108 protein-coding genes, 1 tRNA gene and 4 pseudogenes (2 of these 113 running past the window's edge) are annotated in these 115,343 nt (G+C 46.5%); 80 read left to right on the top strand and 33 right to left on the bottom strand.

Features of this window, described 5'->3' with window-relative positions; all coding sequences use genetic code 11:
• The 3 genes from QUD86_RS06125 to QUD86_RS06115 form a co-directional block, all read left to right on the top strand.
• Positions 1–185 carry the final stretch of an MFS transporter gene (locus QUD86_RS06125; RefSeq protein WP_286295912.1) on the top strand. 1,063 nt of this gene lie to the left of the window's left edge, so only the last 185 of its 1,248 coding nucleotides appear in the window; the start codon falls outside the window, past its left edge; it ends in the stop codon at positions 183–185.
• A 247-nt stretch (positions 186–432) separates the two neighbouring features.
• On the top strand, positions 433–1,731 hold the full coding sequence (aceA, locus tag QUD86_RS06120; protein ID WP_286295911.1) for an isocitrate lyase: 1,299 nt from the start codon (positions 433–435) through the stop codon (positions 1,729–1,731).
• 89 nt (positions 1,732–1,820) lie between these two features.
• On the top strand, positions 1,821–2,261 hold the full coding sequence (locus tag QUD86_RS06115) for an HIT family protein (RefSeq protein ID WP_286295909.1): 441 nt from the start codon (positions 1,821–1,823) through the stop codon (positions 2,259–2,261).
• Here the strand turns inward: QUD86_RS06115 and QUD86_RS06110 are convergent.
• From QUD86_RS06110 to QUD86_RS06090, 5 genes are read right to left on the bottom strand one after another with little or no spacing between them, the layout of a single operon-like run.
• Positions 2,258–2,695, bottom strand: coding sequence for a DUF1841 family protein (locus tag QUD86_RS06110; RefSeq protein ID WP_286295908.1), 438 nt, complete (start codon positions 2,693–2,695; stop codon positions 2,258–2,260). The two genes, QUD86_RS06115 and QUD86_RS06110, sit on opposite strands and share 4 nt — an antisense overlap.
• Positions 2,676–3,332 (bottom strand): endonuclease III, encoded by a 657-nt coding sequence (gene nth, locus QUD86_RS06105; RefSeq protein ID WP_286295906.1) that lies wholly within the window; start codon positions 3,330–3,332, stop codon positions 2,676–2,678. Before nth ends, QUD86_RS06110 begins: the two co-directional genes overlap by 20 nt.
• Before the next feature lie 2 nt (positions 3,333–3,334).
• On the bottom strand, positions 3,335–4,024 hold the full coding sequence (gene rsxB, locus QUD86_RS06100; protein WP_286295905.1) for an electron transport complex subunit RsxB: 690 nt from the start codon (positions 4,022–4,024) through the stop codon (positions 3,335–3,337).
• A 54-nt stretch (positions 4,025–4,078) separates the two neighbouring features.
• Complete coding sequence (locus QUD86_RS06095; RefSeq protein WP_286295904.1) at positions 4,079–5,377, bottom strand: polyhydroxyalkanoate depolymerase; 1,299 nt, start codon at positions 5,375–5,377, stop codon at positions 4,079–4,081.
• A 32-nt stretch (positions 5,378–5,409) separates the two neighbouring features.
• The gene (locus tag QUD86_RS06090; protein ID WP_286295902.1) at positions 5,410–6,609 is read right to left on the bottom strand and encodes an amino acid aminotransferase; all 1,200 of its coding nucleotides are present in this window, start codon (positions 6,607–6,609) and stop codon (positions 5,410–5,412) included.
• A gap of 182 nt (positions 6,610–6,791) precedes the next feature.
• On the opposite strand from QUD86_RS06090, the gene uvrB reads away from it, so the two are divergent.
• From uvrB to QUD86_RS06040, 10 genes are all read left to right on the top strand, one after another.
• Entirely contained in the window at positions 6,792–8,957 is a 2,166-nt protein-coding gene (uvrB, locus tag QUD86_RS06085; RefSeq protein WP_286295901.1) for an excinuclease ABC subunit UvrB, read from the top strand.
• A gap of 154 nt (positions 8,958–9,111) precedes the next feature.
• Positions 9,112–9,684 carry a Fe-S cluster assembly transcription factor gene (locus QUD86_RS06080; RefSeq protein ID WP_286295900.1) on the top strand — a complete coding sequence of 191 codons (573 nt, stop codon included), beginning with the start codon at positions 9,112–9,114 and terminating at the stop codon, positions 9,682–9,684.
• Between the two features lie 39 nt (positions 9,685–9,723).
• The gene (locus tag QUD86_RS06075) at positions 9,724–10,983 is read left to right on the top strand and encodes an IscS subfamily cysteine desulfurase (RefSeq protein ID WP_502928857.1); all 1,260 of its coding nucleotides are present in this window, start codon (positions 9,724–9,726) and stop codon (positions 10,981–10,983) included.
• 43 nt (positions 10,984–11,026) lie between these two features.
• Complete coding sequence (gene iscU, locus QUD86_RS06070; protein WP_286295898.1) at positions 11,027–11,413, top strand: Fe-S cluster assembly scaffold IscU; 387 nt, start codon at positions 11,027–11,029, stop codon at positions 11,411–11,413.
• 37 nt (positions 11,414–11,450) lie between these two features.
• Positions 11,451–11,774, top strand: coding sequence for an iron-sulfur cluster assembly protein IscA (gene iscA, locus QUD86_RS06065; RefSeq protein WP_286295897.1), 324 nt, complete (start codon positions 11,451–11,453; stop codon positions 11,772–11,774).
• The gene (hscB, locus tag QUD86_RS06060; protein ID WP_286295894.1) at positions 11,752–12,279 is read left to right on the top strand and encodes a Fe-S protein assembly co-chaperone HscB; all 528 of its coding nucleotides are present in this window, start codon (positions 11,752–11,754) and stop codon (positions 12,277–12,279) included. Before iscA ends, hscB begins: the two co-directional genes overlap by 23 nt.
• 19 nt (positions 12,280–12,298) lie before the next feature.
• The gene (gene hscA, locus QUD86_RS06055) at positions 12,299–14,164 is read left to right on the top strand and encodes a Fe-S protein assembly chaperone HscA (protein ID WP_286295892.1); all 1,866 of its coding nucleotides are present in this window, start codon (positions 12,299–12,301) and stop codon (positions 14,162–14,164) included.
• Between the two features lie 18 nt (positions 14,165–14,182).
• Positions 14,183–14,521: an ISC system 2Fe-2S type ferredoxin gene (gene fdx, locus QUD86_RS06050; RefSeq protein WP_286295891.1), complete on the top strand. Its 339-nt coding sequence runs from the start codon at positions 14,183–14,185 to the stop codon at positions 14,519–14,521.
• 37 nt (positions 14,522–14,558) lie between these two features.
• On the top strand, positions 14,559–15,677 hold the full coding sequence (locus QUD86_RS06045; RefSeq protein WP_286295890.1) for a DUF3300 domain-containing protein: 1,119 nt from the start codon (positions 14,559–14,561) through the stop codon (positions 15,675–15,677).
• A gap of 18 nt (positions 15,678–15,695) precedes the next feature.
• The gene (locus QUD86_RS06040; RefSeq protein ID WP_286295889.1) at positions 15,696–16,064 is read left to right on the top strand and encodes a Rap1a/Tai family immunity protein; all 369 of its coding nucleotides are present in this window, start codon (positions 15,696–15,698) and stop codon (positions 16,062–16,064) included.
• A 21-nt stretch (positions 16,065–16,085) separates the two neighbouring features.
• On the opposite strand, the gene QUD86_RS06035 is transcribed toward QUD86_RS06040, so the two are convergent.
• The gene (locus QUD86_RS06035) at positions 16,086–16,997 is read right to left on the bottom strand and encodes a LysR family transcriptional regulator (RefSeq protein WP_286295887.1); all 912 of its coding nucleotides are present in this window, start codon (positions 16,995–16,997) and stop codon (positions 16,086–16,088) included.
• A gap of 82 nt (positions 16,998–17,079) precedes the next feature.
• On the opposite strand from QUD86_RS06035, the gene QUD86_RS06030 reads away from it, so the two are divergent.
• From QUD86_RS06030 to QUD86_RS06000, 7 genes are read left to right on the top strand one after another with little or no spacing between them, the layout of a single operon-like run.
• Entirely contained in the window at positions 17,080–17,811 is a 732-nt protein-coding gene (locus QUD86_RS06030) for a succinate dehydrogenase/fumarate reductase iron-sulfur subunit (RefSeq protein ID WP_286295885.1), read from the top strand.
• Positions 17,808–18,176 carry a succinate dehydrogenase gene (locus tag QUD86_RS06025; RefSeq protein ID WP_286295884.1) on the top strand — a complete coding sequence of 123 codons (369 nt, stop codon included), beginning with the start codon at positions 17,808–17,810 and terminating at the stop codon, positions 18,174–18,176. Before QUD86_RS06030 ends, QUD86_RS06025 begins: the two co-directional genes overlap by 4 nt.
• Positions 18,173–18,532, top strand: coding sequence for a succinate dehydrogenase, cytochrome b556 subunit (sdhC, locus tag QUD86_RS06020; protein WP_286295882.1), 360 nt, complete (start codon positions 18,173–18,175; stop codon positions 18,530–18,532). The genes QUD86_RS06025 and sdhC overlap by 4 nt, the downstream gene beginning before the upstream one ends.
• Positions 18,533–18,543: 11 nt before the next feature.
• Positions 18,544–19,419, top strand: a complete 876-nt coding sequence (locus tag QUD86_RS06015) for a fumarate hydratase (protein WP_286295879.1) — start codon at positions 18,544–18,546, stop codon at positions 19,417–19,419.
• Between the two features lie 8 nt (positions 19,420–19,427).
• Positions 19,428–20,039: a fumarate hydratase C-terminal domain-containing protein gene (locus tag QUD86_RS06010; protein ID WP_286295878.1), complete on the top strand. Its 612-nt coding sequence runs from the start codon at positions 19,428–19,430 to the stop codon at positions 20,037–20,039.
• On the top strand, positions 20,036–21,754 hold the full coding sequence (locus QUD86_RS06005) for an L-aspartate oxidase (protein ID WP_286295877.1): 1,719 nt from the start codon (positions 20,036–20,038) through the stop codon (positions 21,752–21,754). The genes QUD86_RS06010 and QUD86_RS06005 overlap by 4 nt, the downstream gene beginning before the upstream one ends.
• Before the next feature lie 35 nt (positions 21,755–21,789).
• Entirely contained in the window at positions 21,790–22,509 is a 720-nt protein-coding gene (locus QUD86_RS06000) for a sulfite exporter TauE/SafE family protein (RefSeq protein WP_286295876.1), read from the top strand.
• A 67-nt stretch (positions 22,510–22,576) separates the two neighbouring features.
• On the opposite strand, the gene QUD86_RS05995 is transcribed toward QUD86_RS06000, so the two are convergent.
• Complete coding sequence (locus QUD86_RS05995; protein WP_286295873.1) at positions 22,577–23,563, bottom strand: Bug family tripartite tricarboxylate transporter substrate binding protein; 987 nt, start codon at positions 23,561–23,563, stop codon at positions 22,577–22,579.
• Between the two features lie 278 nt (positions 23,564–23,841).
• Between QUD86_RS05995 and QUD86_RS05990 the strand changes: the two genes are divergently transcribed.
• The 9 genes and pseudogenes from QUD86_RS05990 to QUD86_RS05950 form a co-directional block, all read left to right on the top strand.
• Positions 23,842–24,849 carry an Ldh family oxidoreductase gene (locus QUD86_RS05990; protein ID WP_286295871.1) on the top strand — a complete coding sequence of 336 codons (1,008 nt, stop codon included), beginning with the start codon at positions 23,842–23,844 and terminating at the stop codon, positions 24,847–24,849.
• A gap of 33 nt (positions 24,850–24,882) precedes the next feature.
• Positions 24,883–25,164, top strand: a complete 282-nt coding sequence (locus QUD86_RS05985) for a flagellar biosynthesis protein FlgA (protein ID WP_286295869.1) — start codon at positions 24,883–24,885, stop codon at positions 25,162–25,164.
• Positions 25,165–25,203: 39 nt separating this feature from the next.
• The gene (locus QUD86_RS05980) at positions 25,204–26,376 is read left to right on the top strand and encodes a UxaA family hydrolase (protein ID WP_286295866.1); all 1,173 of its coding nucleotides are present in this window, start codon (positions 25,204–25,206) and stop codon (positions 26,374–26,376) included.
• A gap of 8 nt (positions 26,377–26,384) precedes the next feature.
• A complete protein-coding gene (locus QUD86_RS05975) occupies positions 26,385–27,104 on the top strand; it encodes a GntR family transcriptional regulator (protein ID WP_286295864.1) in 720 nt (239 codons plus the stop codon).
• The gene (locus QUD86_RS05970) at positions 27,105–28,103 is read left to right on the top strand and encodes a YeiH family protein (protein WP_286295862.1); all 999 of its coding nucleotides are present in this window, start codon (positions 27,105–27,107) and stop codon (positions 28,101–28,103) included.
• 194 nt (positions 28,104–28,297) lie between these two features.
• Positions 28,298–29,252: pseudogene (locus QUD86_RS05965) on the top strand (IS30 family transposase).
• Positions 29,253–29,270: 18 nt separating this feature from the next.
• Positions 29,271–32,066, top strand: a complete 2,796-nt coding sequence (gene ppc / locus QUD86_RS05960; protein WP_286295860.1) for a phosphoenolpyruvate carboxylase — start codon at positions 29,271–29,273, stop codon at positions 32,064–32,066.
• Positions 32,067–32,408: 342 nt separating this feature from the next.
• Complete coding sequence (locus QUD86_RS05955) at positions 32,409–32,555, top strand: hypothetical protein (protein ID WP_286295859.1); 147 nt, start codon at positions 32,409–32,411, stop codon at positions 32,553–32,555.
• A gap of 15 nt (positions 32,556–32,570) precedes the next feature.
• Positions 32,571–32,780, top strand: a pseudogene (locus QUD86_RS05950) (aldehyde dehydrogenase family protein); the annotation flags it as partial.
• 44 nt (positions 32,781–32,824) lie between these two features.
• Here QUD86_RS05950 and QUD86_RS05945 read toward each other — a convergent pair.
• Positions 32,825–33,601 (bottom strand): ferredoxin--NADP reductase, encoded by a 777-nt coding sequence (locus tag QUD86_RS05945; protein ID WP_286295858.1) that lies wholly within the window; start codon positions 33,599–33,601, stop codon positions 32,825–32,827.
• A gap of 151 nt (positions 33,602–33,752) precedes the next feature.
• Between QUD86_RS05945 and QUD86_RS05940 the strand changes: the two genes are divergently transcribed.
• From QUD86_RS05940 to QUD86_RS05930, 3 genes are read left to right on the top strand one after another with little or no spacing between them, the layout of a single operon-like run.
• Positions 33,753–34,025, top strand: a complete 273-nt coding sequence (locus QUD86_RS05940) for a hypothetical protein (RefSeq protein ID WP_286295857.1) — start codon at positions 33,753–33,755, stop codon at positions 34,023–34,025.
• A gap of 40 nt (positions 34,026–34,065) precedes the next feature.
• A complete protein-coding gene (locus QUD86_RS05935; protein ID WP_286295856.1) occupies positions 34,066–34,551 on the top strand; it encodes a methyltransferase family protein in 486 nt (161 codons plus the stop codon).
• A 26-nt stretch (positions 34,552–34,577) separates the two neighbouring features.
• On the top strand, positions 34,578–35,030 hold the full coding sequence (locus QUD86_RS05930; protein ID WP_286295854.1) for an OsmC family protein: 453 nt from the start codon (positions 34,578–34,580) through the stop codon (positions 35,028–35,030).
• Positions 35,031–35,112: 82 nt separating this feature from the next.
• Here QUD86_RS05930 and lysS read toward each other — a convergent pair whose 3' ends face one another.
• The 4 genes from lysS to QUD86_RS05910 all read right to left on the bottom strand — a co-directional run bounded on the left by lysS (position 35,113) and on the right by QUD86_RS05910 (position 40,568).
• Complete coding sequence (gene lysS, locus QUD86_RS05925; RefSeq protein ID WP_286295853.1) at positions 35,113–36,657, bottom strand: lysine--tRNA ligase; 1,545 nt, start codon at positions 36,655–36,657, stop codon at positions 35,113–35,115.
• A 26-nt stretch (positions 36,658–36,683) separates the two neighbouring features.
• A protein-coding gene (prfB, locus tag QUD86_RS05920; protein ID WP_286295851.1) for a peptide chain release factor 2 occupies positions 36,684–37,788 on the bottom strand; the annotation gives its coding sequence in 2 pieces (ribosomal slippage) (positions 36,684–37,706 and positions 37,708–37,788; 1,104 coding nt in all).
• A 27-nt stretch (positions 37,789–37,815) separates the two neighbouring features.
• A complete protein-coding gene (recJ, locus tag QUD86_RS05915; RefSeq protein ID WP_286295850.1) occupies positions 37,816–39,561 on the bottom strand; it encodes a single-stranded-DNA-specific exonuclease RecJ in 1,746 nt (581 codons plus the stop codon).
• On the bottom strand, positions 39,558–40,568 hold the full coding sequence (locus QUD86_RS05910) for a hypothetical protein (protein ID WP_286295849.1): 1,011 nt from the start codon (positions 40,566–40,568) through the stop codon (positions 39,558–39,560). Before QUD86_RS05910 ends, recJ begins: the two co-directional genes overlap by 4 nt.
• 67 nt (positions 40,569–40,635) lie before the next feature.
• Between QUD86_RS05910 and QUD86_RS05905 the strand changes: the two genes are divergently transcribed.
• From QUD86_RS05905 to QUD86_RS05885, 5 genes and pseudogenes are all read left to right on the top strand, one after another.
• The gene (locus tag QUD86_RS05905) at positions 40,636–41,898 is read left to right on the top strand and encodes a lipoprotein-releasing ABC transporter permease subunit (protein ID WP_286295848.1); all 1,263 of its coding nucleotides are present in this window, start codon (positions 40,636–40,638) and stop codon (positions 41,896–41,898) included.
• 13 nt (positions 41,899–41,911) lie between these two features.
• Positions 41,912–42,643, top strand: coding sequence for an ABC transporter ATP-binding protein (locus tag QUD86_RS05900; protein WP_286295847.1), 732 nt, complete (start codon positions 41,912–41,914; stop codon positions 42,641–42,643).
• Positions 42,640–43,451: pseudogene (locus QUD86_RS05895) on the top strand (TatD family hydrolase); the annotation flags it as partial. The gene QUD86_RS05900 and the pseudogene QUD86_RS05895, both read left to right, overlap by 4 nt.
• 112 nt (positions 43,452–43,563) lie before the next feature.
• A complete protein-coding gene (locus QUD86_RS05890; protein WP_286295846.1) occupies positions 43,564–46,044 on the top strand; it encodes a DNA internalization-related competence protein ComEC/Rec2 in 2,481 nt (826 codons plus the stop codon).
• A 299-nt stretch (positions 46,045–46,343) separates the two neighbouring features.
• Positions 46,344–46,844 (top strand): hypothetical protein, encoded by a 501-nt coding sequence (locus QUD86_RS05885; protein ID WP_286295842.1) that lies wholly within the window; start codon positions 46,344–46,346, stop codon positions 46,842–46,844.
• Between the two features lie 115 nt (positions 46,845–46,959).
• Here QUD86_RS05885 and QUD86_RS05880 read toward each other — a convergent pair whose 3' ends face one another.
• Complete coding sequence (locus QUD86_RS05880) at positions 46,960–47,388, bottom strand: hypothetical protein (protein WP_286295840.1); 429 nt, start codon at positions 47,386–47,388, stop codon at positions 46,960–46,962.
• A 204-nt stretch (positions 47,389–47,592) separates the two neighbouring features.
• A tRNA-Met gene (locus tag QUD86_RS05875) sits at positions 47,593–47,669 on the bottom strand.
• 251 nt (positions 47,670–47,920) lie between these two features.
• Here QUD86_RS05875 and QUD86_RS05870 point away from each other — a divergent pair.
• The 3 genes from QUD86_RS05870 to radA are packed head-to-tail and all read left to right on the top strand — an operon-like array spanning position 47,921 to position 51,640.
• A complete protein-coding gene (locus QUD86_RS05870; RefSeq protein ID WP_502928896.1) occupies positions 47,921–49,765 on the top strand; it encodes a potassium transporter Kup in 1,845 nt (614 codons plus the stop codon).
• The gene (locus QUD86_RS05865) at positions 49,762–50,271 is read left to right on the top strand and encodes a hypothetical protein (protein ID WP_286295838.1); all 510 of its coding nucleotides are present in this window, start codon (positions 49,762–49,764) and stop codon (positions 50,269–50,271) included. The genes QUD86_RS05870 and QUD86_RS05865 overlap by 4 nt, the downstream gene beginning before the upstream one ends.
• 4 nt (positions 50,272–50,275) lie before the next feature.
• The gene (gene radA / locus QUD86_RS05860; protein WP_286295836.1) at positions 50,276–51,640 is read left to right on the top strand and encodes a DNA repair protein RadA; all 1,365 of its coding nucleotides are present in this window, start codon (positions 50,276–50,278) and stop codon (positions 51,638–51,640) included.
• 15 nt (positions 51,641–51,655) lie between these two features.
• On the opposite strand, the gene prmB is transcribed toward radA, so the two are convergent.
• The 3 genes from prmB to dapD are packed head-to-tail and all read right to left on the bottom strand — an operon-like array spanning position 51,656 to position 54,567.
• The gene (gene prmB, locus QUD86_RS05855) at positions 51,656–52,552 is read right to left on the bottom strand and encodes a 50S ribosomal protein L3 N(5)-glutamine methyltransferase (RefSeq protein ID WP_286295835.1); all 897 of its coding nucleotides are present in this window, start codon (positions 52,550–52,552) and stop codon (positions 51,656–51,658) included.
• A 20-nt stretch (positions 52,553–52,572) separates the two neighbouring features.
• Positions 52,573–53,724 carry a succinyl-diaminopimelate desuccinylase gene (dapE, locus tag QUD86_RS05850; protein WP_286295832.1) on the bottom strand — a complete coding sequence of 384 codons (1,152 nt, stop codon included), beginning with the start codon at positions 53,722–53,724 and terminating at the stop codon, positions 52,573–52,575.
• Between the two features lie 15 nt (positions 53,725–53,739).
• Complete coding sequence (gene dapD / locus QUD86_RS05845; RefSeq protein ID WP_100378805.1) at positions 53,740–54,567, bottom strand: 2,3,4,5-tetrahydropyridine-2,6-dicarboxylate N-succinyltransferase; 828 nt, start codon at positions 54,565–54,567, stop codon at positions 53,740–53,742.
• A 176-nt stretch (positions 54,568–54,743) separates the two neighbouring features.
• On the opposite strand from dapD, the gene smc reads away from it, so the two are divergent.
• Genes smc through ligA form a run of 3 tightly spaced genes read left to right on the top strand, consistent with a single transcriptional unit; the run spans position 54,744 to position 61,367 of the window.
• Positions 54,744–58,265 carry a chromosome segregation protein SMC gene (gene smc, locus QUD86_RS05840; RefSeq protein ID WP_286295829.1) on the top strand — a complete coding sequence of 1,174 codons (3,522 nt, stop codon included), beginning with the start codon at positions 54,744–54,746 and terminating at the stop codon, positions 58,263–58,265.
• Between the two features lie 18 nt (positions 58,266–58,283).
• The gene (locus tag QUD86_RS05835) at positions 58,284–59,342 is read left to right on the top strand and encodes a cell division protein ZipA C-terminal FtsZ-binding domain-containing protein (protein WP_286295828.1); all 1,059 of its coding nucleotides are present in this window, start codon (positions 58,284–58,286) and stop codon (positions 59,340–59,342) included.
• Positions 59,343–59,351: 9 nt separating this feature from the next.
• Positions 59,352–61,367, top strand: a complete 2,016-nt coding sequence (gene ligA, locus QUD86_RS05830) for an NAD-dependent DNA ligase LigA (protein WP_286295827.1) — start codon at positions 59,352–59,354, stop codon at positions 61,365–61,367.
• A gap of 4 nt (positions 61,368–61,371) precedes the next feature.
• Here the strand turns inward: ligA and QUD86_RS05825 are convergent, their stop codons facing one another.
• Positions 61,372–63,948, bottom strand: a complete 2,577-nt coding sequence (locus QUD86_RS05825) for a [protein-PII] uridylyltransferase (protein WP_286295826.1) — start codon at positions 63,946–63,948, stop codon at positions 61,372–61,374.
• Positions 63,949–63,971: 23 nt separating this feature from the next.
• Positions 63,972–64,808 carry a type I methionyl aminopeptidase gene (map, locus tag QUD86_RS05820; RefSeq protein ID WP_286295825.1) on the bottom strand — a complete coding sequence of 279 codons (837 nt, stop codon included), beginning with the start codon at positions 64,806–64,808 and terminating at the stop codon, positions 63,972–63,974.
• A 256-nt stretch (positions 64,809–65,064) separates the two neighbouring features.
• Between map and rpsB the strand changes: the two genes are divergently transcribed.
• The 16 genes from rpsB (at position 65,065) to QUD86_RS05740 (ending at position 80,110) form a co-directional block, all read left to right on the top strand.
• Positions 65,065–65,814: a 30S ribosomal protein S2 gene (rpsB, locus tag QUD86_RS05815; RefSeq protein ID WP_100378798.1), complete on the top strand. Its 750-nt coding sequence runs from the start codon at positions 65,065–65,067 to the stop codon at positions 65,812–65,814.
• Positions 65,814–66,692, top strand: coding sequence for a translation elongation factor Ts (gene tsf, locus QUD86_RS05810; RefSeq protein WP_286295823.1), 879 nt, complete (start codon positions 65,814–65,816; stop codon positions 66,690–66,692). Before rpsB ends, tsf begins: the two co-directional genes overlap by 1 nt.
• Positions 66,693–66,884: 192 nt before the next feature.
• Positions 66,885–67,595 carry a UMP kinase gene (gene pyrH, locus QUD86_RS05805; RefSeq protein ID WP_286295822.1) on the top strand — a complete coding sequence of 237 codons (711 nt, stop codon included), beginning with the start codon at positions 66,885–66,887 and terminating at the stop codon, positions 67,593–67,595.
• 11 nt (positions 67,596–67,606) lie between these two features.
• Positions 67,607–68,167, top strand: a complete 561-nt coding sequence (gene frr, locus QUD86_RS05800; protein ID WP_286295820.1) for a ribosome recycling factor — start codon at positions 67,607–67,609, stop codon at positions 68,165–68,167.
• Positions 68,168–68,197: 30 nt separating this feature from the next.
• Positions 68,198–68,971: an undecaprenyl pyrophosphate synthase gene (gene uppS, locus QUD86_RS05795; RefSeq protein ID WP_286295818.1), complete on the top strand. Its 774-nt coding sequence runs from the start codon at positions 68,198–68,200 to the stop codon at positions 68,969–68,971.
• Positions 68,972–68,993: 22 nt separating this feature from the next.
• The gene (locus QUD86_RS05790; protein ID WP_286295816.1) at positions 68,994–69,821 is read left to right on the top strand and encodes a phosphatidate cytidylyltransferase; all 828 of its coding nucleotides are present in this window, start codon (positions 68,994–68,996) and stop codon (positions 69,819–69,821) included.
• Positions 69,821–71,008, top strand: coding sequence for a 1-deoxy-D-xylulose-5-phosphate reductoisomerase (gene ispC, locus QUD86_RS05785; RefSeq protein WP_286295814.1), 1,188 nt, complete (start codon positions 69,821–69,823; stop codon positions 71,006–71,008). The genes QUD86_RS05790 and ispC overlap by 1 nt, the downstream gene beginning before the upstream one ends.
• A gap of 7 nt (positions 71,009–71,015) precedes the next feature.
• Positions 71,016–72,149, top strand: a complete 1,134-nt coding sequence (locus tag QUD86_RS05780; RefSeq protein WP_286295812.1) for a M50 family metallopeptidase — start codon at positions 71,016–71,018, stop codon at positions 72,147–72,149.
• Entirely contained in the window at positions 72,146–74,485 is a 2,340-nt protein-coding gene (gene bamA / locus QUD86_RS05775) for an outer membrane protein assembly factor BamA (protein ID WP_502928856.1), read from the top strand. Before QUD86_RS05780 ends, bamA begins: the two co-directional genes overlap by 4 nt.
• A gap of 18 nt (positions 74,486–74,503) precedes the next feature.
• Positions 74,504–75,031 carry an OmpH/Skp family outer membrane protein gene (locus QUD86_RS05770; RefSeq protein WP_286295811.1) on the top strand — a complete coding sequence of 176 codons (528 nt, stop codon included), beginning with the start codon at positions 74,504–74,506 and terminating at the stop codon, positions 75,029–75,031.
• A 5-nt stretch (positions 75,032–75,036) separates the two neighbouring features.
• Positions 75,037–76,101: a UDP-3-O-(3-hydroxymyristoyl)glucosamine N-acyltransferase gene (lpxD, locus tag QUD86_RS05765; RefSeq protein ID WP_286295809.1), complete on the top strand. Its 1,065-nt coding sequence runs from the start codon at positions 75,037–75,039 to the stop codon at positions 76,099–76,101.
• Positions 76,102–76,189: 88 nt separating this feature from the next.
• Positions 76,190–76,639: a 3-hydroxyacyl-ACP dehydratase FabZ gene (gene fabZ, locus QUD86_RS05760; protein ID WP_286295808.1), complete on the top strand. Its 450-nt coding sequence runs from the start codon at positions 76,190–76,192 to the stop codon at positions 76,637–76,639.
• A complete protein-coding gene (gene lpxA / locus QUD86_RS05755; protein WP_286295807.1) occupies positions 76,639–77,436 on the top strand; it encodes an acyl-ACP--UDP-N-acetylglucosamine O-acyltransferase in 798 nt (265 codons plus the stop codon). Before fabZ ends, lpxA begins: the two co-directional genes overlap by 1 nt.
• A 20-nt stretch (positions 77,437–77,456) precedes the next feature.
• A complete protein-coding gene (lpxB, locus tag QUD86_RS05750) occupies positions 77,457–78,674 on the top strand; it encodes a lipid-A-disaccharide synthase (protein ID WP_286295806.1) in 1,218 nt (405 codons plus the stop codon).
• A gap of 10 nt (positions 78,675–78,684) precedes the next feature.
• Positions 78,685–79,278: a ribonuclease HII gene (gene rnhB / locus QUD86_RS05745; RefSeq protein WP_286298683.1), complete on the top strand. Its 594-nt coding sequence runs from the start codon at positions 78,685–78,687 to the stop codon at positions 79,276–79,278.
• A gap of 7 nt (positions 79,279–79,285) precedes the next feature.
• Positions 79,286–80,110: a TrmH family RNA methyltransferase gene (locus QUD86_RS05740; RefSeq protein ID WP_286295804.1), complete on the top strand. Its 825-nt coding sequence runs from the start codon at positions 79,286–79,288 to the stop codon at positions 80,108–80,110.
• Here the strand turns inward: QUD86_RS05740 and ppsR are convergent.
• The gene (gene ppsR / locus QUD86_RS05735) at positions 80,107–80,934 is read right to left on the bottom strand and encodes a posphoenolpyruvate synthetase regulatory kinase/phosphorylase PpsR (protein WP_286295802.1); all 828 of its coding nucleotides are present in this window, start codon (positions 80,932–80,934) and stop codon (positions 80,107–80,109) included. The genes QUD86_RS05740 and ppsR overlap by 4 nt on opposite strands.
• A gap of 106 nt (positions 80,935–81,040) precedes the next feature.
• Here ppsR and ppsA point away from each other — a divergent pair, with 106 nt between their 5' ends.
• On the top strand, positions 81,041–83,443 hold the full coding sequence (ppsA, locus tag QUD86_RS05730; protein WP_286295801.1) for a phosphoenolpyruvate synthase: 2,403 nt from the start codon (positions 81,041–81,043) through the stop codon (positions 83,441–83,443).
• Positions 83,444–83,597: 154 nt separating this feature from the next.
• On the opposite strand, the gene QUD86_RS05725 is transcribed toward ppsA, so the two are convergent.
• The 7 genes and pseudogenes from QUD86_RS05725 to smpB form a co-directional block, all read right to left on the bottom strand.
• Positions 83,598–84,533: a proteasome-type protease gene (locus tag QUD86_RS05725; RefSeq protein WP_286295798.1), complete on the bottom strand. Its 936-nt coding sequence runs from the start codon at positions 84,531–84,533 to the stop codon at positions 83,598–83,600.
• A gap of 107 nt (positions 84,534–84,640) precedes the next feature.
• Complete coding sequence (locus QUD86_RS05720) at positions 84,641–85,438, bottom strand: transglutaminase family protein (protein WP_286295796.1); 798 nt, start codon at positions 85,436–85,438, stop codon at positions 84,641–84,643.
• 17 nt (positions 85,439–85,455) lie between these two features.
• Positions 85,456–86,097: an alpha-E domain-containing protein gene (locus tag QUD86_RS05715; protein ID WP_286298680.1), complete on the bottom strand. Its 642-nt coding sequence runs from the start codon at positions 86,095–86,097 to the stop codon at positions 85,456–85,458.
• A 221-nt stretch (positions 86,098–86,318) separates the two neighbouring features.
• Positions 86,319–87,602, bottom strand: a complete 1,284-nt coding sequence (locus QUD86_RS05710; protein WP_286295794.1) for a DDE-type integrase/transposase/recombinase — start codon at positions 87,600–87,602, stop codon at positions 86,319–86,321.
• Between the two features lie 109 nt (positions 87,603–87,711).
• Positions 87,712–88,083, bottom strand: a pseudogene (locus QUD86_RS05705) (alpha-E domain-containing protein); the annotation flags it as partial.
• A 13-nt stretch (positions 88,084–88,096) separates the two neighbouring features.
• A complete protein-coding gene (locus QUD86_RS05700) occupies positions 88,097–89,509 on the bottom strand; it encodes a circularly permuted type 2 ATP-grasp protein (protein ID WP_286295793.1) in 1,413 nt (470 codons plus the stop codon).
• Between the two features lie 91 nt (positions 89,510–89,600).
• A complete protein-coding gene (gene smpB, locus QUD86_RS05695) occupies positions 89,601–90,053 on the bottom strand; it encodes an SsrA-binding protein SmpB (RefSeq protein ID WP_100378781.1) in 453 nt (150 codons plus the stop codon).
• A gap of 26 nt (positions 90,054–90,079) precedes the next feature.
• On the opposite strand from smpB, the gene QUD86_RS05690 reads away from it, so the two are divergent.
• From QUD86_RS05690 to QUD86_RS05630, 13 genes are all read left to right on the top strand, one after another.
• Positions 90,080–90,514, top strand: a complete 435-nt coding sequence (locus tag QUD86_RS05690) for a type II toxin-antitoxin system RatA family toxin (protein WP_286295792.1) — start codon at positions 90,080–90,082, stop codon at positions 90,512–90,514.
• Entirely contained in the window at positions 90,504–90,854 is a 351-nt protein-coding gene (locus tag QUD86_RS05685) for an RnfH family protein (RefSeq protein ID WP_286295791.1), read from the top strand. The genes QUD86_RS05690 and QUD86_RS05685 overlap by 11 nt, the downstream gene beginning before the upstream one ends.
• Positions 90,855–90,880: 26 nt before the next feature.
• The gene (guaB, locus tag QUD86_RS05680; protein ID WP_286295789.1) at positions 90,881–92,347 is read left to right on the top strand and encodes an IMP dehydrogenase; all 1,467 of its coding nucleotides are present in this window, start codon (positions 90,881–90,883) and stop codon (positions 92,345–92,347) included.
• 13 nt (positions 92,348–92,360) lie between these two features.
• Positions 92,361–93,968 carry a glutamine-hydrolyzing GMP synthase gene (gene guaA / locus QUD86_RS05675; protein WP_286298678.1) on the top strand — a complete coding sequence of 536 codons (1,608 nt, stop codon included), beginning with the start codon at positions 92,361–92,363 and terminating at the stop codon, positions 93,966–93,968.
• A 24-nt stretch (positions 93,969–93,992) separates the two neighbouring features.
• On the top strand, positions 93,993–94,802 hold the full coding sequence (locus QUD86_RS05670; protein WP_286295785.1) for a ferritin-like domain-containing protein: 810 nt from the start codon (positions 93,993–93,995) through the stop codon (positions 94,800–94,802).
• The gene (locus QUD86_RS05665) at positions 94,799–96,715 is read left to right on the top strand and encodes a B12-binding domain-containing radical SAM protein (RefSeq protein ID WP_286295783.1); all 1,917 of its coding nucleotides are present in this window, start codon (positions 94,799–94,801) and stop codon (positions 96,713–96,715) included. Before QUD86_RS05670 ends, QUD86_RS05665 begins: the two co-directional genes overlap by 4 nt.
• A 62-nt stretch (positions 96,716–96,777) precedes the next feature.
• Positions 96,778–97,476 (top strand): hypothetical protein, encoded by a 699-nt coding sequence (locus QUD86_RS05660; protein WP_286295782.1) that lies wholly within the window; start codon positions 96,778–96,780, stop codon positions 97,474–97,476.
• Positions 97,477–98,184 (top strand): hypothetical protein, encoded by a 708-nt coding sequence (locus QUD86_RS05655; protein ID WP_286295781.1) that lies wholly within the window; start codon positions 97,477–97,479, stop codon positions 98,182–98,184.
• A gap of 92 nt (positions 98,185–98,276) precedes the next feature.
• Positions 98,277–98,933 carry a 7-carboxy-7-deazaguanine synthase gene (queE, locus tag QUD86_RS05650; protein ID WP_286298673.1) on the top strand — a complete coding sequence of 219 codons (657 nt, stop codon included), beginning with the start codon at positions 98,277–98,279 and terminating at the stop codon, positions 98,931–98,933.
• A 31-nt stretch (positions 98,934–98,964) separates the two neighbouring features.
• Positions 98,965–99,429: a 6-carboxytetrahydropterin synthase QueD gene (gene queD, locus QUD86_RS05645; RefSeq protein ID WP_286295780.1), complete on the top strand. Its 465-nt coding sequence runs from the start codon at positions 98,965–98,967 to the stop codon at positions 99,427–99,429.
• 8 nt (positions 99,430–99,437) lie between these two features.
• On the top strand, positions 99,438–99,893 hold the full coding sequence (gene tadA, locus QUD86_RS05640; protein ID WP_286295779.1) for a tRNA adenosine(34) deaminase TadA: 456 nt from the start codon (positions 99,438–99,440) through the stop codon (positions 99,891–99,893).
• A complete protein-coding gene (locus QUD86_RS05635; protein WP_286295777.1) occupies positions 99,890–100,834 on the top strand; it encodes an LD-carboxypeptidase in 945 nt (314 codons plus the stop codon). The genes tadA and QUD86_RS05635 overlap by 4 nt, the downstream gene beginning before the upstream one ends.
• A gap of 71 nt (positions 100,835–100,905) precedes the next feature.
• The gene (locus tag QUD86_RS05630) at positions 100,906–101,493 is read left to right on the top strand and encodes an SOUL family heme-binding protein (protein ID WP_286295775.1); all 588 of its coding nucleotides are present in this window, start codon (positions 100,906–100,908) and stop codon (positions 101,491–101,493) included.
• A gap of 14 nt (positions 101,494–101,507) precedes the next feature.
• On the opposite strand, the gene QUD86_RS05625 is transcribed toward QUD86_RS05630, so the two are convergent.
• Genes QUD86_RS05625 through QUD86_RS05605 form a run of 5 tightly spaced genes read right to left on the bottom strand, consistent with a single transcriptional unit; the run spans position 101,508 to position 107,078 of the window.
• Positions 101,508–102,389 carry a 23S rRNA (adenine(2030)-N(6))-methyltransferase RlmJ gene (locus QUD86_RS05625; protein ID WP_286295772.1) on the bottom strand — a complete coding sequence of 294 codons (882 nt, stop codon included), beginning with the start codon at positions 102,387–102,389 and terminating at the stop codon, positions 101,508–101,510.
• 21 nt (positions 102,390–102,410) lie between these two features.
• Positions 102,411–103,208, bottom strand: a complete 798-nt coding sequence (locus QUD86_RS05620; RefSeq protein ID WP_286295770.1) for a phosphatase PAP2 family protein — start codon at positions 103,206–103,208, stop codon at positions 102,411–102,413.
• The gene (locus QUD86_RS05615) at positions 103,205–104,473 is read right to left on the bottom strand and encodes a glycosyltransferase family 9 protein (protein ID WP_286295768.1); all 1,269 of its coding nucleotides are present in this window, start codon (positions 104,471–104,473) and stop codon (positions 103,205–103,207) included. The genes QUD86_RS05620 and QUD86_RS05615 overlap by 4 nt, the downstream gene beginning before the upstream one ends.
• A 17-nt stretch (positions 104,474–104,490) precedes the next feature.
• Positions 104,491–105,534 carry a lysylphosphatidylglycerol synthase transmembrane domain-containing protein gene (locus QUD86_RS05610; RefSeq protein WP_286295767.1) on the bottom strand — a complete coding sequence of 348 codons (1,044 nt, stop codon included), beginning with the start codon at positions 105,532–105,534 and terminating at the stop codon, positions 104,491–104,493.
• Positions 105,535–105,581: 47 nt separating this feature from the next.
• Complete coding sequence (locus tag QUD86_RS05605; RefSeq protein WP_286295766.1) at positions 105,582–107,078, bottom strand: glycosyltransferase family 39 protein; 1,497 nt, start codon at positions 107,076–107,078, stop codon at positions 105,582–105,584.
• Positions 107,079–107,118: 40 nt separating this feature from the next.
• Between QUD86_RS05605 and QUD86_RS05600 the strand changes: the two genes are divergently transcribed.
• Positions 107,119–107,925, top strand: a complete 807-nt coding sequence (locus tag QUD86_RS05600; RefSeq protein ID WP_286295765.1) for a DUF3047 domain-containing protein — start codon at positions 107,119–107,121, stop codon at positions 107,923–107,925.
• On the opposite strand, the gene QUD86_RS05595 is transcribed toward QUD86_RS05600, so the two are convergent.
• Positions 107,916–110,273, bottom strand: a complete 2,358-nt coding sequence (locus QUD86_RS05595) for a heavy metal translocating P-type ATPase (protein ID WP_286295764.1) — start codon at positions 110,271–110,273, stop codon at positions 107,916–107,918. The two genes, QUD86_RS05600 and QUD86_RS05595, sit on opposite strands and share 10 nt — an antisense overlap.
• Positions 110,274–110,344: 71 nt before the next feature.
• Here QUD86_RS05595 and QUD86_RS05590 point away from each other — a divergent pair, with 71 nt between their 5' ends.
• The 6 genes from QUD86_RS05590 to QUD86_RS05565 all read left to right on the top strand — a co-directional run.
• On the top strand, positions 110,345–110,539 hold the full coding sequence (locus tag QUD86_RS05590; RefSeq protein WP_286295763.1) for a heavy-metal-associated domain-containing protein: 195 nt from the start codon (positions 110,345–110,347) through the stop codon (positions 110,537–110,539).
• A 141-nt stretch (positions 110,540–110,680) separates the two neighbouring features.
• The gene (gene apbC, locus QUD86_RS05585; RefSeq protein ID WP_286295761.1) at positions 110,681–111,769 is read left to right on the top strand and encodes an iron-sulfur cluster carrier protein ApbC; all 1,089 of its coding nucleotides are present in this window, start codon (positions 110,681–110,683) and stop codon (positions 111,767–111,769) included.
• Between the two features lie 24 nt (positions 111,770–111,793).
• Complete coding sequence (locus QUD86_RS05580) at positions 111,794–112,315, top strand: DUF3305 domain-containing protein (RefSeq protein ID WP_353506520.1); 522 nt, start codon at positions 111,794–111,796, stop codon at positions 112,313–112,315.
• The gene (locus QUD86_RS05575; protein ID WP_286295759.1) at positions 112,315–112,899 is read left to right on the top strand and encodes a DUF3306 domain-containing protein; all 585 of its coding nucleotides are present in this window, start codon (positions 112,315–112,317) and stop codon (positions 112,897–112,899) included. Before QUD86_RS05580 ends, QUD86_RS05575 begins: the two co-directional genes overlap by 1 nt.
• 11 nt (positions 112,900–112,910) lie before the next feature.
• Positions 112,911–114,998 (top strand): 4Fe-4S binding protein, encoded by a 2,088-nt coding sequence (locus tag QUD86_RS05570; RefSeq protein WP_286295758.1) that lies wholly within the window; start codon positions 112,911–112,913, stop codon positions 114,996–114,998.
• Between the two features lie 20 nt (positions 114,999–115,018).
• Positions 115,019–115,343, top strand: the start of a protein-coding gene (locus QUD86_RS05565; RefSeq protein WP_286295757.1) for a TorD/DmsD family molecular chaperone. Its footprint extends 335 nt past the window's final position; 325 of the gene's 660 nt are visible here — the first part of the coding sequence; it begins with the start codon at positions 115,019–115,021; the stop codon falls past the right edge of the window.

Here is a 115,343-nt window from a genome sequence, read left to right as displayed (position 1 = left end):
ATGGCATTATCTATTCAGGAATTGATTTGGGCGCCGCTCTCAGCCCGCTGGTATTTGGCATCTTCTTAGACGCCGGTTTACCTAAATTATTATTTGTGGGCGTGGCACTGTTGCAGTTGATGATTATCTTGACTGGATTTAAGGTGGCTTCTTTGACGACCCTTAAAACCAAGTCAGTCATTTAATTTCACAATATGAAACACCGTTTCTGCTGATAAAACTTGCTTATTAGCTGTAACGGTGAAATGTTTCACCTGTTGATCCTTTTTTTCCACATTATAAAATATTGATTTTAAGTTATTGATTTAATTGAATTATTAAATCTTAATAACACTGAATATAAATCTTGCATGCATTCGTTTTCTATATAAACTCTTATATAAGACATAAGACTTACCGTCTCAATATTTTGTTTAATTTAGGGAGAAAACCATGGCAGATCGCAAAGCAGAAATTGCAGCAATACAAAAGGATTGGGATACTAATCCCCGCTGGAAGGGCATCACTCGTGGGTATACCGCTGAGGATGTTGTTCGTCTGCGGGGCTCATTAAAGATTGAGTACACTTTGGCCAAACATGGGGCTGAACGATTGTGGGACTTAGTAAACAGTGAGGCTTATGTCAACTGCTTAGGCGCTCTAACTGGTGGTCAAGCAATGCAACAGGTAAAAGCAGGTGTTCAGGCGATTTACTTGTCAGGTTGGCAGGTAGCTGCCGATGGGAATTCTTCTGCTGCAATGTATCCAGATCAATCACTCTATCCAGTAGATTCTGTTCCTAAGATGGTTGAGCGGATTAACAATTCCTTTCAGCGTGCTGATGAAATTCAAACGGCTAAAGGAATTCAGAAAGGGGATGCTGGCTACATAGAGTATTTCGCTCCTATCGTAGCGGATGCTGAGGCTGGATTTGGTGGTGTATTGAACGCCTTTGAGCTCAGTAAGGCGCTTATTAAGCAGGGTGCAGCGGGGGTTCACTTTGAAGACCAGTTGTCATCAGTAAAGAAGTGCGGTCACCTCGGCGGCAAAGTCTTATTACCAACAGCAGAGTCAGTCCAAAAATTGATTTCAGCTCGCCTAGCAGCCGATGTTATGGGTGTACCAACAATTATCTTGGCTAGAACAGATGCTGAAGCTGCCGACTTAATAACCTCTGACTACGATGCAAACGATAAGCCATTCTTAACAGGAGAGCGCACTCCAGAAGGCTTCTATAAAACACGCAAGGGTTTGGATCAGGCCATTTCTCGTGGTTTAGCTTACGCCGCCTATGCCGATATGGTGTGGTGCGAGACAGGTACTCCTGACTTAGAGTTTGCTCGACAGTTTGCAGAGGCCATTCGCGCTAAATTTCCTGGCAAGATGCTGGCGTATAACTGCTCACCCTCTTTCAACTGGAAGAAGAATTTAGACGATGCAACGATTGCTAAATTCCAACGTGAATTGGGTGCGATGGGTTACAAATATCAGTTTATTACCCTCGCTGGTATTCATTCCATGTGGTACAACATGTTCGATTTGGCTCAAGACTATATGCAACGTGGCATGACAGCGTATGTCGAAAAAGTACAAGAACCAGAATTTGCAGCGCGTGATCGGGGTTATACATTCGTATCGCATCAACAAGAGGTAGGCACCGGTTACTTTGATGATGTCACGACTGTAATACAGGGTGGTAAATCTTCAGTAACCGCTTTGACAGGCTCAACAGAAGAAGAGCAGTTCCACTAACTTAGTACATCCCCTAGTTTTAGTGTTTATCGGCACCTAAATAGCTCCATAAGAGTGACTTAGGTGCCTTTTTCATATACATTCTGCCTATGAATACTTGTTCCCTTTGTACAGTAGCCCCCTCATCCGAGGAGGGTGAGTTAATTTGGCTTGGGGATGACTGCCGAGTAATCTTGGTAAACGACGCAGACTTACCTGGATTTTGTAGGGTCATATGGAATCACCACGTCGCTGAGATGACGGATCTCAGTTATGGTGAGCGTGAGCACTTAATGACGCTTGTCTTTGCGGTGGAGCAGGCGATTCGTCAAGTGATGAAGCCCGATAAGATCAATTTAGCTGCCTTAGGAAATATGGTGCCCCATATTCATTGGCATGTTATCCCTCGGTATAGGGACGATGCTTTCTTTCCAGGATCAGCGTGGTCGCAAAGGACTCAGGAAACATCAGCATCTGCAATTGAAGCGCGTCAGCTCTTAGCAAAAAATCTATCAGCAGCTGTTAAATCTGCGATTACGGCATTACGCTAAACCAATTTTTTTAGTGCTTCGAGATATCTTTCGGGGCTAAGGGGCTGACCCTCGCGTTGTGTCTCCCACATTACCTGCCCTAAACATTCCATGATGGCGTGTTGAGACTCGTGCTCTGTTCCTAGTTTCTTCCAGAGCTGCGCCGAGATTGCTTTAATCCCGGGTGGCTGATCGATGGAGACTTGCTCACTGATCGATAAGTGCATGGAGAGATGTAAAAAGGGATTGGTTTCCCCGCGCTCTGGTGTGTAGTCTTGCTCTACAGCGTTCTCTGGGTTTAGTAACAATGTGTGATATTCGGGATGTTGGATCATCCAGTCGCTGGCAATCATTTCCATCGGAGCCAGAATCTGATTATCTATTTTCTTTTTCCAGGTATCACAGAAAAAACGCCGCACCTCTTCACGTGTCGGATTAAATAGGGCCACGTACATTTCCTTTACCAGTTTTTTGCTTAAAGCTGCAGAGGGGTTCGACTATGCATTGCTCGCATTCAGGGTTGCGTGCTTTGCAGGTATATCGCCCATGCAAAATAAGCCAATGATGTGCGTCTTGTAAAAACTCCTTGGGTATGCGCTTGAGTAGTTGCTCTTCAACCTTCACAACATCTTTTCCAGGCGCTAAGCCCGTGCGATTAGACACTCTAAAGATATGCGTGTCTACTGCCATAGTCGGATGTCCAAAAGCCGTATTGAGAATAACGTTCGCCGTTTTTCTACCGACACCTGGAAGGGACTCTAAGTCCTCGCGAACTTGCGGCACTTCACCGCCATATTGCCCTACTAATAAATGGCAAGTCTCTTGAATGTGTCTACCCTTGGCATTAAATAACCCAATATGCTGGATGAAAGGCTTGACCCCTGCTTCACCTAAATCCAATAGTGCTTGCGGAGTGTTGGCGATCTTAAATAGCTCTCTTGTACCTTTGTTTACCGAAATATCGGTCGCTTGTGCGGATAGCAATACCGCAATCAAGAGTTCAAAGGGCGAGCTGTATTCCAGTTCAGTTTCTGGGTTGGGATTATTTGCCCTAAGTTGCTCAAAAAAGGCCTGTCGCTTTTCGGGATTCATGATTACTTTTGCTGAGCGCGCGCAATAGCCGCAGCGATGATGGCTCGCTTACGCTCTTGCTCTTGTTTTGCCTCTTCAGACTGAGGAGATTGTGCATTAACTTCATCTAATTTAGCCGCAGCTTTTTTAGCAAGACGTGCATCATTGTCTTGCTCCTCGCGCTCCAATCTCTTTTCACGAGCATGGTAACGGGTGCGCGCTATGTCGGCCAATGGCGCAGACCAGGCATCCCATCCAGTCTGAGCGCCGGTGACATCGATCATAGTGATGCAGTCAACGGGGCAGGGTGGAATACAAAGGTCGCAGCCAGTACACCAATCACTCAAGACTACATGCATTTGTTTTGAAGCCCCCACAATGGCATCAACAGGGCAAGCCTGAATACAGAGCGTGCAACCGATGCATGTATTTGAATCAATCAAAGCAATGGTTCTGGGGCGCTCTAGTCCGCAGTCAGTATCGATCGTGGGATTGAGTTTAAAGGTAGCCTGAGGATATATGGGTGTCAGCAACTCAGACAAGCGCCTGATGCCTTCTACACCGCCCGGTGGACATCGATTAGGTAAGGCCTCACCAGAGGCCATTGCCTCAGCATATCCCCTGCAGTCGGGGTAGCTACATTTAGTACATTGGGTCTGGGGGAGTAGATTCTCGAGACGATCGGCAAGTGTTCGCTGTTGCTGGCTTTGCATATTGATCTGAATGCTCTAGAACTAGAAACGCGACCCTGAGGTCGCGCTGCTAGTTTATGCAGACTTCTTACTTCCCAGCTTTGGCGGCCGCGCTCGGGTTTTCTTCTGAACAGTCTGGTGCTCACGAATAAACGATTTAATTTTTGGGTAGACTTTCTCGCGCCAACGACGACCGGCAAAGATACCGTAGTGCCCGGCCCCAGCAACTTCATAGTGATCTTTATTGGGTTTGGTAATACCCGAACAAAGCGCATGGGCTGCGCGTGTTTGGCCACTACCAGAAATATCATCTAACTCGCCTTCAATACTCAGTAGGGCAGTTTCGGTAATATCTTGAGGCTTCACTAATTTACCTGCCACTTTCCATTTACCATCAGGCAGAGCGTAATCTTGAAAGACTATTTTGATCGTGTCTAGGTAAAACTTCGCATCCATATCAAGGACGGCGTTGTACTCATCATAAAAACGAATATGTGCTTTGACATCTTGCTCATCACCACGCACTAGATTTTGAAAGTAATCCCAGTGAGATTGCATATGATTTCTTGGGTTCATTGCCATAAAGCCAGTGTGCTGCAAGAAGCCAGGGTAGACCTTACGACCTGCACCAGGATAGTTGGGTGGGACGCTGTAAATAACATGACTCTCAAACCACTCAAATGATTTTTGGTCTGCCAAGTCGTTCACTGCCGTTGGAGACTTGCGGGCATCAATTGGGCCGCCCATCATGATCATGGATGCTGGAGTTTTCTCACCCGCAGTAGCCATCAAAGAAATGGCTCCTAAAGTCGGAACTGTAGGCTGACACACTGAAATTACATGAAGATTTTCTGCGCCAATGGTACGGATGAATTCTTGTACATAGTGTACGTAGTCATCTAAACCAAATTCACCATCCGCTAACGGAACAGTGCGAGCATCAATCCAATCAGTAATGTAGACCTTGTGATCTTGCAATAAGGTGCGCACGGTGTCGCGTAATAAGGTGGAGTGATGGCCAGACATAGGCGCAACCACTAAAACGACGGGATCTTCTTTCAGCTTCTTAATGACTTCAACATCATCAGAGTAGCGCTTAAAGCGAATCAATTTACAAAATGGTTTAGTGACAGTAGCGATTTCTTGAATGGCAACTTCACGACCGTGTGCATGCACTGTACGAATACCAAACTCTGGCTTCTTGTAGTCTTTGCCGAGGCGGTAAAGCAACTCGTAACTCGCAGACAATCTCTCAGAGCCAGGAATTTTGGATGCTGGGTTAGAGGCATCAATAAAAGCAGCTGAAGCAGCACGCGCCCAAGAACTGACTGGTTCTAGTAGCGATTTCTGGAACTCATGAAGTTGATATAGCATGTTGCCTCCTGTTAACTCAGTGTAACTGCTGTTTAGGCTAAAACGCGGGCTATCGCTACGGCAGCTTTGTCAATATTGTGAGTATTGAGGGCAGCTACGCAAATACGACCTGTGGAGAGGGCATAAATCCCATCTTCTTTCTGTAAGCGCTCTACTTGTGCGGCAGTTAACCCGGAATAAGAAAACATGCCACGCTGCTTTTCGATAAAGGCAAAATCTTGCTTTACCCCAGCGGCAGCCAGTTTTTGCACCAGTCCTTGGCGCATGGTTTTAATACGATCGCGCATCTGGGCTAACTCATTTTCCCAAAGTTGACGCAACTCAGGCGAATTGAGCACGGCCGCCACAATAGCGGCGCCATGAGTTGGGGGATTGGAATAGTTCGTCCGAATGACCCGCTTTAACTGAGATAGAACGCGAGTGCATTCATCTTTGCTTTGAGTCACGATAGAGAGGGCGCCTACGCGCTCACCGTAGAGTGAGAACGATTTAGAGAAAGAGCTGGAGACAAAGAAAGACATGCCAGAGTCAGCAAATAAACGCACGGCTACGCCATCCTGCTCGATCCCCTCCGCAAACCCTTGATAAGCCATATCCAGAAAAGGAATGAGCTGCTTTGCTTTACAAATAGCAATGACTTGACGCCACTGCGCCTCAGTAATGTCAGCCCCGGTAGGGTTATGGCAGCAGGCATGCAGTAACACGGTAGTGAACTGTGGGAATGACTCTAACGATTTGACCATGCCATCAAAATTGACACCACGAGTCTCTCCGTCGAAGTAGGCATATTCCAGCACCTCAAAACCAGCGGACTCAAAAATACCGCGGTGGTTTTCCCAGGTGGGGTTGCTGATAGCGCAAGGCGCATTGAGGTTCAGGCGCTTAATAAAGTCAGCGCCAACACGCAATGCACCCGTGCCGCCCAGACATTCAGCAGTCACGACACGACCCGCTTCAATCAGTGCAGAGTCAGCGCCAAACAAGAGGTTTTGGACTGCGCTGTTGTAAGGATTTGGTCCTTCGATTGGGATATAGCCGCGCGGGGAGCGCTTAGCCACAATCGCCTCTTCCGCCTTAATTACTGCCTTTAAAAGGGGTACTTTGCCCTCGTCGGTGTAGTACACGCCCACACCTAAGTTCACTTTGTCTGCACGTTGATCGGCGACATAGGCTTCGGTAAGGCCAAAAATAGGATCTTTAGGGGCTAGCTGGACGGAGGCAAACAAGGTCATTGGGAGGTCAGTAAGTAGGTGTTCAGGGTTAAATAATTAGTTAAATCAATGCTTTATCGGTTTAAGGTCGATAGAATTTATTTCAATCTTTGTATTTTGGCATCAGGTTTAGCTATTTCTGCATAAAAACGGCAAAATCATTGTTTGTGAAAAATTCGCTGTGGCTAAAAGCTACATGTGAAATGATAGCTGAGATGCCCCCAAAGTACCCTAAAAAATCCTCCTTAGAGACAGAAAGTGCGATAGCCCCCAAAGCCCAATCCACCATACAAGCTGACCCCTTAGGTGAAGCAGGTCACGATCTCGATCCTGCAAAGTTCGTTTCCTTCCCTGATTCCCCTTTTCATCTGTACCAGCCGTTTCCGCCCGCAGGCGATCAGCCGGCCGCAATCGATGCACTGGTGGCTGGAATAGAGGATGGTCTGACCTTTCAAACGCTGCTGGGCGTTACGGGCTCGGGTAAAACCTTCACGATGGCCAATGTGATCGCCAGAACAGGTCGACCTGCCATTATTTTTGCTCCAAATAAGACTTTAGCTGCGCAGCTCTATAGTGAGTTTCGGGAATTCTTTCCTAAGAATGCAGTCGAGTACTTTGTCAGCTATTACGATTATTACCAGCCTGAGGCTTACGTTCCTACGCGCGATTTATTTATTGAAAAGGACTCGTCCATCAATGAACATATTGAGCAAATGCGACTCTCGGCCACAAAGAGTTTATTAGAGCGTCGCGACGTCATTATTGTTTCAACCGTATCGGCAATTTACGGCATTGGTAACCCGGGCGACTATCACAGCATGGTGATGACATTGCGTCCCGGTGACAAGATGAGTCAGCGCGATATTTTGATGCGTTTAATTGCCATGCAATACGATCGAAATGAAATGGACTTTAAGCGGGGTGTATTTCGAGTGCGTGGCGATACGATTGATATCTTCCCAGCCGAACATAATGAGTTAGCTGTCCGGGTTGAGTTATTTGATGATGAAATCGAAAGTTTGCAATTTTTTGATCCGTTGACAGGCAAAATTCGTCAAAAAATTCCACGCTTTACGGTCTATCCAAGTTCGCACTACGTGACCCCTCGCGATACTGTCTTAAAAGCCATCGAGACAATCAAGGTTGAATTACGACTTCGCTTAGATGAGTTTGTGAAAGATGGCAAGCTTGTAGAGGCGCAACGTCTTGAGCAGCGCACTCGTTTTGATTTAGAAATGCTCAATGAGCTTGGCTTTTGTAAAGGAATTGAAAATTATTCCCGTCACCTGTCAGGGGCCATGCCAGGTGAGGCGCCGCCGACGTTAGTAGACTATCTGCCTAATGATGCACTGATGTTCTTGGATGAGAGTCATGTACTTATTGGACAGCTTAATGCAATGTACAACGGTGATAAATCACGTAAACAAACCTTAGTTGAATTTGGATTTCGGCTGCCATCAGCAATGGATAACCGGCCGCTGAAATTTTCTGAATTTGAAACCAAAATGCGTCAGACCATGTTTGTATCAGCTACCCCAGCAGATTATGAAAATACGCATACTGGACAAGTGGTTGAGCAAGTAGCAAGACCGACTGGATTAGTAGACCCTCAAATTGAAGTTTTACCCGCTAGTACGCAGGTAGATGATTTGCTTGGGCAAATTCATGAACGAGTGAAGGTGCATGAGCGGGTGTTGGTTACGGTCTTAACGAAGCGAATGGCAGAGCAGTTAACCGACTACTTATCAGATCATGGCGTGAAGGTGCGCTATGTGCACTCCGATATTGATACTGTTGAGCGTGTAGAAATTCTGCGCGATTTACGTTTGGGTGTGTTTGATGTTTTGGTGGGAATTAATTTACTACGAGAAGGTTTAGATATTCCTGAGGTTTCTCTCGTCGCCATTTTAGACGCCGACAAGGAAGGTTTCCTACGTTCTGAGCGCAGCTTAATCCAGACGATTGGACGGGCAGCGCGCAACGTTCGCGGCAAGGCTATTCTGTATGCCGACCGCATTACCAATTCTATGCAACGCGCTATGGATGAGACCGACCGTCGCAGAACAAAGCAGGAGGCTTTTAATAAAGCGAATGGCATTGTTCCTCGCGGGGTTAAGAAGCGCATCAAAGACATCATTGACGGCGTTTATGACGTAAAAGAGAAGCGTACAGAAATGCAGGTAGAGCAAGAGCGCGCGCACTACGAGGATATGACCCAAAAAGATCTTTCCAGTGAAATCAAGCGCTTAGAGAAGCAAATGAACACTGAGGCCAAAAATCTTGAGTTTGAAAAGGCGGCCAGTACTCGAGATCGCCTGACCAAAGTTAAGGAGATGGCTTTTGGCGCCAGATCTAGGGATAGTGTCTAAGTAACGCTGCAGACATTAACCCCTTGCTTTGATAGCGAGGTATCAGGGTTTCCCCGTGCAAATTACTGGAGGGTATGGTAAAGTTGAGTGGAATGGTCGGGTATTACCCGCCAGGCTGTTAGCTGTCCATAACAATCCATTACCAAGGTGCCATATGAGACTTACAACAAAAGGTCGTTTTGCAGTAACCGCAATGATTGATTTAGCCCTCCGTGAAACGCACGGACCTGTTACTTTGGCCGGAATTAGCCAACGACAGAAGATTTCCCTTTCTTACTTAGAGCAGTTATTCGGTAAATTGCGCCGATTTAACCTCGTCGAGAGTACCCGTGGCCCAGGCGGTGGTTATACCCTAGCCCGCAAGTCCAACGAGATTAGTGTTGCAGACATTATTGTTGCGGTGGATGAGCCGCTCGATGCCACCCAGTGCGGCGGTAAGGGCAATTGCCAGTCTGATGAAGAAAGCCATGGCCACTGCATGACCCATGATCTTTGGACAAATCTGAACTCCAAGATGGTTGAGTATCTCAGTTCGGTATCTTTGAATGATCTTGTTCAACAGCAAGAGGGTCGCGGCGCAGTGATTCAAGACATGCGACACAAGAAAATTAAAGTTGAAGGTGTCAAGGCTCAAAAATCAGCCCCAGCACTTTCAATTAAAAAAGAGCTTGCTCCCAAGCGGCCCCTAATTAATTCTGTTTTTAATTTAGCTAAGCTAAGTAACTAAACCTAGCAAAGCTCTAACTATTTAACTTATAAGCCAATCATGAACGCACCACAAGACATTCCTCAGCAATCTATACCAATGTTTAGTCCAAAACACTTTCCTGTGTACATGGACTACTCCTCAACCACTCCAATCGATCCCCGTGTCGTGGACAAGATGATGCCTTTTCTGCGCGAGCAGTTTGGTAACGCAGCATCCCGGAGTCATGCTTATGGCTGGGCAGCGGAAGAGGCCGTTGAATGGGCGCGTTCAGAAGTGGCCCAATTGGTACACGCCGATCCACGAGAAATCGTATGGACTAGTGGTGCCACTGAAAGTATTAATTTGGCATTGAAAGGCGCTGCTCACTTTTACAAAGATCGCGGCAATCACATCATTACCGTCAAGACTGAGCACAAGGCCACACTAGACACTTGCCGCGACTTAGAGCGCGAAGGTTTCGAGGTGACCTATTTAGACGTGCTGCCTAATGGCTTGATTGACTTTGAGCAACTCAAAGCGGCAATGAAGCCGGGAACTATTTTGACTTCAGTCATGTATGTCAATAACGAAATTGGTGTAATTCAAGACATACCTGCGATTGGTGAGCTCTGCCGTGAGCGTGGCGTTATTTTGCACGTTGATGCAGCGCAGGCTACCGGTAAGGTTGAGATTGATTTAGAAAACACCAAAGTAGATCTAATGAGCTTCTCAGCCCACAAGAGTTATGGTCCAAAGGGAATGGGCGCTTTATTTGTCCGTCGTAAGCCCCGCATCCGGATTGAGTCTCAGATTCATGGTGGTGGTCATGAGCGCGGTATGCGCTCAGGCACTTTGGCGGTGCACCAAATTGTGGGTATGGGCGAAGCCTTCCGTTTTGCTCGTATCGAAATGGCCGAAGAAAATAAACGCATCCGTGCCTTACGCGATCGTTTATTGGCAGGCTTAAAAGATATCGAAGAAGTGTATGTCAACGGCGATATGGATACTCGTGTTCCCCATAATCTCAACATTAGTTTTAACTATGTTGAAGGTGAGTCGATGTTGATGGCGTTGAAAGATTTAGCGATTTCTTCAGGTTCTGCCTGTACCTCCGCTTCCTTAGAGCCTTCTTATGTGTTGCGTGCGCTGGGTCGAAATGATGAGCTGGCACATAGTTCGATTCGCTTTACTTTAGGCCGCTTTACTACAGAAGAAGAAGTGGACTTCACAATTAAGTTGGTGAAAGAGAAGATCGCGAAGTTGAGAGAGCTTTCACCATTGTGGGAAATGTTTAAGGATGGTATTGATATCAGCACCATTCAATGGGCTGCGCATTAATCAGCTTTTAACAGCAATATAGAACAGTTAATAAGGAAATATCATGGCTTATAGCGACAAAGTAATCGACCATTATGAAAACCCCCGTAATGTGGGTTCTTTTGAAAAAGGTGATGACCAGGTTGGTACCGGTATGGTTGGTGCGCCAGCTTGCGGTGACGTCATGAAATTGCAGATCCGCGTGAATGATCAAGGTGTGATTGAGGACGCTAAATTCAAGACCTATGGTTGTGGTTCAGCGATTGCCTCATCCTCTTTGGTAACAGAGTGGGTTAAAGGCAAAACCTTAGACCAAGCTTTAGAGATTAAGAACTCATTGATTGCTGAAGAATTGGCTTTGCCACCAGTAAAAATTCACTGCTCTATTTTGGCGGAAGATGCCATCAAGGCAGCAGTGGCTGATTACAAAGAAAAGCATCCTGTTCAGTAATTGTTTAGTAAAAATGCTTAAAGAATAGGTTCTCAATATGGCTATTACCCTTACCGACAAAGCAGCAAAGCATGTTCAGCGTAATTTAGATAAGCGCGGAAAAGGCTGCGGCTTACGTTTGGGTGTTCGCACTACTGGATGCTCGGGCTTGGCTTACCAGCTCGAATATGTCGATGATGCCGCTCCAGAAGATACTCGATTTGAGTCTAATGGAATTGTGATTTTTGTCGACCCAAAGAGCTTGGCTTATCTAGATGGTACCGAACTGGATTTTGTGCGTGAGGGCCTGAATGAAGGCTTCAAGTTCCAAAATCCAAATATGAAAGACGAGTGTGGTTGTGGCGAATCCTTCCGCGTCTGAAGATTACTTTCGTTTTTTTGGTGTAGAGCAGCAATTCAATATAGATTTAGCGGCGCTGGATCAGGCCTATCTCGCGATTCAGAAGCAGGTACACCCAGACCGCCATGCTCGTGGTAGCGATACCGAGCAGCGATTGGCTATGCAAATGACAACCTTTGCGAATACCGCCTTTCAAACCCTGAAGCATCCGATTCAGCGTGGTTTGTATCTTTGTCAACTGCATGGAGTGGATGCCCATCTTGAGACAAACACCGCAATGCCAGCGGCTTTTTTGATGAAGCAGATGGCTTGGCGCGAGAGTCTTGAGGAGTCTGAACATGATTTTGCAGCGCTGGAAGCTCTCACTGAAGAAGTAAATGCTTCCAAGAAAGAAACTCTCGCAGAAATTGGGCAGGCAATTGATGGTGCCAAGAATTACCATCGCGCTGCCGAATTACTGAGAGGCCTCCTTTTTATCGATAAGTTTGCGCTTGAGCTAGATGACGCCATCTCCGCTTTAGCATAGCTTTAAACTCTAGTTCTCCATGGCCCTATTACAAATTTCTGAACCCGGTAAATCACTTGCTCCGCATCAGCGTCGTATTGCAGTAGGCATTGATTTGGGTACTACCAATTCTTTGGTGGCAATAGTGCGCGACGCTTTGCCTAAAGTGCTTCCTGATGCAGAAGGGCGAGAGCTACTTCCTTCGGTAGTGCGCTATTTACCCAATGGCCGAACTCAAGCTGGCTTCGAGGCGCTCGAGAGCATTGTCTCTGATCCTAAAAATACCATTGCATCGGTTAAGCGTTTTATGGGTCGAGGCATCATGGATGTCGAGAATATTGAAAGCGCACCTTACGACTTTGTCGATGAGCCTGGCATGTTGAAATTGAGAACCGTGGCTGGCGATAAGAGTCCGATTGAGGTCTCGGCAGAAATTTTAGCGCGCTTGCGTCAGCTAGCAGAAGATTCTGTCAATGATGAAATTGTTGGCGCTGTGATTACCGTGCCGGCTTACTTTGATGATGCTCAGCGTCAAGCCACTAAAGATGCAGCTAAGTTAGCGGGTATTGAAGTCTTGCGCTTACTCAACGAGCCTACTGCTGCAGCAATTGCATATGGTCTAGATAATGCATCTGAGGGTATTTATGCGGTATACGATTTAGGCGGCGGTACCTTTGATATCTCCATTCTGAAAATGAGTAGAGGGGTATTTGAAGTGCTCTCTACTGGTGGAGACTCTGCTTTAGGGGGTGATGACTTTGATCATCGTCTATATTGCTGGGTTATTGAGCAGGCTAATCTAGCGCCTCTGAGTATTCAGGATCATCGTAAACTTTTGCTGTCTTGTAAGCATGCTAAAGAATTGCTCAGCCATAATCCATTAGCGCACGTTCATGAAATACTCGTGGATGGAACAGTTGTTAATGTGGGTATTAGTCAGGCCCAAATCTTTGAGATCACTCAACATTTAGTTAATAAGACGCTGGTGGCAGTAAAAAAGGCATTGCGTGACGCCGGCCTAAAAGCAGAAGAAGTTAAAGGCGTAGTGATGGTCGGTGGCGCAACTCGTATGCCTCATGTGCAACGTGCTGTCGGCGAACTTTTTGGCAGTAAGCCACTCAATAATTTAAATCCTGATCAGGTGGTTGCATTAGGCGCTGCTATGCAGGCTGATTTGCTTGCTGGTAATCAAAGTAAGGATGACGAGTGGCTCTTATTGGATGTCATTCCCCTTTCTCTTGGTATTGAGATGATGGGTGGCTTAGTAGAAAAAATCATTCCACGCAACACCCCCATACCAGTCGCACGCGCACAGGATTTCACGACCTTTAAAGATGGACAAACTGCTTTAGCTGTTCAGGTAGTTCAAGGTGAGCGTGAGCTTGCGCAAGACTGCCGCTCCTTAGCGAAGTTTGAGTTGCGCGGTATTCCGGCAATGGCTGCTGGCGCTGCTCGTATTCGGGTGACATTTCAAGTCGACGCAGATGGCCTATTATCTGTCAGTGCAATGGAGCAGGGATCAGGTGTCCAAGCCTCCATTGATATTAAGCCTTCTTATGGTTTAACGGATGCAGAAATTGCTCGTATGCTGAAGGATGGATTTGCTTCTGCAAAAATCGATCTTCTGGCAAGATCTTTGCGTGAAGAGCAAGTGAATGCGCAGCGTTTATTGGATGCCGTGCAAACAGCACTCGACTCTGATCGCGCGCTACTCAGTTCCGAAGAGCAGATTGTTGTTGATCAAGAGATGCGCAATCTCCAAAAAATTCTTCAAGATGAAACCGACAGTGCAGTTCTCAGAAAAGCAGTAGATCATGCCGCAAAAGCGAGCGATGAGTTTGCCCAGAGGCGCATGAACGCGAGTATTAAGCGAGCTCTAGCTGGTAAGAATGTTGCTGAAATTTAATTAAAGAAAATATCGAAGATGACCCAGATTGTTGTTTTACCTCATAGTGAATATTGTCCCGAAGGTACGGTGCTCGAAGTAACTCCTGGCACGTCGATTTGCGAGGCTTTACTAGAAAACCATATCCCGATTGAGCATGCTTGCGATATGGTGTGTGCTTGCACTACGTGCCACGTCATTGTGAAAGAGGGCTATCAAAGCCTTAACACGCCGGATGAAAACGAAGAGGACTTGCTCGATCGTGCGTGGGGGCTTAAGCCTCAATCTCGTCTTTCTTGTCAGGCCATTGTGGCTCGTGAGAATCTGGTAATTGAGATACCGAAATACACCATCAATCATGCCAAAGAGAATCATTAAACTAGCAGTATTGAACATAAGAGAGGCGGCGTTCTTGATGAAGACTCAACTCAAAATAGGATGTTCGATTGCTTGCGCAGTTTTTCTAGTGGCCTGCGCTAATAATGGCGATCCTTACTCTCAGACCACCCCTTTTCCTCAGAGTTATACGCAGAGCACTGCCTATGACAGTGCTCCACAGCGGATATCCTCCGCCCAATTGCAGTCACTCGTTTCTCCCATTGCACTTTACCCAGATTCATTGCTGTCGTTAATGCTGCTTGCGTCTACTTATCCGCTTGAGGTAGCTGAAGCCTACAACTGGCGCAGAGGAAACTCTGGCTTAAGCGGCTCAGCATTGCAAAATGCCTTAAAAGCGCAGTCATGGAACGATAGTGTCAAATCTTTGATCTCCTTTCCACAGGCCTTTAATATGATGGGGAGTCAATTGCAGTGGACTCAGAATCTCGGTAATGCCTATAAATTACAAGCTGCAGACACAATGCAAGCTGTTCAGGTTTTACGTAAACGCGCTACTCAAGCAGGAACTTTGAAATCGAATCAGCAGATGACTGTTAGTGTAGACGCTAGCAGTAATATTTTGATTCTTCCTGCTAATGCACAAGTGGTGTATGTGCCAAGCTATAACCCCACAGTAGTCTATGGTGCCTGGCCCTATCCTGAATATCCACCTTATCCTGCTTACAACCCAGCATGGGGTGCAATGTCTTTTGGCTTGGGTCTTGCTGTAGGTGAGTCATTTTGGTCTACACCAAGTTGGTCTAATGGCACGATTAATGTCAATAACACCAACGCATCTACAAGGTCCTCCAGGGGTGTAATTGGGCCAAGCAGCATTCAGAATCAACAGCGCCTACTGAGTGATTGGAAAAATAACGCCACTCCTCAGGATCGACAAGATGTGAAGTCAGCAGGGCAGAAGGCTAATACCGCATTTCAAAAAGATGCAACGCCCCAAGAGCGCGCTCAAGCAAATCAGCTCAATCAAGAGGCGCGCAACGATCAGCAGCGGGATAGAGCAAATCCAAATAATGATCGAGAAGCTGCACAAGAAAATATGATGAGAGATCAGGCTCGGAATGATCGCTTTGCCGATAGTCGATATGGCAGCCGAGGTGGATTTGGTGGCGGTCACATGGGTGGATTTAGGCGCTAACTTGAAGAAGACATTGCCATGAATAAATTTCGAATGATATTGCTTGTAGCAGGAATGGGGCTATTGCCTTATTCCAATACTTTTTCTCAAGTGAATCTACCTCAGAATGATGCCTCTACTCAGGCTCTGGTAGAGCTTTGTAAAGAGACCAGCGATATAGATGCGCAAAACTTTTGTTTTGGATTCGGGGAGGGCGTTTATCAAGCTTATTTGTCTAATCTTGATTCAAAACGTAAGCCTAGTATTTGTTTCTCGTCAAAGACTGGCACCAGAGAGGCTATTTTGCAGGAGTTTTTGACCTGGAATCAGACTCATCCTCAGTTTAATCAAGAGCGAGCAGCTAAATCATTGATGCGTTTTTTTACAGAGCGGTATCGATGTCAGTAGTTTGAGGTCCCTCGTGAATACTCATTTTTGAGTGTCTCGAAGATGTGCCACCTTTGGGTTAAATTGCTCTAAAAAGAGCCTTTTAATTTCTTGCGTCATATTCTGACGAGAATGTTTCCGTCTTTCTAGCAACCCTACTTTTCTGTGGATTGTTTTTCCAGAAAGCGGTGATATTGCTAATTGGCGATCATCTTGCCAAGCGATATTGGCGAGTTTTGGAATGATTGAGAAACCATGACCCTGTCTAACTAGCTCAATAATTGCCTCAACTGAATTCAGCTCCATACTTTCTTGAATGATAAGCTTATTCGATTTGATCGTTTGATCTACAAGATGCCCGGTCCAAGTGTTTCTCTCAAAACGAATAAATGGCAATTCGCCCGATAGTTCTCTGGGCGTGCGTTTGATTTTGCTCTTGAGGTTGGGATAAATTAGAATCATGGGCTCGGTGTAGAGCTCAGTCCACTGAATGTTTTGGGGTAAGGTATATGGAGACTCAGTCACAATAGCGGCATCGAGTGTCCCCTCAATTAGTTGATCTAAAAAATTATTGGATAAGCCAGCAATCAGCTTAATTTCTAGATTGGGATATTGTTTTTTTATTTGATTTAAGGTGCTACCGAAGGCTCCCATCAGAGTAGATACAAGCGCCCCCAAAACTAGTGTTCCACTTAAGTCTGACTTGAAGTTTGACCCCAAAGACTCATATCGAGCAACAATTTCTTGGATAGGCTCAATCATGGCTCTACCGTGGTGATTTAGGGTAAGGGAGCGTTTAGTCCGATCAAATAACTCGACTCCAATCTCCGCTTCTAGTATTTGCAGTTGCTGTCCGGCAGCGGCTGCAGTTAAGCTAATCTCCTTAGCTGCAGCAGCAACGCTTTTATGCCTTGCGATAACGAGAAAGTTCTTTAGTATTCGAATGCTGGACATGGGTATCTATATAAAATAATTTTTTATTTCAAAGAAAATTATATTCGATTTATTTTTTATAATCTACCGATATAATTCACTCATGTCAAATACAAATCTCAAAGTCAAAGTATGGCGCGGTGCCCAAGAGGGTGAGTTTGTTGAGTACCCAGTGCCCCGCAACCCCAATCAAACCGTTTTGGATGTGGTTACCTACATCCAGCGACAGTTAGATCCAACACTTAGTTACCGCTTTGCTTGTCGCGTGGGTATGTGCGGATCCTGCGCAATGACGGTCAACGGCGTAGCCCGCTGGACCTGTCGAACCCATGTGTCTCAGATACTGGATGGGGATACTTTAGAGATTGCCCCTTTAAATAATTTGCCAGTGATCAAAGATCTGGCAACGGATATGCGTGAGTTCTTTAATAAATGGAAGGGTGCGGTTGGATTCTTCAAGGGCGAAAAAACCCGGCATGATGATTTTGCGAAGGTTGAGCCAGAGTCTGAGGAGAGACAACTTGCTAATGCGGGTATTGAATGTATCGGCTGCGCTGTTTGTTATGCCTCATGCGATGTGGTTGCAAGCCGCACCGATTATCTAGGTCCTGCAGCATTAAATCGTGCTTGGACACTCACCAATGATGTGCGCGATATCCAGCAGTTAGATCGATTGCGTGCGGTGGCTGGGGATGCTGGTTGTCACACTTGCCACACTCATGGCAGCTGTACAGAGCGCTGCCCAAAACAGTTATCACCTACAGCCGGCATTTCTGGATTAAAGAGGCTGGTAGCAAGTGCTGCGGTACGCGGTAGTAAGTGGGGGAAATTATGAGTGTTGCCATCAACAGCAGCGCTATCTTGCAGGCTAAGCTTTGGTACGCACAACGCATGAGCGCAATGGTGCTGGGCTTGTGTGTTGCAGTGCATTTATTCATCATGTTCTATGCCATCCGAGGTGGCTTGACTGCTGGCGAGATTCTAGGGCGAACTCAAGGCAATTGGTTTTTTGCCATTTTTTATGAGGTATTTGTACTGGCTTGTTTCGTACATGCGCCGATTGGCGTCGCTAACATTTTGCGAGAAAATTTTGCGCATTCTCCTAAGGTAATGATCTTGCCATGGTTGCTAGCCGCTCTGATTCTAGTCTTGGGAAGCGCTGCTGTGATTGGCGTTTTTACTGGTGGGGTAGGGCGATGAGCAATAGACCAACAATAGATCATCGGGCCAAATCCCATTCGTCCTACTGTATTTATATGGCGCATCGTATCTCGGGACTGCTGCTGGCTTGCTTCTTGCCGATCCACTTCTTTTTACTGTCACAGTCCTTATTTGGTGCAAGTGAATTAGATCGGTATTTAAAGCTGACGGATTTTTGGGTGGTCAAGGTCGGAGAATGGGGTCTCGTAACGCTGTTAACTATTCATCTGGTTGGCGGAGTTCGTCTGCTGATCATTGAGTTTGGCGCATGGCGTGGATTACGTAAAGGTTGGATTCAGGCTGCAATTGTGCTGTCGATTATTTCCGGCCTTTTATTTTTAGCATTAGCAGATTAATCGGGGGCAATATGCAATTACAGATGAGCATGGTGGAAGAGGCCTGCAAAGAGCTATATATTCGGGCCTTGAAGGTTCTGCCAGATGATGTTAAAGCCGGTATTGAGCGCCTCAATAATGATGAAACAGATGCACGCGCTCAAGTCGTTTTGAAAACCATGATCACCAATATAGCGGTGGCAGAGCGTGAAGATAACTTACTCTGTCAAGATACTGGCCTACCTATTTATAAGGTAAAAATTGGCAGTAATGTTCAGTTTGATGGCATGGAGTTAAAGGCTGCAATCCGTAAAGGTTGTGAGCGTGCCACTACCGAGCATCCTTTGCGATCTTCCGTGGTTCATCCCATTACCAGAAAAAATAATCACACTTCCTGCGGCATTGATATGCCAGCAATTAGCATCGATTATTGCGATGGAGATGAGATACTTGAAATTGAAATGATTCCAAAGGGAAGCGGTTCAGAGAATAACTCCTTTTTGAAGATGGCCATTCCAGCTGATGGTATTAAAGGTGTAAAAGCATTTGTGATTGAGAGCGTCGTTTCTGCTGGTGGAAAGACTTGCCCTCCGACGATTGTTGGGGTTGGGGTGGGCGGTACTTCAGAGCAATGCGTTGCAATGGCAAAGCGGGCGGCAACTCGAGCTTTGGGGAGTGTATGCACAGATGAAGAAGGCGCTAAGCTAGAGACAGAATTAACTGCCGCAGTAAATCAACTCGGCATTGGCCCTCAGGGATTAGGCGGAGATGGCACGGCCTTTGCAGTTCATGTAGAACTAGCCCATACGCACATCACCCTTAATCCAGTGGCAGTGAACATGCAATGCCATTCCGCCCGCAGAGCGCGAGCTACTTTTACGCCTAGCGGCGTTACTTACGGATTCTAGGAAGACAAATGGCCCATTACAACCTTCCAACTCCCGTCAGTGAAGCAGATATTCGTAAGCTACGCATTAATGACACCGTCACCTTGCAAAATACTTTATTTGGTATTCGTGATGCGACGCAAATTCATTTATTTGATCACGGACGAAAAACCCGCTTTGATCTTCATGGCCATGCGGTCATCCACACAGCTCCAAACGTGCGTAAAGTTCCAGTGAGTGAAGCCTATCCAGCCGGTTACCAGCCTATTTGCATTGGTACGACAACCTCAGACCGTATGGAGCGTTTTACACGCCCACTCATGATGGAAAATGGCGTGCGTATGATTGTTGGCAAAGGTGGAATGCGCGAAGGATCTGCTGCTGCGTTTCAGGAAATCGGTGGCGTATATCTAGCCATTATTGGCGGTACTGCGGCACTGGAAACGACCTGGATTGAGCAAATTGAGGATGTGGATATGGATGATCTCAATCCCGAGTCGCTTTGGCGCTTCAAGATTAAAGACTTTGGGCCATTGCTAGTGGCAATGGATAGTCATGGCGGCAGCATTTATAAAGAAGTCAAGGCAGAGGTCGATCGCAAAAAAGAAGCGGTTTTAAAAAGTTTAGGAATTACCTCATGAGCTTACAAACGATTGAAACGGATATTCTGATTCTGGGTTCCGGAGGCGCTGGACTCTTTGCCGCATTGCATGCGCATCAAACCAATCCTGAGCTTCGTATCACCATCGCGGTAAAGGGTTTGCTGGGCAAGTGTGGATGTACTCGGATGGTTCAAGGTGGGTATAACGTAGCCTTGGCAGAAGGTGATTCTGTTGAACGCCATTTTATGGATACGATTGAGGGTGGCAAATGGCTATCTGATCAAGAGCTCGCATGGACATTAGTGAGTAAGGCGGTTGAGCGCATTCATGAGCTTGAGAATGAGTTGGGCTGTTTCTTTGATCGAAATCCAGATGGCACCGTTCATCAGAAAGCATTTGCGGGCCAAACTTTTGATCGCACCGTGCATAAAGGTGACTTAACCGGTATCGAAATTATCAATCGCTTGGCTGAACAGGTCTGGTCAAGAGGTATTGATCGCCTAGAAGAGCATCGTGCAATTGAATTGATTCATAGTGAAGACGGTAAGTCGCTTGCCGGTGTCTTGATGCTGAACATGCAGACGGGAGAATTTACATTAGTACGTGCGAAAGCAGTGTTGCTCGCCACAGGTGGTGGACCAACTATGTACAAATACCACACCCCTTCTGGCGATAAGAGTTGTGATGGTTTGGCCATGGCATTGCGCGCAGGGCTAACGTTGCGGGATATGGAGATGGTGCAATTTCATCCTACCGGCATGTTGGCTGGGCCCGGAACCAGAATGACGGGCACCGTTTTAGAGGAAGGCCTCAGAGGCGCAGGCGGCTATTTACTCAATGGCAATCATGAGCGTTTCATGAGTAACTATGATCCCCGCAATGAACGAGCTACAAGAGATATTGTCTCAAGATCAATTAATTCAGAAATACGAGCAGGCAGAGCCACACCGAATGGGGGCGTCTATATTCAAATGAGCCACCTTGGCCCGGATAACGTCCGTAAGCAATTTAAAGGCATGGTTGAGCGTTGCGCTGACAGTGGCTTTGATTTGGCTGAAGATTTGGTTGAGGTCGTACCGACCGCCCATTACATGATGGGTGGCTTGGTATTTAGAAAAGACTGCAGTACCGATTTACCGGGATTATTTGCTGCTGGCGAAGATACCGGCGGTGTTCATGGTGCAAACCGTCTTGGCGGTAATGGCGTTGCTAACTCAACAGTATTTGGCGGTATTGCTGGCGAGGTAATGGCGCAGTGGGTCACGTCTCAGAAGTTGCAGCCCTGCAATATGCATGAGGTAAATGACAGTATCCAAGCGCATGAAGCTCCCTTACAAAAGCCTGCTGGAGATATTGAGAAAATACGCGATGCCTTGGCAGAATGCATGTGGAGTGATGTGGGCATCTCACGCACAAAAGAAAGTTTGCTGCGAGCACGCGATGAATTAGCGGATTTGGGCAAGCAGCTGGAACAAATGGGGGTAGGGAATATTCAACGTCAATACAGCGTTACGTGGCAAGATTGGATGAACTTACAGAATTTGATTTTGGTTAGTCAGGCGGTAACCGATGCGGCTATCTCTCGTGAAAATTCCAGGGGAGCACATTATCGCGATGACTTCCCAGATCCAGGATCGCTTGAGGAGTCCTACTTTACTGCGGTACATTTGGATCAGGCGGGATTACATATTGAAAATAGGCCAGTGCTATTTACGATGATTAAGCCAGGTCAAATTATCTTAGTTGAGAGCTGATTATTTTTGACTTAATCGAGCCAGTCTCATTTGCATTGACCGTATTAGTGATGTTTTGCGCCTTTTTTATCTTTGGTGTTTCAGGATTTGGATCATCTATCGTAGCGGTGCCTTTGCTGGTACTAATGTACCCCCTCAAGGTGGTGGTTCCTGTGATGGTGCTGGTGGATATTTGCGCTTCGCTGTATGTTGGCCGCAAGTCTTCCAGTGATGTCAATATGCCGGAGCTGAAATGGCTATTTCCATTTAGCTTAATCGGAATGGTGCTGGGTATTTTTCTTTTAGTGAGCGCTCCTAGTGAGCCGCTACTGTTGATCTTGGGGGTATTCGCTGCAATGAATGGCCTCAGGGTATTGCTTCAGCGCCATACTGAACTTCGGGAGCCTATTAATAGGTGGTGGGCCGCACCTTTTGGATTCTTTGGAGGAGTCTTTACGGCAATATTTGCCACTGGGGGTCCTATTTATGTCTCTTATTTCGCTTTGCGCATTAGCGATCCCAGAGCTTTGCGTGCAACGATGGCATTTACTCTCTTTATCCTGACTTTTTTACGTTTATCTTTGATGTTGGCTACGGGACTGATACTGAGCTGGCCTGTGCTTGGCCTTGCTTTATGTTTAATGCCAATTACTTTTTTGGGGATTTGGATCGGCACCCATGTGCATACAAAACTAACTAATGCCTCAATGCGTATTGCGTATGGAAGTATCTTGGTTTTTGCTGGGGTGATCTTACTAATAAGGCAAATTACATAATCATCTGCTATCGGATCAATAAAAAAGCGAGGATAAATCCTCGCTTTTTTATTGATGAAACAGACTCTTATTGAGCGCTGATGTTACGACCTTTAATGACCTTTTCCCAGTTAGCTGACTCAGCTTTGATTTGCGCATCAAAGTCTTTTTGTGAGTTCACTATTGGAGTGAGACCATTTAGGTCCAAACTCTTTTTCATTGCTTCAGAATTCACAGCCTTTACCGTTGCCTCATAGATCTTATTAGTAATTACTGTGGGTGTATTCGCGGGTGCTAACAAACCAAACCAACCGGTGCTTTCAAATCCAGGTACGCCACTTTCTGCAACAGTTGGCACATCAGGTAGTTGTTTAACGCGCTTGGCACTAGTAACGGCGATAGGCTTAATCTGGCCCGCTTTTGCAAATCCAGTTGCGGCTGTTAAGTTACCAACCATAAAATCAATTTGACCGGCTACTAAATCATTGATGGCTGCGGATTCTCCTTTATAAGGAACATGAGTCGCAGGAATATTTGTTGAATAGATTAGATTCTCACCCGCCATGTGTACTTGGCTACCAATTCCTGCGGAACCGAAATTCAAATCCTTGATCTTTGCATAGGTAACAAATTCATTCAGAGTTTTGACCGGTATTTTTGTGCTCACAGATAGCAGCATCGGACCACTAGCAACGTTGGTGATGTTGACAAAGTCCTTGCTGTAATTTACCGGTAATTTTTTATAGAGGTAGGGATTTACTGTCAGCATGCTGCCGGATGCAAGCATGATGGTGTAACCGTCTGCAGCTGATTGCGCTACAAACTCAGCAGCAATATTGCCGCCAGCTCCACCTTTATTTTCTACGATGACATTTTGACCTAAATCTTTTGTCAGTTGCTGCGCTAACAGTCTTCCTAAAATGTCAGTAGTGCCGCCAGCTGCGAATGGGATGACCAGTTTAATAGGCTTTGTAGGCCATGATTGGGCATTGGCTAATTGGGGCATAGCCAATGTGAGTGCGCTAGCTATTAAAAATAAACGTCTGCTGAACTTATCTTTTTTCATCGTAAACATCGGTTGACCTCCAGTGGTGATTTGATTTGTTATTTTTTTGTCTGTACATTCAAAACTATGCTTCTTTGCTACTGAGTATTTATATTATTTTGTTACTGACTACTGTCTCCTCCAACTCTTGAATAGCGCCACTTTATTTTCATTGCGCTGCACAATTAATTGGGTCTTGCATGATATCTAAATCATCTATATGATTTACACATGTCAATAATTTTGCACTCTGAAAGCGCCCTTCGTCAAGTCATTAAAACCCGTAGTTTTTTACTAGGGGTTTGTGCGTGAATCTTTCGTATTCTGAGATGGTGTCCTTAGCCAAGTCTGGCCTCAAGGCTGCGGGTATCGAAGCTCGGGCAGCGCATCAAACAGCTAAATTTCTTGCTTTGGCCGAGTTGGATGGCTTGGCTTCACACGGCATGGCCAGAGTCTCTCAATATGCTGCACATGCAAAAAATGGCCGTATTGAGTTGGCACCCAAAACTAAGGTAACGGCATTCAAATTATCTGCAGCCTTGGTCGATGCGGCGGATGGTTTGGCGTTCCCATCACTTCGTTTAGCTACTGACCTGTCGGTGAATCTTGCGTCTAAAACGGGTATTGGATTGGTAGCAGTAAAAAATAGCCATCACTTTGGGGTGGCGGGTCATTATGTTGAGGCCGCTGCTCGTGCAGGCTATATCTCTTTGTTGTTTGGCAATACACCAGCTGCCATGCCAATGGTTGGTGGTACTAAGGCGATATTTGGGACTAATCCGATTGCAGCTGCCTTTCCGAATGGCGATACCAATCCCTTAGTGATTGATATGTCTTTATCAGCGGTAGCCCGTGGAAAATTATTGGTTGCCGCTAAAAATGACGAACGTATACCTGAGGGTTGGGCATTGACTATAGATGGCAAGCCAACGACGGATCCACAGGAAGGCCTCAAAGGCTTAATGTTGCCATTAGGTGGTGATAAGGGTGCTTTGCTCGCTTTGATTGTTGAATTACTGGTGGTGGGTTTATCTGGAAGTCGATTTTCTTATGAGGCAGATTCTTTCTTTGATGCCAAAGGAAATCGTCCTCGTATTGGCCAGCTTTTAGTCACAGTCGATCCAGGTTTAGCGGGCCCCCAAGTATTTGCTGGTCGGATGCAGTCCTTTCTAGAGGAGATGGCGGTAGATTCTGGCATCCGTCTTCCGGGGCAGCGCCGTTTTCAGCAGCGTGAAAAAGGCTTGAAAAATGGTGTGATGGTTTCAGATGTAGTTGTAGAGGAAATTCAGGCTGGCATTCGTCAGCTATGGACTTAGTAGTTTAAAAACAAGATCAATAAGGAGAAGGTAATGATCCATTTTGTCGTGCATGAGCCAGGAGATGGCGTAGGCGTTATCGTAGTTGAGGGCGTAAAAGCCGGCACTGATTTAACTGGTTGGGTAATGGATGGTGACCTGACTTTAAATATTAAATCGGAAAGCGACATTCCAATTGGTCATAAAATTTCATTGAATGACCTCAAGACCGGTGACACAGTCATGAAATACGGTGTTGATATTGGCAAGGTAGTAGCTCCAATTAAAAAAGGCGAGCACCTTCATGTCCAAAACGTAAAAACGAAGCGCTGGTAATCCAGTCTCTTACACCCCATTCATTCAGAAAGATAAAAAATGACTAATTTGAAAGACGCAACCTTTTTAGGTTACCGCCGCGAAAATGGCCGCATGGGCATTCGCAACCACGTATTGATTTTGCCTTTAGATGACTTATCGAATGCTGCTTGTGAAGCTGTTGCAAATAACATCAAGGGCGGCATGGCAATTCCTCACTCCTATGGACGCTTGCAGTTTGGAGCAGACTTGGATCTACACTTCCGTACTTTGATTGGTACAGGTTCTAATCCTAACGTTGCCGCAGTAGTGGTAATTGGTATTGAGCCACAGTGGACAAAAATCGTTGTAGACGGTATCAAAGCATCTGGTAAACCTGTTGAAGGTTTCTGGATTGAAGGCAATGGAGATACAGCAACCATCGCAGCAGCCAGTAAAGCCGCTTACAGTATGGTGAAACATGCTTCCAAGCAGAAGCGTGTATCTGCCCCATTATCTGAGTTGTGGGTATCCACTAAGTGCGGAGAATCAGACACTACTTCAGGTTGCGGTGCAAACCCAACAGTTGGCGATGCGTTTGATAAGTTGTACGAAATTGGTTCTACATTAGTGTTTGGTGAGACTACTGAATTAACTGGTGGCGAGCATTTAGTTGAAGCCCGTTGCCGTACTCCAGAGGTTAAGAAGAAGTTTCGCGAAATGTTTGATCGCTACCAAGATGTGATTGAGCGTCATAAGACAAGCGATCTTTCGGATTCACAGCCAACTAAGGGAAATATTGCTGGTGGCTTGACAACGATTGAAGAAAAAGCGCTTGGTAATATCCAAAAAATTGGCAAGAAATGTATTGTTGACAGCGTTTTGGATAAAGGCGAAGAGCCAAAAATTCCAGGTCTGCACTTTATGGACTCTTCTTCAGCTGCTGCTGAAATGGTTACTTTGTGTGCCGCTGCTGGTTTTACAGCACACTTTTTCCCAACGGGACAGGGCAACGTCATTGGCAATGCGATTCTTCCAGTAATTAAGATTTGCGCAAATCCAAAAACAGTTCGCACTATGGGTGAGCACATTGACGTTGACGTATCTGGTATTTTGCGTCGCGAAGAAAATATGGATCAAGCAGGCGATAAGTTGTTGGATTGCCTCAAGCGAACCGCTGATGGTGAACTGACTGCTTCTGAGATTCTGGGTCATCGTGAATTTGTATTAACCCGTTTGTACGAATCAGCATAAGGTTTAGTATGAAAACCCTGACCGCCTATCAAGAGGTAAAGCAAAAAATTACTGAGGATTTGGTCAGGGGTCGATATCCCATGGGGCAGGCTTTGCCTGCTGAAAAGGATTTGTCGAAAGAATTGGATGTATCAATAGGTACCCTGCGTAAAGCAGTGGATGAGCTGGTAGCAGAAAATATTGTTGTCCGCCGCCAAGGTAGGGGCACCTATGTTGTTGAGCATGATCTAAAAAGGTTGTTGTATTACTTTTTTCATGTGGTGAAAAATGATGCAGAAAAAAAAGTCTACCCAAAGGTAGAGCTAATATCCCTGAATAGCGCTATTGCTAATAAGGAAGAGGCTAGTAAATTGCAGATTAAAGAAGGCTCTCCAGTTTGGAGGGTGACTAATCGCCTTTCATTGGAGGGGCAATGCGTCATGATTGATCAAATTACTCTGGATAAGAAGAGGTTTGAAGGCCTCAATCGGACTGATTTTATCAATCGCAAGGGCAGCATCTACCAGATGTACCAAATGGAGTTTGGCCAGTCTGTTGTGCGCAGTAGTGAGCGTTTACGAGCCGGGCTTGCTGGTAAACAGCATGCTGAGTGGCTTGGATTAGATTCAGACGCCCCAGTATTGGTTATTCGTCGAGTAGCCCTAGGTATTCAGGATGAGCCATTAGAGTGGCGGGTATCTACTCTCGATACTTCCAGCCATGAATATTTCAACGAGATAGTAGCTTAGATGCACTTGATCAAAGAGGCCCAGAAAAATATTCCTGGGCTACTAGTCTGTTTAGTCATCGCGATGTCTACCAGTTTTCTATCTGAGAATTATGGTGGACCGCAATTGTTGTACGCCTTATTAATTGGCCTATCTTTGCATTTTCTCTATCTGAATGACAAAGTAAAACCAGGAATTGATTTTTGTGCCAAAACCATCTTACGCTTAGGTGTTGCTTTTTTGGGCATTCGGATTACTTTTGCTGATATTGGGGCGATTGGATTAAATACCGGATTGATGGTGATCTTTGCAGTTGTTGCTACGGTCACTCTGGGTTTTTTATTGGCTAAACTGTTGAAGCTTTCGCCGGACTGTGGTTTGATCGCGGGCGGATCTGTCGGAATTTGCGGGGCATCAGCGGCTTTGGCTGTAGCATCCGTACTACCTAAAACAAAAGAAAACGAGCGCTTTACTTTATTAGTAGTGGTTGGGGTGACTGTACTATCGACCATTGCGATGGTGATCTATCCCTTTGTTTTGCAAATGTTAAATGTAAGCCCCTTGTTGGCAGGCATTTTTCTTGGTGCCACTATTCATGATGTGGCGCAAGTCGTTGCAGCTGGCATGTTATTTGGCCCAGAGGCGGGTGACGTTGCTACGGTAGTAAAGCTATTCCGGGTTGCCTTATTGCTGCCAGTTGTACTTTTTATCTCTATATTCTTTGGCGCGGAAAAATCCTCTGCACGCATAGGATGGAGTAGCTTACGACTGATACCCACTTTCCTGATCGGATTTGTGGCTTTATCTATTGTGGCCTCTATGCAAATCTTGCCATCCTCTGTAACGCATTCTATCGGGGACTTATCTCGCTGGATGTTAGTCATTGCCATTGCAGCAGTGGGCTTAAAGAGTAATTTTCAGGAGCTGGCTAAGCTTGGCTGGCAGCCCGTTGTCATGCTAGTGGTGGAGACCCTCTTCATTGCTAGCATTGGCTTGATCTTCATCATGATTATTGCGTAGTCACTATTGCATAATCAATTGTGATGTTGGGCTTATCAAGATCTAGAGTAATACTAGCGAAGACGTGATATCACTTAACAATTCGCATTTACTAAAGGTGAATTCAACTACGAAGTGCAACTTTGATCAATTAGAGCTAGTGGCTAAGGATATTTTAGTATCCATAGTTTCTAGACCTGCAAGTCAAAGTAGCCATGACCTATCAACACCTTAGCCAAGAAGAACGATATCAGATTTATATCCTCATGAAAGACGGAAAAACCCAAAGCCAGATCGCCCAGCTCATGAATCGACATAAGTCGACCATTGGCCGAGAGCTATCTCGCAATACCGGAGGCAGAGGATATCGACCGAGACAAGCCTGTTTATTAGCAGAGGAACGCTCCCTAGGCTCTCGTAATGCTACCCAAATCACCCCAGCTGATTGGGATCAAACGGTAGAGTACCTACAAGACCAATGGAGCCCTGAGCAAATCGCAGATGTTGTAGGGATTAGCCATGAGACCATCTATCGCCATGTTTATGCTGATAAAGCCGCTGGTGGCACTCTTTACCAGCAGTTACGCTGTCAAAAGAAACGTAAAAAGCGCTATGCCAGTGGCCGGGATCGACGAGGCCAGATCGTAGGCAGAAGGCCGATTAGTGAGCGCCCAGAGCATATTGAAGCCAGATCTCAAGTCGGTCACTGGGAAGGCGATACCGTGATTGGGGCAGCGCACAAACAAGCTATTGTGACCTTAGTGGAGCGCAAGAGTGGTTATGCTGTTCTAGCCAAAGTACCCAATAAAACTTCGACCCTGGTAGGTAACGCCATTATTGAAGGACTGGCCCCCTATCAAGCTAAGGTCAAAACACTAACTTATGACAACGGAAAGGAATTTGCCGAGCACGCCCGGATTGATACAGCACTGCAATCCACCACCTACTTTGCTGATCCTTTTGCCAGTTGGCAACGCGGTTCTAATGAAAACTTCAATGGCTTACTAAGGCAATACATCCCCAAAAAAGAGGCCTTTATCCACCGTAACTGATGAGGAGCTTAGAATGATTGAAAGCAAGCTTAATAACCGACCTCGTAAGAGGTTGGGATTTAAAACCCCCAATGAAGTGTTTATGCAGTCCTTAAACCGTGTTGCACTTCGTGTTTGAATCTACGAAATATATTAGATGATTAAATCGAAAAATACAGAATTACCTTTAGTGGAAGACATTCGTCTGCTGGGTAAAATTCTAGGCGATATAGTGCGTGAGCTAGAGGGTGATACTTGCTACGGACTGGTAGAGCGGGTGAGGAAATTATCTATCTCTTTTCATCGCGATGCCAATCAAAAGGCCAATCAAGAGCTCACTAAATTACTCAAAGGGCTCGATAGTGACAGCGCTATGAAGGTGCTCAGAGCTTTTACTTACTTCAGTCATTTAGCAAACTTGGCTGAGGATAGACATCACATTCGTTGCCGTGTAGCCAATGAACGGTCAGGCAATCATCAGGATGGCAGTATTCCTGTTGCCATGAAGAAGCTGCATGCTGCGGGCGTGACGAACAAGGTGATCTCAAAGACCTTAGAACGGAGTTTGATCTCGCCAGTACTTACTGCACATCCAACAGAAGTGCAAAGAACTAGTATCTTGGAAGCTGAGCGTGATATTGCCAATTTACTGACAAAGCGCGATCAAATCAGAGAATCATCCAGAGCGAATAAGCCAGAGAAAGATGCGCTACTGAATACGGAGCTTAAGGCGAACGAAGAGCAAATACGTGCTCGCGTATTACAACTTTGGTATACCCGTCTATTGCGGGTTACTAAGCTCACTGTTGCTGATGAAATTGAAAACGCACTGACGTACTATAAAACTACCTTTTTAAAAGAAATTCCGAAAATTTATGCGCAGTTAGAAGATTGCCTTGCGGGAAACCCCGTTGCTAGCTTTCTAAAAATGGGCCAATGGATTGGGGGTGATCGTGACGGTAACCCCAACGTAAGTGCAAAGACGCTCGAATACGCTGTTTCGAGGCAGGCTGAAATGGTATTGCAGCATTATTTAACAGAAGTGCATCACTTGGGGAGGGAATTATCAGTCTCGGCCTTGCTTTTAAAGTTCCCAAAAAAAATGCAAGAGCTGGCTGCAGTTTCCCAAGATACTAATGAGCACCATCAAGATGAGCCCTATCGTAGAGCGCTCACCGGTATTTATTCAAGACTTGCCGCGACGCTGACAGCGCTTACTGGATTGGATCCCGCTTATCAAGCAGTGACCCCTCGGAGTCCTTACACCTCCGCACAAGAATTCCTTTCAGACCTGAAGACAATAGAGGCCTCTCTGGTTTCTCAAGGCGCCAAGGTGTTATCGGATAGACGTCTGCGGGGCTTGATTAGATCTGTTGAGGTTTTTGGATTTCACCTTGCTACGATTGATTTACGACAAAGCTCAGATAGGCATGAGGCTGTACTTGCCGAGCTATTAAATGTAGGGGCGATTGAAAAAAATTACTCTGGTCTTACTGAAGAAGAAAAACGTGAGCTTTTACTGTCTTTATTAAAAGATCCGCGGCCATTGCGCGTGATGGGTAATCAATATTCTGACTTTACAATTTCAGAGATTGCGATTTTCGAAATGGCTAAAAAAACGCGAGAGCTATTTGGCAATGAGACTATTCGACATTACATCATTAGCCATACAGAAACGGTTAGCGATCTATTGGAGGTGTTGTTGCTTCAAAAAGAAGTGGGGCTAATGCACAATACTTTAGGTAAAAAAGCATCGGCTGATTTGATTGTGGTTCCCTTGTTTGAAACAATAGAAGACTTACGTAATGCGGCCCCTATCATGCAGGCGTTTTATGCTTTGCCTGGCATCCTGGATTTGGTCAAGCGATCTGGCGCTGAGCAAGACATTATGTTGGGGTACTCAGATTCCAATAAGGATGGCGGTATTGTTGCCAGTAACTGGGAGCTCTATTGTGCCGAGCTCGCACTTGTTAGCGTAATGGAGCCCTTAGAACATCAGCATGGGGTGCAATTACGATTATTTCATGGCAGAGGTGGCACAGTTGGTCGCGGTGGTGGTCCAAGCTATGAGGCTATTCTGGCACAGCCGCCGGGTACAGTGCGGGGTCAAATTCGCTTGACTGAGCAGGGTGAAGTAATTGGATCAAAGTACGCTAATCCTGAGATTGGTAGGCGTAACTTAGAGACTTTAGTGGCAGCAACTTTAGAGGCTACTTTGTTAAAGCCTGCTAAACCAGCAAGCGATGCGTTCTTAGGTGCTGCAGCCCGGTTATCTCAAGATAGTATGAGCGCTTATCGCAAACTGGTTTACGGCACCCCTGGATTTGCAGAGTATTTTTTTGATGCGACACCGATTCGAGAGATTGCAAAGCTGAATATTGGTTCCCGCCCTTCTAGTCGTAAGGCTGGTCAAAAGCTTGAAGATCTGCGCGCAATCCCGTGGGGATTTAGTTGGGGGCAGTGTCGATTAACGCTGCCGGGTTGGTATGGCTTTGGCTCGGCTATTCAGGACTTTTTAAGTCAGGGCAAACCTGCAGAGCAAAAAGTAGCCCTACATCTTTTGAAAAAAATGTATCAGGAGTGGCCGTTTTTTAGAACTCTGCTCTCAAATATGGATATGGCCTTGGCTAAAAGTGATTTAGCCCTAGCATCTCGCTATAGCGAGCTTGTTCCTGATCTGGTGTTGCGTAAAAAAATATTTAGCGCAATTAAGGCGGAGTGGATGAAGACGGTAGATGCTCTTAACTTGGTTACCGGTGAGAAGGTACGATTAGCAAATAATCCAGATTTAGCTAGATCTATTAGAAATCGCTTCCCTTATATTGATCCACTGCATCATTTACAAATTGAGCTGGTACGACGTTATCGCGCAGGTAAGCATGATGAGCGTGTACAACGGGCTATTCATATCTCTATTAATGGCATTGCTACTGGATTGCGAAATACTGGTTAATGCGACTGATGCCAATGAATTGATTCCCCTTAAGAAATATCAGATCTACGCACGGCAGGCTTTGTTATTGTATTTTGGCGTATAGCTGGAATTTCCCATCCGAATATGGAGCAAAAAAACGAGAGCACCTAAGATCCACTTGGGTGCTCATTGTTACTAGCTCAATGATGAAATCTATAGTGAATCCCTTAAGCAGTAATGGCGATTAAGAATTTCTTTTTTCTTCAATCTGAAAATAATTCATTAACTATAGTTAAATTTTATTTCACACATCAAAGAAACTATGGCTACTTCTGCTTTTTTCGCGCGTTAAGACCACCCACCCTTCTTCATGGCGAAGCCTTGATTGATGGGAAGTGGGTTGGTGGTGCCAGCTGCGTTCCGGTAAATAATCCAGCCACAGGTGAAGCGCTTGCCCACGTAGCTAATTTAGGTAGTCTTGAAGCCGAAGCGGCGATTGCGGCAGCTGATCGGGCGTTGCCTGCTTAGCGATCCTTAACCGCAAAAGAGCGCTCCATTCTCTTGCTCCGTTGGTTTGACTTAATTGTGGATGCCTCTGATGACTTGGCTCTGATCATGACGCTAGAGCAAGGGAAGCTCTTAGCTGAAGCAAAAGCAGAGGTAGCTTATGGCGCATCTTTTTTGGAAGGTGGCATTGATAACAATTCATCAAGTACCGCTTATATCTGCAAGGACTATAAAGATATAACTTAATTACTTTTAGCTATATTAGGTAAGGCGCGTGAGGACAAGGGATGCTATTTTTCTACAAAAGCGCGTTCGAAGACGTAATCACCCAGTTGCCCTAAGCTCGGCGAAACTTTGAAGCCCTTTGCGTCTAACATCTCAGCCGTTTCTTTGAGCATGGAGGGACTGCCGCAAATCATGGCACGATCTACTGCTGGATCTAGGGGAGGTAAGCCAATATCCTTAAACAGTTGACCAGATTCGATGGCTGTAGTTAAGCGGCCCGTATGCGTAAATGCCTCTCGAGTTACTGTTGGATAGTAGATGAGCTTTTCACGGATGAGTTCGCCAAGATACTCGTCTTGCGAGAGTTCATTTTTGATGTAATCAGCATAGGCCAACTCGCTGACTAAACGTACCCCATGAATCAGTACTACCTTATCAAACTTTTCATAGGTATCGGGATCACGAATGATGCTCATAAATGGCGCTAAGCCAGTGCCCGTGCTGAAGAGATAAAGATGTTTTCCGGGATTTAAATCATCGATCACGAGAGTGCCAACCGATTTTTCACTGACCAAAATAGGATCACCCACTTGAATCTTTTGGAGGCGCGAGGTGAGGGGGCCATTCTGAACCTTGATGCTCAAAAACTCTAAATGTTCTTCATAATTTGGGCTGGCTACGCTGTAAGCGCGAACCAGGGGTTTGCCTTCTACTTCAAGACCAATCATCAGAAAATGCCCACTACGAAAGCGTAAGCCCTTATTTCTGGTGGTAGTGAAGCTAAAAAGGGTGTCGTTCCAATGATTTACAGTAAGAACGGTTTCTGAGTGATAGGCTGCCATAGGTAATGATCGGTAATGTCAAAAATCTAATTATCCTCATTCTTGGTAGATTTCTATAGACATAAAAGGATTGAGCTTATAAAAAAGGAGTCTTTTACAGGGAGGCTTTCGTTCCCTATGATAGGTGTACAAGCTTATTTAAGGAATTTTGATGACCACCAAGCCTTCTCCCCAAAAACACCTCTTTTTGACTATAGCCCAACTATTTCTGGGTTTAGCGCTGATTAGCCTGTCTACTCATCTGGCTTTAGACGGTGAAAGGTACTTAGCCGCGCTTAATGCAGGCGGCCTGAACGAATATCATGCTTTTGGCCTGTTGGTATGCTTAAGCTTCTTCTCTGGGATCTTCTTGATTGCTCAGCACGTCTTGTCGCAAGGTGGTTCGAACTTTGGCGAAAGCTTCGATAGTGCGCTGCTTTATTAAAACAAGCTAGACTGGGGCCTTCTCTTTCGGAGTGGCGTAGATGAGTGCAATGGGTTCTAAATCCATATTTGAGCGAGGCGCCTGGTATGTGATCATTCAGGCCGTGTTGATTGGCTTGATACTTTTTGGCCCCCGTGGGTCTGAGTTAGTCGAAAACCCAACCGCCTTGTTATCCCTTTATTCCATCGGTATAGCAGTCGGACTGCTCTCACTAGTACTTATGTTGGTTTCATTCATCAATTTAGGTAAGAACTTCACTCCATTTCCTCGCCCTAAGGACGATGCTCAATTTATTCAGTTTGGTTTGTATCGCTTTGTTCGGCATCCGATGTATTTTGGGGTGATCTTAGCTGCTATCGCTTGGCTTTGCTTATTTCCGAATCTCTGCATCTTGGCATATGCTATCGGATTGGTAGGTTTATTCGATGTGAAGGCGAGGCGAGAAGAGCTTTGGCTGGTAGAGCGCTTCCCAGCCTACGGTGACTATCAATCGTGCACTAAAAAATTAATCCCTTACCTTTATTAAAATAATTTCTAGCGACAGGAGTTTCAATGAGTGATGTGCCATCAGTACGGCTAGTTCAGCAAAGTGATTATCAGTTTGCCATCTATTTTAATGAAGAGCAGGACCCTATATTTGGGGATGAGCCACCTCCTTTAGGAAAATCACAGGGTGCAACGCCATCTCAATTCCTATTAGCTGGTGTGGCTAATTGCTTGTCCGATTCCTTGTTATTTGCCCTGCGTAAATTTAAACAAAATCCTGAGCCTATACAAACAAAAGCCCATTGCAATATTGGACGAAATGACCAAAATCGCTTACGTATTTTGGCTATTCATGTAGAGATTCAGATTGGTGTACCAGGTTCAACACTAGAAAACCTTGATCGCGTGTTAGCGCAGTTTCAGGACTTTTGTACCGTCTCGTCTAGTGTGAGTCTTGGAATTCCAGTCAATGTGACCGTCATTGATAGCGATGATCGAACACTGTATCCAGTAACGTAGATTGTCGATCAAGGAAGTAAACAAAAAAGCCGCAATGTTCTGCGGCTTTTTTGTGCTCTGGATTACAAAGGCGCTACTGCCACTATTCTTCCTCGCGACGTAAATGCGGGAATAAGATCACATCACGAATATTAGGTACATCCGCCAACAACATTACCAGGCGATCAATGCCAATACCGCAACCACCAGTTGGAGGCATGCCGTATTCTAATGCGCGAATAAAGTCATGGTCGAAGTACATTGCCTCTTCGTCACCAGCTTCTTTTTGAGCCACCTGTTTTCGAAAGCGGTTGGCTTGATCTTCGGCATCATTTAATTCGGAGAAGCCATTGGCAATTTCACGGCCGGTAATAAATAACTCAAAACGCTCGGTAACTCCAGGGCGAGTATCTGACTCACGCGCTAGTGGACTCACTTCGATTGGGTAATCAATAATGTAAGTAGGTTCCCAGAGATGAGATTCAGCAACTAATTCAAAAAGGGCTAATTGGAGTGCACCAATGCCAGCATTTTTGAGTGTTGGACTATCGGGATTCTCACCCCCCTTTTTTAATTCAGTACGAATAAAGACGATATCTTCTAACTGTCCAGCTTCATAGGACTTATTGGAAAGTGGGCAATATTTGAGAATAGCTTCGGTAATAGTGAGGCGTTGGAATGGTTTACTCAGATCGAGTTCTCGACCTTGATGGGTCAACACGGCAGTGCCTCGCGCATCTATTGCTGCAGCGCGAATCAAGTTCTCCGTAAAATCCATGAGCCAGCGGTAATCGGTATAAGCCGCATAAAATTCCATCATAGTGAACTCAGGATTGTGGCGCGGGCTTACCCCTTCATTGCGGAAGTTGCGATTAATTTCGAAGACGCGCTCAAAACCACCGACCACTAAACGCTTGAGATAGAGTTCGGGCGCAATGCGCAAGAACATTTGCATATCTAAAGCATTGTGGTGGGTAATAAATGGCTTGGCTGTTGCCCCGCCAGGAATGGGGTGCAGCATGGGTGTTTCCACTTCCATGAAATCTGCATCGAGCATATGGCGGCGTAGCGAGGCAATGGTATTACTTCGAGCTCTGAACGTATTGCGACTATCTGGGTTCACAATCAGATCTACATAGCGCTGACGGTACTTGGTCTCCAAATCCGATAGGCCATGAAACTTATCTGGCAATGGGCGTAAAGATTTACTGAGCAGGCGTAGATTGCTGCACTCAACCGAAAGCTCACCTTTATTAGTCTTAAAAAGATTTCCTTCGGCTGAAATAAAGTCACCCATATCCCAATGCTTAAAAGCGCCGTGGACATCAGCGCCGCTGATTTCATCATTAATATAAAACTGAATTTGCCCACTACGATCCTGAATCGTCGCAAAGCTAGCTTTTCCCATGACACGCTTGAGAACCATACGACCAGCAACTTTGACATGTATTTTCTTTTCGGCTAACTCTTCTTTGGTAAAGCAGTCATATTGGGTATGCAGGTCTGTAGCCAAATGGGTCGGCACAAAATCATTTGGAAAAGCGATGCCACCCTCGCGAAGCTTTGCCAGTTTTTCACGGCGCTCCGCAATGATGTGGTTTTCATCCGCTGGTTCTGGCGAGATAGAGGGGGTGGCTTGATCGTTCATATTAGTTATCAGTAACGGGAAATAGATTAAACGCCTTGTTTCAGGCTGGCTTCAATAAAAGCATCAAGATCGCCATCCAATACTTTTTGGGTATTCGAGATTTCAACATTGGTGCGTAAGTCTTTAATACGGCTTTGGTCTAGAACATAAGAGCGGATCTGATGACCCCAGCCAACATCTGTTTTATTGGCTTCAAGTTTGTCTTGCTCAACGCGGCGCTTTTGCATTTCATGCTCGTAAAGTCGTGACTTGAGCATCGTCATCGCTTCCGCTCTATTGCGATGCTGACTACGGTCGTTTTGGCACTGCACCACAATTCCCGATGGGAGGTGGGTTAGACGAACGGCGGAATCGGTTTTATTAATATGCTGACCACCAGCACCAGAGGCGCGGTAGGTGTCGGTACGGATATCGGCCGGGTTGACATCAATCTCAATCGAATCATCTACTTCTGGGTATACGTAAATACTAGCGAAGGAGGTATGACGACCGTTGGATGAGTCAAAGGGCGATTTACGAACTAAGCGATGTACACCAGTCTCTGAACGCAGGTGTCCATAAGCATACTCACCGTCGACTTTGATCGTGGCGCTTTTGATGCCGGCAACATCACCATCTGACTCTTCCAGGATTTCAGTTTTGTAGCCCTTGCGCTCACAATATTTTAAGTATTGGCGAAACAACATGCTAGCCCAATCACAGGCTTCGGTACCACCCGCACCGGCTTGAATATCAATAAAGCAACTACAGGGATCCATCTCATTATGAAACATCCGGCGAAACTCCAGGTCACCAACAATTTTGCTGTAGCTCTGAACATCGGTTTCGATTGCGCCAATGGTATCGAAATCACTTTCTTCTTTAGCCATGTCGAATAATTCAATGGCACCAGTGATATTGCTATTTAAGGCAGTGAGTGTGGCAACTACCCCATCTAGTAATTTTTTTTCCTTACCGAGGGCTTGCGCTTTTTTTTGATCATCCCAGATAGTGGGATCCTCTAGGATGGAATTGACTTCAGTAAGGCGGCGTGACTTTACTTCGAAGTCAAAGATACCCCCGGAGTGCTTGCTCACGTGTGAGCAGATCGGAGAGGGCATTTGAAATACTATTGAGTTGTTCGGCTTCCATCCCCCAATTATAAGGGCTTACTGCTACCTAGCTCTCGTCGTGGGCCTCAACCATGAGCTGTACCCGAGCTTGACCTTGAAAGCGGTCGGTGACTAGGCGGTAGGCTAGCTTTGCTTTAGCTGGTAGGGGTGCCGTGTGATTGAACCAGACGCCAGTAAAGGGCTTAATAACTGATGGTCCGTCACCGATTGGCCGCAACTGAAGGCGCAGATGCTTTTCTTTCATCAGGCTTTGCTGGATGATCTTAAATTCACCATAAAAAATAGGCTGAGGGAAGCCTTGACCCCAAATTTCTTCGGCGAGAAGATCTCCTATTTCGGTAGTAAATTCCGATGGATCTAGGGCTCCGTCATGAATATAGCGGCGCTCTAGTAATTCATCATTGAGTAGCTCGAGTGCAACCTGCTGAAATGCAGCGTCGAACCGGTCAAAATCAGCCTTACGAATACTAAGGCCCGCCGCCATCGCATGACCGCCAAACTTCAGTATGAGTCCTGGTTCACGCTTTGAAACAATGTCTAGCGCATCTCGCAGATGAAAGCCGTTAATCGATCTGCAAGAGCCCCGCAATTCTTCGCCTGCAGCGCCATCGGCTGGGGCAAACACAAGGGCAGGGCGATTAAATCGCTCTTTTAGGCGCGAGGCCACAATGCCGACAACGCCTTGATGCCACTGCGCGTTCCAAAGGCAGATGCTATTGCGATCAGCCATCGTTCCAGCAATATGATCTTCTGCTAAGTGCGCTAAAGCAGCTTCTTGCATACCCGATTCAATGACGCGACGCTCGCGGTTAATCCGATCTAATTCTTGGGCAAGACCAATGGCTTCATCTGGGCTGTCACTCAGTAATAAGCGGATACCTAAGGTCATATCCGCTAGTCGTCCTGCGGCATTCAGTCTGGGGCCAATTGCAAATCCAAGATCAAATGCACCAGCCTTTCGAGGATCGCGCACTGCCGCCTGAAAGAGTGCGGCAATACCAGGCTGTGATGTACCCGCACGAATCCGCTTTAATCCATTGGAAACTAAAATACGATTGTTGCGATCTAGTTGGGCTACATCGGCGACTGTGCCTAATGCAACTAGGTCTAGTAAGCCCTCAATCTTGGGCTGAGTTTCCAGCGTAAATTGTCCCCGTTTTCGTAATTCCGCTCGTAATGCCACGAGTAAATAAAACATTACGCCTACACCGGCTAGTGCTTTACTGGGGAATGTACAAGCTGGTTGATTAGGGTTGACGATTGCAATGGCATTGGGCAGGCGATCACCGGGTAGATGATGGTCAGTCACAATGACCTCCATACCCAGTTCGCGGGCTCGATCTACCCCGGCCTCGCTGGCAATTCCGTTATCAACGGTAATGAGGTATTTGGGCTTCGGGTTTTGTGTAGCTGCTAAGTCAACAACTTCAGGAGTCAAGCCATAGCCCATCGTAAAACGGTTGGGTACTAAAAACTGAATGGCAGTACTACTGCCCCCCAGCATCGTTAAGCCTCGTACGGCAACAGCGCACGCAGTAGCGCCGTCACAGTCGTAATCCGCTACTACTAGCATAGGCTCTTTTCGCTCCAGAATGTCTGCTAGTAGTGAGGCAGTGCTGATACAGTTTTTGAGTTCAACTGGAGAAAGTAATTGCTTGAGATCAAGGGATAACTCCTCGGGTTTTTCTACGCCACGGGCTGCAAACAAGCGTGAAATTAAGGGATGTAAGCCGCTTTGCGACAACCAAGTCGACGTACGATCTGAAAAAGGGCGCTGGGAAAATATACTCATGATGTTTGTCCTGAAATAATTGCCTGCCAACTCAATAAGGTACGTTTCTTCCAGAAGGCCCAAGTCTTTTGATGAAGATCTCGCGCTGTGAAGATCCGATATCGAGGCTTGCCGGTAGAAAAGTCAATGATCTCTAATTCGGATAGATTTTCATTTAATAACGCATTGCTCAAGTCATGCCAAAGCGCTTGCGGTTTATTAACCCATGCAAATATATTTCCGGCGCCCTCTAAATTGACTAACTTAGAAAAATCCACATTCGATTCATGAGTAATGTTCAGGTATTTAGCTAGACCAGCCAGGAGTGGGTGATCGCCATAAAGTGATGAGGTATGCTGTAAACATTCGGGTACGGTGACATCTTGTAATTTCCCAATGCCACTGATCCAAAGCGAGTTAATGCTGGGTAAGCCCTTTTGTGTTCGTTCTTCATTCACTGGGCCTATGTGCCACAGCATCTGAATTTCATTTTGAAGTTTGCGCCAACGTTTAGCAATGCCTAATTCATGGGTATCTCGCGGCATCCACCAGTCGATATTTCGACCATGGGCCTGATCAATCGAGTGGGTGGCCAAGCTGGCGAATGGACCCGCTGGAATGAACCATGCATGCTGTCCTTGATATAAGACTGCCGCCTGAAAATCTTCTTCAATTAAGGGCAGAGCTTCTTTCAGGAGTGCAGCAGATTCATCTGGCGTCAGATCTATCTGACTTTGGGCCATCAAGATCAAATGATCGCGCGTGGCATGAAGGTGTACTGGCTGTAAACAAGCGATGATCTGATTGGGATCTAGGGTTAAGTCGCTTTGCCCTAAGAGTAAAACGGGGGCAATCGCCAGCTTATCTCCTAACAAAAAGCGCTCTTGGGGAAGTCCGGCAGGCGGGCTGTCCTGATGCTGTGTGGGGTCAATACCCAAATCAGGGGCATCCTCTCCGGAAATCATGAGGGTAAAGCGACGTTTTGCCTGCTTCAAGGGGATGGGATTTGGAGGGATATTTGCAGTCATTCCCCTGATTTTAGGTGGCATTTACAGAATCCATCCGTTTAACCATCCGATTGTCTAAACTGTAGGCATGTTAAGACTTCCCATTGAGCTAGAAATAGGCCTGCGCTACACCCGATCTAAGCGTCGTAAGACCGTGGGTAGGCGCGATGGTTTCTTATCCTTCATCTCCGGAATATCGACTGCTGGCATCGCTCTGGGCGTTGCCGCTTTGATTGTGGTGCTCTCTGTGATGAACGGTTTTCAAAAAGAGGTTCGGGATCGTATGTTGTCTGTACTTTCTCATGTAGAAATTTCTGCGCCTGATGGCCTGCACAACTGGGAGCCTTTGGCGCTAAAAGTTGCATCACAGCCGCACGTGATTGGGGTAGCCCCGATGGTGAGCTCTCAAGGTTTATTAAGTCGTGAGAGCGTCATGCGTGGCGTATCCATTCGGGGAGTACTTCCGAGTGAAGAGGGCAAAGTATCTGATTTGCCTAAGCAATTTGTCGCGGGCAGTATCGATGATCTCAAGCCAGGAACCTTTGGTGTCGCGCTGGGCGCACAGCTAGCCAATATGGTGGGCGCGCATATCGGTGACCGTATTAACCTGATTGTTCCTGAAAGTGATTTAACGCCTGCTGGTGCCATGCCCAGAATGAGAACGTTGCAGGTAGTGGGCATTGTAGATAGCGGTCATTATGAATACGATAGTTCATTAGCTATCTTGCATTGGAAAGATGCTGCGGCTTTATTGCGATTGCAAGATCCTTCTGGTTTGCGGGTAAAGATTGACGATATGCAGCTAGCCCCGCAGGTAGCCTCTGAGTTAGCGCAAGTAGTTCCTCAGGCGTTATGGGTAACAGATTGGTCTAGATCAAATCGCAATTGGTTTGCAGCAGTTCAAACAGAGCGAAAAATGATGTTCATCATTCTGACTTTAATTATTGCCGTTGCTGCCTTTAACCTAGTGTCGACTCTAGTGATGACGGTGAATGAAAAACAGGCGGATATCGCTATTCTGAGAACAATGGGTGCGAGCCCAGGACTGATTCAGCGTATTTTCTTAGTGCAGGGTTTAGCTATTGGTCTTCTGGGCTCTTTAGCAGGCGTAGGCTTAGGTCTATTGATTGCCCTCAATATTGATGTCATCGTGCCTGCAATCGAGGCGATCTTTAGAGTTCGCTTTTTGCCGCGCGATGTGTATTTTATTAGCGAGCTACCCTCTGATGTCCGTCTATCCGACGTAGTGACAGTTGGCTTAATGGCATTTGGTCTTTCGGTGTTGGCGACGCTTTACCCCAGTCGAAGAGCTGCTCAGGTACAGCCTGCGGAAGCGCTGCGTTATGAATAGCCCCATAAATAAAATGAGCCAAATAAGTCAAACGAGCCAAACAAGCAATTCCAATCCGATTGGTAAATTGGTCCTCCATGCCCAAGATTTGGCAAAGACCTATGGCAAAGGCGCTACTGCAGTAGAGGTACTGAAAGATATTGACTTGGAAATAAGTGCCTCTGAGAAAGTAGCCATTGTGGGTTCATCTGGCTCTGGTAAGAGTACCTTATTGCATTTATTGGGTGGCTTAGATACGCCTAGTGCTGGATCAGTTTTTTTAGCGGGAGAAAATCTTCACAACTTACCTATTAAAAAATTAGATCAGTTACGAAACCGAAGCTTAGGATTTATTTATCAATTTCATCATCTCTTGGATGAATTTAGTGCGGTAGAGAATGTTGCGCTGCCTTTACGAATACGCGGACTAAGCAACGACGAGTCGATGGAGCGTGCAAACCAGATGCTCTTAGCCGTTGGCTTGGCAAAACGAGTGCAGCATACTCCCGGTGAGCTTTCAGGTGGAGAGCGTCAACGGGTAGCAGTTGCTAGGGCTTTAGTAGGCAATCCCTCTTGCGTATTAGCAGATGAACCTACTGGCAATCTAGATGCCGAAACTGCGGATGGTGTATTTGATTTAATGTTAGATATTGCAAGAGAACAGGGCACTGCCTTTGTGATAGTGACGCATGATCCAGTGCGCGCTAAACGGTGCGATCGTATTTTGCATCTTGAGCGTGGAGTACTCAAGCCATTCTCGCAATGAGCGATGCGCTTTCTTGGGTGGATACCCATTGCCACTTAGATGCATCTGAGTTCAAACAAATACTGCCTCAGATTGTTGCTAGTGCAGCAGCAAAGGGGGTGCAGGCGCTTTTAGTGCCGACAGTTCAAGTGTCTGACTGCGATCACACTCGGCAATTGGCTAAGCAATATCGCAATCAAATTCCGGGTTTGGTTTTTACTTTAGGTATTCACCCCTTATATATTGGGCGGGCTCAAGAGAGCGACATTCCCTTGCTTAAATCACAAATTGAACAATCCATAGATGACCCTCAGTTTGTGGGTATCGGAGAGATTGGGCTTGATTATTTCGTGGAAGGCCTTGATCCTCTTCGGCAAGAGTATTTTTTCATGCGCAACTAGATTTAGCGGAAGCATTTCAGTTGCCAGTGGTTTTACATGTGCGTCGTTCACAAGATGCTATTTTAAAAGCGTTACGTAAAAGAAAAGTACCCGGCGGAATAGCACATGCATTTAATGGCAGCCATCAACAGGCGGAACAATTTATCGAGCTTGGATTTAAGCTTGGGTTTGGTGGCGCTGCAACCTATGAGCGGGCTTTGCAAATTCGCAGGTTATTAGTAGAGCTGCCACTAGATAGCATCGTGACTGAAACAGATTCACCAGATATTCCCCCAGCATGGTTAAGGGGAGAGGGTGGTAGCTTTAATGAGCCCGCCTTGCTACCAAGAATTGCCCAACAATTAGCAGATATTCGTGGAATAAGCGCGCAAGTATTTTCACTAGCAGTTTGGCAAAATGCTATGCAGGCGTTACCGCGTTGGTCTTTGCTGATGACTAATCAATCAGGTAATAGCATAAGTAGCGGCATTAGTAGCAGCACTGGTAGCAGCACTAGCACTAGCGCCCCCAATCCCAATCTTCCAATAGCCTCTTAAGTACTTGCGTATCTACATTACGGCGTTCATCGCCGGGGGATCGCTACTGCTGTTTTTACCTGCAGTGCCTGATGGCTGGGTTTCGTTGTGTGTTTGTATTACTTTAATTTGTTTGGCTATGCTGTTCTTTATTAGGTTCAGCTTAGTCAAGGGACTGATTGGCGCCATTCTTTTGATAACTCTGGGCTTTGCTTGGAATGCTCACTATGCGCAGAATCGTTTAAGCAATGTTTTACCCATTGAGCTTGAAGGTAAAGATCTCAATTTAGAGGGGCGAGTTAATGCTCTTCCCCAAAGCAGCGCGCTTGGCGCTAAATTTTCTTTTGAGGTTGATGAGGCATCTTTAGGCCGTGAATTAATAACATCCTTTCCAAGGCAGGTGTATTTGAGTTGGCAGCCTGTTTGGCGTAATCCTCAAGATGTTCCTGAAATAATTCCTGGGCAGCGCTGGAGTTTTAAAGTCAAGATTAAGCGGCCTTATGGCAGCTTAAATCCCCATACCTTTGACTTTGAACGCTGGGCTTTTCATCAAGACTTTGGTGCGAGCGGCTCTATCCGCTCTGGCGAGTTGATCACAGCTCGAGATATTGGGTTCACCGAATTCTCTCTAGCGATGGAGTATCAACGCTGGAGGCTAAGGCAGAAAATTAAACGTCTATTACCAGCAGACGCCCGTTACGGCGGTGTGATTGCAGCATTGGTAATGGGCGATCAAAATGCCATTGATCAAGAAGACTGGCGGGTATTTAATGCTACCGGAATCGGACACCTAATTTCTATTTCGGGACTTCATGTAACGATGTTAGCTGGATTTGGAGCGATGGTCGCTTCTTTCATATGGCGTCGTCGAACGCTACCCTTACTCATTCCTGTGGGAAAGGTAGCTGCTGCTGTTGGATTTTTAACTGCATTTGTTTATGCCTGGTTAGCTGGGTTTCAGATTCCGGCGCAACGAACCATGTATATGGTTGGAGTTGTTGCATTTGCTCTTTGGACAGGCAGAAATCCCCGGTCATTTGATATCTGGTGGTGGGCTTTGGTTTTTGTTCTATTGATTGATCCTATGGCACCTTACACACCGGGATTTTGGCTATCGTTTGGGGCGGTGGCTGCTATCCTTTTTGCAATGCAAGGCTCTGACGGATTGCTTGGGGTGCCGACCGGAAAAGAGCTAGAGGTACATTGGTCATCAAGATTAGTCGAGGCATTGCGTGAAGCATGTCGCGTGCAAGCAGTCGTTACGATTGCATTATTGCCATTAACTCTCTATTGGTTTTATCAGGTGTCATTAGCTTCGCCATTTGCAAACACTTTTGCGATCCCAGTGGTGAGTTATCTCGTTACACCATTAGCAATTGCGGGCGCATTGCTGCCAGACTTTATTGGCAAGTGGCTTTTAATTCTGGCGCATCTGACTATGGAATATTTAGCGCTGGTATTAAGTTGGATGGCTAATTGGACATGGGCAGTTGCCTGGGCTCATCAGCCGGCATGGTGGGCATTATTGATATCAACACTAGGCATCATTATTGCCATTCGACCAGGAGACATACAGGGCACTTACGTTTCTAGGCTGATGGGTCTGGCTTTATCCTCATGCTTGTTCGTTGGCCCCCTTATAAATGATCGCTTAGGTGAGGGGATCTTTCGGGCAACCGTTCTAGATATCGGGCAAGGCACTGCTGTACTGATTGAGACTAGAACAAAGAGGCTTTTATATGACACCGGCCCTATTCAGGGGAAAGATAACGCGGGCAATCGAATTATTCTGCCTTTTCTTAAAGGAAGGGGTATTCATCACATCGATCGAATGGTTATTAGTCATAGTGATAGTGATCACATTGGCGGTGCGGCAACTATCTTAAAAGAGATTAACTTCGATTCGATGATGGGGTCTTTGCCCAGCAGCAATTCTTTATTAAAGAACCTAAAAGACCGCAAGATTCAAAGCATGCCCTGTCGTTTTGGTCAGAGTTGGATATGGGATGGTGTGGAGTTTTACATTTGGCATCCACATGAGCAAAGTCTTTTTCAAGAAGAGCAGGTCAGAAAACCTAATGAAATGAGTTGTGTATTGGAAGTGCGCAATCAAAATACCTCTTTTTGGCTAACGGGGGATGTGGAAAATCAGGGTGAGGCAGATATTACGGAGCGCTTAGACGATCGAGCACTTTTGATGTTAAAAAACAAAGAGCTGATATTGATGGCTCCTCACCATGGAAGCAAGACTTCATCATCAATTGAGTTACTTACGAAGCTTGGCCCTGACTATGCTTTTGCCCAAAATGGCTATCGCAATCGATATGGTCATCCACACCCCACGGTGAGTGCGCGATACCAAGAGCTTAATATTCCTTTTTATCAAACGCCCGCTACTGGTGCTCAAATTTGGACATCTAGAGGGCTCCACCATAAGCAAGGTGGACTAGAGTTTTGGCGTAATCAGTCAAAGCGCTTATGGCATCGTCCAACTGATTTAGAGTGATGTGGGGGACGTCAAGACGTAAAAAATTAGCGTTAAGATGTATTTACCTTAATTTAATAACTTACTAAATTAACTCCAATAGGTCAACGGGACGATTACATCCACCTACTATGAAAAGGAGGCTGGTTAAAGCTAGATATAAGAAGATCTTTTTCATGGATAAATTAGGTTTAATTTTTAGTAATAAAGTTATTATGATCGAAGAATAACCAACAATCCATCTGAATATGTTCAAGGTCTCAAGCTCTTTTATCGGTAACTTTTAGATCGGTGACAACATTCATTACAACCTTGATGTATTGAAAGCTCTTTATATTTCGAGAGCGGGTCTTCCCGCTTATCAAAAATACTTTCTTGAAAAGCCGATAACCGTAATTCTTGTTTCTATTTGTGAAGCCATAATTTATGACTTTATTGGTAGATCAAAACTTTTTACTCGAGAGGGTATTGATGGATTATCAAGTGAGGATTTAGAGAAGTTGAGAAATAGAAAGTCCTACCAGATGGATAAAAAGATTAAATTGATCGAAGAGCTTAATCTTTTACAAACAAGTGACCCCAATGTTTATGACCATCTCGGAAAGCTGGTGACTCTTCGAAACCGTATTCATATACAAAACGAAAATCAGAATCTTGAGAGGGATGAGAAGGACGCTTTTACAGTACCAAGAAGGGTTGAAGCTGAAAAAATGGTTGAGTTACTGACGAAGAGGCTTGGAACCCTTTATCCACGACCCCCACATATCGTTATGTCTCAATTTATTGAAGATTTTGAGTTGCCTTGGAGGGCTCATTTTTAGCTTAAAACCTGATAAGTATTGGGTCGGTTGTCTAAAAAAAATCCATCAAATATTTATTGTGGATAGCATTTCAGGTGACTTTTTCCAATCTGATTCGCATGGGTCTTAGAGCAATTTATTTTTTATTCTCCCAAAAGCTTCGGTGCGCCTCTTTTTCATCATCGGTTCCGTATTCCCAATTATCAGGTGGATGCCAATCATCTTCTTGAACGTCATTTTCCCTTGTTTCTATCTCAGCCTGCTCTTTTAGGTAAGCAAATAACATCCAGTCTTTAATCGAGGTTTTGTATTCGTAATATTTAGTAGAGAGACCAAGCAGGCTGTCTAAATCTGCCATATCTTTTTGTTGTATTTCGTTCTCTTCAGAAAATGCCTCCAAGTCGCTAAGGCAGCGCCTGATTACATCATGGTGGGCGTTGATATTGGATCCATCATGGAAGCTCAGGGGAAGCCGGACAGTACCGGATCGTTGAATCTCGTCATTAAGGGTGCGAAGCCCGTTCAAAAAGTCGAGAATTTCAAAGTCAGCGAGTTCTGCCGTCAAGCTCACCCTTAATTCATCACCAGCGTATAGAAGCATTTTGATCAGCCTGTAATAAAAATAATCACTCTTTTAATCAGTATATGCGCCAAAAGTTATTGTGCAGGTGACAAACTAGCATGCACTAGGGGGGGGGGCGTAAAAAAACCATCAAACTTTTCAGTTTGATGGTTTCGAGGGTCTAATCGACGTCAGACCCTTATATACTGGTTGCGGGGGCAGGATTTGAACCTACGACCTTCGGGTTATGAGCCCGACGAGCTGCCAGACTGCTCCACCCCGCGTCTGAAGCATCATTCTAGCATTTTTTGATAGCGTCTGTCGAGGAATTATTGCGATTAACACTTAAATGAAGCACTTTATTGGGCTCATTTGATCTCAAAGTCATACTGCATAAGGAGTAACATATTGTCGTGCTACACAACACTGAGGTCTTTAGATGTCCATTAGTAATCCAGAATTTTCTAGCTCTTCTCTCCTAACACCTGTAGACGTTCACGGGCCCGAGGGGGAGCACAAGAAGAGTCTTGGCGTCATGATGCTTGCTGCCATCGGTGTTGTCTTCGGCGATATTGGTACAAGCCCTTTGTATGCCCTAAAAGAATGTTTCGACGCTAAACACGGCATCGCTTACTCCCCTGAGGCGCTCTTTGGTGTTATTTCCATGATGATTTGGGCACTGATTTTGGTGGTGACAGTGAAGTACGTCTTATTTGTGATGCGTGCAGATAATAAGGGTGAGGGAGGTGTACTTTCCCTAATGGCATTAGCGTTACGATCATTTGACAGTAAGTCAAAGAGTTATTTTTTCCTCATGATTATGGGTATGCTTGGTGCCTGTATGTTGCTCGGTGAGTCGGTGATTACACCTGCAATCTCTGTTTTATCTGCGGTTGAAGGAATTGAGATTGCGGCACCAGGATTGCGTAAATTTATCATTCCGATTTCATTGATTATTTTGGTCGCCTTGTTCCTGATTCAGAAGTATGGAACTGCTGCAGTGGGAAAGTTATTTGGCCCCATTACCTTGGCTTGGTTTTTGACTCTAGCTGTCTTAGGTGCCATCAATATCGGAAATGCTCCAGAAATTATTGCAGCATTTAGTCCTCTATACGCAGTTAACTTTATTGTCGATCATCCAACCACCGCTTACATCGTTGCGGGAGCGGTGGTGCTCGTTGTTACTGGAGTTGAGGCTTTATATTTAGACATGGGGCACTTCGGTCGAAGTCCGGTTCGCTACGCCTGGTTGTTAGTAGTGCTTCCTAGTTTGCTCATTAATTATTTAGGCCAGGGCGCTTTGGTGCTTTCCAACCCAGAGGCAATTCAAAACCCATTCTATTTAATGGTGCCTGACTGGGCGTTATGGCCTGTAGTTGGCCTTGCAACTGCGGCTACCGTCATTGCTTCCCAGGCTGTGATTTCTGGCGCTTATTCTCTGGTGAGTCAGGCAATTTTGCTGGGCTTCATGCCACGCATGACTATTCGCCACACCTCTGATTCTGAGCAGGGTCAGATTTACATTCCAATGGTTAATTGGGCGCTTCTATTTATGGTTGTTGTCACTATCATTGAATTTAGAGAGTCCGTTAATTTAGCCGCAGCTTACGGTATTTCAGTCACTTCGACGATGCTGATCACGACTATTTTGCTGGCAGTCGTCATGTTCCGTGAATGGAAAATGAATGTTTTCTTAGTGAGCTTTATTACGATATCCTTTTTTGTCGTTGATCTTGCCTTCTGGACAGCGAATTTGATCAAGATTAAAGATGGTGGTTGGTATCCCTTAGCCCTAGGCTTGCTTTGCTTTATTTGTCTTATTACCTGGTATCGCGGTCGACAAATTTTACGCAAGCGTGCTGTGGAAGAGGGTATTGAGTTGGGAAGCTTTATCCAATCCTTGCTTAAGCACCCGCCACATCGTGTTGAAGGAACCGCAGTCTTTTTAACTGCCCACGTTGACTACTTGCCAATTTCTTTTTTACACAATTTAAAACATAACCATGTCTTGCATGAGCGGGTTTTTTTCCTGAAGGTCAGTATTTGGGATGTGCCTTATGTAAATGATGTTGAGCGCATTACGATGAAAGATTTGGGTGGTAATATTTTTGTTGTGCGGGCCGTTTATGGATTCAAAGAAACGCCAGATATGGGCTCCATTATTGGATTAATTGAGAAGGGCTTTGAGATGAAGTTTGACATGATGGACACCTCCTTCTTTTTATCGCGCGATACGATTGTTCCATCTCCTATTCCAGGAATGGCCCTATGGCGTGAGCGCTTGTTCTGCTGGATGTATCAGAATGCGGGTCGTCAATCTGATTTCTTTAAGATCCCTGCAAACCGTTTGGTTGAGCTTGGCGCTAAGGTGGAAATTTGAGAAGATTCATCGTGCTTCGCTTGATCTTGTCCTTTCAGGCGCTGATCTTTTCTTGCGCTTTCTGTGGCTCAGTGTTTGCTACGCCTGCAGAGGAGGCTCAGTTAGAACAACTCAATAAAATTGAGGGTGAGCTGGAATTGCAGCGCGACTGGGCGAAGTACCGCTGGGATAAAACCAATTCTGAGTGTTATCAAAAGTATTGGGTCAATAGTTGCTTGAGGGATTCTCGGGCGCAATATCGTAAAGAAATTGACCCTATCAGCGCGCAAGAAGTAGAGTTGCATACAGTTCAGCGAGCATTACGAACCAGCATTAAAGACCAGCGAGATGCCGCAAAGATTGCTGAGCGGGCTTCTGCTGAAAAAGCAGCTGAGCGTAAAGCCAATCAACAAGAATTTGATGAAAAACAAAAAGCAGCCGCAGCTCGTGCGGCGGATTTAGAGAAGCGGCGCCAGGATGCCCCTAAGCGCGCTCAAGAAAACAAAGCGGGCACTCAGCTCGACTAATACCTTGGCCAAAATTAAAACCGTTTATATCTGTCAGTCTTGTGGCGGTACTTCTGCAAAGTGGCAAGGACAGTGTCCAGCTTGTCAGGAGTGGAACACCCTCGAAGAGGGCGTGCCTGAAGTAAGTTCAAATTCTCGGTTTCAGGGCTTGGCGCAATCTTTGCCCCGTCAAAAACTGTCGGCTATTAATGCTGAGGATCTGCCGCGTTTTAGCACCGGTGTCGAAGAGTTTGACCGAGTACTTGGTGGAGGGTTAGTGCCCGGCGGTGTTGTTCTCATCGGTGGTGACCCTGGCATTGGTAAGTCAACATTGTTATTGCAAGCCCTAGCCGAGATGAGTGCTATGGGCATGAATGTTCTTTACAGCAGTGGCGAAGAATCCGCCGCCCAAATTGCTTTGCGGGCAAAGCGTATCGCTTTAAATGCACCGCATTTAGAAGTGTTGGCAGAGATTCAGCTGGAGAAACTGTTATCTATTATGGATACCGTGAAGCCGCAGGTATTGGTAGTCGATTCCATACAGACTTTATATTCTGATGCCTTGAGTTCCGCACCAGGTTCCGTAGCGCAAGTTCGTGAGTGTGCCGCACAATTAACGAGAGCCGCTAAATCTAGTGGTATTTGCGTATTGATGGTGGGGCACGTTACTAAAGATGGTCATCTTGCGGGCCCTAGAGTGCTCGAGCATATTGTTGATACAGTGTTGTATTTTGAAGGTGATACCCATTCCTCTTTTAGGTTGGTACGTTCGATTAAAAATCGTTTCGGCGCGGTCAATGAGTTAGGTGTTTTTGCGATGACTGAGAAGGGCTTACGCGGGGTTGCTAATCCATCAGCTATTTTCTTGTCGCAGCATACTGAGATGGTGCCTGGTGCCTGCGTATTAGTGACACAAGAGGGTAGTCGTCCGCTGTTGGTGGAGATTCAGGCGCTGGTAGATACTGCGCATATACCGAACCCTAGAAGGTTGGCAGTTGGTTTGGATCAAGCGCGCTTAGCAATGCTCTTGGCGGTACTACATCGCCACGCTGGTGTTGCTTGTTTTGATCAGGATGTATTCTTAAACGCGGTAGGTGGGGTTAAGATCTCAGAGCCTGCGGCTGACTTAGCGGTGCTGCTTGCCATTCAATCATCGATTCGCAATAAGGCACTTCCGAAAGAGCTGATTGTGTTTGGCGAAGTAGGCTTAGCCGGCGAGATTCGTCCATGTCCTAGGGGTCAAGAGCGCTTAAAAGAGGCCGCAAAACTAGGCTTCACAATTGCCATTATTCCGAAGGCCAATATGCCTAAGGCAAAAATCGCTGGCTTAACAGTCATTCCAGTTGAGCGCATCGATCAGGCGATTTCTGCGGCGGCAGAGCTCACCTAGTAAAGCTATTGGTTTTTAGTGTAGATCTTCCGCCTGAATTAACAGCACCTGCTGATCTCCAGCAGATACCTCCATCCAGATAGCAGGAATCTGGGGGAAGGCCTTCTTAAAGTACTCGTACTCATTGCCGATCTCTATCAGAATGGCGCCGCGCTCTGAAAGATAGTCTGGGGCATTAGCAATAATTCGCCGTATGAGGTCCATCCCATCTTCACCACCAGCCAATGCCAGTGCAGGTTCTGCATGATATTCGGCAGGAAGAGTATTCATCGAGTGGGTGTTGACGTAAGGCGGATTACAGATGATAAGATCAAAGCGATTGTCATCGAAGGGTTCAGGTAATGCATCCCAGAGATCCCCGCTAAACAACTCTATTTGTGAGTTAAGCTTATGACGATCTAGATTTCGAGCGGCTATCGCTAATGCGGGCAGGCTAACATCACATGCACTGACGTGAATATCAGGGCAGGCTAAGGCTAGTAATATTGCCAAGGAGCCATTACCAGTGCATAGATCCAATGCCTTGCCATCGGCTGGTAGCCAAGGCTCCAATGAGCCATCCACAATCAATTCAGCAATCCATGAGCGTGGAACAATACTCTGTTCGCTAGCGTAAAAAGGCACACCCATTAACCACGCCTCACCTAAAATGTAAGCTAGTGGCTTGCGAGTCTGAATACGGGTTTGAGTAACTTCCAGTGCTTGAGAAAGTTGTTCGGCGCTCAGCACTTGCTCTAAATGATCCAGTGCAACAGTTGGGCTTAAATTGAGCTGCTTGCTGACAATCCATAAGGCTTCACTTTGGGCATCTATGGCGCCATGGCCATAGTGCAGATCAGTCGCCTCTAGTAGTGTTGCTACTTGGTTAATGCATTGATCCAGTGTCGGAAGTTGAGAAGGCTCAGGGTCCATGATCAGAAGGGAAGATTGAGTTAAGCGACTAGCTGTTCAAGCGTGTTGCGGAAAATGTTTTTGAGTGGCACTACATCATCAACAATGACGCATTCATCTATTTTGTGGCTAGTGGCATTCAGTGGTCCAAACTCTACTACTTCTTTGCAGATTTTTGCGATAAAGCGTCCGTCACTAGTCCCGCCAGTAGTAGATAGCTCAGTATCAATATGCACTTCGGATTTAATGGCTTTGCGCAGCGCACCAGCTAGAGCGCCATCGCCAGTAATAAAGGGGCTGCCGCCAAGAGTCCAGTCAATATTAAAGTCAAGACCAGCAGTACTGAGAATATTTTCTAGGCGACTGCGTAACTCTTCAGGCTTACTCTCTGTTGAGAAGCGGAAATTAAAATCCATCGCCAGCTCACCAGGAATAATATTATTGGCACCTGTACCAGCATGGATATTAGAGATCTGAAAGCTGGTTGGCTGAAAATATTGATTGCCTTGATCCCACTCTGTTTCAACCAAAGACTGAATTGCTGGCGCAGATAAGTGAATGGGATTTTTACCTAAATGCGGATAGGCAATATGTGCTTGAATCCCTTTGATGCGCAGCTTGCCAGAGAGGGAGCCACGGCGCCCATTTTTAATCATGTCACCTAGTTGATCAACTGAGGTGGGTTCACCAATAACGCAGTAATCCACGCGTTGCCCCTGTTTTTGCAGGCGCTCACACATGATGACCGTACCATCATTAGCTGGGCCTTCCTCATCGCTGGTAATCAAAAATGCAATCGTGCCCTGATGATTGGGGTGCATCAGTACAAATTCTTCTGTAGCTACGACAAACCCTGCCAGAGAGGTTTTCATATCCGCTGCACCACGTCCGTATAGCATGCCATCGCGAATAGTGGGGGTAAAGGGATCGCTGGTCCATTTCTCTAGCGGCCCGGTAGGAACAACATCGGTGTGACCGGCAAACATTAGCACTACACCTTGGTCTCCGGTAGTTCCTTTTTTAATAGCCCAAAGGTTAGTCACCTGAAAATTCTCGGGACCGCTGACCACGCTCTCAGTATGAAAGCCAATCGCCTGTAGTCGGCTGGCAATGAGATCCTGACAGCCACCGTCTGCTGGGGTAACCGAGCGGCAAGCGATTAGGGCTTCTGTTAGTTCGAGGGTGGCACTCATTAGGTTAAGCTCAGATTAGTCGCGTAAGAGATCATTAATTGCCGTTTTAGCTCTAGTTTGAGCATCGACCTTCTTCACAATGATGGCAGCATATAGACTGTACTTTCCGCAAGCGGAAGGCAAAGAACCGGGAACCACTACAGAGCCAGCTGGAACACGGCCGTAATGGACCTCACCCGTTTCGCGGTCATATATTTTTGTACTCTGGCCAATATAGACGCCCATTGAAAGAACGGCGTTCTCTTCAATCACTACGCCCTCAACCACTTCTGAGCGGGCGCCAATAAAGCAGTTATCTTCAATAATGACTGGGCCAGCCTGGATTGGCTCCAAAACACCGCCAATGCCAACGCCACCAGAAAGGTGCACGTTCTTACCAATCTGAGCACAGGAACCAACCGTAGCCCAGGTATCAACCATGGTGCCCTCTCCAACATAGGCGCCAATATTGACGTAGGAGGGCATCAAAATAGCATTCTTACCAATAAACGAGCCTCGACGAGCAATCGCTGGGGGCACCACACGAAAACCGCCATTCGCAAAGTCTTCTGCGGTGTAATGTTCGAATTTGCTGGGTACCTTGTCGTAGAACTGGGTATAACCACCAGCACCCATGACTTTGTTATCTTCTAGGCGGAAAGAGAGCAAAACAGCCTTTTTGACCCATTGATTTACTTCCCATTTACCTACGCTTTGACGCTCAGCTACCCGAATACTGCCGGTATTGAGGCCCTCAAGAACGGCATTTACGGCGTTGCGGATTTCTCCAGAAACGGCCTCTGGGGATAGGTTGGCGCGGTTTTCCCAGGCTTGTTCGATGATGCTTTGTGGTGTTTGGCTCATACTTTTCGGTTAACTATCAGATTGTTAAGGGGTTTTACCCCTAAATGTACATGAATCATTATATCGGTGAGGTAAAAACCCGTGCTGAGATACTTAAGCTTGCTATCATCTTCTTAGTCTTAGTAATAAATTAGCTACCCCTTATTTCACCCTCTTTTTACCCTGCAAAGTACGCCGTGCAACTCAAATCTATCAAACTTTCTGGTTTTAAGTCATTTGTCGATCCGACCCATTTTGAGCTGCCAGGTCAGTTGATTGGTGTTGTGGGTCCGAATGGCTGTGGAAAATCAAACATTATTGATGCTGTTCGCTGGGTATTAGGTGAGTCACGTGCCAGTGAATTGCGCGGCGAGTCGATGCAAGACGTTATTTTTAACGGCTCTGGTTTGCGCAAGCCTTCAGGGCGCGCCAGTGTTGAACTTATTTTTGATAACTCAGATGGACGTGCTCAAGGGCAGTGGAGTGCTTTTACCGAGTTAGGTGTCAAGCGAGTACTAACGCGAGATGGTAACTCTAGTTATTACGTCAATAACCAGGTTGTTCGCCGTAAAGATATTCAAGATATTTTCTTGGGTACAGGCATGGGCCCAAGAGGCTACGCCATTATCGGACAGGGCACTATCAACCGTATTTTGGAATCAAAGCCAGAAGAGTTGCGCGTGTTCTTGGAAGAGGCTGCTGGCGTTTCTAAATACAAAGAACGTCGTAAAGAAACTGCTTCGCGCCTAGAGGACACCAAAGAGAATTTAGTGCGCGTTGAAGATATTGTTCGTGAGCTTGATCAACAGCTAAACCGCTTAGAAAAGCAGGCCACTGTAGCCGAGCGTCATGCTGCCCTCTCTACGGAAATGAAGTCACAGCAACAGCTTTTGTGGTTTGTACGTCAAACAGAGTCTGGTAAAGAGCAGGAGCGTCATGCAAACGGTATTCGTGAAACCCAGGTAAGCCTAGAAGAGCAGACTGCAAAGTTGCGCCATGCAGAAACTGAGCTTGAGACTATGCGTACAGAGCAGTACGCACTGCAAGATCGGGTGTCTCTAGCGCAAGGTGAGTTGTACCAAACCAACTCCGATGTAAGCCAGGTGGAGTCTCAGATTCGGTATGTGCAAGAAGCACGTCAGCGTTTGCAGCAACAAACCCAAGAACTACAAGCGCAATTGCAGCGTTGGACCGTACAAGAAACAGATGCTGCGCAAGCGCAGCGCTCTGCTGAGCAAGAGCTTGCTTTAGCTGCAGAGACTGAGCAATCACTATTGATTAACTTAGCCGGCCTACAAGAACAGATGCCGAGTCGTGAAGAGACCTACCAGCTCAATGCGCGTGACCTCAATGATGCTCGTGAACAGTTGGCAACTATTGATCAGCGTTTAGCTAGCTTAGGTGAGCGCGTTAAAGCAATTGCCACTCAGCTGGAAGAGCTCAAAGGGCGCGATGCCCGTCTTGAGTCAGAGCTGTCAGGTATGCGTAGACCGGATGCAGAAGCATTGACGATGGCAATAGATCGTCATGCAATGGCTCAGCGCAAGGTAGATGAAGCAAAGCAAAAAGCAGGGGAGGCACAACAACGTGTTCCCGCTGCAGACGAAGCACGCAACACAGCGCAACAACAAATTCAGCTGGCCAATCAAGAATTGGCACAAACTGAGGCTAGACTGACAGCCTTAACAGCATTGCAGGCAAGCGTTCAAGCTCAAGGCAAGATTGGTCCATGGCTAGAGAGTAAGGGCTTAAAAGAAAGTAAGCGCCTGTGGCAAGAATTAAAAGTCCAAACTGGCTGGGAAGCAGCTCTTGAATCTGTTTTGCGCGAGCGCTTGGCTGCCGTAACTGCTAAAAGCGTTCAAGAAACACTGGCATTAGCTAACGACGCACCACCTAGTCGCTTAGCCATTTTGTTGGTGGATGAGATTGCTCCAGCACATACGGCTGCTCCATCTGACTTTGTTCCATTGCTCACACGAGTGCAAAGTGCAGGAGCTCCCAGAGTTGCTGCAGTATTACAAGAGTGGTTAGATAAGATTTATATTGCCGATTCTCTGGAAGATGCGCTCAATCGCCGTGAGAAATTACCTGCTGGTGGCGCACTTGTCACTCAACAGGGCCATCTAGTTAGTCGTGTAGGTGTTCAGCTATATGCTGCCGACTCTGAGCAGGCTGGTATGTTGGCGCGCGCTCAAGAAATGGAAGGTCTTGAGAAGCAATTACGGGCACAACAACTCATCCAAAGTGAGTTACAAGGTGAATTGGATCAATGCGTATCTAATTATCAAGCCGCACACCAATCTGCTGAGCAAACCCGTATCTATGCTGAGCAAGCGGTGCAAGAGGTGCATGGTTTTGAAGTAGAAAGAATGCAGCTGACTCAGGCGGAAGAAAAATACAGTCAACGTGCAGAGCAAATTCAGGGTGAGTTGACGGAGTTACATCAACAGATAGAGCAACTCGCACTGACGCAAGAGGAAGCTGCTGCCCAATTGATTCAGTCGGAAGAGGCTAAGCAGGGCTTGCAAGATGATCTTGCGATGGCCCAAGAAAAATTAGCGTTAGCAACTCAAGAGCGCGATCATTTACGAGAGTCTTTGCGTAGCTCAGAAATGTCTGCTCAAGAGGCAGCATTTGCAACCCGCTCATTACAACAGCGCATTGTTGATCTTCAGCGTGATCAAAGCACTGCTCGCGTGCAGATCATGGAGATTCAGGACAAACAAGCAAGCTCAGAGCAAGAGCTTGAAATGTTGAGTGATGAGCAAGCGCAAGAAAAATTACAAGGTTTATTGCTGACTCGCAGTGAGCGTGAAGCATTATTGTCTAATGCACGTACGGAGCAAGATGCAGTGTTGCATCAACTGCGCCAGGCTGATGAGGCTCGCATGCAAACGGAGCGCAGTCTCCAGCCGATGCGTGACAGGGTAGTGGATTTGCAGTTACGAGAGCAGGCAGCGCGCTTGAACTTTGAGCAATTTGCAACCTTACTCCTAGATGCTGAGGCTGACTTACTTGCCTTAGAGTCAAGCTTCAATTCAGATCTGAAGGTGGGTGTATTACAAAGTGATGTTACCCGTTTAAGTGCTGAGATTCAGGCTTTGGGACCAGTAAATATGGCTGCCCTAGATGAGCTTTCGAGTTCGCGTGAACGTAAGCAGTTCTTGGATGCGCAAACTGCTGACTTAAACGAGGCGATGCAGACTTTGACTGATGCGATTGCGAAGATTGATGCAGAAACCCGCGATCTTTTGCAGGGCACCTTTGATCAGGTGAATTTGCATTTTGGTAAATTATTCCCTGAGCTGTTTGGTGGTGGTCATGCGGAGCTAGTCATGACTGGCGATGAAATTTTAGACTCTGGTGTTCAAGTAATGGCTCAGCCTCCAGGTAAGAAAAATAGTTCAATCTACCTGCTATCTGGTGGTGAAAAAGCCCTCACGGCAATTGCCTTAGTGTTCTCACTCTTTTTGCTCAATCCAGCACCTTTCTGTTTGCTCGATGAGGTTGATGCTCCATTAGATGATGCCAACACTTTGCGTTATGCCAAGATGGTTGCCAAAATGTCAAATAAGACCCAGTTTGTGTTTATTTCTCATAATAAAATTACGATGGAAATAGCCCACCAGCTTATCGGAGTGACCATGCAAGAGCAGGGTGTATCTCGTATTGTTGCCGTGGATATTTCCTCTGCTGTCTCGATGGTGGAGGCAGCTTAAGTGAACATAGAGCAAATCATGACAATGCTTGGTTTGTCTGACTTGCAGTTCGCTTTGGCTGCTATTGGCCTATTGCTTTTGGTGGCGACAGTAGGATTTAACGTAAAGCATGCCCGAGCACGTCGTAAGGCTGCTAGTTTTGATGAGCTTTCTGCTGGTGATCGTTTTGCTCGTGAGCCTTCTTTTGGGCATAGCCTTGCTGATGGCGATGTAGAAGATGTATTGGGATCCAATACGGCGATCTCAATGCTATCAGGCGGTCTTGACCCAGAGACGTTTTTTATTGACCCCAGAATCGACTGCGTTATTTCACTACGATTCGATCAAGCCATTAGTGGCGCTGAAATCCTTGCGGAAATTGACGCCTGGCGCCTTGATACGGCCAAGTCTAGTGCACGTTGGATGTGCGAAGGCCTGCACTCCGACATCGATGCGGCTGCAAATTGGGAAATATTAAATGCAGAGGCTTCTTACACGGAGCTGCAGTTAGCAATTCAATTGGCAAGCCGCCGTGGTCCCATCGGCGTCTTGGAGCTATCCAACTTTTGCTCAAGAGCGCAGGCTTTGGCAGAAATGCTGGACTCTCAAATCGATATGCCCAGCGTGACAACAATGCTTGAGAGCGCTAAAGAATTAGATGCATTGGCGGCAGAGAGTGATATACAACTCGGTATTAATGTGCTGTTTGATGATGCTTATCCTTGGACTAATTTTGATTCATTAATGCGCCAGCGTGGTTTTAAGTTAGCAAGAAGCGGCCGAAGTTATGAATTTTTTAGTGGTAATAGGCTTATTTTTAGCAGCGCTGAACTAGATCCAAATATTGCGGTAAAGCAGGTGACTCTATTACTTGAAGTTCCTTTGTTTGATGCAGATGAGAAGGCATTTGAGCGTATGCTCAATGAAGGTGTTGAGATTGCCCAGGTGGCACACGGTCGTGTAGTGGATGACAATGGCATTAATTTGACAGCTGCGGCTGTAGTGAGTATTCGTCAGCATCTCGATGGTTTATATGCCAATCTTGAAAAGGGCGGAGTTTTGGCGGGATCTTCCACCGCCAGCAGACTTTTTAGCTAGGTAATAACCTTGGCTTCCTCCAGTCCGACATCTTTAGCGGATCGCTATACTTTTTTACAGTCTGAACTAGCGCGCTTAGAGCATGCTTACTATGTTTTGGATGCCCCCATCGTTCCCGATAGCGAATATGACCGCTTATTTCGAGAATTGTTAGATATTGAGCTGGCGCACCCGCAATGGATTACGCCCGCATCCCTTTCTCAGCGGGTAGGAGGTAGCGCTTTAAAAGAATTTAACTCCGTTACCCATGTTGTGCCGATGTTGTCTTTAAATAATGCCTTTGAGGAGACTGAGCTGATTGCCTTTGATCGGCGCTGCCGTGAGGGTCTTCACTTAGATCAAGTAAATTACGCTGGAGAGTTGAAATTTGACGGGTTAGCGATTTCTCTTCGTTATGAGAATGGCACTCTCGTAAGAGCGGCTACTCGAGGTGATGGGGCTAGCGGTGAAGATGTAACCGCCAATATTAAAACCATTCATACGATCCCGTTAAAGCTGACTGGCGAAAATATTCCTGCAGTGTTAGAGGTGCGTGGAGAAGTTTTTATTTATCTTCAAGACTTTCAGAAAATGAACGAACAAGCTGCTGCGCTTGGTGAAAAAGAATTCGCTAACCCACGTAATGCTGCTGCTGGAAGTCTGCGACAGCTTGATTCTAAAATTACTGCTAAGCGCCCACTGTCTTTCTTTGCTTATGGTCTTGGTGCCCTAGAGCCCGCAGTATGGCTGCCAAAAACCCATGAAGCATTGCTCAATGCCTACGTAACATTTGGTTTGCCCGTATGTTCGGAACGCCGAGTACTTAAATCAGTTCAAGAGATTCTGAATTTCTATAACGAAATTGGCGCCAAAAGAGGGTCGTTACCTTATGACATTGATGGCGTAGTTTACAAAGTGAATTCTTTTGCCGAGCAGACTCAGTTAGGCTTCGTTTCTAGGGCGCCTCGATTTGCTTTGGCCCATAAGTTTCCTGCCCAAGAGGCTTTGACAATAGTTCTGGGGATTGATGTGCAGGTAGGGCGTACTGGCGCTATTACTCCGGTTGCAAGGTTGGCTCCAGTTGAGGTTGGTGGTGTGACGGTAACGAATGCCACCTTACACAATGAAGATGAAGTGAAGCGTAAAGATGTACGCATCGGAGATACGGTCTCCGTTCGCCGTGCCGGTGATGTAATTCCTGAGGTCGTGTCTGTGATACTAGAGCGTAGACCTCCTGATGCGCAGCAATTTGTCATGCCTACGCGGTGCCCTGTTTGCGAATCACATATTGAGCGATTGGTCGATGAGGCAATTGCACGCTGTAGTGGTGGCTTATTTTGTCAGGCTCAACGTAAACAAGCTTTAATCCATTTTGCTCATCGACGCGCTTTGGATATTGAAGGTTTGGGTGAGAAGATTGTTGATCAGTTGGTTGATCACAATTTAGTCCGAACTCCAGCGGACCTATATCGCCTAGGCTTTGCGGCGCTGGCTAACTTAGAGCGGATGGGAGAAAAGTCAGCTGATAATCTAATTAGCGCCATAGATCAGTCTCGCAAAACTACCTTAGCCCGCTTTATTTTTGCATTGGGTATTCGTCATGTGGGCGAGACTACTGCAAAAGACTTGGCTAATCACTATCAATCGATGCACGCTTTGATGGATGCGAAGTTTGATGAGCTGCTATGCGTAAAAGATGTTGGCCCAGTAGTGGCGAACTCCATCACTAGCTTCATGGAAGAGCCCCATAACCGTGAGGTGATTGAGCAATTACTCGCCTCTGGCATGATGCTTTCTGTGGAAGAAAAAATGATTAGCGCAGCGGTTGCTGGTAAGACTTTTGTATTGACTGGTACATTTCCAACGTTGACACGTGACAAGGCAAAAGACTTACTGGAAAAAGCAGGGGCCAAGGTAGCAGGTTCGGTCTCCAAGAAGACTGATTACGTTGTAGCTGGAACAGATGCTGGGAGCAAACTTACTAAGGCTGAGGAGCTAGGGGTAGTCGTCATTGATGAGACTGCTATGTTGGACTTGCTAGCTTAAAAGATTACGTACTTAGCGCTTCTAAGAGTTCGGTTTCTAGCAAGATCTGGAGTTTTGGGTTTTTACTGAGATTTGCTGCATCCAATAAAAAGATATCTTCCACACGCTCACCTAAAGTATTGATGCGAGCGGTATGTAGTGATACTTGATGCTTTGCAAGCACTCTAGAGATGACATAAAGCAGGCCTGTTCGATCACTGGCTGATAGGGAAAGTGCGTAATAGTGGCCACGTTCATCAGGAGTCACATGCACTCGAGGCTGTATTGGGAAGGTGCGAGACTGTCTTGAGAGGCGCCCCATACTTGGCAAGGGCAGGGGATCATCACTTTGTAAAGCCTCGGTAAGTTCGTACTCTACTAAGGCAATTAAATCGCGATAACTAACGCCTTCACCCACTAAATTACTGCCAGAGATTTGGAAGGTATCCAAAGCATAGCCATGTCGCGTTGTATGAACGCGGGCATCCCAAATGGAGAAACCATGGCGTTCAAAGTAAGCACAAATTCGGGCAAACAGATCTTCGCGATCTTTAACATAGACCGCGACCTGGAGACCTTCGCCATGTAGGGAGAGTTTGGCACGTACTACAGGAGTAGCGCTATCGACTTTATCGAATAGATGGCGCGTAAGCCAGGCAATATCAGTTGCCTCTTGGCGTAAAAAGAAAGCGACATCCAATTTTTTCCAGAGATCTTCGTAGCTAGCATCTTCGATGCCGTTCAGTCGCAGCTGCGCTCTAGAATCTTCTTGATGCAGCGCGAGATCTGATGAGGCGTTTGGTTTTGCTCCGCCCAATACTCGCAGCGTTACGCGGTAGAGGTCTTCCAGTAACTTCGCTTTCCACGCATTCCAAACCTTAGGGCTAGTGCCGCGCACATCTGCAACTGTGAGTAGGTAGAGCGCAGTGAGGTGGCGTTCGTCCCCCATTTTTTTGGCAAAAGCTTGCACAACATCTGGATCGGTGATGTCTTGCTTCTGGGCAAATTGACTCATATTTAAATGCTCAGCCACCAACCAAACCAGCAGTTCGGTATCTGTTTTATCTATGCCATGGTCTTTGGCAAATTGGCGTACATCAGCTTTACCCAGGGCGGAGTGATCGCCTCCTCGTCCCTTTGCAATGTCGTGAAAGAGTGCCGCCACAATCAACAGCCATGGTTTTTGGAAGTTGGCTATGAGACCGCTACAAAATGGAAATTCATGAGTGTGTTCGACCACCATGAAGCGCCGAACATTCCGTAAGACCATTAGGATATGTTGATCAACTGTATATATATGAAATAGATCATGCTGCATTTGCCCAACAATTCTTCTGAACGCGGGTAAGTAACGCCCCAATACGCTCGTGCGATTCATGAGCTGAAAGGCCCGACTTACACCATCAGGCTCCTTGAGAATTTGCATAAAGAGTGCCCGATTCACGGGATCTTTGCGCCACGCGCTATCCATCTTTTGGCGGGCGTTATACAGCGCTCTAAAGATATTGGCTGACAGACTCTTCACGTTGGCAGTTTGTGCAAATACCAAAAAGGTGCGAAGAATCTGCTCTGGGTGTTTATCAAAGAGTTGCAGGTCAGTGATATCCAGGACACCTTGACGCTCAATAAAACCAGCATTACCCTCGCCAGCGATAGTGTGCGTAGTTTTAGATTCTTGAGGAAAAAGGAGTGCTTCGATGTTTTGGAGCAAGACATCATTTAACTGCGTGACGGCCTTTGCTGCCCAGTAATAGCGACGCATGATGGCTTCACTTGCGAGTCTTGAGGATTCTTCTTCAAGCCCCATCATCGCTGCTAACGGAGCCTGCAAGTCAAAGGCGAGAACATCCTGCCTACGACCAGCTAGTAAATGTAAATTTGCCCGCAGTGTTTCAAGAAAACGTTGATTGCGATTGAGCTCTGTTAGCTCTCGCTGAGTGATGAGCCCGGCGATATGAAGATCTTTAAACGTATTACCCAGATGAGCTGCTTTACTAACCCAGGAGAGTACCTGTAAGTCACGTAAGCCCCCTGGACTTTCTTTGCAGTTAGGCTCCAACGAATAGGGAGTGTCTTGATATTTGTAATGTCGCTGAATTTGCTCTGCTAATTTCGCCTGAAAAAATGATTTTGGGTCTAAGGTTTTTTCATAGGCTGATTCAAATTCATTAAAGAGTGCTTTCTTGCCACAGATGAGGCGTGACTCTAGCAGTGAGGTGCGTACCGTAATGTCGTTCTCTGCCTCAGAAATACACTGGGCCACCGTTCTCACCGAGGATCCGATTTCTAAACCGGTATCCCAGCATTGCGCTACAAATTTTTCAATCTTAGGGGCCAGTACTTCTTCGAAGTATTTTTGATCTGCAGGCAGCAGAATTAAGATATCAATATCAGAGTAGGGGAAAAGAGATCCCCTTCCAAAGCCGCCGACTGCAATTAAGGCTGCGTTGGATTTGAGGTCGCAGGCATTCCAAAGATGAATCAGTAATTCATCGCTTAATTTGCATAATTTTTTTGTGAGCCTACCAACAGTCTGGCGCTCTCTAAAATCGGCGTATGCGCATTCACGCGCAGCTTTCAAACTGGTGGTATCGATGATCATTTAGGGCCTCAGGGCCACAGGCTCTAAGCGCTAGCTAGGCTAGGCCTAAAGACCAATCCTTTAACGCAATCGGGAGGAGGATTACTTCCCTCAGACCAAGTGAGCACTTCAACTCCGGTTGCAGTCACTAGTAGCGTGTGCTCCCATTGGGCAGACAGGCTGCGATCTTTTGTTTTCACAGTCCATTGATCTGGCATTGTGCGAATCTCGCGTCGACCTGCGTTGATCATGGGTTCAATAGTAAAAGTCATGCCCATCTCTAATTTCTCACCGGTGCCAGGTCGGCCGTAGTGAAGAATCTGTGGGTCTTGATGAAAGACTTGGCCGATACCGTGGCCACAGTACTCACGTACTACCGAATAGCCGGCATTCTCAGCGTGGGTTTGAATAACATGACCAATGTCACCTAGTGATGCACCCGGTTTTACTTGGGCAATACCCAGCCACATGCATTCAAAGGTAATTTGGGTGAGTCGCTTAGCTAGTACAGATGCTTCACCAACCATGAACATGCGACTGGTATCGCCATAGTAGCCATCGGGGGTGATCACGGTGATATCTAGATTGACTACATCTCCTGCTTTAAGAATTTTTTCTCCGGGGATACCATGACAAATGACATCGTTAACTGAGGTGCAAATAGCAGCTGGAAAAGGAGGGTAGCCAGGGGGTTGGTAGTTCAACGGTGCTGGAATGGTTTTTTGTACATCCCGCATATAAGCGTGGCAAATTCGATCTAGCTCGGCAGTGCTGACGCCCACTTTGACATGAGGCGCAACATGATCAAGCACTTCACTGGCTAAGCGGCCAGCCTCGCGCATCCCTTGGATGTCTTTCTCGGCAGTAAATACACTATTCATGGCAATATTATCAACGACTTGGTGGTTTTTAGTGGATCTTCAATGCTTAATTAATAGGCAAGTAGGTACTTTTCATAAAATTAGAGCGCTGTTTGTCACGGCTTTTGCTGGAGTGCGTTGGCTAGGTTCTTGATCTTTAAGCTATAATTTACTCATCAGGACAATTTTTGGACTGAAATCGCGGGTTAAGTCTTCCAGGGTGGCGTTTTTTAGCGCAGCTATGGCTTAATCTTAGAAAAAACCCTTAGGAGATGTTATGTCAGTAACAATGCGCCAAATGATTGAAGCCGGTTGCCATTTTGGTCACCAAACCCGTTTCTGGTCCCCAAGAATGGCCCCTTATATTTTCGGCCATCGCAACAAAATTCACATTATCAATTTGGAAAAAACATTGCCAATGTTTCAGGATGCCCTGAAATTTGCGAAACAAATTGCTGCTAATCGTGGGACTATCTTATTCGTTGGTACTAAGCGTCAGTCACGCGAGATCATTGCTGAAGAAGCGACTCGTGCTGGTATGCCTTATATCGATAGCCGTTGGTTAGGCGGTACGCTCACTAATTTCAAAACTGTTAAAGGCTCCTTAAAGCGTTTAAAAGATATGGCTGTTGCTAAAGAAGCAGGCGATTGGGAAAAGCTTTCCAAGAAAGAAGCTTTGACCAATGATCGCGACCTCGACAAATTACAAAAAGCACTCGGCGGTATTCAAGATTTGAATGGTGTTCCAGATGCTATTTTCGTCGTGGACGTTGGCTATCACAAGATTGCAATTACTGAAGCCATCAAGCTTGGTATTCCAGTGATCGCTGTAGTGGATACCAACCACTCACCCGAAGGTATTGATTACATCATTCCAGGTAATGATGACTCCAGTAAAGCAGTGCTGCTCTACGCTCGCGGTATCGCTGATGCGATTCTTGAAGGTAAGGCCGCCTCAACTCAAGCTGTATTGACCGCTATTAAAGAAGGCGAAGAAGAGCTTGTTGAAGAAGGGAAAGCTGAATAATGGCCGCTATTACCGCTGCAATGGTTGGCGAGTTACGCGCCAAAACTGATGCCCCGATGATGGAGTGCAAGAAGGCCTTAACTGAGGCTGATGGCGATTTGGCTAGAGCTGAAGAAATTCTGCGTGTGAAGTTGGGAAGTAAGGCTGGTAAGGCCGCTTCTCGTGTTACCGCTGAAGGCATTGTGACTTCTTACATTGACGGCACTACTGGTGCTTTGCTTGAAGTGAACTGTGAGACTGACTTCGTTTCCAAGAACGATGATTTCTTAGCGTTTACTAGCGCATGTACTAAGTTGATCGCTGAGAAGAATCCAGCTGATGTTACTGCCTTACTTGCTTTGCCATTGAACGACTCTACTGTAGACGTCATTCGTAGTGCATTGATCGGTAAGATCGGTGAAAACATCATGCCGCGCCGTTTTAAGCGTTTCTCTGGTAGTAGTAAATTGGTTTCCTACCTTCATGGCACGCGTATTGGTGTGATGGTTGAGTATGAAGGCGATGAGACTGCTGCGAAAGATGTAGCAATGCATATTGCTGCGATGAAGCCAGTGGCTTTGTCGATTGCTGATGTGCCAGCGCAAGCAATTGCTGTCGAGCGCAGTGTTGCTGTTCAAAAGGCTGCTGAATCTGGTAAGCCTGCTGAGATCGTTGAGAAAATGGTTGAAGGTTCTATTCAGAAATACCTCAAAGAGGTTTCTTTATTGAATCAAACGTTTGTTAAGAACGATAAGCAAACTGTTGAGCAAATGCTTAAAGCTGCAAATACAACGATTAAAGGCTTCACGATGTATGTTGTGGGTGAGGGCATTGAGAAGCGTCAAGATGACTTTGCTGCTGAAGTGGCTGCGCAAGTAGCTGCCGCTAAAGGCGCTTAATTTAGGGCCTTTTTTGCTGGGTTGCACTCAGTAAAGTCTGTTTTGCTCAAAAGGGCATGGAATCTCCGGTTTCCATGCCCTTTTGTTTGATCTGCACCAAGCCCTTTATAATTCGGGCAGAGTATTAAAAACTACTTAAAGATCAATAAGCTGAGCAAGTATGTTGCTTGGCAAATTACGGAAAATAAAACGATGCCAGCCTACAAACGTGTTCTCTTAAAGCTTTCTGGTGAGGCCCTCATGGGCGATGATGCTTTTGGTATCAATCCAGTCACTATTGATTCGATGGTGAAGGAAATTGCTGAAGTGGTCGGGAGCGGTGTTGAATTGGCAATCGTGATTGGTGGAGGCAACATCTTCCGCGGTGTAGCCGGTGGAGCTGCAGGCATGGATCGCGCTACCGCTGATTACATGGGAATGCTTGCTACGATGATGAACTCCCTTGCGTTGCAAGATGCTTTGCGTCAAAAAGGGATTGAGGCGCGCGTTCAATCCGCCCTCAGAATGGATCAAGTCGTAGAGCCATACATTCGTCCCCGGGCAATTCGTGCGTTGAGCGAAGGCAAAGTGGTGATCTTTGCTGCCGGTACAGGCAACCCTTTCTTTACTACCGATACAGCAGCGGCACTACGTGGTGCAGAGATGGGCGTGGAGATTATGCTTAAAGCAACTAAAGTGGACGGCATCTATAGCGCAGATCCGATGAAGGATCCTACCGCCACTCTATATAAAACAATTACTTTTGATGAGGCGATCATCAAAAATCTACAAGTCATGGATGCTACTGCCTTTGCATTGTGTCGTGACCGTAAATTACCAATTAAAGTATTTTCGATTCTTAAGCCAGGCGCTTTGATGCGCGTGGTGCGAGGTGAGCCAGAAGGCACATTAGTTCACGTTTAATAGGAGGCTTGATGTCCGCAGTAGAAATTAAAACAAACACCGATCAAAAGATGCAGAAGTCTCTCGAGGCTTTGAAGTCTAATTTGGCAAAAATTCGTTCTGGCCGTGCTAACCCGGGGATCCTCGAACACATTCAAGTTGACTACTACGGTAATCCAACGCCCCTGAGTCAAGTGGCCAGTTTAGGCTTGGCAGATGCAAGGACGATTAATGTTCAGCCATTTGAAAAGACCATGGTTGGCGCGATCGAAAAAGCGATTCGGGATTCTGACTTAGGTTTAAATCCGGCATCACAAGGAACAATTATTCGCGTTCCAATGCCTGCATTAACTGAAGAGCGTCGTCGTGATTTAACTAAAGTGGTTAAAAACGAAGGCGAAGATACGAAGATTGCAGTGCGTAATCTGCGTCGTGACGCCAATGAGCACCTTAAGCGCCTCACCAAGGATAAAGAAATTTCCGAAGATGACGAGCGCCGTGCAACCGACGAGATTCAGAAGATGACGGATCGTGCGGTGATCGACATTGACAAGATTGTTTCGGAAAAAGAAAAAGAGATCATGACGGTTTAGTCGTCAATGAGATCTTTTTAATCCATCTCGATGACCCGGCACACAAGCTCAACTCAAGTTGTCCCTGAGGTAAATGCCATTCCTCGACATGTTGCCATCATCATGGATGGTAATGGGCGTTGGGCTAGTCAACGATTTATGCCGCGTGTGGCAGGCCATTCTGAAGGCCTTGGTGCAGTGCGTAAGGTGGTTCAAGAGTGTAGAAAATTAGGGGTCGAGTACCTCACCATTTTTGCTTTTAGCTCTGAGAATTGGCGTAGACCACCCGAAGAGGTGGGTTTTTTGATGAAGCTTTTTTTGAGGTCTTTAAAAAGCGAAGTATCACGCTTAGCTGATAACGATATCGCTCTCAGGCTCATCGGTGATTTAAGCCGCTTTGATGACAGCATTCAAGAAATGGTGCAATTTTCTGAGCAAAAAACGGCTGCTTGTAAGGGTTTGACGCTCACCATTGCAGCAAACTATGGTGGCCGTTGGGATATTTTGCAGGCGATGCGTAAATGCTTGGAGAGTAACCCTGATTTGCAGCCCGATCAAATTACAGAAGAATTACTGCAACCCCATTTATCGATGGCGTATGCTCCTGAGCCAGATTTATTCATTCGTACCGGTGGCGAGCAACGGGTCAGTAACTTTCTGTTGTGGCAACTTGCCTATACCGAGTTATATTTCACAGATACCTTATGGCCTGATTTTGATGAGACACAACTGCATCAGGCGTTTAAATGGTTTAGTCAGCGCGAACGTCGTTTTGGTCGTACAAGTGCACAGTTGGCTTCTCAGCCAATGAGCGATGCCGTTTAAATAAACAAAACCTAATTCTGCCATGCTAAAAACCCGAATCATCACTGCCGCTGTTTTGCTGGCCGTACTTTTACCTATTTTGTTTTTGTTGCCGGCATTTTATTTGGGCGCGTTTTTTTTGATTGCATTCACAGCTGCAGCATGGGAGTGGAGTCGTATGATTGCCCCTCAGGCTAAATGGGCTGCAGTGCTTTATGCCTTGTTCTGCTTGGTAGTCATTCTTTTTTTACTTGGGATGCAAGCAGCAGCCTGGCAGTTTTCTCTTTTAATGATAGCGGTTCTGTTCTGGTTTTTTATCGCACCATTCATCCTGGCTAAAGGAATGGATCTTTCCTTTCAGAGATTCAAGCCTTTCTACAGCATCGTTGGCCTCATTATTCTGCCAGCCACTTGGTTTGCCTTGGTTTTCTTGCGCGAGCTAGGCCTCGTTTTTCTATTGACGAGTATTGCCTTGGTTTGGGTTGCTGATATTGGCGCTTACTTCATTGGAAAGGCATTTGGTAAACATAAGTTAGCTATTCAGATTAGCCCTGGTAAGTCTGTTGAAGGTGCAGTCGGTGGGCTTTTACTGTGCTATCTCTATGCTTTCTTATGCGTAGCTTACTTACCGCTTGGTGATAGTTTGTTTGGGGCGTGGGCCATTCGATTTGGCTGGGTGCCGATGTTTTTAATGGTAACCGTGCTGGCTGCCTTTAGCATCTTTGGCGATCTTTTTGAATCTCAACTAAAGCGCTTAGCTGGCGTCAAAGACAGCAGCTTTCTATTGCCTGGACATGGTGGAGTCTTAGATCGAGTTGATGCTTTGCTTCCTACAATGCCAATTGCCGCATTACTTGCCGGGTTGATTTAATGGGTTGTCGACAGGTTGCTATCTTAGGATCTACCGGATCGATCGGCGCGAATACCTTAGCAGTGATTCGCGCTCATCCAGAGCGCTTTAAGGTTGTAGCACTGACTGCTGAAAAACAAATCGAGCGCCTTGCCGAGCAGTGCATCGAATTTAAACCTGCTATTGCCGTAGTGGGAACCGCTGAAGGTGCTTCTCGTTTGCGCTCCTTATTGCAAAATCAGCACAGTAGTGTTCAAATTTTGTATGGCCCGCAATCGCTGGTGACTGCGGTAACAGAGTCGGGCTGCGATACCGTTATGGCGGCGATCGTAGGTGCTGCTGGCCTAGTCCCGACCTTGGCTGCTGCAAAAGCGGGCAAGAGAGTGTTGCTTGCGAATAAAGAAGCCTTAGTGATGTCCGGTCATTTGTTTATGCAAGCAATGCAGGATGGTGGTGGAGAGCTATTGCCGATTGATAGTGAGCACAATGCGATTTTTCAATGTCTGCCATTTGAATTTACCAAGACACCTGCTGAACATTTGGGCGTAGAAGAACTTTGGTTAACAGCCTCAGGTGGACCATTTAGAGATCGGTCAGTTGCCGATTTAGCGATGGTCTCTCCAGAGGAGGCTTGTGCGCATCCAAACTGGGTCATGGGAAAAAAGATTTCAGTAGATTCAGCAACGATGATGAATAAAGGTTTAGAGGTCATTGAGGCATTTTGGCTGTTTGGCTTACCTATAGAAAAAATTAAAGTATTGATTCATCCGCAGAGCGTCGTACATTCGATGGTGCGTTATCGTGATGGTTCGGTGCTTGCACAAATGGGGCAGCCAGATATGCGCACACCCATCGCCTATGGATTGGCATGGCCAGAGCGGATTGATGCCGGTGTTGCTCCGCTTAGCCTGACGCAATTAGCGGGTCTTAGTTTTTCAGAGCCGGACCTAAGCCAATTTCCCTGTTTGAATCTAGCATTTTTTGCTGCTAAAGCAGGGGGTACTGCGCCTACGATTCTCAATGCAGCTAATGAGATTGCCGTCGCAGCTTTTTTAGATAGGGGTCTCCCCTATCTCCAGATATCCGAAGTGGTCAATCGAACGCTCGATTGCCTCGCTTCTGTCCCAGCGGACTCCCTGGAGGTGATTTTGGCAGTAGATGCACAAGCACGCCAAATGGCGAGTCAATTGATTCAAACCCTGGAGTGAGTTATCCATGCAAGCTTTAATTACCCTGGCCTCATTTTTAGTAACACTGGGTGTGTTGGTCAGTTTCCACGAGTATGGCCATTTTTTGGCGGCACGTTTGTGTGGCGTCAAAGTGCTGCGCTTTGCCGTGGGGTTTGGAAAGCCAATCTATACCTATCGCGCTAAGAGCGGTACGGAGTGGGTTCTTGCTTCGATTCCCCTAGGCGGATACGTTAAATTATTAGATGGTCGCGATAGTGAGCAGTCGATCTCGTCGCAAGATCGAGCTAAGGCATTTGACAGTAAGCGCTTATGGCAGCGGTCATTCATCGTGGCGGCCGGGCCACTTGCCAATTTTCTGTTGGCGGTCATTTTATTTTCAGTGATTTACTTGAGTGGCGTCCCTCAATTACCTGCTCGCCTGCAGGCACCTGCAGAACAGTCGGTTGCGGCAAAAATAGGGCTCATTGAAGGTGACCAGGTTATTGGTTGGAAGTATCTTTCCTCAGGTCAAGTGAGTGGCGGCACTATTGAGCAGTTTGATGTAGTGCCTAGTTGGAATGCACTACGTTGGTTGCTCATGGATGCAATGACAGGGGAGCAGGGCTTTGCTTTAGAGATACAGACCCCGGGGGGATCGCGAGTAAACAAGGTATTTAAAAGCGAAGATTTGCCTCGGATTAGTCCTGAAACAGACCCCTTTAAGGCGCTGGGTATTTTGCCTAAAGTATCTACTCCGCCTGATTTGATCGAGCTCAAATTAGGGCCTTTAGACGCCATTGCTTTTGCTGGCGAGCGGGTTTATTTAATTACCAAGGTTTCCTTGCGGCTCATGATGGGCTTGTTTACTGGCACTACTGCTCTAAATCAGCTTGGGGGGCCCTTGAGTATCGCTGATATGGCTGGAAAGTCAGCACAGGTAGGGTGGCAACCATTTGTTGCCTTTTTGGCGCTCATGAGCATCAGTATTGGTCTTCTCAATCTGCTGCCACTTCCAATGCTAGATGGGGGTCAGCTCCTGTATGATGCATGGGAGTTGCTGGCTGGAAAGCGCATTTCAGTACCAATGCAGGAAAAGCTCCAAAAAGTGGGTTTTTTGCTGTTAGTTTCCCTTTCTTTGCTGGCATTGTTTAACGATTTGCAACGCTACCTTTCACCTTGAATTTTCATAACACTCCATTTCGTGCGTTAACCCATTTGCTGGCCCAAATTGCATTAATTGTTCTGGCGGGTTTGTCTACGTACGCTCATGCAGCAGATTCTTTTGTAGTCAAAGATATTCGTATCGAGGGTTTGCAACGGGTTGAGCCCGGAACGGTCTTTAGCTATTTGCCTGTTCAAGTTGGCGACACCTTTACTGAAGAAAAGGGCGCCGAAGCAATTAAGGCGCTTTACAGCACCGGCTTTTTCCGTGACGTTCAAATTCAGGCTCAGGGTAACGTCTTAATTGTGATCGTTGAAGAGCGTCCCACAATCTCCCGTATTGAATTTACGGGCATGAAAGAATTTGAGCAGGAAAACATTCGAAAGTCCTTAAGAGCAGTAGGCGTTGCAGAAGCCCGCTTTTACGACAAAGCCCTCATTGACAAGGCAGAGCAAGAGCTTAAGCGTGCCTATGTTGGCAAAGGCATGTATGCCGCTGAGGTAGTTGCTACAGTGACCCCAGTCGAGCGCAATCAAGTGGCGGTGTATTTCAATATTGATGAAGGCCCAGTAGCCAAAATTCAAGAAATTAACTTTATTGGCAACAGCGTCTTTAGTGAAGGCACTCTCAAAAGCGAGATGCAGCTAAAAACCGGCGGATGGCTATCTTGGTACAGTAAAGATAATCTGTACTCAAAGCAGAAGCTGACGGCAGACTTAGAGAATATTCGCTCTTACTATCTCAACCGTGGTTATCTTGAGTTTGTGATTGAATCGACTCAGGTCTCAATTACCCCAGACAAAAAAGGCATTTATCTCACCATTAGTATTCGTGAGGGCAATAAGTTCACGGTGAAGAATGTCCGCTTAGCTGGTGAGTTGCTGGGTAAAGAGGCGGAGTTCATGCAGTTGGTCACGCTTAAACCTGGTGATACTTTTTCTTCCGCTAAGTTGACTCAAAGCACTAAGGCTATCGCTGATCTACTGGGTTCTTATGGTTATGCCTTTGCTACGATCAACCCCCAGCCAGATATCCGTCGCGATCAAAGTGAGGTAGACCTTACTTTAGTGGTTGATCCAGGGCGTCGCGTATACGTACGCCAAGTCAATGTCACTGGTAACGCTAAAACACGTGATATGGTGATTCGTCGTGAGATGCGACAGTTTGAAAGCTCATGGTTTGATAGTGAGAAAATTGATTTATCTAAAAAGCGCTTAGGTCGACTTGGCTACTTTACCGAGGCAGATGTTGCCACTCAGGATGTACCAGGTTCGCCTGATCAAGTTGACGTCAATGTGAAAGTTAGTGAGAAGCCTACGGGCGCTGTAACGATCGGCGCTGGATTTTCCTCAACGGAAAAGCTAATCCTATCTGCCGGTATCAATCAAGATAACGCCTTTGGTACGGGAACTGCCGTAGGTTTGAACGCCTCTTTGGGTAAGATCAACCAAAGTTTGGCCTTATCAAACTACGACCCTTACTTTACGGAAGACGGCATTAGCCGTTACACCGATCTGTACTACCGATCATCCAAGCCTTTGTATTACGTAGGCGACCCTGACTACCAAATTAAGACTGTTGGTTCGAACATTAAATTTGGCGTACCGTATACCGAAGTCGATCGGGTCTTTTTTGGAACGGGTATTGAGGTATTTAGTATTTATGCAACGCAAAATACGCCAATTCCATATCAAAATTATGTCAAAAGTTATGGTGGAACTGTCCCTGGCCGCTTGCAGACCTATAACGTTCCACTGACAGTGGGCTGGTCTCGTGACGGACGTGATAGTGCATTAATTCCATCAACTGGATCACTCCAGCAGCTAAACGCGGAAGTGGGAACCCCAGTCGGGGACTTAACTTTCTACCGAATCTTCGGGCAGTATCAAAAGTACCACTCGTTTTCAAAGGGTAATATTCTGTCCTTTAACGGTGAGGTAGGTTACGGCGAAGCTTACGGAAACAAGCCTTTCCCGATTACTAAGAACTACTACGTCGGTGGTATCGGCTCAGTTCGTGGATATGCTCCTGGCTCGCTTGGGCCCACTTTCAAAAATGACCTTACAGGATTAAATCAGCCAACCGGCGGACAGTCCAAGATTGTTTCTAATATTGAATATACGGTTCCTGTTCCGGGATCTGGCATCGACAAGACTTTACGGGTATTTACTTTCCTAGACGGCGGTAATGTATTTGGTGAGAATATTAACTTGGTCTTACGCTATTCTTATGGCTTAGGTTTATCATGGATATCACCATTGGGTCCGCTGAAGTTCAGTTACGGTATTCCGATCAAATCGTTACCAACGGATAATATTCAGCGTTTGCAGTTCCAGGTGGGTACGGCGTTTTAATTGTTCAAGGAAAGTGTTATGAAATTTAATCAATCTACAAAATGGATTCAAGTGGGCTTGTTAGCAGCCTTATCCTCACTCGCGCTGCCACAGGCATTCGCACAAGATGCAGGGACTCGAGTCGCAGCTGTGAACGTTGAGAAAGTATTTAACGAGTCCAATTTGGCAAAAGCTAGCCAAACTAAGCTCCAAAATGAATTCATGAAGCGTCAGAATGAAATTCGTGACAGCGCACAAAAAATTAAATCTGCAGCAGAAAAGTTAGATCGCGATTCAGCGGTTATGTCCGAAGCAGATCGTGTGCGTCGCCAGCGAGAATTAGCTGATCAAGATCGCGAACTCCAGCGTAAGCAACGTGAGTACACCGAGGATCTCAATCAGCGTAATTTTGAAGAGCGTGCAAAGATTGCTGAAAAAGCAAATCAAGCTCTCAAGATCATTGCTGATCAGAGAAAAATTGATGTGATTATTCAGGATCCTGCGTATGCCAATCCTAAGGTTGATGTCACTGATGATGTCATCAAGGCCTTAAATAACCTTAAGTAATTCGTATGTCTACCGCCCTCGACCTGGCCGAACAGTTTCAAGTAAGCTTAGTGGGGGACGGCTCCCTTCTTTTAGAGGGCCTTGCGCCCCTTGAGAAGGCGCAACCAAACCAAATATCTTTTCTCTCAAATCCGCTTTATCGTAAGACCGCAGCTGATAGTTCAGCGGGCGCTCTGATTGTCAGTCAAGCGGATTTAGACTTCCTCCAGCAAGAGCCTGGATCTCAGCTTCAGTCTAGGGTGTATTTTGTTGCTAAGAACCCTTATGCAACGTTTGCCCGGTTTGCCCAATCATTTGCTCAGTTACGCGCGCCTGTTTATAAGCCAGGCGTTCACGGGAGCGCTGTAATCGATCCACAAGCGATGGTTCCTGCATCTTGTCATATTGGACCCTTTGTTCACATTGGAGCGGGCGTGATCTTAGGGGAGCGCGTGGTTTTACTGGGTAATAGCACCATCGCCCGCAATGCCAAAATCGCAGACGATACTTTGATTTATCCAAACGTATCGATTTATTCCGATATCACTATTGGTAAGCGTTGCATCATTCATAGTGGGGCCGTGATCGGCGCTGATGGTTTTGGTTTTGCTCCCGACTTTTCCGCTACTGGTGGCGAATGGGTCAAAATTCCACAGACTGGTACGGTAGTCATTGGCGACGATGTAGAGGTGGGGGCATCCACTACTATTGATCGAGGCGCAATGAGTAATACGATTATTGGAAGTGGCACAAAAATTGATAATCAAGTTCAGATTGCACATAACGTAATTATTGGTAGCTGCTGTGTGATTGCTGGATGTGCGGCTATATCAGGAAGTACCAAAATTGGGCACTTCTGCATTATTGGCGGCGCTGCCAATTTTGCTGGACATTTAACGATTGCAGATAGAACAACAGTCTCTGGTAACACCTCGATTATTCGCTCGATTACTGAACCAGGTCAGCACTTTACGGGTGTCTATCCCTCGATGCTGCATAGCGCCTGGGAAAAGAATGCGGCCATTCTTCGTGGGCTCGATAAAATACGTCAGCGTTTGCGTCTTCTAGATAAGCGTAATAGTGCAGAGTAGTGCAGCAGAATCTAATAACGGAATCTAATAACCGCGTTGTCTGTCCAGACCGACAACAATTAACAAACTTTAATATGCAGGTAAAAAAATGAGCAAAGCTATCGCAATCGATATTCATCAGATCCTAAAATTATTGCCGCATCGCTATCCCTTTTTGCTAGTTGATCGGGTGCTGGAAATTGAACCGCGTAAAAGTATCACTGCTCTTAAAAATGTCACAATGAATGAGCCATTTTTTCAGGGGCACTTTCCGGATTTTCCGGTGATGCCTGGCGTGTTGATCATTGAGGCATTGGCCCAAACTGCAGCGCTGCTCACTTTTTCGGAAGAGCGTGCTGAGGATGCGGTTTATTATTTTGCTGGTATTGATGGCGCTCGTTTTAAAAAGCCGGTGCTGCCAGGCGATCAGTTAATTATGACTGCCACCTTAGAGCGTGAGCGCGCTGGAATTTATAAGTTTCAGGTAAAAGCCACCGTAGACGGAGAGCTTGCTGCTGAGGCGAATATTACTTGTGCAGTTCGTACGAAGGGCGTGTGATGACTCGGATTCATACTTCTGCCATAGTTGACCCCCAAGCTGAAATTGCTAGTGATGTTGAGATTGGCCCTTATTCAGTGATTGGTCCAAACGTCAAAATCGGAGCCGGAAGTAAGGTGGGCTCACATACCGTAATAGAGGGTTACACCACTATTGGTAAGGAGAATACTTTCGCTCATTTTGCAGCCATTGGCGGACCGCCACAAGATATGAAGTACCGCGGTGAACCCACTCAATTGATTATTGGTGATCGCAATACAATCCGAGAGTTCACTACGATTCATACCGGCACAGCCCAAGATGAAGGCATTACCCGTATTGGAAACGATAACTGGATCATGGCCTATGTGCATATTGCGCACGATTGTCAGATTGGTAACAACACCATTTTCTCGAGTAACGCCCAAATTGCAGGGCATGTGCAAGTGAGTGATTGGGCCATCATGGGTGGTATGTCAGGCGTACATCAGTTTGTGCGGATTGGTCAGCATGCCATGTTAGGTGGTGCCTCTGCCTTAGTGCAAGACATTCCCCCTTTTGTCATTGCGGCTGGGGACAAAGCTTCTCCACATGGCATTAACGTGGAAGGATTAAAGCGTCGTGGGTTTTCAAGTGACACTATCTCCGCACTGCGGCAGGCCTATAAGGTTCTTTATAAAGATGGTCTGAGTTTTGAAGAGGCTAAGGTAGAGATTCAGAAAATGGTTGTTGCTAATGCTGCCGATCTTGCCACCGCTGAAAAACTAGCTGAGTTCCACGATTTTATTGCCGCATCTACGCGCGGCATTGTGCGATAGAGATTGGCCTAGTACCTAAGATGGTTTCTGGGTTAAGGCTGAGGTTAGCGTGTGTTGCTGGAGAGCCCTCGGGTGATTTACTGGCAGCGCCAGTATTAAGTGCGCTTAGGCAGATTCCGGATACATCGAATTTAGACGTTTTTGGTATTGGCGGGCCTCGTATGCAGGCTGAAGGTTTGCGCTCGGATTGGCCGATGGAGACCTTGAGTGTGCGCGGCTACGTTGAGGCAATCAAGCAACTGCCAGCGATTCTGCAGTTGCGACGAGAGTTGATCGCCTACCTCCTTGGCGAGGGTCGTCCAGATGTGTATTTAGGCGTTGATGCACCTGATTTCAATTTAGGGATTGAGCTCAATTTGCGTAAAGCAGGTATTCCAACGCTACACTTTGTGTCTCCTTCTATTTGGGCATGGCGTGCGGGGCGAATAAAAAAAATCGAGCAGGCTGTTGAGCGAATGCTTTGTATCTTTCCATTCGAACTTGATATTTATGAGCGGGCAGGAATCAGTGCTACTTACGTTGGTCATCCCTTAGCTAGTGAAATTCCCCTGGTGCCAAACCCCGTGTCAGCCAAGCAAAAAATAAGCGATTTACTGGGTTGCTCTATAAATCAACTAGATGGAACCATCATTGCCGTTCTCCCGGGTAGTCGCAGTTCCGAGATCGAATTAATTGCCCCTATTTTCTTTGAAACCATGATCGAGCTTGCTCAGCGGATGCCGGGGCAACAGCTTCACTTTTGTATTCCGGTGGCCACGCCCCGTTTACGTCAGCCACTCGAGGCTTTGCTTAAGCAAGCCCTCAACACCAATCCAGATCTGCATATTTATTTAATTGATGGTGAGGCCGACGCCATCCTTGAAGCATCTGATGTGGTGCTGATTGCGAGTGGAACAGCGACCCTACAAGCAGCGCTATGGAAAAAGCCTATGGTGATTTCTTATAAAGTACCTTGGCTTACGGCGCAAATTATGAAACGCCAAGGATATCTACCTTATGTAGGTCTGCCAAATATCCTGGCTGGAGAATTTCTAGTTCCCGAGTTACTGCAAGAGGCAGCTACCCCTCAAAAATTAGCGAGTGCTTTGCTTGACTGGCTTAATCATCCAGCAAAGGTAAGCGCATTAGTAACTCGATTTTCTGAGATTCATGAGACCTTACGGCGACCTACCGGCTTACTAGTTGCTCAGGCGGTTGCGCAAACAATTGCTGCTGGCAAGCATTCAGTTACGGCGTGAGCATACTTTAATGGGCTTGATTTGGGTGTGTGGAGTAGATGAGGCTGGCCGTGGGCCTCTCGCTGGGTCAGTAGTTGCGGGTGCCGTGGTGCTTGACCCTGATCATCCAATCGAAGGATTAAAAGATTCAAAGACTTTATCAGCCTCGCGCCGGGAATTTCTGTTTGAGCAAATCCAGCTCAAGGCAAAGGCCTGGGGTATTGGTGAGGCGAGCGCTGTAGAGATAGATGAAATCAATATTTTGCAGGCAACGATGTTGGCGATGCGTCGCGCCATTGAAGATCTTACAACGCGTTTAGGTGCTTGGCCAGATAAGGCTTTGATTGATGGTAACCGCTGCCCAAACCTACCCATTGAAGCGGAGGCCATAGTCAAAGGTGATACCAAAGAGCCAGCTATATCAGCCGCATCTATTTTGGCCAAGGTGACTCGTGATCGTCAAATGATGGCGCTGCATGAACGTCATCCTGAGTATGGTTTTGCTCAGCACATGGGTTATCCGACCGTAGCCCATTTTGCAGCTTTGCAAAAGTTTGGCGCATGCCAGGAGCATCGACGCAGTTTCTCGCCAGTACGTAAGGTATTGGCGCTGCATAGTCGATAATATAGCTATGAAAATAGAATTTATCAGCTCCAAAGATAATCCCTTGCTCAGGGAAATCCGCCTTTTACAGACTGCCGGTCCCAAAGGTCAAAAGGCTAGACTGACCTCAGGACATACTTTGCTGGAAGGCATTCATTTGGTGCAAACCTGGGTTGGTGATCCTGCGCTAAAGACATTGATTACCTCTGATCTGGGTCTGCAAAACCCAGAAATTTCTCAGGCCGTTTATGACCATGTAGAGATTTGCCCGGAAACGCGGGTGTACCAATTAGATAAGGGTTTGTGGGATCTAGTGAGTGACTTGGTCAACGCGCCGCACGTTGCTGGATTTTTAGATTTGCCTAAATCTAGTTTTGCATCACGACAGCCGGTAGCGACCTTATCGGGCGACCTTCTGATTTTGGATCGAATACAAGATGCTGGCAATGTTGGCTCAATGCTTCGCACCGCAGCAGCAGCAGGCTTTACACAAGTTGTCGCAATCTCTGGCTGTGCGCATTTATGGTCTAGCAAAGTAATGCGTGCTGCTATGGGAGCCCATCGATTATTAGATATCCATGAGGGCTGGTCAAGCCAGCAGGTACTCAGCGCAGTGACTGCGCCACTCTTAGCCGCTACAGCAGATGCCTCTTTAGAATTATTTAATATGCCTCAAGTGCTCATTCATCCAGTAGCTTGGGTGATGGGAAGTGAAGGCCACGGGGTATCAGAAGACTTATTGGCACAAGCAAAAGGCGTTTCAATCCCGATGGATCCTCGTATAGAGTCTCTCAATGTTTCCTCTGCAGCGGCGATTTGTTTATTTGAAACGGTCCGGGTACGTCGCAGCTAACCTAAGATTGTTCTATCGGACTTAATCGATTGCAGTACTGTCGTTGCGATCTCTTCAATCGATTTGCTGGTAGTTACTACCCAGGGTATCGATTCTTTTTTCATCATGGCAGTCGCCTCATTAATTTCGTAGCGGCAGTTTTCTAATTTGGCGTAATTACTTCCCGGGCGGCGCTCATTCCGAATTTCAGATAACCGTTCAGCATCAATCATGAGGCCAAAGATTTTGCTTCGGTAGGGAACCAGGTCTTTTGGTAACTGTCCACGTTCAAAATCTTCTGGAATCAGGGGGTAGTTGGCCGCCTTCATTCCATACTGCATTGCTAAATAGAGACTGGTTGGGGTTTTTCCCACTCTGGATATCCCCACCAGAATGACATCTGCCTCTGCCAGATTTTTATTGGATTGACCATCGTCATGTGCCAGGGAGTAATTAATGGCTTCAATACGGTTTTTGTAGGCCTCGGTATCGGCATTATGGTGCAGGCGATTCATGGCATGAGTCGATTTAATGCCTAAAGCCTGCTCTAGGGGCGCCACAAAAGTTTGGAACATGTCCAAAATCAAGCCATTGGCTTTCCCAACAATCTGATTTAGTTGCGGGTTCACTAAGGTGGTGAACACAATCGGCGGGACATCGTATTTTGAGGCGGCTTGGTTGATGCTAGAGACGGCGTCATGGGCCTTTTCGGTGCTATCCACAAAAGGAACCCGAATGTGCTTAAAAGTGGCCTCAAATTGCGCCAAAATAGACTGACTGAAGTTTTCAGCAGTAATTCCAGTGCCGTCAGAAACAATAAAAACAATGCGGGTTTGGGTGGACATCAGTTTGGCCTATCGGAGGTGGTCAGCACTACAATATGAAGTTATTGAAGTATGCCGCATTTTATGCCGCCGCTCGACCAGTTTTCCTACCTTAAGAGAGTATTTTATGTCCAACCAACAGCAACAAAATAGCAATGTAGCAAATGCCTATGTTTTGCCTTTTGAGCAACTCCGTATGACCGATGTTGAGTCTGTCGGCGGTAAAAATGCGTCACTAGGGGAGATGATTTCCCAGTTATCTTCCACTGGCGTGAGAGTACCAACAGGTTTTGCTACAACGTCTTTGGCTTTTCGAGATTTCTTGGAGCATAACAATCTAACCGAGCGGATTCAGAAGCGTTTAGAGAATCTCAACATTGATGATGTACGCGCTTTAGCTGAGGCCGGTAAAGAAATTCGTGGATGGATTGAGGCTGCCCCTTTTCAAACTCGCCTTGATGAAGAGGTTCGTGCAGCATTTAAGCAATTAGATGACTCGGGCAAAGGATCCTTTGCTGTGCGATCTTCTGCCACCGCAGAAGATTTGCCTGATGCCTCTTTCGCTGGCCAACAAGAAACCTTCTTGAATGTGGAAGGGATCGACGATATTCTTAAAAAGATTCGTGAAGTATTTGCCTCTCTTTATAACGATCGTGCGATCTCTTATCGTGTTCACAAGGGTTTTGCTCATGCTGAAGTAGCGCTATCAGCGGGTATTCAGCGAATGGTGCGCTCTGACTTGGGTGCGGCCGGCGTAATGTTCACTTTAGATACTGAGTCTGGTTTTGAAGATGTCGTATTTATTACTTCAAGCTATGGTCTTGGCGAAACTGTTGTGCAAGGCGCAGTGAACCCAGATGAGTTTTATGTTTTCAAAACGACCTTAGCTTTAGATAAGAAGGCGATTATTCGTCGATCTTTGGGTTCAAAGCTTATTCAGATGCAATTTGCGCCTGCAGGTTCGGCAGAAAAAGTAATGACGGTAGATGTTTCTCCAGAAATGCGCAATCGTTTTTCTTTGGAAGATGCAGACATCACAGAGTTAGCAAAATACGCTGTGATTATTGAAAAGCATTACGGTCGCCCAATGGATATCGAGTGGGGTAAAGATGGTCAAGATGGCCGTATGTATATTTTGCAAGCGCGCCCTGAGACCGTGAAGAGTCAAGCTGCTGGCCAAGTAGAAATGCGCTACAAGTTAAAAGGCAGCTCTAAAGTATTAGCCAAAGGTCGTGCGATTGGTCAGAAGATCGGCGCCGGACCGGTGCGGATCATTCGTGATCCTAGCGAAATGGATCGAGTGCAGCCAGGCGATGTCCTAGTGGCTGACATGACTGATCCAAATTGGGAGCCAGTGATGAAGCGGGCGGCAGCGATTGTGACTAATCGTGGTGGGCGTACTTGCCACGCCGCCATTATTGCGCGTGAGCTAGGTGTTCCTGCGGTAGTAGGTTGTGGTGATGCCACAGAGCACTTGCAAGACGGCATGATGGTGACTGTGTCTTGTGCAGAGGGTGATGAGGGCCACATCTATGATGGCTTGATTGATACGGAAGTTACTGAGATTTCTCGCGGTGTATTGCCAGAGATTCCAGTGAAGATCACCATGAACATTGGTAATCCTCAACTGGCTTTCGATTTCTGCCAAATTCCGAATGCTGGGGTTGGCTTAGCTCGCCTTGAGTTCATTATTAACAACTACATCGGCGTTCATCCCCGTGCAGTTTTAGAGTACCCCAATATTGAGCCGGACTTAAAGCGTGCTGTTGAGAGTGTTGCACGCGGTTATGCAAGTCCTCGTCAGTTTTATGAAGACAAATTGGTTGAAGGTGTAGCTACGATTGCTGCCGCCTTCTATCCAAAACCCGTGATTGTCCGTCTGTCAGACTTCAAATCCAATGAGTACAAGAAGCTGATTGGTGGCTCACGCTACGAACCAGATGAAGAGAACCCAATGCTGGGTTTCCGTGGCGCCTCCCGCTATGTCTCTGCAGACTTTGGCGAGGCTTTTGCTATGGAGTGTGCGGCAATGAAGCGTGTTCGCGAAGATATGGGCTTGGACAACGTAGAGATCATGATTCCTTTTGTACGCACCATTAAGCAAGCGGAACGGGTCATCGATATGATGGCTAAATTGGGCCTCAAACGTGGCGAGAAGGGCTTACGCCTCATCATGATGTGTGAGATTCCATCCAATGCCATCTTGGCGGATCAGTTCTTAGAGCACTTTGATGGCTTCTCTATTGGCTCTAACGACATGACTCAATTAACGCTTGGTTTAGATCGTGACTCTGGAATGGAGTTATTGGCCATTGACTTTGATGAGCGTGACCCTGCAGTTGAGTTCATGATTGCTCGCTCGATTGAGGCCTGCCTCAAGCAAAACAAATATGTCGGTATTTGTGGTCAAGGTCCTTCTGATCATCCTGACTTTGCTCGTTGGTTAGTTGCTAAGGGCATTACCTCCATCTCACTCAATCCGGATAGCGTAGTTGCTACTTGGGAAATGCTGGGCAAGACTGAGGCGTAATGCTGGGCAAGACTGAGGCGTAATGCTGGGGCGTAATACTGAGGTGTAATACGCCTCTTCTTGAGATCGATATACCAATTACCAATCGATCCAACAAAAAAGCCTAGACAAAAAATCTAGGCTTTTTCTTTAGTAGATAGCTGGTATTGAGGAACTATATTTTAGAATTTGTTTTTGCTTTAGCTACTGTTTTCGATACAGTCTTTGCTTTACCCCTTGCTGGAATTGACTGCTTAGGGCTCAGTTTATTTGGTACGGCGCTAACTTTTTTTACTACTTTCGTTGAGGGGATCTTGACAGCTTTATAAATAGGCACCGCACCCATTCTTTTGGCTGGCGAAGAAATCGATCTAGATAGGTTCACACCTGACCAGCTAGGCTCTGCAATCGAGTTAAAAGCGGCGCGTAACTTTTCACCCCATGACTGATGGATCATCTGGTAGTAGGGGTTAGTCTCATCTAGGGTGACTAATTTTGTTGCTTGAAACGCATTCCTTTCGTAGACCAATAGGTCCAAAGGGAGACCCACTGAGATGTTGCTTTTCAGCGTGGAATCCATTGAGATGAGGGCACACTTAGTTGCTAAATTGAGAGGGGTTTCAAATGTAATTACTCTATCTAAAATAGGCTTTCCATATTTGGATTCACCGATTTGAAAATAGCAATTCTCTGGAGTGGCTTCTATAAAATTTCCGGCAGAATACAGATTGAATAACCTTGTGCGCTCATTTTTTACCTGGCCACCAAAGATAAGACTGCAATTGAACTCAATGCCAGATTTTTCTAAAGATTCGTGATCGCGATCATAAACTTGCTTAATGGCATTGCCAACAACGACCGCAGCATCATGTGCATTTTCAACGTTCCATAGATTCTTGCCGTTGAGTAGTTGTCCTTGACGTAGAATTTCTTTGACTGCTTGGGTAATGGCAAGATTGCCTGCACTCATCAGAGTAAAAAATCGGTCATTATCTTTTTGAAATAAGGACATTTTACGAAATGTACCAATTTGATCTACGCCCGCATTGGTGCGCGTATCCGATAAAAAAACAAGTCCGTCTTTTAGGCAAAGCCCAACGCAATACGTCATGCCACAACTCCCTTTTATTCTTATTGTGATCTACAACTCGAAATTATCTCTTATTTTGTGCTTAAGCAACCTTCTTAAGCATCAGAATAGCGGACTTAAAAGTCTTTTCAGGAAACTTGATTAATGGAGATACTAGCGCTAAGCTCTTCGCCTTCGCCGCCTGAACGGACACCTTTTACAGGGGCTGCAGAATAGTAGTCTCTGCCTATCGCTAGGCGAATATGCCGTGAGTCAACCAAGCAAGAATTTGTAATATCTATGCTTGTCCAGACACCTTGATTGATGTCGGTGCAAAAATCAATCCAAGCATGACTAGCTAAATTAGGAGATTCTTCCGCAAAGAAATAGCCGCTGACGTAGCGTGCTGGTATACCAGAGGCACGACATAGCCCGAGCATGATATGAGCGTGATCTTGGCAGACACCTGATCTAATAGCAAATGATTGCGCTGCAGTAGTGGCAAAATTAGTTTGCCCTGGAAAATATAAAATAGCAGCCTGTACCGCAGCAGCTAAAGTTAAAACTGCTGTAACTGAATTCGTTGTGGGAAGTGTTTCTGCGAAAAACTTCAACATCTCTGGAGTGGGTTCAGTTAAGTGCGTTTGTTGAAGTAGGTAATATGGAGAGACCGCTTTGGGTTCGTCAATAAATTCATAATTATCTTGCGTATGCACCTCTCCTTCTGCCTCAATCATCATTGAGGTATAGGGACTCTCTTGGGTAAAAATACTGCATTGATTCCCGAATGCGTCGCTTGAATTGCTGGCTTTCATGGGCGTGCTGATTTTCCATCTATCAATAGTCTGACCAGTGACTTGGGGTGGAGTCAGCCGTAACTCTTGGATGGAGTAGTGTACCGGAGTGTCATATCGATATTCCGTACGATGGCGAATTTTAAGGTGCATATTGATCTGATAACCTTTTAAGCTACCGCTAGCGGTATGAGGTAGGCATTACTAAATTCATCAGCAATATGATTAATTCGCTCTAGGAACTCCTCAATAAATTCCTCAAGTCCTTGAGTGAAGACTTCGTCAATGTCGGAGTAATCAAGGCTAGCCTTGAGTTTGCCTAGCAGTCTTTCAATTTCTTTTGATTGCTGATTTTTAATTTCAGAGACTAGCTGAATTAATTCGTTGATGCAGCAGACTAGGGAACGGGGCATCTGCTTATTAAAAATTAGGAGTTGTGCTACTTTTTTAGGGGTCACTTGGTCTGAATAAATTTGGCGATAAATTTCAAAGGCGGATACTGAGCGAAGTAGGGCGGCCCAATGGTAGAAGTCAAAGAAATTGTTGTTATCTTCCTCTTTTGGCTCTAATATTCCCGTTTGATTTGATGTTATTTTTTTATCGATGTGCAATGCTTTTAGAATGGCCTGGTCTTCATACTTAGTTTGTAAAATACGGGCTGTATTATCGGCGCGCTCTAGTAGGGTGCCGATATTAATAAAGTAGAAGGCTTCATTCTTGAGCATCGTACCGTGCATTACCCCTCTGAATAGATGGCAGCGATGCTTAACCCACTCGAGTAGGCGGCTAGGATCAGCCTGATGGCGAGCCAGTATTTTCCAATCCAGGTATGAGCCTGAAGCGGGTTTGAGTTGGTGACCTTTGCTTCTTGACCTGACCGGGTTAAAACTGGAAGTTTAAGGGACTTGGTTTTGTCTTCTAATTTGCATTCATGCAGGCCCCTGCCAGGCCGCCGGAGGCCCCCCCCGCGCATGTTTTTTCACACTCGTTCTTGTTTTTCTTTGCGTCGAATCTGTGTCGACTCGGCGTCGATTCAAGTCTGCAGTTTGCGCTTTGGCTTGTTGAATAACTCAAACAAATCGGCCTTGGCCTTTTGCATCTCATGGGCCGCTTGCAGATCGGTTCTTTCTTTGGCCCGAGCCAGCAAATCTTCAAGCGTGATGCCCGCTTTGAACTTGACCAAACCCCTGTCGTTTAGTTGCACCAATCGCTCCAGCGGCGTCTTCGCATCTTTGTTCTTGTAGACCTTTTTAACCTTCCCTTTGTCACACACCACCTCGGTGGCAAACAAGCAAGGACGGTGCAAATTGAGCCACGAATTGAACACACCTTCATAGAACGCATTGATGGGTTTTGCGTACTTCTTTGGAATGTGGCTGTAGCCCATATGCTTCCTGACCACACTGGCATTCTTGCTCTCTGCCAAGGCGTTGTCGTTACTTTGACGGGCACGTGATTTGGTCTGCTCGATACGCAACTTTTCTAGCATTTTGGCCACCTTGTGGTTGATGTACTCCGAGCCGTTGTCAGAGTGGAACCCTTCAATCTCAAACGGGAACTGCGCAATCACCGCCTGCAGAATCGGCAGTAAATATGCCTCACTGATGCCCTCTACACAAGCCTCTACTTGCCACTGGCTGACGCTGTCCACGCAGGTGATGTGGTAGACCCCTTTGAGGCCATCCAAATCACCTTGGTGGACGCTGTCAATGCGTACCCAGCCCGCACGTCCATTGGGCCTGGGTGCCTTGCGCACGCCAATGGAGTTGCACACCGATCGGGTCTTGGTGAAGCTGACGCGAAGTTTTTGGTAGCCAGCACTTTTGCGCAGGTTGTACAGGTGCGCGACCGACAGACCGGCCAGGCGCTCGTAGTCCTTGTCGCCGTATACCGTGTAGGCCCGGCGCAATAGGTGGGCGATGGCCGGGCCACAGACATCTTCATTGGCGCGATCTACCTCCACGAGCAGTGCGACATCGACAGCTGTGTACTTGCGGGTGAAGGGGGCAGCAGGGGCGCGGTAGCGTTTGGCCAGGGGCACAGGTGCCAGGCGGTTCTCCTGCCAGCGCGCTACCAGGCGGGTGATCTGAGGGCGACTGTAGCCGCTGGTGTGGCGCAGGTAGGCCAGTACCACGCCGCGATCATGTTTGCCGCACTGGCGGTACTCAAAGCGCTTGAGAACGCGGCTGATGTGTTCGTAGCGCTGGGCGTCACCAACGCCTGCGGCGAGCGTGAATTTGACTTCTGGGGTTGCATCCAGAAATTCCTGCAGTTGCGCAATCGTGCGCAGCTTTGTCTCGTCCATGTTGATCACCATCCTTGGATGATCAAGCCAATGGCAGTTGGGCCTGAAACCTACCCCTTCAGGCTCATTTCTGGTTGGAAATACGTGCGCCGTTCAGGCTCATACCTCATTGGACAAGGCTAGCCTCAAGGATGCGTTGCAATTCAAGCCAGGTTGTATTTTGGGTTTCCCATACTTCAGAGGTGATTCTGCCGCGAATGACGCGGGCATTTTCTCTGGCACCAAATAAGCAGGAGACAATGCTAGAGGGGTTACTGGTTTCATAGATCATGAAATCCAGTACATTCTCACGATTAATTACCGCATATTGTTTGTAGAAAGCACCTTCAAGCTTGGAAATTGTTAGGAGCTTCTTCCAGCTTTGCTCTAAAAATTCTGCAGGCTGTGGAAGTAGGGACGTTTGGTGATTGACATCGAGCATGCGAGCTGTATTTTCTGCTCGCTCTGTGTAGCGTGCCATCCAGTAAAGACAATCCGCGGTCCGGCTCAGCATGTTTGACTCCCTTTCATTCCTCTAGCACCCAAGTATCTTTGGTACCACCACCTTGAGAGGAGTTCACTACTAAAGAACCCTCCTTCAGGGCAACTCGAGTTAATCCCCCTGGTACCATCTTGATGGTTTTTCCTGACAGCACGAATGGCCTTAGGTCAATATGGCGAGGGGCTATGCCAGACTCTACAAAGGTGGGGCAGGTCGATAAAGCCAGTGTGGGTTGCGCTATATATTGATTAGGGTTGGCTACTAGGTGGCCTCTGAATTCTTCAATTTCTGCTTTGGTGGATGCTGGGCCCACCAACATGCCGTAACCACCAGCACCATGAGTGAGTTTGACAACCAGCTTATTTAGGTTAGCTAAGGTATACGCAAGATCGCCTGGTTTTCTACATTGAAAAGTAGGTACATTATTGAGAAGTGGTTTTTCACCCAAATAAAACTCGATCATGTCAGGGACATAAGGATAAATAGATTTGTCATCAGCAATACCGGTGCCAATTGCGTTTGCTAAAGTAACATTGCCCGCACGATAAGCAGTTAACAATCCAGCAACACCCAGGGTGGAGTCAGAGCGAAACGAGAGTGGGTCTAAAAAATCATCGTCTACTCGGCGGTAAATAACGTCTACCCGCTCAGGCCCTTGAGTTGTTCGCATAAATACTTGTTCATTTTTAACAAAGAGATCCTTACCTTCAACTAATTCAACACCCATTTGTTGTGCAAGGTAGCTATGCTCAAAATAAGCGGAGTTATACATGCCCGGGGTAAGAACAACTACGTTTGGTTTTCTAACATCATCCGGCTTCACAGACTTGAGACATTCCAAAAGAAAGTCTGGATAGTGTTCGACAGGGGCAACGCGATATTGCTGAAAAAGATCGGGGAATAGACGCATCATCATCTTGCGATCCTCAACCATGTATGAAACACCCGAAGGCACACGCAAGTTGTCTTCTAAAACGAAGAATTCACCCTCACCAGCTCGCACAATATCAATTCCGGCAATTTGCGCGTAAATATCTTTAGGTATCTTGACGTTACGCATCTCAGGTCGATATTGCGCGTTGTTATAAATTTGTTCGGCGGGAATAATGCCTGCTTTAATAATATTTTCTTCGTGATAAACGTCGTAAATAAAGTGGTTGAGGGCTCTGACTCTTTGACGCAATCCGGCCTCGAGTAATTCCCATTCTTTGGCCGTGAAAATTCGGGGCACTTGATCAAAGGGGATCGTGCGTTCTGAACCGAGATCATCACCGTACACGGCAAATGTAATTCCAACACGTCTAAAAATGAGATCGGCTTCTGCCCGCTTGAGACCCATAAGGGAATCGCTCTGCTTCAAAAGCCACTGTTGAAATGCCTGGTAATGAGGGCGTGCTTTACCGCCGGAATCGAGCATTTCATCATAAGGGGCATTCATGCATTTAAGGTAACCGATCCAAGTCGGTACTCGAGGATCATTTGTGCAGACATGGTGCCTTTATGCACTTTATTGGTGCATAGTTCCTTCGTTAAGCGTTCAAATCACCTCTAGCGATACGACCTTTCTGTACTTCCCATTCCCGTTCCTTGGTAGCAGCCCGCTTGTCATGCTGCTTTTTACCCCTTGCTAAACCAATTTCGCACTTCACATTTCCTTTGGAGAAATGCAAATTAAGCGGAACCAGGGTGTAGCCCTTTTGCTCTACTTTGCCAATGAGCTTCTTAATTTCAATGGCATTGAGCAAGAGTTTGCGAGTACGAGTGCTGTCCGGAACAATATGGCTTGAAGCCGAGAGTAGGGGGGTAATGTGGCAGCCAATCAGGAATAGCTCCGCCTGACGAATGACAACATACGCTTCTTTGACGTGCACGCGACCAGCGCGGATGGCTTTAACTTCCCAGCCTTCCAGCACTAGACCTGCCTCGAACCGTTCCTCGACAAAATAATCGAAGAAGGCTTTTTTGTTATCGACGATACTCATATTTATTTAGCTTCTCAAGATCGATTATGGCAGACGTATACAAGACCGTATTAATTGGCCAGTCAGCCGACCGCATGTATGGCTTGGTAACGGATGTTGCTCGTTACCCAGAGTTCCTGCCCTGGTGCGGCGGAGTGGAAATTTTCGAGCAATCGGAGACCATTTTGGACGCCAAAATCAACATCCAATTTAAGGGTATTACACAGTACTTTCATACTCGGAACATTAATCACCGCCCCGAAACCATTGATATGGTCTTTGTGGATGGGCCTTTTAAGCATTTTTCAGGGCAATGGAATTTTATTCCCCTGAAAGAAAATGCCTGCAAGGTAGAGTTCAAGCTCCACTGGGAGTTCAAGAGCGTCATATTGGATAAGATTATTGGCCCCGTGTTCGGTCATATTGCTGGTACTTTTGTGGATTGTTTCGTAAAGCGCGCTGAAGACCTTGATGGGCAATAAGTCATTGGAAATCCTGATTTGTGATGCCCGATTGGGGGCTCCAATACCGACCCCATTTGTATTCCATCTGACCTCAGATGAGATCCCAACTGTTGGTCTGGCCTTACTGAGGGCGGGTATTGCTAAGAGCCCCACAGACCCTGTATTGGCTAGAAAAGGTTGTTTTGGTGTTTTTGGTAAGCGTAAGGAGTGGGACAGCCCGATCTACGCTGGAGACCGGTTAGAGCTCTATTCAGCATTGCTGATTGACCCCAAGACTGTTCGTCGCAAGAAAGCCAATCAGAACCAAGATGCTAAATTCCAAGCGGCCGCGGCCAAAAGGAAGGCTAGAAGGCTATAATCTGTTTTTGCGATTAGGGGTTTTGCATGCGAATCATTCAAAAAGCACTCACATTTGATGATGTGCTCCTCGTACCGGCTTACTCGTCGGTACTTCCTCGAGATGCCAGCTTGGCAAGTAAATTAACTCGAGATATTTCACTCAATACACCGTTGGTGTCTGCTGCCATGGACACTGTTACTGAAGGCCGCTTGGCTATCGCCATGGCTAGTGAAGGTGGTATTGGCATTGTTCATAAGAACTTAAAGCCAGCCGAACAGGCGCGTGAAGTGGCTAAAGTAAAGCGTTATGAATCTGGTGTCTTGCGTGATCCTATTACGATTGGCCCCGACGCTACTCTGCGTCAAGTGATTCAGCTTTCTCGTGAGCATGGCTTTTCTGGTTTCCCTGTTTTAACTGGCAAGGAAGTGGTGGGCATCATCACCAACCGTGACTTACGCTTTGAAGAAGATTTAGATGCGCCGGTAAAAACCAAGATGACACCACGTGATCGTTTGATTACTGTGAAAGAGGGTTGCTCCCTAGAGGAAGCTAAACGCTTGATGAGTCAACACCGCCTAGAGCGAGTGTTGGTTGTCAATGATCGATCTGAGCTTCGTGGTCTGATCACTGTAAAAGATATTCTGAAGGCTACTGAGCACCCCAACGCTTGCAAAGACAGCGAAGGCAAATTGCGCGTAGGCGCTGCAGTTGGTGTGGGTCCTGATAATGATGAGCGTATCGAACTCCTTGTTCGTGCTGGGGTTGATGTATTGGTGGTTGATACTGCTCACGGCCATAGTCAAGGTGTCTTAGATCGCGTCAAATGGATTAAGAAAAACTATCCTCATATTCAGGTGATTGGTGGAAATATTGCTACTGGCGAAGCTGCTAGAGCGTTAGCCGACCATGGCGCCGATGGTGTGAAGGTGGGTATTGGCCCCGGCTCTATTTGCACCACCCGAATTGTTGCTGGTGTTGGTGTTCCCCAAATCTCAGCGATTGTGAATGTAGCTGCGGCACTGAAGGGCACCGGCATTCCATTGATTGCGGACGGTGGTGTTCGCTATTCAGGCGATGTGGCAAAAGCATTGGCTGCAGGCGCTAGCTCGGTCATGATGGGCGGCATGTTCGCCGGTACTGAAGAGGCGCCTGGGGAAGTATTTCTTTATCAAGGTCGTTCATATAAAAGTTATCGCGGCATGGGTTCACTAGGCGCAATGGCTGACGGTTCTGCCGATCGATATTTTCAGAGCGATATCAGCGCTGCCAATGCTGAGAAGCTGGTGCCAGAGGGTATTGAAGGTCAAGTGCCTTATAAAGGTAGCGTTCTGGCTATCTTGCATCAGTTGACTGGCGGTATTCGTTCTTCAATGGGTTACCTTGGCTGTAAGACGATCGACGAGTTACATGAAAAAGCGAATTTTGTGGAAATCACCTCAGCTGGCGTGCGTGAATCGCATGTGCATGATGTGAAGATCACCAAGGAAGCCCCGAACTACCATATTGATTAAGGCTGTTGCTGCCGTGCATGACAAAATACTGATTCTCGACTTTGGTTCACAAGTCACCCAACTGATTGCTCGGCGCGTTCGCGACGCCCGAGTCTATTCTGAAATTCATCCCTACGATTGCGATCCTGAATTCATTCGCCAATTTATTCAAGAGCAGGGCGGCAAAGGCATTATTTTGTCTGGGGGTCCAAGCTCAGTAACTGAGGCAGACAGCCCTCGTGCACCTCAAATTGTGTTTGAGCTCAATGTTCCTGTTTTGGGGATTTGCTATGGCATGCAAACGATGGCAACCCAATTGGGTGGTGCTGTTGCTTCTGCAGAATCCTTAGGTAAGGCGCGTGAGTTTGGGTACGCTGAGGTTAGAGCGCATGGCCATACGAATTTACTCAAAGGCATTCAAGACTTTTCGACTACTGAAGGCCACGGCATTCTGAAAGTATGGATGAGTCATGGCGATTCCGTTACGACTCTGCCTCCTGCTTTTCAATTGATGGCTTCTACGCAGTCCTGTCCGATTGCGGGCATGGCTGATGAAGCACGTCGCTTTTATGCTTTTCAGTTTCATCCAGAAGTTACCCATACATTACAAGGTACCGCGATCATTGAGCGTTTTGTCCATGAGATCTGCGCTTGTAAACCAGATTGGGTAATGGGCGATTACATTAGCGAAGCCGTTGAACATATTCGTAAGCAGGTGGGTAGTGATGAGGTAATTTTAGGGCTCTCAGGTGGAGTCGATTCCAGTGTGGCAGCAGCGCTGATTCACCGTGCTATTGGTGATCAACTGACTTGTGTTTTTGTTGATCATGGCTTACTTCGTTTAAACGAAGGCGACATGGTGATGGAGATGTTTGCACGCAATCTGGGCGTCAAAGTCATTCGTGTCAATGCGCTTGAGAAGTTCATGTCTGAATTAGCTGGGGTTTCTGATCCAGAGGCAAAACGAAAAATTATCGGCAAAGAGTTTGTAGAGATTTTCCAAGCTGAATCTGGCAAGATTGAAAATGCCAAGTGGCTTGCTCAAGGCACGATTTATCCGGATGTGATTGAATCTGCTGGCAAGGGTAAAAAGGGTGCACACACCATTAAGAGTCACCATAACGTAGGTGGCTTACCTGATGATATGCATTTGAAGCTGCTGGAGCCTCTGCGAGAGCTGTTCAAGGATGAGGTGCGTGAGTTGGGCGTAGCCTTAGGTCTACCGCGTGAGATGGTCTATCGCCATCCGTTCCCAGGCCCAGGTCTTGGTGTTCGTATTCTGGGGGAAGTAAAGGCGGAATTTGCGCATCTATTGCAACGTGCTGATGCGATCTTCATTGAAGAGTTACGTAACACCATCGATGAAGCAAGCCAAAAATCTTGGTATGACCTGACTAGTCAAGCTTTTGCTGTATTTTTACCCGTCAAATCTGTTGGCGTCATGGGTGATGGCAGAACCTATGAATATGTAGTGGCTCTTAGGGCAGTACAAACACAAGACTTTATGACTGCTCAATGGGCGCACCTACCTTATGAATTACTGGGTAAGGTATCTAATCGCATCATTAATGAAGTACGTGGAATTAACCGTGTTGTCTATGACATTAGTGGAAAACCGCCGGCAACTATTGAGTGGGAATAACTGAATTTCAGCCCGCTGATAGAGATGCCTGAATTACGACACTCCGCTCTTCAAGTTTTATTGCTGACTGATCCCGCTGAGAAAGTCTGTCAGATTAAGCAATTGTTTGACGACTATCACCAGCAGAGGGTTGAGTTAAACCCTGCTGCATTGATTCATTTTGATGGGCTTGTGCTTCCAGGTCGACCAGAGAAGCCAGAATTAGTCCCCCCTCAGAAAGCCCCCAAAAGATCGATGAGTACGCCCGAGGGTAGGGTTAGATTACTGCACTCACTCGCACACATAGAATTTAATGCACTCAACCTTGCTTTGGATGCGCTGGCACGTTTTTCTAAGATGCCTCAGCAATATTATGAAGACTGGTTAAAGGTTGCCAAAGAAGAGGCGTACCACTTTAGTCTGATTGAAAAGCATCTGCACTCATTAGGTTCTAGCTACGGGGCCTTGACTGCCCACAATAGTTTATGGGAAATGGTTGAGAGGACCTCTGATCAAGTGATCGCCAGAATGGCACTCGTTCCCAGAACGATGGAGGCTCGCGGTTTAGATGCGGTTCCAGCGATACGTGATCGCTTTATTCAAATTAAAGATCATGCAGTTGTGGATATCTTAGATATTATTTTGAGAGATGAAGTGGGGCATGTTCTGATTGGCAATCAATGGTTCAATTATTTATGCTCCAAAGATAAGCTATCCCCTATAACAACTTATCGGGAGTTGGCCAGAAAGTACTGCGCCCCTGTTCTAAGGGGTCCATTTAATTTCGAGGCTAGAGAGCGGGCTGGATTTACCGCTGAAGAATTGGACATTCTCAAAGAAGCAGTCCCTGCATGAAAGTATTAAGTCTCATACCTCCGATGACGCAGCTTAATACGCCGTATCCGTCCACGGCGTATCTCACTGGTTTTTTAAGATCGCGTAATGTTGATGCCGTTCAGGAAGATCTTGCGCTGGCATTGGTGCTGGGGTTTTTTACTGTCGATGGTTTAGCGCAGATTAAATCAGCTGCACTAAGGCTAGCAGAAGAGCAGCGTAGTGCCAGCGTCAACTTATTCTTAGATTATGTCGAGCAATATCAAAGTACGATTGCTTTAGTCATTTCTTTTTTGCAGGGGCGCGATAGTACCTTAGCCCATCGCATTAACAGTCGCACTTTACTGCCTGAGGGTCCCCGTTTCTCATCCTTAGATGCCTACGATGATGGTACTCATGATGATGCAGAAGAAAACCCTGGCGATTCATTAGCCTGGGCATTTGGTGCTCTGGGATCACAGGATAGGGCGCGTCATTTGGCAACGCTTTACCTTAATGACTTATCAGACGTTCTTCGCGATGCAGTCGACGATCGCTTTGAATTTGTGCGCTATGCCGAATCGCTAGCAGGTAGTCAGCCTACCTTTACGCCTCTGGCAGATGCCTTGGCTGCAAGTCCAACATTGATGGATGATCACCTTCGCATGCTAACAATGGGTGTCATTGAGAAACATCAACCTACTTTAGTGTTGTTATCAGTTCCGTTTCCTGGTGCCATGTACGCTGCGCTTCGTATTGCGCAAACCATTAAATTGCACTTCCCCAGTATTCATATTGGACTGGGGGGTGGGTATGTCAATACGGAATTGCGTGAACTCACTGACCCACGGATCTTTGATTTTGTAGACTTTATTACGCTCGATTCGGGAGAGCGTCCTTTACTTGCCCTGTTAGAGCATTTAAATGGAAAGCGCTCAGCCCAGAGATTGGTGCGTACCTATATCCGTGATGCTCAGGGTCAGGTGAAGTATGTGCATTGGCAAGAATCTGATGTTCCTTTTGAGGAAGTGGGAACGGCAACATGGGATGGTTTGCCACTAAATTCTTATTTATCGCTATTAGATATGCTTAATCCGATGCATCGCCTCTGGAGTGATGGTCGTTGGAATAAGCTCACCGTGGCCCATGGTTGCTATTGGAAGAAGTGCAGTTTTTGCGATGTGAGCTTGGACTATATTGCCCGCTATGAAACCGCCTCAGCAAGTTTGTTAGTAGATCGCATTGAGGCAATTGTTGCTGAGACAGGGCAGACAGGGTTTCATTTTGTTGACGAGGCAGCACCGCCAAAAATACTAAAAGCCCTAGCTGAAGAATTAATTCGACGAAGGGTAGTTATTTCTTGGTGGGGAAATATTCGTTTTGAGAAAACCTTTACACCACAATTATGCGAGTTACTAGCGCAGAGTGGGTGTATTGCGATGTCTGGCGGACTAGAGGTGGCATCTGATAGATTGCTTGATCTAATGAAAAAAGGAGTGTCAGTAGATCAGGTTGCGCTAGTTACTAAAGCATTTTCGGATGCGGGTATTTTGGTTCATGCTTATCTGATGTATGGCTTTCCTACGCAAACCGTTCAAGAAACGGTCGATGCTTTGGAGTATGTGCGTCAATTCTTTGAAAATGGTTGTATTCAGAGTGGCTTCTTTCATCGCTTTACCTGCACCGTACATTCCCCCGTGGGAAAGGATCCGCAAGAATATGGGATCACACTTGTGCCACAACCCCCCATTAGCTTCGCCAAAAATGACGTTTCATTCATCGACCCTAGTGGAGTAGATCACGATCTTTTAGGTTTAGGCTTAAAAAAAGCCATCTATAACTTCATGCATGGCATTGGATTTGATGAAGATGTTCATACCTGGTTTGATTTGGCTGGCATACCAAAAACAACCATCAGCAAGAGCAAAATAGCTCGATTGTTAGGGTATTTGTAAATAGAATGAATGAATATCATTCATTCATAAAGTGTGCCCATGAATCCTACTAAGAGGTTTATATGAATCTGACACGTCGAACGCTATTAGCCTCTGCGGCTTTATTACCCGTTGCTTGCACAAGCCTTTCTTATGAGCGCGGTATACCCATTAGTCAGCCTAAGCCGCTTCCTGTTATTCGCCCACCTCAGTTGGGGCAATCGTGGACTTACATCAAGAAAGATATGTTTAGCGGGAAAACATTGGACGTCATTACTGAGCAGCTCACAAAACTATCCCCAACGATTACGGTTGATAGAGTAACGGCTAGCGGTAATCGTCTGCCGAGTGAAATTCAGACCTCATGGGGCATGGTTGCAACTGATACACAATGGTCACGACTGCTCAATTTCAGCCCCTCTTTACCCTTATGGCCAGAGCAGCTGTCTACTGCATGGGCAAAGCAAATCACGACCAAATATAGCGTCGCAGGTTACCCCGAGTCCAGATTACATTGGCAGGAATATATGAGTGTGCATGGCTGGGAAAAAATTACCGTTCCTGCCGGTGAATTTGTTGCCTTACGCTTTCAGACATTAATTAATTATGAGAGTGATGACGCCAATAAGGTGGATTGCATTCGCAAGGAAACAGTTTGGTTTGTCCCGCAGATTGGCCGTTGGGTAGCTCGTGAGGCATCTGGCTCTTATCAAATACAGGGGCAGATTGGTGCTGTTATTTTGGAGGGGAGTTATCGATGGGAACTTTCTGCGTACCAGTAAATGAAAATCCTCAGTAGACTTTGGATTTTGCTGCTGCCAGTCTTTTTAGCGGCATGCATTTCCTCTCAACCTTACCCTGAAGGCGTTCCGATAACTCAGCCAATGAGCGTTACTCAAGTACGGCCGCCCCAGGTAGGGCAGCAGTGGGTTTATAACGTTCGTAACGTGTTTAATCAAGAATTAGTCGATGTCGTTACAGAAACTGTGGTTGCTGTTGGTCCGCAGGTCAGAATTGCGCGAACTAGTTTGAGGACTGGAGTGCTTCCAGAAGAAATTCAAGAGCCCTGGGGGTTCATCTTGCAAGATCCGCATTGGAGTCCACCCCAACGATTTTTGCAAACTACCCCATTATGGCCAGAGCAATTGGTGGGTGGATGGTCAGGCTTTTATCGTAGTCGTTATCAGGTGCTGGGCTATCCCGATAATGACTATTACTGGGGGCTCAATATCAATGCCGTTGAATGGCAGCGTATTAGTGTGCCTGCGGGAGACTTTAATGTGCTGCTTTACCGTAATGAGATGCCTTTTTTTACGAGTAATGATTTCTCAAGAGTAGCTAACACGCGATACGAGGATGTCTGGCTCTCTCCTGAAATTGGTCGCTGGGTCATTCGGCGTAGCTTTGGACGCTATTTATGGGGTGGAATGCGCTGGAATAACGCCCTTTGGGAAGATTATCTGCAGTGGGAGCTAGTTTCCTGGAGGTGATCTGCGTAAGCCACATCGAAACAGCCCTTATTGGCTGATAATAGAGTTCTGCTGGAGTACTAAAACTCCAGTACTTTAGCCATAGAAAAACACTGATGTATACCGTAAAAGAACTTTTCCCAACCCTCCAAGGTGAGGGCGCTCATGCCGGCCGTGCCGCTGTCTTTTGTCGCTTTGCTGGGTGCAATCTCTGGAGTGGCCGCGAGGAAGATCGCGCCTCAGCAATTTGCCAATTTTGTGACACGGATTTTGTAGGCAGCGATGGTGTGGGGGGCGGGAAGTTTGACAATGCCGCCCTGTTGGCGGATGCGATTGAAGCATCCTGGGTAAGCACTTCGGCGGGACCTCAGCAACGCTATGTGGTGTTTACCGGTGGTGAACCATTATTGCAGTTAGATAGTTTGTTAATTGAGGCTTTACACGCTAAACAGTTTTCAATCGCAATCGAAACTAACGGCACGATCAAAGTTCCCAAGGGTGTCGATTGGGTCTGCGTCAGCCCTAAGGCGGGATCAAACTTAATTGTTTTGCAGGCCGATGAAATAAAATTAGTGATTCCGCAATTGGGGCATGATTCGATTGAGCGTTTATTAGCCCGTTTTGAAGGAATGGACTATCGCAATCGTTTTTTGCAGGCAATGGACGGCCCTCAACTCAAAGAAAATATGGCTTTAGCAGTAAGCCTTTGTCAGAAGCGCCCTCTATGGCGATTGAGTGTGCAGACACATAAGGTCATTGGTATTCGGTAGTAAATAATCTGCGTTTAAAGAGAATAAAAATATGATTACAGTACCAGAAGCTATTTCCATTACCCGACGTCTTGAGTTTGATGCGGGTCATCGCATTCCGAATCATGATGGGCAATGCCGTCATTTGCATGGCCATCGTTATGCAATTGAAATTACCTTAACGGGAGCTGTGGCAGATCATCCTGGTAAAGCGGACGATGGTATGGTCCTGGATTTTGGTGATATCAAGCGACTTGCGACTCAGTATATTGTCGAGCCTTGGGATCATGCATTCTTAGTAGCTAAAGAAGATGCGGGTCTAGTGGACTATCTCAATTCCATCCCCAATCATAAGACGGTCATTATGGAATGTGTGCCTACGGTTGAAAATCTAGCCAGTACGGCGTTCAAGATATTACGCCCTGTTTTCGAACAAGCGTTTAGCGGGCGCCTTATTCTTTCTGCGGTTCGTCTTTATGAGACGCCGAATTGCTGGGCTGACGTTACCCATTCATAAAGCGCGCTATGCAAGCTCAAATCGATCATCAATTTATGCAGCTTGCGCTCGATCAAGCAAAGCTTGCCGCGTTAGCAGGCGAAGTGCCAGTTGGTGCAGTCTTAGTTCGCGATGGCCAAGTCATTTCAAGTGGCTTTAATCAACCGATTACTAATAATGACCCAAGCGCTCATGCAGAGATGATGGCGCTCAGAGCAGCGGCTCTAGCGGAACAGAACTATCGATTGCCAGGTACTACGCTCTATGTGACTTTAGAGCCCTGCACCATGTGTGCTGGTGCAATGTTGCATGCCAGGCTAGATCGGGTAGTGTTTGGAGCGGCCGATCCTAAGACTGGGGTTGCTGGGAGCGTGCTCAATCTATTTTCAGAAAAGCAGCTTAATCATCAAACTCAAGTCGAAGGTGGCATTATGGGTGAAGAGTGCGGTCAGATACTGCGTGATTTCTTTCGGGAGCGACGTTGAAACAGATTCATTTGATTGCTCCATCAGGGGCTAGCTTAGATACCAGTACCCCCTTAGCGGGAATGCAGTGGCTGATCTCACAAGGTGTAGAGGTGCTTAATGCGGCCTGCATCAGTCGAGTTCACCAGCGCTTTGCTGGAAGTGATGCTGAGCGTTTATCAGAGATCAATGCGCTTGCAACACTCCCTCCAGATATTACTGTCATGGCAATGCGTGGGGGCTATGGCCTGCATCGCTTACTCCCAGAGATTCATTGGGATGCGATTGCAAAAAATATCCAAAATGGTCTACAAATTTGTGGCCACAGTGACTTCACTGCTTTTGAATTAGCAATGCTAGCAAAGACTAGTGCCGTAACTTTGGCAGGTCCGATGCTGAACTTTGATTTTGCTTGTCAAGATGATCAGGGTAAAGAGGCTACTCCCAATGCGTTGATGTGGAAGCAATTAAAGACCGCGATTACGGAGCGAGGCGTGGATTTTACGATCAAAGCTGTGCAAGCTTACTTAGCTCGGCCACTAAAAGAGAATCTGTCTGGAATGTTGTGGGGCGGAAACCTTACAGTGCTCACGGGTTTAGTAGGTACGCCTTATCTGCCTGATCTGGAAAAGACTAAGGGCGGCATTTTGTTTTTGGAAGATGTCAATGAACATCCGTATCGTATTGAGCGAATGTTAATGCAACTCTTAGATGCCGGTATATTGGGTAATCAAGGCGCAGTTTTATTGGGTGGATTTTCTGCATACCGCCTTTATGATCATGATCGTGGTTATGACTTAGATGCCGCTATTGACCTCATTCGTAGTCGTCTTCCAAGCCATATTCCGATTTTGACGGACCTGCCTTTTGGGCATCAATCTGAAAAGCTGACATTACCCGTAGGTGCTCATGCCCATATTGAGTTTGATCAAACTGGTTTTAATATTCAGTCGAAGTGGTAATGGTTTTTGAGAGGGAGCACTTGATGAGAGCATTATTTTTTCTTACCAGTCTTTTCATTATGAGTAATGTCATGGCCACTGAAGAACCAAAATATACCCTTTTAGAAAAGTCTGAATCGTTTGAGTTACGCAGCTATGCACCGCAAATCATCGCGCAGGTTAAGGTCACTGGAGATATGGATACCGCCTCAAGCCAAGGATTTCGGCTGATTGCAGCGTATATTTTTGGTCAAAATCAAGTCAGCCAAACGATTTCTATGACGGCTCCTGTTGGTATAGAAATGAATAACCAAGCTCAGAGTGCAAAAATTGCAATGACTGCACCTGTAGGAATTCAGGCGGATAAAGAAAGTCAGGCTGGAGCACAGCAGTGGACGGTATCGTTTGTAATGCCCGCGGCATATACCTTCACTAGCTTGCCTAAACCCATTAATCCACAGGTCAAAATACGAGAGTTGCCCGCAGAAAAGAAAGCAGTGCTGATTTTTTCAGGGCTTTATAGTGAAGATAAGGTAGTTGAAAAAACTCAGGCCTTAGAGGCTTGGATTAAGTCAAAAGGATTGCAAATCACGGGTGAGCCTCAGTTCGCCCGCTACAACCCTCCCTGGACACTACCTTTTCTGCGTCGTAATGAAATCTTGATTCAAGTGCGTGACTAAGATTTATAGGCCCACTAAGCCTCAAAGCTTTTCAATAAAAACTCAGCACCACTATCTTGGCCTAGAGCCTGAGTCAAGATAGGCAAACTATCCGCTAGATTCTTCTCTAATGTCCATGGCGGATTAATGATGAACATACAGCTGGCTTGCAGGCGTCTTTCTTTAGGCGCATGTTCAACCCGTAATTCAACATGAAGCCAAGAGCGTGTATGGTTTGCAGCCACTTTTTTCATGCGGTCTGGTAGTTCAGCGGCCTCTCTTCTAGATAGCGCGGGATACCAAACGGCATAACAACCCGTTGCAAAACGCTGTAGCGCTTCTCCCATAGCCTCTTCTAAATGGCGATAGTCTTGTTTATCTTCATAAGAGGGATCAATTAAGACCAGCCCCCGCCTACTAGGAGGGGGAAGCAGCCCCTTTAATCTTGAAAAACTATCCGCTGCATAAATATCGATTTGCTTTGCTTGGGGCAGTTGAGCAATATTTTGGCGCAAGATATCAATTTCTTTGGGGTGTAGCTCAAATAATTTAAGGCGATCCTGTGGTCTTAGCATCCGCGCTAATATGAAAGGTGAGCCGGGATACAGTTCGATATTGCCTTGCGCATTTTCATTGCGAATCAAGTCTAGATAATTAGTAATGTCCTCGTTTAAAGAATGGCCTAAGCTGATTTGTCTCTCGATAAACTGAATAAGGCGATAAATACCGCCATCAGCCTCGTTACTCACTTTTGCAAAGCCATCTATGAGGCTATATATTCCAGCGCCTGCATGGGTATCTACCAGCGTTAATGCGCCCGGTTTTTCTTGCAGGTATTTCACTAATTGGATCAACACATAATGCTTGAGGATGTCAGCATGACTACCCGCATGAAACGCATGTCTATAGCTGAACATAATTCAATATCCCCATCATTCTTAAATACCTTTGTTTTTCTGAGCTTGAATCAACAGAATAAGAGTGATGCCAATTAAAGCAACACATGCGTATTGTAAAGAGGCATTTAGGGGGGAATCTAACACTTGGGTTAGTAATACATAAGTCATTCCAATGCCCGCAAGTGACAACAGGCGAGGCCCCATTTTATTAGGAGCCAACTGCGCATTTGGAATGTAGCTAGAAAGTAGGGCGCCAATCATGCCCGACCATAAACCAAGCGCGCAACCAGCCAATACATCAGTGAACCAGTGAGCCCCAAGTGCATTACGGGATAAGCCCACACATGACGCTATGACAAAGATCCACCACAGGTTAGATCGCTTATTTTTGTCAGTGGCAAAGTAAATGCCTGATGCAACTGCGAAAGCAGTCAGCGTATGACCTGAAGGCATCGCTCTATAAAGTAGCGGTTCACCAACCCGATAGAAATCCGCTAGTGGCAAGACACCACTTGGTCGCGGTAAATTTAAAAGTGTTTTGAGTAATTGACTGATTAAACCACCGATGGTTGCACCAAAAAGGCTTGCAATAAGTAGCCTGGGGGCTAGCAGTAGTAGTGGAAAGCACAATGCAAAAATGCCCCAGCCATTACCCAGAAAGGTAAGCCAAGTCCAAACTACATCAGGTAGAAGTTGGGTGTAGTGATTGACAAACAAAAAGGTGCTTGTTTGAAGCCCGCCAAAATAGATGGCAATCGCTAAACCTAAAGGCAATACAGGTATGAGCCATGCCCAAGATTTCACTATTGCTACTGCTGGTTTTTTCTGCTCAGTCACGAAACTGTTCGGGCCTTTTCTTGATCCGCTTCATTGAGTTGCTGCACCATTTTTTCAAGTACCTGCGTGACGCTGATTGCTTGCATGCAAATATTGTCATGACACGGTGTTTTGCGATGATTAGCTGCACTGACGCAAGGGGAGCACGCTAAATTAGCGGTGATAGCAATGGATTTGCCAACCGAACCATACAACGCTGGTGTTTCTGGTCCAAATAACACCACCGTTCTCAGTGGGGTAACAGCGGAGAAGTGGCCTGGGCCAGAGTCATTCGTCACCATTACATCTGACAGGGTATATAGCGGTGGTAATTCTGCAAAGCTAACTTGACCTGCAAAGTTCAACGCGTTGTTGACATTCGCAACGCAGCGCACTTTTTCGACATAGTCAAATTCAGCGGGCGATCCAGTAATTAAGATTAAATCACTAGGGTAGCGCTGACTTAGTTCTATGATTAATTCTGAAAAACGTTGTTGCGCCCAACGTCTTTGGACTAATAGATCGCTTGCATTGGGATTGACTAAAATAATGCGTTGCTTGCCTTGGGTAAAGGTAAGCCCAGCCTCAAGACTCAGTTTCTCGATGCGCTCACGGACTTTTTGTAGCACAGTGGGCTCAATGATGGCCTGAGCCAGGCGTACTTCAGAATCAGCAATATGAATCTTGCTAAATGGGACTTCAATTTCTGTAGCAAATGCAGCATGAATTAAAGAGAGAAAATTCTTGGTAATGTGAATATGCGGGTTGTAGTGTACTTTTCTAGTCAGCATAAAGCCACGCCACAAGCCTTCGCCATGAAAGATGTGATAGCCCACACGACGACGGGCTCCGCAAAGCCCGGTTAGCAGGGCGGTAAAGCGAGAGAACAACTCCAAATCAATCACCGTGTCGATACGGTGCTTGCGAGCCACCATTAAGAAACGCACCGTATCTTTTATTAAACCCCCCAGGCTGGAAGAGTCAATCGTAAAAATATTTTCAGGTTTAACGGTATTTAATAGGGTTAGGCTTGCACGATTACTTTTAAAGATAAGAAAAAAAAGTTCTGCACCACGCGCTTGGGCGTTGCGCATAGCAGGGTCAACCAAGATCGCGCTACCCATCTCTGATAACTCTATGAACAATAGTTTTTTAGGTTGCCCAGATGGGCGGAAGACGATATTTTTGATGCCATCAATCAGGGCAACTATTGGACTGACCGCTGCGCACAACGGCACTCCAACCCAGTGATCAATGGCACGCATTGTGTTTACGCTAATACTCATAGTCAGACTCTAAAGAGTTACTTCCGTTTTAGTAAGAGATAGGCGCCAGGCAAAACCGCCAATACAGTGATGGCGCCATAGCTAATAGAAGCCAATACAGTAATCGATGAGTTAACGCCCCATAAAGCCAAAACTGAGGAGAGGGTCGCTTCTCGAAGACCCCAGCCGGAGATGCTGATGGGGAGCATCAGCAATAAGCTCAGTGCTGGTAGGCCGATCATCAGTCCCTCGATGGGGGCATCAATACCATAAGCCTTGAGGCAGAATAAAAGTGTCAAGATCGTAAGTGCATGGATGCCAATAGCAAAAACAGCCTGTGCAATATTCATTGGCCATGAAAAGGCCAGTTTAATACCTGGCATTGCTTGGTTCATTTGTAGCTTGTTCAGTAGTGACTGCAACAAATGGCGTGTGGGGCTCCAAGCGAGCGCGATTGAAACTGCTACACCTGCAAATATCATCACGCCAGTGACCACGTAGCCTAGCTTTTCTCCCCAAACCGCTAAAGTAGCGCCGCCAAGTATGAGGCCGATACCACCCAATAAATTATTTCCCGCCAGGCCCAGTAGGCGATCCACCAAAACCATTGAAAAGCTCAAGCGTAATTTAGGGTTAGCGTGCTCCAGGTCAACCGAGTGATGAAGCTCTTCGTTGAGCTCCTTTTCTTGTACTAACTTGCCACTGCTATTAAGGTGGGCTGCTGTGATGGCGCGATAACTATCCCCACCTAGAGTACTAGGTAAGCCTTGGTTAATTAAGCCACCAGCCAAATATAAGGCAACATAATTTTTCAAGCTAGCGTCAAATCCCACCGCTCGCATCAGAAATCCCCAGCGTAATCCGCCACAAATAAAGGCGCTGAACATCGTCAGGCCGGCAGCTAAAAACCACCAAGCTTGCATCTGAATTTCAGTATGGAATAGGGCATACCAATCGATCCCGCTCGTTGCTTTCCATAGAAGTGCAATAGAGAGAAGAACGCGAATCGTGGGCCAGGCTTTTTTTAGGGCTGCTTTCCACCCAGATGTTACTTTAGGGGTGGATTGGGGTAATGTGCTCATAGCCTAAGAATAATGCCTTGTGAGCCTGAGGTCTCCAATTGGGTGCATCAAGGGGCTTGGCTACCATCCCGCCAGTTACGGCAGAGGCTAAATTCAAATGTCGATAAAACCTGCCCAAAGCGCAAGATTTCAAGTGTATCTAAGGATTCGCAGTGCTCAAAGGCCCAATTTCCCCCCACTGGCGGACTAAAGGCCATTCCTGACCATCCTATTAGTAGGGCACTAGCCCCCAATGGTAATTGACCAAACCATAGATCAAACTGATCTTTTCGTTGATCCAAAACAAAAACCGGCAGTGGGCTGGCATACCAGGCAGCTCTACTGCCCAAAGTCCAGTTTTGCACTGCAATTCCCTCTGCTTTGGTGGCTTGTGCAAGTTGAGCCGCTTTTTGGCCAGCCAGTTTCCATCCATAGAGATCAGCAATGGGGTTGGATTTAATGGCGGCCGAACTGATGCCTCCAGCAAGAACAAAAGCAAAGCCGAGGAGGCAAAGCATCAATTGCGTAATGAGCAGCAGTCGAATGGCTAGTCGCTGCTGTGTCGCCCAGGCTTTAGCTAGGCCGATTCCTGCAAAGGGAGCTAAGCAAAACCAGGCTGGCGTTGTCCAATGTGGAAGGCTGCCTCCACCGGATAGAGCAGCGAAAATGCTAAATGGGATAAAAAAGAAACTGAGTAGGGCAAGTAAGACTGCTCGCTGGGAGCGAAGACAATCTCGGATAAAAATAAACGAGCCCATGAGCAATAGCGGGCCAAAGCATGCAATCTGCAGCCCGATAAAAGCCCCGACTCTTCGCCAAGCCCAAGTACTGCCTCCGCCGTGGGCAATTTGATACTTAAATGAGATCCAATCATTGAGCCAATTCCAGTACAGCACGGGACTGATGACAATTAAAGCGATGCCAGCTGCAAACCAGAAGCCGAATTTGTTAATCCAAGGTTTTTTGGGGGTTGCTAAAAACACCGAAAGCAAAGCAAAGGCCGTGAACGCAGCGGTATATTTGCTCATTCCTGCTAGGCCTAAGAGCAGGCCGATCAACATCCAATCGGCAGTCGTAAAGGAATCTTTTCTGATCCAGCGAAGGGCCATCATGAGGAGGCCTAAACTGAGCGGCGTCAGTAGTGTGTCAGGTAGCAGGCCAATGGCCAGCACATGTGGCAATGGTGCTGCAATGATGGATAGCACAGCCATGAGGCCGCATGCATTTGCTGATGGTAGCGCGGTGGTTAAGTAGCCAGTATTTCGATTCTGAATCACATGATGAATCTCTAGGGTGACTTGGTACACCAAATAGGCGGAGATGACCCAAAGAAATTCGGGGATCAGTCGGATGATGCCCTCGGAAGAAGTCAAGGAGACCAGAGGCCACTGTATCCAGCCGACCAGTGGTGGATGGTCAAAGTAGCTCCAGGCTAAATGCTGGGCGTACAGTGCGTAATGCGCTTCATCAACTGAAAATTCAATAGCAAAGCCTAGGGCAAAGTGCACTACTGCGGCGATGCAAATGGCAATTGCGGCCCAACTTGAAGGAGATCGATTACGCATCGGCTAATTTTAGACTCACTACGCTCCATTCTTTGGGACAATGACGAATATGTTAAGAAAGTGCTCCCTCGCCCTCAGTATTACTGTCACGCTCTGGCTGGTGGGCTGTGCTGGTTTTACGGGTAATGCCATCGAAAACGAGTCAGGCCAAGCACTTCATGTGGACCAGTTACCTGCGCAAGAGGATTTACCGAAATTTTCTGCCCAGAAGCCTCGCGAGGGACTGCCCGGTGGATGGAATTTCTATCGTATTGCTCCCTACAAGAAAAATACCGTCTATCGCTTAGAGAACTATCAAGGCAGAACCGTCCTTTCGGCGAGCTCCAAAACATCCGCCTCTGGTCTTGTTGTTAAGTTGCGCCCACGTTCGGCACAAAACCTTTGGTTGCAGTGGGAGTGGAAAGCAGTGGAAGAAATTACTCAAGCTGATAATGCGCAGAGTCAGCAAGACGATGCACCACTGAGAATATTAGTAGCCTTTGACGGCAATAAATCTGCACTCTCATTAAAAGAAAAACTGAACTTTGAGATGGCTAATTTAATTAGTGGACAAGAAATGCCTTATGCCACGCTGATGTATATATGGTCTGGTAAAAACCCAACGAATGCCGTACTTGATAATGCGCACACCTCACGCGTCAAAATGATCGTGGTTGACTCCGGCTGGAAGAATTTAGGGGAGTGGCGTAAACATGATCGGGACTTGGCCGCTGATTACAAGCAAGCTTATGGAGAAACGCCAGGCAATGTGATTGGAATTGCTTTGCTGACCGATACAGACAATACCAAATCAGAAACACGTGCACTGTACGGCGATATTGAGTTGATCCGTAAGATTCAAAAATAATGTCTAGGGTGCCAGCGCTTTAAAAGTAGTGCGTTACTTAAAACGCAAAAGCTGGAGAGGGCCATCGCACTGCCAGCGAGCATCGGCGATAGATATCCCAGTGCCGCCATCGGAATACCGATTGTGTTGAAGGAAAATGCCCAAAATAAATTTTGACGAATCTTATTCCAGGTCTTCTTAGAAATCTCAATAGCATCTGCAACCAGGCCGGGATCCCCTCGCATTAAGGTAATGCCTGCTGCCTGCATCGCTACATCAGTGCCCGTCGACATAGCCATACCCACATCAGCAATGGCTAATGCGGGGGCATCATTAACGCCGTCACCGATCATTGCGACGTAATGTTTGTTACCCGCAATGTTGATCTGTAGTTGTTGAATAATCTCTGCTTTCTTGCTGGGCATAATTTGCGCAAATACTTCATCGACTCCGATCTCTTTACCTACTCGAGTTGCAGCCGCTATATTGTCACCAGAGATCATGACCGTACGAATACCTAAGGCTTTTAATGCAGTCACTGCTTGCATTGATCCGGTCTTGAGTTCATCGCCAAAGGCAAATAAAGCAACAGCAGTAGCAACAACATTGGTAGCAACAACATCAGCGGCAACAACATCAGCATGAGAGCCTAGGTCCATGAGCACTGAAACTGTTTGGCCCTGATTGAAGCAGGGTTGTGCCTTTTCAAGAATTCTCTGAAATTCAGGAGCGCCCTCTAAGGAGCTAATACTTTGTAAGCGTAGGAGTCGGTCTGCAAAAAATCCTGAAACGGGTATGCCCTCTACCCCGATGCCCGGTAGTGCAATATTGCTGGCGACAGAAACGAGAGGCACCTGCTGATCTTTTGCATAATCAATTAGTGCTTTAGCTAAGGGATGTTCGCTGCCTAACTGCAGGCTCGCTGCGCTCGCTAAAATATCCTCTTGATTATTAAGCGCTAAATCAAATGGCAAGAAATCAATCAGCCTAGGCTTACCAATAGTAAGTGTGCCTGTTTTATCAAATGCGACGATGTCTAAGCGATGGGCAAGCTCGAGGACCTGCGGGTCTTTAATTAGGATGCCAAACTTCGCTGCGATACCCGTCCCGGCCATGATGGCAGCTGGCGTTGCCAAGCCCAGAGCGCAGGGACAGGCAATTACTAATACAGAGACAGCTCGTAATAGGGCAATTGATACTGAATCTAAGTAAAGCCAGTTTCCAATCCCCGTTAGTATTGCCAAAAGAATGACGGTAGGTACGAAAATAGCGCTGACTTGATCAACGAGTTTTTGAATTGGGGCTTTTTGCGTTTGCGCCTCTTCAACTAAGCGAATGATTTGTGACAGCACACTTTCGATTCCGACTGCTTGTGCGACCACGATGAGAGCGCCTTCCCCATTCAGGGCGCCGCCAATTACTTGGTTACCAATCAGCTTTTTAACTGGCTCACTTTCACCTGTGAGTAGGGCCTCGTCAACATGACTGGCGCCAGAAATAATGCTGCCATCTACCGGAATGCGCTCACCGGGAAGAATAAATACTCGGTCACCTGGAAGTACTTGACTCAAGGGTAGGTCACGATATTGATCTGACTTGATGCTGGCGCTGACACTGACACCGGCACTGGCACTACCACTTGGCAGCTCAAACTCTTGACGAAGTACTTTTGCGTGCTCGGGGCATAGTTTTTGAAGTGCCCGAATTGCTTCACTAGTTTGTTGTTTGGCCCTTGACTCTAGCCATTTACCTAATAACACCATGCAAATGATGATGGCAGAGCCCTCAAAGTACAGTTCATGCGTATGGCTAGATGTCATGAGTAAATAAAGACTCAGTCCATAGGCTGCACTTGTTCCTAGTGCTACCAATAAATCCATATTGCCGGCACCAGCCATTAGAGATTGATAGCCAGCCTTATAAAAACGCCAACCCAGTACAAATTGCACTGGGGTAGCTAGGGCAAGTTGCCACCAACCGGATAATGACCAATGAATACCTAGGGGCATTATTAGCATTGGTAAGACTAGCGGTGCTGAGAGTAAAAAGCCTAGTAAGACCCTGCCTAAGCCATCTGGAGCCCAAAGTGATTTTGTAGTCTTTGCTGCCCCTTGGCCTAAATTGCCAGTCGGCGAGCTCTCTTTAGCCTCATAGCCAGTCTTTTGAACCAGGCTGATGATTTCTGGCAGCTTCATTGAGCCCCTCTGAATGCGTATTCTGGCCTGTTCAGTCGCTAGATTGACGCTAGCAGCCTCCACCCCTGAAATTTTCAATAAAGCCTTCTCAACCCGACTGACGCAGGAAGCACAGGTCATGCCTCCAATATCAAGGGTGAAGAATTCTGAATTTGTGTGCTCTGCTTGTTTCATATAGAAGATAATCTCCAGTATAGACTCAAATAATGCATTTTTAGCACTTACCAGCTATTTAAAAGGGCGAAATGATCAAACTTAAGGCATCTGGAATGACTTGTGGCGGTTGTGTAAACGCGGTTACTCGAGCTATTCAAGCGCAAGACCCTCAGGCTGTAGTAGAGGTTGAACTTGCTACCCAGTTAGTCAGCATTCAGTCTGTATTGACAGCGCAATTGCTAACCCAGATCATCACAGAAGCTGGGTTTCCGGTAGTTCAATAAGGTTCGACGTATTTGATTGCTGCGACTTCGGGCATCTTTATCTGGTTGCGGTTAAGCTATGCGCAATTTTGTTATTTATATTTAATCTCAATAAAGTATCTTGAGAACCCCTTCGGGGAATGTTTGTCATAGGAGACATCAGTGGCGGTTACTGTAGAAATTATTCAAGCAGCATTAAAGGGTCTGATTGATCCAAACACTCAATTAGATTTTGTGACGGCAAAGAGCGTAAAAAATGTACGCGTAGAGGGGAGTGATGTCACTCTTGATATCGTCCTAGCCTATCCCGCTAAAAGTCAGTTTGATTCCATCCGCAAATCGGTGATTGGTGTGTTGCGTGATTTACCGGATGTTAAAAATGTCAGCGTCAATGTCAGCAGTCAAATTGTGGCTCATGCAGTTCAACGCGGCGTTAAGTTACTGCCAGGCGTAAAAAATATTATTGCGGTAGCCAGCGGTAAGGGTGGGGTTGGTAAATCGACTACTGCAGTTAACCTCGCCTTAGCCTTGGCAGCTGAGGGGGCGCAAGTAGGAATGCTGGATGCCGATATCTATGGCCCCAGTCAGCCAATGATGCTGGGCATCACCGGTAGACCAGAGTCTATTGAAGAAAACACGATTGAGCCTATGCAAGGTCATGGTCTTCAAGCAAGCTCTATTGGATTTCTGATTGATGATGATGCGCCAATGGTGTGGCGTGGTCCGATGGTTACTTCTGCATTAGAGCAACTATTGCGTCAAACACGCTGGCGCGACTTGGATTACTTAATTGTGGACATGCCACCAGGTACCGGCGATATTCAGTTAACCCTAGCTCAAAAGGTGCCAGTGACGGGTGCGGTAATCGTGACCACTCCACAAGATATCGCTTTATTGGATGCACGCAAGGGTCTAAAGATGTTCGATAAAGTGGGAGTTCCAATTATTGGCATTATTGAAAATATGAGTACCTATGTGTGTCCAAGTTGCGGGCATGAGGAGCATATATTTGGTTCTGGTGGCGGCGAGAAGATGTGCCAAGAGTATGGCGCTGATTTCTTGGGTGCTTTGCCTTTGAACCTGTCCATACGAGAGCATGCAGATGCGGGTCGGCCTACCGTAGTGGCTGATCCTGACGGGGCCATTAGTGACATCTACAAAGCGGTTGCAAGACGCGTTGCCATCAAGGTAGCTAGCCTTTCAAAAGACATGAGCAGTAAATTTCCGAGCATCGTTATTCAGAATACCTAAGGCTATATGCGATTTGCAGTGCTGATGCGAAAGCAGTTTATTGATAATCCTTGGATTTCTTTTCGTTGGGAGCCGCAGGAGGTCCTGCCTGACTTTGGGCAATATACGCCTGAAGGTATTCCGTCCGCTAAGATTTCTGGGCAGTTTTTAGGGCGAGATGAGCAAGGGGAATCTTGGCTCTTCACGGGTTATGAGCTGAACCTCTTTCCGGATGAGGCAGAAGGTTATTACTTAAATCTTTCGTCAGAGAAACCATGCTGGTTTGTCATGTGGCGTCTGGAAGAGGATATTGAACGCTACGTTGATGCGCAATCAATTGAACTTGCTAAATCAGAGCCAACCTTTGCTGTTCCTCACCGTATTTGTGTCAGTTATAACGAAGCAGGGCGTTTACTAGACGGCGGAGAATCAGTCGATAACGTACCGCTTAGTGCAGAACATGCCTCCTGGTTAGAGGAATACGTCAGCGAGCATTACCGACCAGAGCCCAAAAAGCGCCATCGTCCAGCCTCATTCAGGGGCGCCGATCGTTCGGCGGAAGATTAATGGCGGATGGCTTTTTAAGTCGGTGGTCGCGCCGTAAATCGGGGGAGCAGCTCGAGCCTGAAAAGAGCGCCGTACCTGAGGTGAAGCCAGTTAGCGCCCCCCCAGTGGAGGCGGATTTGGCTGAGCCGCAGGAAACGCCAGCTCCAATGACCTTAGAGGATGCGGACAAAATAGACCGTTTTGCTCCTGATTTTTCAGCATTTATGGACCCAGGCGTCGATCCAGCCGTTCAGCAGGCCGCCATGAAGAAAATGTTCTCCGACCCACACTTTAATGTGATGGACGGCTTAGATATCTACATTGATGACTATTCCAAGCCAGATCCCATTCCACTGGAAATGCTCAAGCGGATGGTGCAATCAGACATGCTTAACATCTTTCGCAAAGATCCCAAGGACGCTAAAGATATCAAGGAATCTAATACGGCAGATGGCTCTAAGATAGCGGCTTCTGTACCGGCACCCGAGTCAAATGCGCTTATCTTGCCTACGCCCGAGCAGACTGATATAACATCCACACATTCCCTTGCCAACAGCGGGGTAGACAGCCCCGATTTAATCCCTACGGATAAGAAGATTAGTTAAGAAGAATATTGATGAGTCAAAAATTAGTTTGTAACTGTAACGGAACTATGCCCTTGGATTCCAAGGCTTTAGGTATGCCGATTCACACTTCTTTATGTAGACAAGAAGTGGGTTTAGCCATGAAAGCGATGAATGGCGATGAAGCGTTGATCATTGCCTGCACTCAAGAGAGCGCTTTATTTGCTGAACTGGCAGAGCAATCTGAAAAGGCCTTAGTGGCACCGTTACGGTTTGTTAATATTCGCGAAATTGCGGGCTGGACACAAGAGGCCAAAACTTCTGGGCCAAAGATTGCTGCTTTATTGGCTTTGGCTGATATGCCAGAGGCAGAGCCAGTTCCGGTAGTGAATTATGAAAGCCAGGGGCGCTTACTAGTAATTGGACCTGGAGGCCAGGCCTTGCCCTGGGCCGAAAAATTGAGCAGCTCATTGGACGTATCGGTTCTGTGCACAGAACCTGGTGCATTACCTATTGCCAGAAATTTTCCGATTTATACGGGCGCCGTGACGAAATTAGATGGTTATCTTGGCCACTTTACGGTGGACTGGGATTTACAAAACCCCATCGATCCAGAAATGTGTACTCGCTGTGGAGCTTGCGTTGAAGTCTGTCCGGAGGGCGCGATTGATGACGCTTTCCAGATTGATTTGGATAAATGCAAGTCTCATCGCGCTTGCGTAACTGCCTGCGCTGGCATCGGCGCAATCGCATTTGATCGCGTAGATCGCAAACGTAGCTCTGAATTTGATGTGATTATGGATTTGCGCGTCAAACCCCAGATGCGTATGAGTCAAACACCGCAAGGATATTTTGCGCCCGGTCAAGATCCACTAGAGCAGGCAATGGTTGCCAATGAGTTATTGGGTTTAGTGGGTGAGTTTGAAAAGCCGAAATATTTTGCGTACGATCAAAAAGTTTGCGCTCATGGGCGTAATGGCAAAGTAGGGTGCAACGCTTGTATTGATGCCTGCTCTACCGGTGCTATCAGTTCGCTGTTTAAGAATGGCCAAGGTACCGTAGAAGTAAACCCAAATCTGTGTATGGGTTGCGGAGCTTGCGCGACGGTTTGCCCATCTGGTGCTATGCGATATAACTACCCTAGTGTGGCGCACCAAGGGAAAGAAATAAAATTACTGGCCAATGTCTATGGGGCTGAGAGTGCCAAGCTCAAGCAAGCTGTAACCCCTTCTTTATTACTGCATACACTTACGGCAGGCACGCAGCTAATCGACTCTTTGGGGCGCTCAGCGCATCTTCGCCCAAAACAGTTTGATGGCCTGCCATCCTTTGTATTGCCTTATGGCATAGAGCATATTGCCTCAACAGGATTGGATCTTTGGCTGGGCGCACTAGCCTATGGTTTTGGTGAAGTCATTTTGTTGCTAACTGGTGATGAGGACCCGTCATATAGCGCTGCCCTAGAAGAGCAATGCGCTCTTGGTAATGCAATTTTGGCTGCCTATGGATTTGACGGCAGAATTGCCTTGATTCAGCTTGACTCAACTGGGGATCTGCAGCGTGCCTCTTCAGCCATGGCCAAGTTACGTCAGCGTGGCCCATTGCCAGCCATTTGTTCCCCAGCCAGCTTTGGCTTGGGTGATCAAAAACGCGAAACGATTGAGGCTGTTCTGGAGCACTTGCAAAAACAGGCTAAGACGCCTTTACCTGCAGAGGGAGTAGCTTTGCCAAAGTCCTCCTTTCTGGGTGGCCTGAAGATCAACCAAGATACCTGTACCTTGTGCATGTCTTGTGTCGGCAGTTGTCCTGAAGGGGCTCTGCTGGACAATTTAGACGAGCCTAAACTATCCTTTATTGAAAAGCAGTGCGTTCAATGCGGCATTTGCGTTCAAACTTGCCCTGAGCAAGCTTTGGTGTTGGCGCCACGCCTATTAACGGTAGAGCAACGTAAGCAGAAAGTTGAAATCAACGAGACCAAGCCTTTTCATTGCATTAGTTGCGGCAAGGTCTTTGGTACTTCGAAGATGATTGACCTGATGTTAATTAAGCTAGGAGCGCACAGCGCATTCTCGGGTGAAGCGTTAGAGCGTCTGAAAATGTGTAGTGATTGTCGGGTAGTTGATATGGTGAATAAAGAATAAAGAATAAAGAACAAATAATAATGAGCGAACAATTAAAAGAGATGGCTACAGCAGAGCACGCTTCAACGGAGGTTGGTGATGTTGGGCTGCCAGAAGATCTGGCGCGCGCCGATTTGTATGGCTTGATCGCCAGACTTTTCCATCTTCCGCCAGATCAAGCGCTTTTGGACCAGATTGTTGCCTCCGTGCCTGAGGGTCAGGATGAGTACGCTGAGGGCGCATCCTTATCCAGAGTTTGGAATAACTTGGTCGAAGCGGCCAAGAGCAACTCCGCTGGAGTATGGCGTAAAGAGTTTGATTCAAACTTCATCAGTGTAGGGCGTCCCAATGTCATTCTGAATGGCT

The organism is Polynucleobacter sp. TUM22923 (assembly GCF_030295705.1).
In the GTDB taxonomy this organism is placed as follows: Bacteria; Pseudomonadota; Gammaproteobacteria; order Burkholderiales; family Burkholderiaceae; genus Polynucleobacter.
The sequence above is the reverse complement of the archived record's forward strand: the minus strand, read 5'-3'. Positions and strand labels throughout refer to the sequence as shown.

Coding starts and splice junctions, on each gene's coding strand:
- lpxB (WP_286295806.1), top strand. CDS start 77,457: ATGGTTTCTGGGTTAAGGCTGAGGTTAGCGTGTGTTGCTGGAGAGCCC.
- QUD86_RS05610 (WP_286295767.1), bottom strand. CDS start 105,534: ATGAGCACATTACCCCAATCCACCCCTAAAGTAACATCTGGGTGGAAA.
- frr (WP_286295820.1), top strand. CDS start 67,607: ATGTCCGCAGTAGAAATTAAAACAAACACCGATCAAAAGATGCAGAAG.
- hscA (WP_286295892.1), top strand. CDS start 12,299: ATGGCCCTATTACAAATTTCTGAACCCGGTAAATCACTTGCTCCGCAT.
- QUD86_RS06110 (WP_286295908.1), bottom strand. CDS start 2,695: ATGTACGTGGCCCTATTTAATCCGACACGTGAAGAGGTGCGGCGTTTT.
- QUD86_RS05910 (WP_286295849.1), bottom strand. CDS start 40,568: ATGACTGCAAATATCCCTCCAAATCCCATCCCCTTGAAGCAGGCAAAA.
- QUD86_RS05670 (WP_286295785.1), top strand. CDS start 93,993: ATGCCTGAATTACGACACTCCGCTCTTCAAGTTTTATTGCTGACTGAT.
- uvrB (WP_286295901.1), top strand. CDS start 6,792: ATGATAGCTGAGATGCCCCCAAAGTACCCTAAAAAATCCTCCTTAGAG.
- QUD86_RS05710 (WP_286295794.1), bottom strand. CDS start 87,602: ATGGTGATCAACATGGACGAGACAAAGCTGCGCACGATTGCGCAACTG.
- QUD86_RS05900 (WP_286295847.1), top strand. CDS start 41,912: ATGAGCCAAATAAGTCAAACGAGCCAAACAAGCAATTCCAATCCGATT.
- QUD86_RS05605 (WP_286295766.1), bottom strand. CDS start 107,078: ATGCGTAATCGATCTCCTTCAAGTTGGGCCGCAATTGCCATTTGCATC.
- smpB (WP_100378781.1), bottom strand. CDS start 90,053: ATGAGTATCGTCGATAACAAAAAAGCCTTCTTCGATTATTTTGTCGAG.
- pyrH (WP_286295822.1), top strand. CDS start 66,885: ATGCCAGCCTACAAACGTGTTCTCTTAAAGCTTTCTGGTGAGGCCCTC.
- QUD86_RS05700 (WP_286295793.1), bottom strand. CDS start 89,509: ATGAATGCCCCTTATGATGAAATGCTCGATTCCGGCGGTAAAGCACGC.
- QUD86_RS06015 (WP_286295879.1), top strand. CDS start 18,544: ATGCAATTACAGATGAGCATGGTGGAAGAGGCCTGCAAAGAGCTATAT.
- nth (WP_286295906.1), bottom strand. CDS start 3,332: ATGAATCCCGAAAAGCGACAGGCCTTTTTTGAGCAACTTAGGGCAAAT.
- iscA (WP_286295897.1), top strand. CDS start 11,451: ATGGCTATTACCCTTACCGACAAAGCAGCAAAGCATGTTCAGCGTAAT.
- QUD86_RS06080 (WP_286295900.1), top strand. CDS start 9,112: ATGAGACTTACAACAAAAGGTCGTTTTGCAGTAACCGCAATGATTGAT.
- tadA (WP_286295779.1), top strand. CDS start 99,438: ATGCAAGCTCAAATCGATCATCAATTTATGCAGCTTGCGCTCGATCAA.
- QUD86_RS05970 (WP_286295862.1), top strand. CDS start 27,105: ATGCACTTGATCAAAGAGGCCCAGAAAAATATTCCTGGGCTACTAGTC.
- recJ (WP_286295850.1), bottom strand. CDS start 39,561: ATGAGTATATTTTCCCAGCGCCCTTTTTCAGATCGTACGTCGACTTGG.
- QUD86_RS06115 (WP_286295909.1), top strand. CDS start 1,821: ATGAATACTTGTTCCCTTTGTACAGTAGCCCCCTCATCCGAGGAGGGT.
- QUD86_RS06035 (WP_286295887.1), bottom strand. CDS start 16,997: ATGTCCAGCATTCGAATACTAAAGAACTTTCTCGTTATCGCAAGGCAT.
- QUD86_RS05615 (WP_286295768.1), bottom strand. CDS start 104,473: ATGAGTATTAGCGTAAACACAATGCGTGCCATTGATCACTGGGTTGGA.
- queD (WP_286295780.1), top strand. CDS start 98,965: ATGATTACAGTACCAGAAGCTATTTCCATTACCCGACGTCTTGAGTTT.
- dapE (WP_286295832.1), bottom strand. CDS start 53,724: ATGAGTGCCACCCTCGAACTAACAGAAGCCCTAATCGCTTGCCGCTCG.
- QUD86_RS05985 (WP_286295869.1), top strand. CDS start 24,883: ATGATCCATTTTGTCGTGCATGAGCCAGGAGATGGCGTAGGCGTTATC.
- QUD86_RS05870 (WP_502928896.1), top strand. CDS start 47,921: ATGATGCTTGCTGCCATCGGTGTTGTCTTCGGCGATATTGGTACAAGC.
- lysS (WP_286295853.1), bottom strand. CDS start 36,657: ATGAACGATCAAGCCACCCCCTCTATCTCGCCAGAACCAGCGGATGAA.
- dapD (WP_100378805.1), bottom strand. CDS start 54,567: ATGAGCCAAACACCACAAAGCATCATCGAACAAGCCTGGGAAAACCGC.
- QUD86_RS06005 (WP_286295877.1), top strand. CDS start 20,036: ATGAGCTTACAAACGATTGAAACGGATATTCTGATTCTGGGTTCCGGA.
- ppc (WP_286295860.1), top strand. CDS start 29,271: ATGATTAAATCGAAAAATACAGAATTACCTTTAGTGGAAGACATTCGT.
- QUD86_RS05625 (WP_286295772.1), bottom strand. CDS start 102,389: ATGTTCAGCTATAGACATGCGTTTCATGCGGGTAGTCATGCTGACATC.
- QUD86_RS05835 (WP_286295828.1), top strand. CDS start 58,284: ATGACAATGCTTGGTTTGTCTGACTTGCAGTTCGCTTTGGCTGCTATT.
- ppsR (WP_286295802.1), bottom strand. CDS start 80,934: ATGTCCACCCAAACCCGCATTGTTTTTATTGTTTCTGACGGCACTGGA.
- QUD86_RS05660 (WP_286295782.1), top strand. CDS start 96,778: ATGAATCTGACACGTCGAACGCTATTAGCCTCTGCGGCTTTATTACCC.
- QUD86_RS05770 (WP_286295811.1), top strand. CDS start 74,504: ATGAAATTTAATCAATCTACAAAATGGATTCAAGTGGGCTTGTTAGCA.
- guaB (WP_286295789.1), top strand. CDS start 90,881: ATGCGAATCATTCAAAAAGCACTCACATTTGATGATGTGCTCCTCGTA.
- QUD86_RS06040 (WP_286295889.1), top strand. CDS start 15,696: ATGAATAAATTTCGAATGATATTGCTTGTAGCAGGAATGGGGCTATTG.
- rsxB (WP_286295905.1), bottom strand. CDS start 4,024: ATGCAAAGCCAGCAACAGCGAACACTTGCCGATCGTCTCGAGAATCTA.
- QUD86_RS05980 (WP_286295866.1), top strand. CDS start 25,204: ATGACTAATTTGAAAGACGCAACCTTTTTAGGTTACCGCCGCGAAAAT.
- QUD86_RS05720 (WP_286295796.1), bottom strand. CDS start 85,438: ATGCACCTTAAAATTCGCCATCGTACGGAATATCGATATGACACTCCG.
- QUD86_RS06025 (WP_286295884.1), top strand. CDS start 17,808: ATGAGTGTTGCCATCAACAGCAGCGCTATCTTGCAGGCTAAGCTTTGG.
- fdx (WP_286295891.1), top strand. CDS start 14,183: ATGACCCAGATTGTTGTTTTACCTCATAGTGAATATTGTCCCGAAGGT.
- sdhC (WP_286295882.1), top strand. CDS start 18,173: ATGAGCAATAGACCAACAATAGATCATCGGGCCAAATCCCATTCGTCC.
- QUD86_RS05790 (WP_286295816.1), top strand. CDS start 68,994: ATGCTAAAAACCCGAATCATCACTGCCGCTGTTTTGCTGGCCGTACTT.
- QUD86_RS06075 (WP_502928857.1), top strand. CDS start 9,724: ATGAACGCACCACAAGACATTCCTCAGCAATCTATACCAATGTTTAGT.
- iscU (WP_286295898.1), top strand. CDS start 11,027: ATGGCTTATAGCGACAAAGTAATCGACCATTATGAAAACCCCCGTAAT.
- QUD86_RS05825 (WP_286295826.1), bottom strand. CDS start 63,948: ATGATCATCGATACCACCAGTTTGAAAGCTGCGCGTGAATGCGCATAC.
- prmB (WP_286295835.1), bottom strand. CDS start 52,552: ATGGACCCTGAGCCTTCTCAACTTCCGACACTGGATCAATGCATTAAC.
- QUD86_RS06030 (WP_286295885.1), top strand. CDS start 17,080: ATGTCAAATACAAATCTCAAAGTCAAAGTATGGCGCGGTGCCCAAGAG.
- map (WP_286295825.1), bottom strand. CDS start 64,808: ATGAATAGTGTATTTACTGCCGAGAAAGACATCCAAGGGATGCGCGAG.
- QUD86_RS05940 (WP_286295857.1), top strand. CDS start 33,753: ATGACCACCAAGCCTTCTCCCCAAAAACACCTCTTTTTGACTATAGCC.
- QUD86_RS05780 (WP_286295812.1), top strand. CDS start 71,016: ATGCAAGCTTTAATTACCCTGGCCTCATTTTTAGTAACACTGGGTGTG.
- lpxD (WP_286295809.1), top strand. CDS start 75,037: ATGTCTACCGCCCTCGACCTGGCCGAACAGTTTCAAGTAAGCTTAGTG.
- QUD86_RS06045 (WP_286295890.1), top strand. CDS start 14,559: ATGAAGACTCAACTCAAAATAGGATGTTCGATTGCTTGCGCAGTTTTT.
- QUD86_RS05630 (WP_286295775.1), top strand. CDS start 100,906: ATGGCCACTGAAGAACCAAAATATACCCTTTTAGAAAAGTCTGAATCG.
- QUD86_RS05725 (WP_286295798.1), bottom strand. CDS start 84,533: ATGACGTATTGCGTTGGGCTTTGCCTAAAAGACGGACTTGTTTTTTTA.
- QUD86_RS05600 (WP_286295765.1), top strand. CDS start 107,119: ATGACGAATATGTTAAGAAAGTGCTCCCTCGCCCTCAGTATTACTGTC.
- QUD86_RS05995 (WP_286295873.1), bottom strand. CDS start 23,563: ATGTTTACGATGAAAAAAGATAAGTTCAGCAGACGTTTATTTTTAATA.
- rnhB (WP_286298683.1), top strand. CDS start 78,685: ATGGGCTTGATTTGGGTGTGTGGAGTAGATGAGGCTGGCCGTGGGCCT.
- ispC (WP_286295814.1), top strand. CDS start 69,821: ATGGGTTGTCGACAGGTTGCTATCTTAGGATCTACCGGATCGATCGGC.
- lpxA (WP_286295807.1), top strand. CDS start 76,639: ATGACTCGGATTCATACTTCTGCCATAGTTGACCCCCAAGCTGAAATT.
- rpsB (WP_100378798.1), top strand. CDS start 65,065: ATGTCAGTAACAATGCGCCAAATGATTGAAGCCGGTTGCCATTTTGGT.
- aceA (WP_286295911.1), top strand. CDS start 433: ATGGCAGATCGCAAAGCAGAAATTGCAGCAATACAAAAGGATTGGGAT.
- QUD86_RS05580 (WP_353506520.1), top strand. CDS start 111,794: ATGCGAAAGCAGTTTATTGATAATCCTTGGATTTCTTTTCGTTGGGAG.
- QUD86_RS05930 (WP_286295854.1), top strand. CDS start 34,578: ATGAGTGATGTGCCATCAGTACGGCTAGTTCAGCAAAGTGATTATCAG.
- fabZ (WP_286295808.1), top strand. CDS start 76,190: ATGAGCAAAGCTATCGCAATCGATATTCATCAGATCCTAAAATTATTG.
- QUD86_RS05570 (WP_286295758.1), top strand. CDS start 112,911: ATGAGTCAAAAATTAGTTTGTAACTGTAACGGAACTATGCCCTTGGAT.
- QUD86_RS06095 (WP_286295904.1), bottom strand. CDS start 5,377: ATGCTATATCAACTTCATGAGTTCCAGAAATCGCTACTAGAACCAGTC.
- QUD86_RS06090 (WP_286295902.1), bottom strand. CDS start 6,609: ATGACCTTGTTTGCCTCCGTCCAGCTAGCCCCTAAAGATCCTATTTTT.
- QUD86_RS05665 (WP_286295783.1), top strand. CDS start 94,799: ATGAAAGTATTAAGTCTCATACCTCCGATGACGCAGCTTAATACGCCG.
- uppS (WP_286295818.1), top strand. CDS start 68,198: ATGACCCGGCACACAAGCTCAACTCAAGTTGTCCCTGAGGTAAATGCC.
- QUD86_RS05595 (WP_286295764.1), bottom strand. CDS start 110,273: ATGAAACAAGCAGAGCACACAAATTCAGAATTCTTCACCCTTGATATT.
- QUD86_RS05690 (WP_286295792.1), top strand. CDS start 90,080: ATGGCAGACGTATACAAGACCGTATTAATTGGCCAGTCAGCCGACCGC.
- QUD86_RS05590 (WP_286295763.1), top strand. CDS start 110,345: ATGATCAAACTTAAGGCATCTGGAATGACTTGTGGCGGTTGTGTAAAC.
- QUD86_RS05935 (WP_286295856.1), top strand. CDS start 34,066: ATGAGTGCAATGGGTTCTAAATCCATATTTGAGCGAGGCGCCTGGTAT.
- tsf (WP_286295823.1), top strand. CDS start 65,814: ATGGCCGCTATTACCGCTGCAATGGTTGGCGAGTTACGCGCCAAAACT.
- QUD86_RS06010 (WP_286295878.1), top strand. CDS start 19,428: ATGGCCCATTACAACCTTCCAACTCCCGTCAGTGAAGCAGATATTCGT.
- QUD86_RS05575 (WP_286295759.1), top strand. CDS start 112,315: ATGGCGGATGGCTTTTTAAGTCGGTGGTCGCGCCGTAAATCGGGGGAG.
- ppsA (WP_286295801.1), top strand. CDS start 81,041: ATGTCCAACCAACAGCAACAAAATAGCAATGTAGCAAATGCCTATGTT.
- QUD86_RS05740 (WP_286295804.1), top strand. CDS start 79,286: ATGAAAATAGAATTTATCAGCTCCAAAGATAATCCCTTGCTCAGGGAA.
- QUD86_RS05655 (WP_286295781.1), top strand. CDS start 97,477: ATGAAAATCCTCAGTAGACTTTGGATTTTGCTGCTGCCAGTCTTTTTA.
- QUD86_RS05975 (WP_286295864.1), top strand. CDS start 26,385: ATGAAAACCCTGACCGCCTATCAAGAGGTAAAGCAAAAAATTACTGAG.
- QUD86_RS05905 (WP_286295848.1), top strand. CDS start 40,636: ATGTTAAGACTTCCCATTGAGCTAGAAATAGGCCTGCGCTACACCCGA.
- QUD86_RS05945 (WP_286295858.1), bottom strand. CDS start 33,601: ATGGCAGCCTATCACTCAGAAACCGTTCTTACTGTAAATCATTGGAAC.
- QUD86_RS05685 (WP_286295791.1), top strand. CDS start 90,504: ATGGGCAATAAGTCATTGGAAATCCTGATTTGTGATGCCCGATTGGGG.